The sequence below is a fragment of the Terrabacter ginsenosidimutans genome (genome assembly GCF_039539425.1).
Classification (GTDB): domain Bacteria; phylum Actinomycetota; class Actinomycetes; order Actinomycetales; family Dermatophilaceae; genus Terrabacter; species Terrabacter ginsenosidimutans.
Window position 1 is genome coordinate 516,017 of the sequence record NZ_BAABDC010000002.1, and the last position, 114,588, is coordinate 630,604.

Sequence of the window (114,588 nt, forward strand, 5' to 3'; positions counted from 1 at the left end):
GGCGCGCCGTGGCTCTGGACCGCTGCGGTGCTCGTCGCGGGGGCCGGCGCCGTGGCGGCGGCGTTCCTCACGCCGGTGCTGTCGGGCTACCAGCGCAACCGGCTGCGGGCCTTCCTCGACCCGTCGCTCGACCCGCTGGGCATCGGCTACCAGACCCGTCAGGTGCGCGTCGCCATCGGTTCCGGAGGTCTCGGCGGCCAGGGGCTCTTCGAGGGGCGGCAGACCCAGGGCGGTTTCATCCCGTTCCAGGAGACCGACTTCGTCTTCTCGGTCGCGGGGGAGGAGCTCGGCTTCCTCGGCGCCGCCGGCCTCGTGGTGCTCATCGGCTTCATCGTCGTCCGCTGTATCCTCGTGGCGCGCCGGGCCGACGCGTTCGGGCGCCTCGTCGCGATCGGCGTGGCCGTGTGGCTGGGCGTGCAGGCGTTCGAGAACATCGGGATGAACCTCGGTCTCATGCCGGTCACCGGCCTGCCGCTGCCGTTCGTGTCGAGCGGAGGGTCGTCCCTCATCGCCTCGTGGGTGGCCGTCGGCCTCGTCGGGAACGTCGCGGCGACGTCCCGCCGGGAGCGGAGCCCGCGCGCACTGCGCTGACGCAGCGACGCCGGAACCACCGGGTTACCCGGCGGTCACGTTTCGATGAGGAACGTCGACAACGCGTGACTGTGGAGTCGATTGTTGACATCATCCCGGCAGGGCGGGCGCCCGCAGACGCCGATGACGGGCAGGCCCGCAGTGACAAAGGAGTCCACATGCCCCTCCAGGCCCTCGCCGACCGGGACGTCGACCAGAACGTCCTCGACGGCCGCGCTCCCAGCGTGGGCGCGCTCTTCCGCAACCGCGTCCGCGACACTCCCGACGCGCCGGCCTACCTCTACTTCGCGCAGGGGTCGGGCGAGCTCACCACCCTGACCTGGCGGCAGACGCACGAGGTCGTCGAGCAGTGGGCGGCAGGGCTCATCAGCCTCGGGGTGCAGCTGGAGGACCGGGTCGCGATCGCCTCGACGACCCGGGTCGAGTGGATCCTGGCGGACCTCGCCGTCATCTGCTCCGGTGGCGCGACGACGACCGTCTACCCGACGACGATCGCCGAGGACGTCGCGTACATCCTCGCCGACTCCGGCAGCGGCATCGTCTTCGCCGAGAACGAGGAGCAGGTCGCCAAGCTCCAGCACGTGCGCTCCGAGGTGCCGGGCGTGCGGCAGGTCATCGCCCTCACGGGTCCCGGCAGCGAGGACGGCTGGGTCATCACGACCGACCAGCTCGCCGAGCGCGGCCGCGAGTGGCTGGCCGCGACCCCCGACCTCGTCGACTCGCGCGTCGACCAGCTCGGTCCCGAGTCGCTCGCTGTCGTCATCTACACCTCCGGCACCACCGGCCGTCCGAAGGGCGTGCGCCTCGTGCAGGACAGCGTCGTCTACGAGGGCGCCGTCATCGACGCGATCGGCACGTTCACCAGGGACGACCTCCAGTTCCTGTGGCTGCCGCTGTCACACGTCTTCGGCAAGATGCTCGTCGCGACGGGGCTGCAGATCGGCTTCCCGACCGCCGTCGACGGCCGCGTCGACAAGATCGTCGAGAACATGGCCGTCATCAAGCCGACCTTCATGGCAGGTCCGCCGCGCATCTTCGAGAAGGCGCACGGACGGATCGCGCTGATGTTCGCAGCCGAGAAGGGCGTCAAGAAGCGGCTCATCGACTGGGCCCTGTCGGTCGGCGGTGAGCTGCGGGACGTGCAGGCCCGCGGCGAGCAGCCCTCGTCCGGACTGCAGCGACGCCATGCCCTGGCGACGAAGCTCGTCCTGAGCAAGGTGCAGGAGCGGTTCGGTGGCCGGGTGCGCTTCATGATCAGCGGCTCTGCGCCCCTCAACGCCGAGGTCGCGCGGTGGTTCGGCTCGGTCGGTCTCCTCGTCCAGGAGGGCTACGGCCTCACCGAGACGTCGTCGGGCACCACCGTCAACGCCCCCGAGCACGGCGCGTACCAGTACGGCTCCGTCGGCTGGCCGCTCCCCGGCACCGAGGTCCGCATCGCCGAGGAGGACGGGGAGATCCTCGTCAAGGGACCGGGCGTCATGCGCGGCTACCACAACAACCCCGAGGCGACCGCCGAGGTGCTGACCGAGGACGGCTGGTTCCACACCGGCGACATCGGTCGCATCGACGAGCGTGGCTTCCTCTACGTCACCGACCGGAAGAAGGACGTCTTCAAGACCTCGGGCGGCAAGTACATCGCACCGGCCGAGATCGAGGCCCGCTTCAAGGGACTGTGCCCGTTCGTCAGCCAGTTCCTCGTGCACGGCGCCGGTCACAACTACGCGACCGCTCTCGTGACGCTCGACCCGGACGCGGTGGCCGGCTGGGCCCCGACGGTGGGCCTCGGCGGCAAGAGCTATGCCGAGGTCGTGTCCTCGCCCGAGGCGCACGCCCTCGTCCAGCGCTACGTCGACCAGCTCAACGACGGGCTCAACCGCTGGGAGACGATCAAGAAGTTCACGATCCTCGACCAGGACCTGACGGTCGAGGGCGGCGACCTCACGCCGAGCATGAAGCTGCGCCGCAAGGCGGTGACCGAGAAGCACCGCGCCGAGCTCGACGCGATGTACTGAGTGCTCGGGCTCGCTTCGCTCGTCGGTCCGGGCGTGACGCGCGCCGAACCCGCCGCTCAGGGCCGCGCCGGGAGGTCGAGGACGATCCCGGCGTCGACGCTGCCCGTTTCGGGGAAGGCGACCCGGTGCCCGTGGCTCCGGGTCAGTCCGGGGTCGGCCCACCGTTCGGTGCGCGGCGTGCGGTAGTTGAACCACAAGGTCGGCTCCGGGGGCGCATCGAGCACGACCCGGGCGATGGCGGCGTCGTCGGGATGGTGGAAGACGTCGCCGTTGGTCGAGACGAGGTAGTGGCTGGCCGGTGCAGCCTCGAGCAGTGCCGCGACGACGTTGGCCTGGCTGGCGTGGTGGGGCAGCTTGAGGGCGTCCACGGCGAGGCTCTCGGTGCCCCGCGCCCGCGCCACGCCGCGCAGTCCCGCGGCGAGGACGCTGCCGTAGGCGTCCGCGCCGAGCACGACACTCGCACCGAGGTGCTCGACGAGCAGCGCGATGCTGCTCCCGTTGGGCACCGACGAGTCCTTGGGGGTCCGGGCGTCCGCCAGGTGCCGGAGGTCGTCGAGCGGCCCGAGAACGTCGACCTCCACCGCGCGGTCGCTCTCGCGGGGGCGCAGCGCCTCGCGCAGGCTCGATGCCCACGTGTCGGCGAGCTTCTCGAGGCGTCGGGTCGTGGGCGAGAGCACGGTGATCGTGGGTCCGCCCGGGACCGCGACCTCGACGAAGCCACCCGTCTCGCCGGTGTCGACCGGCCCGCCACCGAAGGCGGTGTTCCTCGGCAGCGTGCGTTCACGTGAGTGCGCCGCCGGCCCGCCGGCCAGCGGGTCGTCGGACGTGCCCGTCAGTGCCGCGACGAGGCTCTCGCCCTGCTCGACGCTCCGTGGCCGGCCCGGTCCGCTCGCCGGGAGGTGGGTGCGCCCGTTGAACCAGAAGTCCCCGACGTCGGCGACGAGGTCGCTCGAGAGGAGCTCGAGCATGCCCCCGATGTGGTCGTTGTCGATGTGGGTGATGACGGCCACGTCGAGGTGGCTGTCCGCGGGGTCGAGGCGGCGCAGACGCGCCTCGAGGAGCGGCCACGTGTCAGGCGGTCCTCCGTCCACCAGCATGCGCCAGGTCGGGCCCGCGGGTCGCGGGCACTCGACGAGCAGACAGTCGCCCAGCCGTGCGGGCAGGACCTCGATGTGGATCGCCGTCGCCACCGTCGCCACCCTTCCTCCACCGCCCAGACTAGGGCGGCCGTGCGCAGGTGTCCGGTGCTTGCGCGTCGGCGCCCCCTTCGCCGGCGTTTTCGGCGTCCGGCGGAGCGCACGTACGATGGTCCAATGCCCGGAGAGTCACTGTTCAACGCCCTCGAGCCCCTGCTGGAACGGGTCAACAAGCCCATCCAGTACGTCGGCGGCGAGCTCAACTCCACGGTCAAGGACTGGAACGTCGGCGGCCACGGCCCCGGCGGCGAGGAACTGACCACGCGGTGGGCGCTGATGTACCCCGACGCATACGAGGTCGGCGTCCCCAACCAGGGCGTCATGATCCTCTACGAGGTCCTCAACGAGCGCCCCGACGCCCTCGCCGAGCGGACGTATGCCGTGTGGCCCGACATGGAGGCACTGCTGCGCGAGGCGGACCTCCCGCAGTTCACCGTCGACGGGCACCGCTCGGTGCGCGACTTCGACCTCTTCGGCCTGAGCTTCTCGACCGAGCTCGGCTACACCAACATGCTCACGGCGCTCGACCTCGCCGGGATCCCGCTGCACTCGGCCGACCGTGACGTCGACGACCCGATCGTCATCGCCGGTGGCCACGCGGCCTTCAACCCCGAGCCGATCGCCTCGTTCATCGACGCGGCCATCGTCGGCGACGGTGAGCAGGCCGTGCTGACGGTCACCGACATCGTGGGGGAGTGGAAGGCACAGGGCCGTCCCGGCGGCCGGCGCGAGGTGCTGCTGCGCCTGGCCCGCACCGGCGGTGTCTACGTGCCGGCGTTCTACGACGTCTCCTACCTCCCCGACGGTCGCATCCAGCGGGTCGCGCCGAGCGCCGACGCGACCGGCGTCCCGTGGCGCGTGTCCAAGCACACCGTCATGGACCTCGACGCGTGGCCCTACCCGAAGCAGCCGCTCGTGCCGCTCGCGGAGTCGGTGCACGAGCGCATGTCGGTCGAGATCTTCCGCGGCTGCACGCGCGGCTGCCGCTTCTGCCAGGCGGGCATGATCACCCGTCCGGTGCGCGAGCGCTCGATCACGGGCATCGGCGAGATGGTCGAGCGCGGCCTGGCCGCAACGGGTTTCGAGGAGGTGGGGCTGCTCTCGCTGAGCTCGGCCGACCACTCCGAGATCGCTGACCTCGCGAAGGGTCTGGCCGACCGCTACGAGGGCACGCAGACGGGCCTGTCGCTGCCGTCGACCCGCGTCGACGCGTTCAACATCGACCTGGCGAACGAGCTGACCCGCAACGGCCGACGCTCGGGGCTGACCTTCGCGCCCGAGGGCGGCTCCGAGCGCATCCGCAAGGTCATCAACAAGATGGTCTCCGAGGAGGACCTCATCAAGACCGTCGCGGCGGCGTACGGCGCCGGCTGGCGCCAGGTGAAGCTCTACTTCATGTGCGGCCTGCCGACCGAGACCGACGAGGACGTGCTCCAGATCGCCGAGCTCGCCAAGAAGGTCATCGAGACGGGCCGCCAGGTCTCGGGCCGCCGGGACATCCGCTGCACGGTCTCCATCGGTGGCTTCGTGCCCAAGCCGCACACGCCGTTCCAGTGGGCCTCCCAGCTCGGTGTCGAGGAGACGGACGCCCGGCTGCTCAAGCTCCGCGAGGCGATCCGCGCCGACAAGCGCTACGGCTCGTCCATCGGGTTCCGCTACCACGACGGCCAGCCCGGCATCGTCGAGGGCCTGCTCTCCCGCGGTGACCGCCGCGTCGGCAAGGTCATCGAGGCCGTCTGGCGCGACGGCGGCCGTTTCGACGGCTGGAGCGAGCACTTCTCCTACGAGCGCTGGATGCGCTGCGCCGACGAGGCCTTCGCCGACGTGCCCGTCGACCTCGCCTGGTACACCACGCGCGAGCGCGGCGAGTCCGAGGTGCTGCCCTGGGACCACCTCGACTCAGGCCTCGACAAGGACTGGCTCTGGGAGGACTGGCAGGACTCGCTCGACGAAACCGAGGTCGACGACTGCCGCTGGACGCCGTGCTTCGACTGCGGCGTGTGCCCCCAGATGGGCACCGAGATCGAGATCGGGCCCACGGGCAAGACGCTGCTGCCGCTCACGGTCCTCGGCTCCGGCCGCCAGGACCTGCTCGAGCACCAGCACTGACCCTTCGACACGACGTCGCGTGGCCTGACCCAGCACGGCGTGGACCCGGCCGACGGCGATGTCGGTCGGGTCCAGCCGTGGCCCGGACGGGGCCGGAGCGTGCCGGTCAGTTGGTGATCGTCAGGCTCGTCTTCTCACAGTGCGTGCTGCTGCCCACGAGCGGGTCGCTGCTCGTGAAGCTCACGAGCCACGACACCGTGCTGGTCGTCGACACCTTGGTGGTCGAGTTCGTCGTCACCCGGGTCGCCGGTGAGGCGGCGTCCGTGAGCGTGAACGTCTCGGCGTCGCGCAGGACGGACCCGCTCGTCGCGCCACAGTTGTCGCCGGAGTACAGCGTGAACGACAGCGTGCCGTTGAGGTTCGTCCCACCGGTGGACGTGACGGTCGCCGAGTCGTTCGGCAGCCAGTTCTGCGCCGATGTGGTGCCGGTCGTGTCCTTCACCTGGAAGCACTCGCCGGTGGTCGCGTCGCTCGAGCCCGTGTAGTTGGCCGTGTTCGAGGTGTAGACGGCGCGGAAGCACCACGTGCCGACCGCGTTCGCCACGACGGCGTTCGAGTCGGCGGTGGCCGTGTTGCCGGCACCCGGGGTCAGCGGACTGACCGATCCGGCTGCCGTGCCGCCAGTGCTGCACGTGCCGCCGTTCGCAGCCACCTGGGTCGGGTTGCAGACGAAGAACGCGACCGTCCCGGTCGGGCTGCCGCCCGCTGCCGTACCCGTCACGACCGCGTGGTCGGTGACGCTGGTGCCGACCCCCACGGGAGCCGTGATCGGCGTGGAGCCGACGCGCGGCGTCGTGACCGTGCCGGTGGAGGCCGGTCCGACCGTGACGTCCTCGTTGGTGTCGCCGCACGTGGCATTGTGCGACTGGGTGTTGGTGTTCGGTGAGTCACCGCTGTACACGGCCTTCCAGTGGTAGTCGCCAGCCGTCGTCGGCGTGTAGCTCGCGCTGTAGACGTTCGTGGCGGAGCTGTCGCCGCTGACCGTGACCGACTGGTTGGCGGCCGTGACCTGGGCGCCACAGCTACCGGTGCTCGGGCCCCACAGCGTGAAGGCGATGGTGCCGCCGGCCGGGGTCCGGGCGCCCGGTGCGGACGTCTCGATGACGTTCGCGGTCGGCTTCGGGGCCGTCCCGGTCAGCGTGGCCGTGTCGGTGACCGCGCTGCCGAGGGTGACGTCCGAGCCCGCCGTCGTCGACAGCATCGGGGTCACCGGGTCGATGGTGAAGCACTCACCGGTGCTGACGTCGCTCGACCCCGCGATGCCCGACGCCGAGACGCCGCTGTACACGGCCTTCCAACAGAACCGTCCTGCCGAGGTGACCCACGCACTCGGGGACACCACGGTCACCGGGAAGGCGGAACCGGTCACCGTGACCGGGGAGCCGATGGTCGTGGCGGTGGAGTCACACGTCGCGTTGGCGGTGTTGCTCGCCTTGCACAGGCTGAACTGCACCGTGCCACCGGGCGTGCCCGAGCCGCCGGCCACGGAGATGAGCGCCGAGTCCTTCACCTGCAGCACGCCGTCGGTCGTGATCGACCTAGCGGCGGTGCCGTAGTCCGACGTGGTCCCGCCGCTGACGATCTTGGGCGTCGTCGTCGTCGTCGACGTGCAGCCGCCGACCGGCACGGTGGGCTGCAGGATGGTGTCCTTGTAGTCCGCGGTGTCGGAGTTGCCGGTCACGGTGCTGGGGATGACGTTGGCGAACGACCGGCAGGACTGGACGCCGCCGAAGACGGCGTCGGTGAGGTTGAGTGCCGCCTCACCGCGGAAGCCGTCCTGGCTGTACGCCGCGGCGCTCACGTTCGAATTGAGCGGAGAGCCGGGCGGGCTCAGCACGAGGTTGGGCGCGGTGCCGCTCCACGTGCGCAGGTAGAGATCCCTGCTCCCACCCTGCTGGTCCCACAGGATCATGAAGTCGCCGGCCTTGCGGTTGGCCCACGGGTTGCACGTGTCGATGAGCTGCTGCTCGGTGCTCGTGGTGTACGCGCAGGCGGCCGGTGGCGGGTCCTGCATGAACTCGTAGGCGATGAACCCGCTGCCGCTGTTGGAGTCGCGCTCCCACGCGAAGTAGAGCCAGTCGTCTCCGTCGCTGTCCTTGGCGGAGTTGGTCCACGCCTGGCGCAGGTCGACCTGGGCATTGGGGTTGGTCAGACCGAGGGTCGGGACGGCGTCGTTGTGGATGACGCCGATCTTGGTCGTGCTCGAGTTGAGCGGACCGAGCTCCTTGACCGCCCCGAAGAGGTCGGGGAGGTTGTTGGCGCCGTCGGCACCCGGCACGGCCGCCGAGCCGTTCGGGCCGATGGTGAAGGGCGGGGTCGAGCCCGCGAAGGCACTCGGCGCCGCGAGTACTGCGAGCGGCAGTGTCACCGCCGCGAGGGCGGACAGCCAACGAGTGCGGCCGCGGCCCGACGTTCGTGTTGATCGCCCCTGTGAGGGCTTCCCCCGAGACACGTTCCATGAAAGATGCATGAGCGTCTCCGTCTGTGCAGGTGTTGACCGGCCCCCGCACCGGATGGGGAGCGTGGCCGGCGATGTGACGCGGCTCGCGGGACTGGCGTCAAAACCACTGGAGGCCGATGTCACGATGTCGCCGCACAGGGTCGACCAACGCTCAACTGTCGAAAATAGGCCCGTGACCGCCGTCACACAGTCATTTCCCAGATGCCGTCCCATATGGGCGGCAAGTCCATGACCAAGTCACGAACTGTCTTGCCTTTCAGGCTATTTCGCTGCCTGGAGGATTTCAGACGGGAAAGCCGACGTGGGCCAGCGCCTGGCGGACCAGGACGCCGTGCGAGCCCGGCATCTCGCCCCGGAAGGCGAGGGACGCGGCCTCCTCGGGCGTCACCCAGGAGAGGTCGAGGGCGTCCTGCTGGGGTCGGCAGTCGCCCGTGACGGCGACGACGAAGGCCAGCGACACGGCGTGCTGGCGGGAGTCGTGGAAGGGGGTGACGCCGGGGGTCGGGAAGAACTCGGCGACCGTGAACGGCTGCGGGGAGACCGGGATGCGGGGGAGGGCCATGGGCCCGAGGTCGGACTCGACGTGCCGAACCAGGGCGTCACGGATGCGCTCGTGGTAGAGGACGCGGCCGCCGACGACCTCCTGACCGATGCCGCCGTCACTGTCGGCGCGTAGCAGCAGTCCGACGTGGGTGACGACACCACGGTCGTCGACACGGACCGGGATCGCGTGGACGTAGAGGATCGGCAGCCGGTCCCGGGCGTTTTCGAGGTCCTCGCGGCTCAGCCATGCGCCTGTCGTGTCCACTTCCGTCATGACGTCATCCTGCCAAACGCGAGCGCGGCCTGCTCAGGCGGTCCGAACCTCCTGGCAGGCTAGACTGGCGCGCACAGGCGTTCGAGCCGTCATCAGCGGCGAGCCTCCGGAAGAACAGGGCGCAAGCCTTCACTAGAACCGGACGGGTGGGCCCGTCACAGCCTTCGACAAGAGCGGCCGTATGCCGTCTGCCCGAGCGGGTGGGAGGTGTGCGGCAAGCGGGGTGGTACCGCGGCAACCTCCAGCAGGAGACGTCGTCCTCGTGGCATGAGTGACGTGCATCAGTGACGAGCACGAGTGACCAACAGACGCGAACGCAGGAGACCACGAGCATGACCTACCCCCGGGTCACCACGACCGACGATGCCGACGCGCCCACGGGCGTCCCGTCCAACCCGCGCTTCCCCGAGATCGAGGAGCGGGTGCTGAAGTACTGGGACGAGGACGGCACGTTCATCGCGTCCGTCGAGGGTCGCGACGCCGGGACCGACGGGGACAACGAGTTCGTCTTCTACGACGGGCCACCCTTCGCCAACGGCCTGCCCCACTACGGTCACCTGCTCACCGGCTACGTCAAGGACATCGTCCCGCGCTACCAGACGATGCGCGGCAAGCGGGTGGAGCGCCGCTTCGGCTGGGACACGCACGGCCTCCCGGCCGAGCTCGAGGCGCAGCGCCAGCTCGGCCTCAAGACGAAGCAGGACATCGTCGAGCTCGGCATCGACACGTTCAACGACGCGTGCCGCAGCTCGGTGCTGAAGTACACCGGCGAATGGCGCGACTACGTGACGCGCCAAGCCCGGTGGGTTGACTTCGACCACGACTACAAGACGCTCGAGCCCGACTACATGGAGTCGGTCATCTGGGCGTTCAAGCAGCTCCACGACAAGGGCCTCGTCTACGAGGGCTTCCGCGTGCTGCCCTACTGCTGGAACGACCAGACTCCGCTGTCCAACCACGAGCTGCGGATGGACGACGACGTCTACAAGATGCGCCAGGACCCTGCCGTCACCATCGGCCTGCGCCTCGAGACCGGTGAGCTCGCCCTCGTGTGGACGACGACGCCGTGGACCCTCCCGGCCAACCTCGGCATCATGGTGGGTCCCGACATCGACTACGTCGTCGTCGAGTCCGATGTCACGGGCACGACGGAGCGATACGTCATCGGCGAGGCCCGCCTCGCGGCATACGCCAAGGACCTCTTCGGCCCCGAGGTCGACCGGGCCACTCTCGACGAGCGGATCGTCCAGCGGCTCAAGGGCTCCGACCTGCTCGGCCGCGCGTTCACGCCGCCCTTCTCCTACTACCAGGGGCACGAGCGCGCGCACTACGTCTTCCCGGCCGACTTCGTCACCACCGAGGACGGCACGGGGCTCGTCCACACGGCCGGCGCCTTCGGTGAGGAGGACAAGATCGTCACCGACGCGGCGGGCATCGAGCCCGTCATCCCCGTCGGGGCCGACGGCCGCTTCCTCTGGCCCGTCACCGACTACGAGGGCATGCACGTCTTCGACGCGAACGCCCACATCATCGACCACCTCAAGGCAGCCACCCGCGGCGAGGGCGAGACCGGGTCCGTCACGGCCGGCACCGTGCTGCTGCGCCGCGAGACCTACGACCACAGCTACCCGCACTGCTGGCGCTGCCGCGAGCCGCTCATCTACATGGCGGTCTCGTCCTGGTTCGTCGAGGTCACCAAGATCAAGGAGCGGATGCTCGAGCTCAACCAGGAGATCGAGTGGACGCCCTCGCACATCAAGGACGGCCAGTTCGGCAAGTGGCTGGCCAACGCCCGCGACTGGTCCATCTCACGCAACCGTTTCTGGGGCAGCCCGATCCCGGTGTGGAAGTCCGACAACCCGGAGTTCCCACGTCTTGACGTCTACGGCTCGTTCGAGGAGCTGGAGCGCGACTTCGGTGTCACGGTCACCGACCTGCACCGGCCGTTCATCGACAGCCTGACCCGCCCGAACCCGGACGACCCGTCGGGGAGGTCCACGATGCGCCGCGTCGAGGACGTCCTGGACGTCTGGTTCGACTCTGGCTCGATGAGCTTCGCGCAGGTGCACTACCCGTTCGACAACGCCGACTGGTTCGAGCACCACTTCCCGGGCGACTTCATCGTCGAGTACATCGGCCAGACGCGTGGCTGGTTCTACACGATGCACATCCTCGCCACGGCGCTCTTCGACCGGCCCGCCTTCAAGACCTGCGTCAGCCACGGCATCGTCCTGGGGTCCGACGGCCAGAAGATGAGCAAGTCGCTGCGCAACTACCCCGACGTGCGCGAGGTCTTCGACCGCGACGGCGCGGACGCCATGCGCTGGTTCCTCATGAGCAGCCCGATCCTGCGTGGCGGCAACCTCGTCGTCACCGAGCAGGGCATCCGCGACGGCGTGCGCCAGGTGATGATCCCGCTGTGGAACGCGTGGTCGTTCTTCTCGCTCTACGCCAACACCGCCCGCGGTGGGGAGGGCTACGAGGCCAAGCGGTCGACGGCGTCCACCGACGTGCTCGACCGCTACCTGCTCGCCAAGCTGCGCGAGTTCGTCGGCGACATGACCGAGCAGCTCGACGCCTACGAGATCGCCGCCGCGTGCGACACCATGCGCGGCTTCCTCGACGTGCTGACGAACTGGTACATCCGCCGCTCGCGCGACCGCTTCTGGGGTGGCGAGACCGACGAGTCGCTCGCGGCCTTCGACACGCTCTGGACGGCGCTCGAGACCGTCACGCGCGCCACCGCCCCGCTGCTGCCGCTCGTCACGGAGGAGATCTGGCGCGGCCTGACGGGCGAACGCTCCGTGCACCTCGCGGACTACCCGACGGTCGACGACCTGCCGGCCGACCACACGCTCGTCGTCGCCATGGACCGCGCCCGGGAGATCTGCTCGACGGGCTCCAGCCTGCGCAAGGCGCGCGGTCTGCGGGCGCGCCTGCCCCTGGCGCAGCTCACGGTCGTGGCCCCCGAGCCGGCCAGCCTGGAGCCGTTCCGCGCGATCATCCAGGACGAGCTCAACGTCAAGGCGCTGACCTTCGTCGAGCTCGCCTCGGCGAGCGAGTCGGACTTCGGCGTCAGCCAGCGCCTCACCGTCAACGCCCGCGCAGCCGGACCCCGTCTCGGCAAGGACGTCCAACGCGCCATCAAGGGGAGCAAGTCGGGCGACTGGAGCGTCGACGCCGACGGCACCGTCACGGCGGGTGGCCTCGCCCTCGTCGAGGGGGAGTACGCCCTCGAGACCGTCGTCGCCGGTGACGGCGAGTCCGGTGCCACTGCCATGCTGCCCTCCGGCGGCTTCGTCGTGCTCGACACGACGGTGACCGCGCAGCTGGCCTCCGAGGGCCTCGCCCGTGACCTCGTCCGGGCCGTCCAGCAGGCGCGCCGCGACACCGGCCTGCACGTCAGCGACCGCATCAGCCTCACGGTCCAGGGCGGGGCCGAGGTGTTCGAGGCCACCGTCACCCATCGCGACCTCATCGTCGGGGAGACGCTCGCGACCCAGTTCGCCGCGGCGGGTCCCGACCACGCACTGCCTGACGGCCTGCCGGGGACCCCGACGGACGTGGTCGTCGGCGACAACCACCCGGCGACGATCCTGGTGGTCAAGCGATGATCGCCGAGAACCGAGAGCACGAGCTGGAGGACGCCGACGTGAGCACCACCCCCGAGACCGACGCGGACCACACCGCGACCGACCCCGAGGACGGCGCCTCGCCCGTGTCGACCGACGGGGTCGTCATCCGCGGCGCCGTGGGCGACGACCTCACCGGCGTGCTCTCCGTCGGCCACCGCACGTGGCTCGCGACCTACGAGCCCATCGCGGGTCCGGAGTACGTCGCCATGGGTCTGGCCAAGTGGTGGACCAGCGACGTCGTCACCGACTCGATCCGCAAGGGCCGCACCATCGTGGCCGTCGAGGGTGACGACGTCGTCGGCGTGGCGACCTTCGGCCCCCAGGACGACGCCTTCGTGCTGTGGAAGCTCTACGTCCTGCCGGGCCACCACGGCCGCGGCATCGGCTCGCGCCTGATGGGTGCCGTGGTCGACCGGGCGCTCGAGAGCGAGCACTCGCGCATCACGCTGTCCTACCTCGAGGGCAACCAGCAGGCAGCGCGCTTCTACGACAAGCACGGCTTCGTGGAGACGCACCGTGAGACACCGGGATCCGGACTCCCGAAGAGCGTGTGGATGATGCGAGAGCTGGAAGCAGGTGACCCCGCATGAGCGGCCGACCCGATGCAGCGGCCCTGGAGGCTGCCCGCAACCTCGAGGAGATGAAGCGGATGCGCGAGATCGAGGAGGAGATCCTCGCCCGCGCGCCCGAGAACGACATCGGCCCGTCCCTCGACCGCATCCGTGCGGTCATGGAGCTCGCGGGTGACCCGCAGCGCACCTACCCCTCGATCCACCTGACCGGCACCAACGGCAAGACGTCGACGAGCCGGATGATCGACTCGATCCTGCGTGAGAGCGGCCTGTCCACGGGACGTTTCACGTCGCCGCACCTGCACGACGTCCGTGAGCGGATCACGCTGTCGGGCAAGCCGATCCCGCGCGAGAAGTTCATCGCCGCCTATGACGAGGTGGCGCCGCTCATCGAGCTCGTCGACGCCCGGTCCCTCGAGTCCGGCGGACGCCGGATGAACTTCTTCGAGGTGCTCGTCGCGCTCGCCTACGCCGCCTTCGCCGATGCACCCGTCGACGTCGCGATCATCGAGGTCGGGCTCGGCGGCTCGTGGGACGCGACGAACGTCATCGACGCGCAGGTCGCCGTCGTGACGCCGGTCGACCTCGACCACACCCACCTGCTCGGCGACGACGTCGTGTCCATCGCGGAGGAGAAGAGCGGCATCATCAAGGCCGACTCCGTCACCGTCTCCGGCGTCCAGGACGAGGACGTCGCCCGTGTGCTGATCGACCGCGTCGAAGAGGTCGGCGGAGCGCGGATCGTCTTCGAGGGCAATGACTTCGGTGTCCTGGCACGCGAGGTCGCCATCGGCGGCCAGCAGGTCTCGATCCGGGGTCTCGCGGGGGAGTACGCCGACCTCTTCCTCCCGCTGCACGGTGCGCACCAGGCGAGCAACCTCGCCACGGCCGTCGCCGCCGTCGAGTCCTTCGTCGGCGGGGGCGATCAGCGCATCGAGCCCGAGGTCCTGACGGCAGCGGTCGCGTCGATGACCTCGCCCGGACGCCTCGAGATCGTGCGGCGGTCGCCGACCGTCCTCGTGGATGCCGCCCACAACCCGCACGGGGCACGCTCGCTCGTGGCTGCGATCGAGGAGGCCTTCGCGTTCACGCGCCTCGTCGGGCTCGTCGGGATCGTCGCCGACAAGGACGCGGCCGGCATGCTCGAGGTGCTCGAGCCGGCGCTCGACCACATCGTCGTCACGCGCAGCTCGTCGCCCCGGGCCATGCGACCTGCCGACCTCGGCAAGCTGGCCGTCGAGCTCTTCGGCGAGTCACGTGTGACCGTCGTCCGAGACCTGCCCGACGCCCTCGAGCAGGCCGTGACGCTCGCCGAGGCCGAGGGCATGGGTGGTGGTGTCATCGCCACCGGGTCGGTCATCACGGCCGGGGAGGTCCGCATGCTCCTCGGCCTCACCGACGTCTGACCGCGACGGCACCTCGACCCCGACCTCCCCGACCGGAACCGACCTAGGCTGGCCCCCATGCACCCCTTGGTGAAGCTCGTCCTCATCGTCGTCATCGTCATCGCGGCCGTCGTCATCTGGGGCCGCGTCATGGGACGCAAGGACCCCGACCGCGAGCTCGTCGGCCTCACCGACACCGTGCGCGCGCGGGTGAGCCGCGAGATCAGTGCCGGGCACAAGATCAACGCCATCAAGATCTACCGCGAGGCGACCGGAGCGCCGCTGTCCGACGCCAAGCGCGCCGTCGACGGCTGGTTCGTGCCAGGCCAGGGCCCCGGGGTGCGGGACGCGGCAGCCTCGTTCAGCGAGGGCCGGCTCACCGACGAGGGGCGAGCCCGCATCAGTGAGCTGATCGTCGCGGGGCGCCGCGAGGACGCGATGAGCCTCTACTCCGAGGCCACGGGCGCCAGCGGGGCCGAGGCGCAGGCCATCATCCGCACCTGGGACACCACGCAGAACTACTGAACACCGACCACCTCACACCACCAGCCGCACGACAGCCGAGGCGACACCCACCCCATGCGTTCGATCATCTTCCACGGACAGACCGGCAAGTTCACGTTCCGCATGCTGGCGACGGTGCTCGGCGGCCAGTCCATCTGCATCCTCCTCGGGGCCCTCGTGGCGCGGGCGATCGCGGCCACCGACTCGGGCGGGGGGTCCAGCACGGCCTACCTCGTCGTCGGGCTCGGTCTCGGGGCGCTCTGCATCGTGGCCGCAGGACTCACGCGCCGTCCCTGGGGAGTGACGCTGGGCTGGGTCGTCCAGGGCCTGACGCTGCTCAGCGCGCTCGTCGTGCCGATGATGCTCGTCGTCGGTCTCTTCTTCCTCGCCCTGTGGGTCACCTGCCTGGTCAAGGGCGCCCAGGTCGACGCCGAGATGGCGCGGCGCGAAGCGGCCGCGGGCGACGGCGACGTGGCCGATAGGGTGGACGGGTGACCATCGAACGCTCCCTCGTCCTCGTCAAGCCCGACGGTTTCCAGCGCGGCCTCACCGGTGAGGTGCTGCGTCGCATCGAGGGGAAGGGCTACCGCCTGGTCGCCCTCTCCGTGCTGACGCCGACCCGCGAGCAGCTCGCCGCCCACTACGCCGAGCACGAGGGCAAGCCGTTCTACGCGCCCCTCGTCGACTTCATGAGCTCGGGCCCCGTCGCGGCGGTCGTCATCGAGGGCCAGGACTCCGTCAAGGGCTTCCGCAGCCTCGCCGGCGCCACCAACCCGACCGACGCAGCCCCGGGCACCATCCGCGGCGACCTCGGGCGCGACTGGGGGACCAAGGTGCAGCAGAACATCGTGCACGGATCCGACTCCCACGAGTCCGCCACACGCGAGATCGGCATCTGGTTCCCCGATCTCGAGGGCTGACCGGGGCACAATCTGGGCATGACCTCCCGACCGTGGCTGCGCCCCCTCGGGCGTGACCTCGCGATCGACCTCGGCACCGCCAACACCCTCATCCATGCCCGGGGGCTGGGCGTCGTCATCGAGGAGCCGTCGGTCGTCGCGGTGGAGGTCGGCACCGGGAGGCTCGTCGCCGCCGGAAGCCGGGCCAAGGAGATGCTGGGCCGGGCGCCCGGCACCATCCGGGCCGTGCGCCCCCTGCGCGACGGGGTGGTCTCCGACGCCGACGAGACCGAGCGGATGCTGCGCTGGTTCATCGACCAGGTGCGCACCTCCCGGCTCGTCCGCCCGCGCATGGTGCTCTGTGTCCCGAGCGAGGTGACCGGCGTGGAGCGCCGCGCTCTCGAGGACGCCGCCACCCGGTGCGGGGCCCGCCGCGTCTACATGATCGAGGAGCCGATGGCGGCTGCCATCGGCGCGGGCCTGCCCGTCTACGAGACCGCCGCGAGCATGGTCGTGGACATCGGCGGCGGCACGACCGACGTCGCGGTCATCAGCCTCGGAGGCATCGTCACGTCGAGCTCGCTGCGCGTCGCGGGCGACGAGATCGACGAGGCGCTCGTCAGCCACGTCAAGAGCGAGTACTCCCTCCTGCTGGGTGAGCGCAGCGCCGAGGACATCAAGGTCGCGGTCGGCTCGGTGTTCCCGCTCCGCGAGGAGCTGACCACCCGCATCCGTGGGCGCGACCTCGTGACCGGACTGCCCAAGACCGTGCAGGTCGGGTCGGTCGAGGTGCGCCGCGCGATCGAGGGTCCGGTGCTGCAGATCATCGAGCTGGTCCGCGCCACGCTCGACGTGTGCCCACCCGAGCTGGCCGGTGACATCATCGACCGCGGCATCACGTTGACCGGCGGTGGGGCACTGCTCCGCGGACTCGACGAGCGGATGCGCCACGAGCTCGGCGTGCCCGTCCAGGTCGCCGACGACCCGCTCCGGGCCGTGGCCCGGGGCGCCGGCCGGTGCGTCGACGACTTCGACAGCCTCGAGCGCGTCCTCGTCGGGGACCACCGCATCTAGTCGTATGCAGCCGACCGCCCGCCGCCGTCTCCTCGTCGTCCTCGCCTCGCTCACCGTCGCCCTCCTGCTGTCGGACCTCGCCGGCTGGTCGGTCGCCGACGGCGTTCGCCGCGGCGGTGGGCTCGTGCTCGGCCCGGTCCAGCGAGTCCTGTCCGGCGCGCCGCGCGACGAGCTCGCTGCGGTCGAGGCCGAGAACGTGAGGCTGCGCACCACCACGGCGGAGCAGCAGCACCGTCTCGACGAGCTCGGCCGGCTCGAGGAGCTGCTCGGGTCGACCGCGACGACAGGGCGCACACTCGTTCCCGCACGGGTCGTCGCCACCGACGTCAGCCCGCTCGGTGGGCGCAGCGTGACGATCGACGCCGGCTCGCGCGACGGCGTCCGGACCGACTCGACGGTCGTGGCGGCCGACGGTCTCGTCGGCCGGGTCGTGGCCGTGTCGCCGTGGACGAGCGACGTCCAGGTCCTCGGGAGCGCGGGCTCGGTCGTCGCCGTCCGCGTCGGGCCGGCCGGGGCGCTGGGCACCGTCTCGCCGCCGGTCGCGGGCGACTCCGAGTCCCGGCCCCGCGGCTCCCTGCGCCTCGCGCTCGTGGTCCCGTCCACTCCGGTCGTCGGGGACGTCGTCCGCACGCTAGGCAGCGTCGACGAGATGCCGTATGCCGCAGGCGTCGTCGTCGGCACCGTGACCGCCGTCGACCCCGACCGAGGACAGCCGGCCCGGGGTGCCACGGTCCGTCCCGCGATCGACCCCGATGCGATCGACGTCGTCGGGGTGCTCGTGCCGACCGCGCGCACCGCTCCCAGGCCGGCCACGCGGCCCACCGCACCGACCACGGCGCCGAAGGCCGCGCCGGTGAGGGGCAAGGCCCGATGAGGCCCACCCTGCTCGGACTGCTGCGGACGGCATACGTCCTCGTCGCGGCCCTGCTCGTGGCCACGCTCCTGCCCCGTCTCGGCCTCCCGCCGCGCTGGGTGCCGGACCTCGTGCTCGTCGGGGTCGTTGCGACCGCCGTGCTCCGCGGTCCCGTCCACGGCGCCCTCGTGGGTCTGCTCGCGGGCTGGGTCGTCGAGCTCGTGCCACCCGTCGGGAGCCCTCTCGGACTGACCGCGCTCGTCCTGATGGTCGCCGGGCTCGTCGCCGGGTTCTTCCGCCGCACGTCGTCGCGGTCGCGGCTGCGCGCTCCGGTCGCCCTGCTCGCGGCCACGGCCGTCGTGCTCGCAGGTCACATGGGCTCCGCCGTGCTCGCCGACGGCAGGGTCGAGGTCGTCGACGGACTCTGGCGGCTGCTCACGACGGTCGTCGTCGGCGGGCTGCTGCTACCCGCCTTCCTCGCGCTCGACCGGGCGCTGGTGCGCCGGAGGCTCGGATGAGCGCGCCACCCCGGCGCAGGAGGGTCGGTGTCGCCGGCGTGGTGCTCGTCCTGCTCGTCACGCTCTTCGGGCTGCTGCTGGGCCGGCTCGGGCAGCTCCAGCTCGTCCAAGGGCCCGAGCTCGCCCGGGCAGCGGTCACGGTCAACACCCGGACGATCACCGAGCAGGCGCTGCGTGGTCGCATCCTCGACCGCCGCGGCGCTCCCTTCGTCGACACCGCCTACCGCACCGCCGTCACGGTGCAGCGCTCCGTGCTCGTCGATGCCGCCGACGGCGGTCGTGGGCTCGTGACCCGCGTCGCCGCGGCGCTCGGCCTGCCGTTCGAGCGGCTCTGGGCCAAGACGATGCTGTGCGGCACCGTTGGGGCACCAGCGTCACCGGCGTGCTTCAACGGCTCGCCCTACGTGCCCATCCCCGTGGCGACCGGCGTCGACGCGCGTCGGGCCCTGACCCTGCTCGAGCAGCCGGAGAAGTTCCCCGGCGTGGGAGTCACGGCCGAGCCCGAGCGCTCCTACCCACGACCGGACGGCGCCCTCGCACCGCACCTGCTGGGCTGGGTCGCCCGGGCCGACGCTGCCGAGGTCACCGCCGGCCGTGGACGCATCGGCCCGGAGGACGTCGTCGGTCGCTCCGGCCTCGAGCAGCAGTACGACACGGTGCTGCGCGGCACGAACGGCAGCACGGTGGTCGCCATCGACCCGCGCGGCATCGTCACGGGCACGGTCGGCTCGACGGCTCCCGTTCCGGGCCGCGACGTCGTGACGCACCTCGACGCCCGGCTGCAGGCTCGCACCGAGGCCGCGCTCGCGCACGCGGTGACGTCGGCCCGGTCTCAGAAGCTGAAGGCCGACACGGGAGCCGCTGTGGTCCTCGACGTGACGAACGGCGCGGTGGTCGCCGCTGCGAGCTACCCCTCCTACGACCCGTCCGTCTTCGCCGGGGGCATCAGCAGCGCCGACCTCGCGCGCCTGGGCGACGAGCGGTCGGGCACCCCGCTCCGGTCGCGCCTCACCGCCGAGACCTTCCCGCCGGCGTCGACGTTCAAGGTGATCTCCGTGCCCGCGGCCGTCAACGCCGGCGCCGACCTCGAGGGGACCTACGACTGCTCACCCAACCTCTCCGTCGGCGGCCGCCTCTTCAACAACTTCGAGTCGCGCGGCTACGGCCCGATCGACCTGCACCGGGCCCTCGTCGTCTCGTGCGACACCGTCTTCTACCGCCTCGCCTATGCCGCGTGGCTCGAGCAGGGCGGCCTCGCCGCCCCGGTCACCGCGGCCGACCCCTTCGTCTCGATGGCCAAGGCGTTCGGGCTGGGTCGCCGCACCGGGGTCGACCTGCCCGGTGAGGCGGCCGGTCGCGTGCCCGACCGTGCGTGGAAGGAGCAGTACTGGCTGGCGACGAAGGGCGAGGCGTGCCGGCGCGCCGCCTCGGGCTACCCCGAGGTGGCGCGCACCGACCGTGAGCGAGCCGACTACCTCAAGCGGCTCGCGTCCGAGAACTGCACGGCCGGCTACCAGTACCGCGCCGGTGACGCGGTCAACTTCTCGATCGGCCAAGGGGACACGGCCGTGACGATCCTGCAGATGGCCGGGGTCTACGCCGCGATCGCCAACGGCGGCACGCTCTGGCAGCCGCAGGTGGCCGCGGCCTACCGGTCGCCGGCCGGGACGACCGCGATCGCGCCGAAGCGCGTCGCGACGGTGCCCCTGCGACCGGACGTCGCGGCATACGTCCGCTCCGCCCTCGGTGACGTGACGCGGCCCGGCGGGTCGGCGGGCACCGCGTTCAAGGGCTTCCCGCAGGACCGCTACCCGCTCGCGGGCAAGACGGGCACCGGTGAGGTGTTCGGCAAGCAGGCGACCGCATGGTTCGCCGGCTACGGGCCGACGACGAAGCCGAAGTACGCCGTCGTGGTCGTCGTCGGGCAGGGCGGCTCCGGCTCGAAGGTGGCAGCCCCTGCCGTGCGGCAGATCTTCGATGCCATCCTTGCCCTGGGCCTCTAGCCCGCCCGACTCCCAGCACGACGTCCGCCCGCACCGCGTGGTGGGACCCGACCGAGAGGCGCCTTCGTGGACGACTACCTGAGGAGCGACGCCCCGGTCGTCGAGGCGCTCGACCGGGCCTGGGACCGGAGCAGGCTCAGCGTCCGCACCCGGATCGGTCGGCTGCGCTCCCGGATCTTCCTGCTCGTCCAGTGCGCGGTGGCCGCCGGCGTCGCCTGGTGGCTCGCGACCGACGTCTTCCACCACCCGTCGCCGTTCTTCGCCCCGATCGTGGCCGTCGTGTGCCTCGGCATGTCCTACGGCCAACGGCTCCGTCGGGTGTTCGAGGTCGCCATCGGCGTCGCCGTCGGGGTCTTCACGGCCGACGTCTTCGTCCACGTCGCCGGCAGCGGCCCGTGGCAGATCTCGGCGGTCGTCCTGGTCTCGATGGCGATCGCGACGCTCCTCGACGGCAGCGCGGTCATCGTCACGCAGTCCGCCGTGCAGGGCATCGTCATCGCCGCGCTCGTCGCGAGCCCCGGACAGGCCTTCGGACGGTGGACCGACGCCCTCATCGGCGGTGGCATCGCCCTCGTCGCGGCGACCGTCGTCCCCCAGGCGCCGCTGCGCCGGCCCCGGGTGGCGGCCGCCGAGGCCGTGCGCAAGATCGGGGAGCTGCTCCGCCGCGCCGCGGCCAGCGCGCGCGACGGCGACGTCGAGGGTGCTGCGGAGGTCCTCGCCTCCGCCCGCGGCACCGAGTCGCTCCTGCGCGACCTCCGGTCGGCCGCCGACGAGGGCCTGTCGGTCATCACGTCGTCGCCGTTCAAGCGACACCACGGACCCGGTGTGCGCAAGATGGTCGACCTCGTCGAGCCGCTCGACCGGGCGATGCGCAGCACCCGCGTGCTCGTACGTCGCGTCACCGTCGCGGTCGGGCGGGGGGAGGCCCTGCCGCCCGGCTACGACACGCTCCTGCTCGAGCTGGCCGAGGCCACGGACGTGATGGGGCGCGCCCTGTCGGAGAACGCCTCACCCGAGATCGGGCGGCCCGCGCTGCTCGCGGTCGCCACCGCGACGGGAGAGGTGCCGCGCACCTCCAGCCTCGCGACGGAGACGGTGCTGGCGCAGGTGCGCTCGACCGTCGTCGACCTGCTCCAGGTGACCGGTCTCGACGTCGACCAGGCGATCGCGGCGCTCCCGCCCGAACGTCCCCGCCAGTCCTGACCCACCACCCACTCACGTCGAGTGAGCGCCCGGCCCCAGTCGAGTGAGCGCCCGACCCCTCCTGCCTCGGGCAGGGACGTGGCTCGTGGGACCTGGCGCTCACTCGTGCGGGACGGAGCGCTCACTCGACGGGCGGGGGAGACGCGCGCAGGGCCGGGTCCTCGCGGACCCGGCCCTGCGGCACACGTCGTCGATCAGGCCGACGGCGTCAGCTCGTGCGGACCCGTCTCCAGCTTCTGGACACGGGGGTCACCCGCGTCGACGAAGTAGTCGGCCGGGATGGTCTCGTCCTTGCCCTCTGGTGCCTTGGCGGCACGCAGGACGAGGGTGAGGACCGCTGCGACGACGACGTTGATGGCAAAGGCCGTCACCGCGATGTAGCCGAGCTGACCGACGACCGGCATGTTGGCCACGGACCCGGCGAACGGTGCCCCGGTCGCCTTGTTCGTCACGTTGTACGCGGCGAGGGTGCCGTAGACCATGCCGACCGCCCAGCCCACGAGCAGGGCCCAGCGGTGGAACCAGCGGGTGTACAGGTAGAACACGAGCGCCGGGAACGTCTGAAGGATCCAGATGCCGCCGAGGAGCTGGAAGTTGATCGCATTGCTCTTGTCGAGCGTCAGCACGAAGATCAGCGCGAAGGCCTTGACGACGAGCGAGGTGATCTTGCTGACCTGCGCCTCCTGCTTCGGCGTTGCATCCGGCTTGATCCACGCCTTGTAGATGTTGCGCGTGAAGGTGTTGGCCGCCGCGATCGACATAATCGCGGCCGGCACGAGCGCGCCGATCGCGATGGCTGCGAAGGCCACTCCGGCGAACCACGACGGGAACATGTCCTCGAAGAGCTGCGGGATGACGAGCTGTCCGTTGACCTTGCCGTCGAGGCCGACCGGCTTGGTGCCGGCCGCGATCGCGACCCAGCCCAGAAGGGCCAGCAGGCCGAGCAGGAAGGAGTATGCCGGCAGGATCGAGGCGTTCTTGCGGATCGTGTTGCGGCTCTTGGCCGACAGCGTCGCCGTGACCGAGTGCGGATACATGAACAGCGCCATCGCCGACCCGAGGGCGAGCGTCGCGTAGGCCCAGTACGCCTTCGGTCCGGGGATGAAGACGTTGGGGTTTCCCGTGGCCGGGTTGGTCGTCGTCTTCATCTTCTGCTCGGCCGCGTCGAAGACGTGGGTCCAGCCGCCCACCTTCGAGGGGAGGTAGATGACGGCGACGATGATGACGATGTAGATGAGGATGTCCTTGACGAAGGCGATGATCGCCGGCGCGCGCAGACCCGAGGTGTAGGTGTAGAGCGCGAGGACGAGGAAGGCGATGAAGAGCGGCAGGTCCTTCGCGACCCAGTTGCCTCCGCCGCCGACGCCCGCGACCTCGAGCACGGCCTGGATGCCGACGAGCTGGAGGGCGATGTAGGGCATCGTCGCGAGGAAGCCGGTGACTGCGACGGCGAGGGACAGACCGCGCGAGCCGGAGCGGCCGTGGACGAAGTCCGCCGGCGTCACGTAGCCGTGGCGGTGCGAGACCGACCACAGGCGCGACATGAAGATGAAGATGATGGGGTAGAGGATGATCGTGTAGGGCACGGCGAAGAAGCCGTTGACGGCGCCGAAGGCCCACATCGCGGCGGGCACCGCGACGAACGTGTAGGCCGTGTAGAGGTCACCACCGAGCAGGAACCAGGTGACCCAGGTGCCGAAGGAGCGTCCACCGAGGCCCCACTCCTCGAGGCTCTCCATGTTCTTCGGGCGTCGCCAGCGGGCGGCCCAGAAGCCGGCTCCCGCCACGACGACGAAGAAGAAGATGAGCACGGTGAGCGCGACGCCGTTGACGCCGCCGGTGTCGGCTGCAGGCGCGATGGCAGGTGCGATGGCAGGTGCGATGGCGGTCATCGGGTGCCGTCCTCTCGGTCGCGGCGGGCGGACTCGTCCTCGTCGAGGTAGGCGTCGCCCTCGGGGTTCATCGGCACGTGCGGGCGTGCCTTGAGGACGATGCGGTAGGCCGAGTAGGTCAGCGCCGAGCAGATGAGGACCCAGAGGAACTGATACCAGATGAAGAACGGGAAGCCCGCGAGACGCGGCTCGTCCTTGGCATAGGTGCCGACGAGGAGCAGGGCGACGATGGGGATGGCGAGGAGCACACCGGCAAGGGCCAGCAGACCCTTGTTCGCCGGCGGCGCCTGGTGGCGGTGCGGAGTGGTGCTCACGCGAGTGACCTCCGTTGGTCGGGCCGGAGAAGTTCGGCCGTGCGTCGCGGAACTTACTCCCGCAGTCGTCGGTCATGTGGTCTGCGACACCGTCAATTGGGCACTGGCGTGCAGATCGTGATGTGCCGGCGGACGGGGTCTCGGCGGCCGCAGGCGCACGGATAGGGTGTGGCCATGGCTGATTTCGATCTCGTTGTGCTCGGTGCCGGACCTGGTGGCTACGTCGCGGCGATCCGCGCGGCGCAGCTCGGCAAGAAGGTCGCCGTCGTGGAGAAGCAGTACTGGGGAGGTGTCTGCCTCAACGTCGGCTGCATCCCGAGCAAGGCGCTCCTGCGGAACGCGGAGATCGCCCACATCATCACGCACGAGAAGAAGACCTTCGGCATCGAGGGCGACGCGACGATGTCCTACGGGCCGACGCACGCCCGCAGCCGGTCGGTGGCCGATGCCAGCGCCAAGGGCGTCCACTACCTCATGAAGAAGAACAAGATCGAGGAGATCGACGGCTGGGGCACCATCACGTCGGCCACCTCGATGGACGTCGCCCAGGCCGACGGCTCCAAGCGCTCGGTCACGTTCGACCACCTCATCATCGCGACGGGCGCAACGGTCCGCATGCTGCCCGGCATGCAGGTCAGCGACAACGTCGTCACCTACGAGGAGCAGATCCTCGACGCCGACCTCCCCTCGTCGATCATCATCGGCGGCTCGGGTGCCATCGGCGTCGAGTTCGCCTACGTCATGAAGAACTTCGGGGTCGACGTCACCATCGTCGAGTTCCTCGACCGCATGGTTCCCACCGAGGACCCGGACGTGTCCAAGGAGCTCCTGCGCCAGTACAAGAAGCTCGGTGTCACCGTGCTCCTGTCGACGGCCGTCAAGAACGTCGAGGACACCGGCTCGGGTGTGCGCGTCACCGTCGCCCCCGCCGCTGGGGGAGACGAGACCGTCCTCGAGGCCGACAAGTTCCTCGCCGCCTTCGGCTTCGCCCCGCGCACCGAGGGCTACGGCCTCGAGTCGCTCGGCCTGCAGATGACCGAGCGGGGCGCCATCGCCGTCGACGGCCGCGGGCGCACGAGCGTGCCGAACGTCTTCGCGATCGGTGACGTCACCGCCAAGCTGATGCTCGCGCACACCGCCGAGGCGATGGGTGTCGTCGCCGCCGAGACCATCGCCGACGCCGAGACGATGGAGCTGAACTTCGACATGATCCCGCGGGCGACGTTCTGCCAGCCGCAGATCGCCTCCTTCGGCTACACCGAGGCGCAGGCCAGGGAGAAGGGCTACGACGTCAAGACGGCGAGCTTCCCCTTCTCGGCCAACGGCAAGGCGCGCGGCATGGCCGAGGGCGTCGGCTTCGTCAAGATCGTCGCCGACGCGGAGCACCACGAGCTGCTCGGCGCCCACCTGATCGGGCCCGAGGTGACCGAGCTGCTCCCGACGCTGACGCTGGCCCAGCAGTGGGACCTGACCGCGGACGAGGTGGCTCGCAACGTCTTCGCGCACCCGACGCTGGGCGAGGCCATGAAGGAAGCCATCGAGGGCATCGCCGGACACATGATCAACCTCTGAGCACCACCCCGAACCTCACGACACACGACGTATGCCGTCCGCTCGACTCGAGCGGACGGCATACGTCGTCTGACCCGAAGGGTGTCGGGACAGCAAGACGCCCCCGCGGAGACCGCGGGGGCGTCTGGCTGCTGCTGGTGCGACCGGTCAGTACCAGTGCTTCCGGCCACCGATGGCGCGACCGCTCGCGCCGAGGAGGAAGAGCACCGCGCCCACGACGACAAGAATGATGCCAATCGTGGTCAGGATGCTGATCTTGGCGAAGATGCCAATGAGCAGCAGGATGAGTCCGAGAACGATCATGGTGTCGCTTTTCTCCTTCAAGAGGTTTTCCCCGAGCAGTCTGTGACGTACCCGCGCCCCGGTCCGGTCCAAACATCTGGACGGTCACGAAACGGTCACGCGTCGTCCCGTGCCCGATTAGGGCCGGACGTACCCCACTGTTACGCTTGGAGATGCCGTAGACCGGCCGCGGATCGATAGCGCCCAGGTGGACATGCCCTGGAGCACCGCGCAACGAGAATGAGAAGGAGTCGGTTCACCCATGCCTTTGGAAGCTGACGTGAAGAAGCAGATCATGACCGAGTACGCCACGGTCGAGGGCGACACCGGCTCTCCCGAGGTCCAGATCGCGATGCTGACGCAGCGCATCAAGGACCTGACCGAGCACTCTCGGGCCCACAAGCACGACCACCACAGCCGTCGTGGTCTCCTCCTGCTGGTCGGCCGCCGCAAGCGCATGCTGCGCTACCTCGAGGCGACCGACATCGAGCGCTACCGCTCGCTGATCAAGCGACTCGGCCTGCGTCGATGAGTTCGTGACGAAAGGCGGTCACCGCGTCCTGCGGAGACCGCCTTTCGTCGTAGGTGCAGGAGTCCGACGACCGTCGGACCGCACCAGGGCCAGCCGGCCCGAAGAAGAAACCACGCACACAACGACGATGTGCGCGGCACATGAGAAAAAGAAAGCGAGGGCCCACATGGAGGGTCCAGACATCACCTTCGCCGAGGCCGTCATCGACAACGGCAGCTTCGGCACCCGCACGGTCCGGTTCGAGACCGGCCGCCTCGCCCGACAGGCCGGCGGCGCCGTCACGGCCTACCTCGACGACGACACGATGCTCCTGTCGACGACGTCCGCGGGCAAGTCCCCGAAGGACCAGTTCGACTTCTTCCCGCTGACGGTCGACGTCGAAGAGCGCATGTACGCCATCGGCAAGATCCCCGGCAGCTTCTTCCGCCGTGAGGGACGTCCGTCCACCGAGGCGATCCTCACCTGCCGCCTCATCGACCGCCCGCTGCGCCCGACCTTCAAGAAGGGCCTGCGCAACGAGGTCCAGGTCATCATCTCGGTGTTCTCGCTGAACCCCGACCACCAGTACGACGTGCTCGCCATCAACGCGGCCAGCGCCTCGACGCAGATCTCCGGCCTGCCCTTCTCGGGCCCCATCGGTGGCGTGCGCGTCTCGCTCATCGACGGCCAGTGGGTCGCCTTCCCGAACTTCTCCGACATCGAGCGCTCGGTCTTCGACATGGTCGTCGCCGGCCGTGTCGTCAAGCACACCGACGGCAGCGACGACGTCGCGATCATGATGGTCGAGGCCGAGTCCACCGAGTCCACCTGGGACCTCGTCAAGAACGAGGGCAAGCAGGCGCCGACCGAGGAGGTCGTGGCCGAGGGCCTCGAGGCCTCCAAGAAGTTCATCAAGCAGCTCTGCGAGGCCCAGGCCCAGCTCGCTGCCGAGGCCGCCAAGCCGGTGCAGGACTTCCCGATCTTCCTCGACTACGAGGACGACGTCTACGCCGCCGTCGAGGCCGCCGTGTCCGACGACACGAGCGCTGCCCTGACGATCGCCGGCAAGCAGGAGCGCGAGGAGCGGCTCGACGCGATCAAGGCCGACGTCAAGGCCCAGCTCGCCGAGCAGTTCGAGGGGCGTGACAAGGAGGTCTCGGCCGCCTTCCGCTCCGTGCAGAAGAAGCTCATCCGCCAGCGCATCCTGCGTGACAAGGTCCGCATCGACGGCCGTGGCCTCGCCGACATCCGCGCCCTGGGCGCCGAGGTCGAGGTCCTGCCGCGCGTGCACGGCTCGGCGATCTTCGAGCGTGGCGAGACCCAGATCATGGGTGTCACGACGCTCAACATGCTCAAGATGGAGCAGCAGCTCGACACGCTGAGCCCCGTCACGCGCAAGCGCTACATGCACAACTACAACTTCCCGCCCTACAGCACCGGTGAGACCGGCCGCGTCGGTTCGCCGAAGCGGCGCGAGATCGGTCACGGCGCCCTGGCCGAGCGTGCGCTCATGCCGGTCCTGCCGACGCGCGAGGAGTTCCCGTACGCGATCCGTCAGGTGTCCGAGGCTCTCGGCTCCAACGGCTCGACGTCCATGGGCTCGGTCTGTGCCTCGACCCTGTCGCTGCTCAACGCCGGTGTGCCGCTGCGCGCCCCGGTCGCCGGCATCGCGATGGGCCTCGTGTCCGACACCGTCGACGGTGAGACGCAGTACGCCGCGCTCACCGACATCCTCGGTGCCGAGGACGCCTTCGGCGACATGGACTTCAAGGTCGCCGGCACCAAGGAGTTCGTCACGGCGATCCAGCTCGACACCAAGCTCGACGGCATCCCCGCGTCGGTCCTCGGTGGCGCGCTGACCCAGGCCCGCGACGCGCGACTGCACATCCTCGACGTCATGGCCGAGGCCATCGACGTGCCCGACGAGATGAGCCCGTACGCCCCGCGCATCATCACGGTGAAGGTCCCCGTCGACAAGATCGGAGAGGTCATCGGCCCGAAGGGCAAGATGATCAACCAGATCCAGGACGACACCGGCGCCGACATCTCGATCGAGGACGACGGCACGGTCTTCATCGGTGCGGTCGACGGTCCTTCGGCCGAGGCGGCTCGCGCGGCGATCAACGCCATCGCGAACCCGACGATGCCCGAGGTCGGCGAGCGCTTCCTCGGCACCGTCGTCAAGACGACGACCTTCGGTGCGTTCGTCTCGCTGCTGCCCGGCAAGGACGGCCTGCTGCACATCTCCGAGGTGCGCAAGCTCGTCGGCGGCAAGCGGATCGACAGCGTCGACGACGTCGTCAAGATCGGCCAGAAGATCCAGGTCGAGCTCAAGGAGATCGACCCGCGCGGCAAGCTCAGCCTCGCGGCGGTCCTCGCCGAGGGCGACAACGGTGACTCGGCTGCCGAGGCCGACGCACCGGCCGCGGAGTCTGCTGACGCCTGACCCGGTCCCGGATCCACGCGAGCGGCCCGTCACCCCGTGGGGTGGCGGGCCGCTCCCGCGCCCCCGCCACGCCGCCTGACGCCGTGGTCGGCAACGGCCCGGCGTGTCACTCCCGCGGCCGGAACCGCGCTGCCAGGCGGGGGTCGTCCTCCCACCACGGTCGGTCGGACCTGGCGTCGGGCTCCGGGGCGTCGTGCCTCACCGCGGCACGGTCCGTGTCCCCGGGCGCTCGGGCGCCGTCAAGCTGCTCGTCGATCTCGCGGGCCTCGCGCTCGTCGCTGCGGACCCATTCGACGAAGACGGCAGCGATGACCGGGATCCCGATCGACTCCGCGACGGCCAGCAGCGCGCCACCCCCGTACTTCTGGTCCATGGCGGGGGTCAGACCGCTGACGCCCGTGGCGAAGCCCGGAAAACCCGGGGCGAGCAGGGTGGAGCTCGTCATGACGACGATCCCCGGCACGGCGTCGAGGAGGCCGTCCACGAACGCGAGGAAGGTGCGGACGGGAGGCGTCGCCCACGGGGGAAGGAGGTCCTCGGTGAGCAGTGGCAGCACGAAGAGCAGGCCGGTGAGCAGCAGCACGACGTAGAGCAGCGCGGCGGCGCCGGGAGACCGTGTGGTGTGCTCGAACCACGGGGTGAGCATGACCAGCAGCAGGGTGCCGACGGCCAGCAGGGAGCTGACGGCCGGGAACGTCAGGACCCTGGCCACCCGTCCCTCGACGAGCCGGAGCACGAGCGGGCGCCGACCTCCGGGACCGGCCAGGACCCGGGCGCGCACGAGCCCGACGGGGTCCCCGAGCGCGAGCCCGACCGGCGTCACCGAGGCCAGCACCCCGATCTGCAGGCAGGCCACCCAGAAGACGTCGGTGCGGTGGACGGCGAGGGGTCCGCACACGGCATACGCCAGCGAGCCCATCCCGGCCAGGACGTAGACGGCGGGCCGCCACCACGGCCACGCGACTCCCGCGCGTCGGCCTCGCAGGACGCCGACGGCATACGGGACGCCGGCCAGCACCAGGAGGGCCAGACCCGTGGGCGAGGCCGTCCAGTCGGTCAGCAGGAGTGACGTGGCGGACAGGGGTTCGCTGGACATCGTCGCCTCGGACCTGCGGGGCTCACGGGTGCGGGCGACCGACCACCGGCCGGCCGGGGGCGCGACGGGGACGTGGACGGTCGAGCTGGGTCTGTTCCGGCATCCGCCCATGGTCGAGCCTCTGTCTGGGGGTGCGCTGGGACCCGTCCCCCGCGGACCGTGGGCCACGGCGTTCCGTATGCCGTGTGCGCTCGACCAGCGGGGTCGTCGGCTCGTTAGGGTGGCCGGGTGAGCGACACGACACGCAGCCCGTCCCGCGACACCAAGGTCGCCGTCATCGGGGCCAGCGGCCGGATGGGGTCCGAGGCGGTGCGAGCCGTCGAAGGCGCGCCGGGCCTGTCCCTCGTCGGCGCCTACGGCTCCGGCGACGACCTCGGCGACCTCGGCGGTGCCGACGTCGCGGTGGAGCTGACCGTCCCGTCGGCCTCGCCCGGCAACGTCGCCCACTGCGTCGAGCGCGGCGTCCACGTCGTCGTCGGCACCACCGGTTGGGACGACGCGCGGCTCGAGACCCTTCGGGGCCAGCTCGCCGCGGTGCCCCCAGCAGCCTCGGGCGCCGGCGTGGGGGTCCTCATCGCGCCGAACTTCGCGATCGGGGCGCTGCTCATGATGTCGTTCGCCGCCAAGGCCGCTCCCTTCTTCGAGTCCGTCGAGGTCATCGAGCTGCACCACCCGGCCAAGGTCGACGCGCCGTCCGGCACGGCCGCGCGCACGGCGACGATGATCGGGCAGGCCCGCTCCGAGGCGGGTTGCCCACCCGTTCCCGACGCGACCACCCACGATCCCGACGGCGCCCGCGGAGCCCGCGTGGACGGCATACCCGTGCACTCCGTGCGCCTGCGTGGGCTGACGGCGCACCAGGAGGTGCTGCTCGGCAACGCGGGGGAGATGCTGACCCTGCGTCACGACTCGTTCGACCGGGGCAGCTTCATGCCGGGTGTCATCGCCGCGGTGCGCGCCGTCCCGGACCACCCCGGCCTGACCGTCGGTCTCGAGCACTACCTCGGCCTCGGCTGACCGGCGCCCTCTCGAACGAGCCTTCTCGTGGCCATCCCCAAGGTCGTCCTCTTCTACGCGTTCCGGCCGCTCGCCGACCCCGACGCGCTTCGCCTCTGGCAGCGCGACCTCTGCGAGGGGCTCGGTCTGCGCGGTCGGATCCTGTTGTCCCCGCACGGGATCAACGCGACGGTCGGCGGCGACGTGACCGTGCTCAAGACCTACGTCCGCAAGACGCGTGAGTACGCGCCGTTCCACGGCATCGACGTGAGGTGGAGTGACGGCACGGGGCTCGACGCCGACGGGCACAGCCTCGACTTCCCGCGGCTGACGGTCAAGGTCCGCGACGAGATCGTGTCGTTCGGGGTGCCCGACGAGGTCGTTGTCGACGAGCACGGTGTCGTCGGAGGCGGAACGCGGCTGCGTCCCGACGAGCTCGACGCCCTCGTGGCCCGGCGCGGTGACGACGTCGTGCTCTTCGACGGGCGCAACGCCGTCGAGGCGCAGGTGGGCCGCTTCCGGGGCGCTGTCGTGCCTGACGTCGGGCACACGAGCGACTTCGTGCGCGAGCTGGACGCCGGCCGCTGGGACGAGCTGAAGGGGAGACCGGTCGTCACCTACTGCACGGGTGGCATCCGCTGCGAGGTGCTGACCAGCCTGATGCGCTCCCGCGGGTTCGAGGAGGTCTACCAGCTCGACGGGGGCATCGTGCGCTACGGCGAGGAACGGGGTGACCGTGGCCTGTGGGAGGGGCAGCTCTTCGTCTTCGACGAGCGCATGACGGTGGCCTTCAGCGACGAGGCCGTGCACCTGGCCGCGTGCCACGTCTGCGGCGCGCCGACGAGCCGCCTGCACAACCGCGAGGACCTGCCGGGCCGGCCGCTCGAGCCGGTCTGCGACGCACACGCCTGAGGCTGGCCACCGGGACACACCATCCCCGCCCACGCCGCCGCGGGCGTGCGGAGGCAACGGGATCCGTCCCTGGTTCAGGTGTTCGGCGGGCCCGGGGCGTCGCTGTCGAGTCCGGCCTCTGCGACCAGCTCCGCGGGTGCTCGCATGCGCCAGGCGTCCGTCACGAGCTCGACCAGACGATCGGTGTCGACGCGCTCGAGCCGCAGCATGACGAGCGGCGCGCCGTCGTAGGCCGGCGTCGTGAAGAAGAGCTCCGGCTCGCCCAGCACGAGAGCCTGCTTCTCGGCCTCGTCGCCCACGTAGAGCACGGCGACGTCGGTCCGGATGACCCGCCGTCGGCCGGGGACGCGCTCGGGCCAGGACCAGACGAAGCCCTTGTTGCCGACCCGGAAGTCGAACCCCTCACTCGTGATCTCCTCGACACCGGGCAGCGCCAGGGCGGTGCGGCGCACGTCGTCGGCGTCGGCCACCGGTCAGGCCCAGCCCAGGGCGCGCAGCACGGCTGCGGTCGCAGCGCCCAGAGCCACCACGACGATGAACGGCGCGCGCAGCAGCAGCGCCACCACGGCCACGGCCACGGCGACGGCGCGGGCGTCGAGCACGAGGACGCCTCCCGTTCCGGTGAAGGCCTGGGTCGCGACCAGAGCAGCCAGGAGCGCGATCGGGAGCGCGGCGGTGATGCGGCGCACGCGCGGAGCGTCGAGCAGCTGGGCAGGCACGAGGTGACCGGCGAGCTTGAGCGCAAAGGCGATCGCGGCCGCGACCAGCAGGGAGGTCCACAGGCTCATGCCCGCTCCCTCCTCGGGGTGCGCCATGCCAGCAGCGCCGCCGCCGCTGCCGCCACGACGGGTATGCCGGGTGGCAGCGTCGGCGACAGCACGATCGCCACGACGGCGCCGACGACAGCGATCGCGACTGCATCGCGGTTGCGCAGCCGGGGCCACAGCAGGGCGGTGAACGCGGCGCAGGCCGCGGCGTCGAGACCGTAGGTGCGTGGGTCGCCGATGAGGTTGCCGATGAGGGCTCCCGCCAGCGTGGTGAGGTTCCACAGCACGAAGACCGAGACGCCGGTGAGCCAGAAGCCGAGGCGGGAGGCTCCTTCGTCGTCCTGCGCGACGGCGACGGCCGTGGACTCGTCGATGGTCAGGTGGGCGGCGGCGATCCGGCGAGGCCCGCGGACGCCGAGCAGGTGCGTCAGCTCGAGGGCGTAGAGGCCGTTGCGGATGCCGAGCATCGAGGACGCGGCGATCGCCGCGGGCGCGGCGTGCAGGCCGTTCGCGACGATGCCGACGAAGGCGAACTGCGAGCCACCGGTGAACATCAGCAGGGACAGTGCCATCGCCTGCCATGTGTCGAGCCCGGCTGTCACGGCGAGCGCCCCGAAGCTGATCCCGTAGGCACCGGTGGCGACCCCCACCGACAGGGCCTGGCGCACGACGGCGCGCCGGGCTCCGGGGTCGGCCGTGGCGGTCACGCGCTTCCCGGGTCCCCGTCGTCAGCGCCGACCTGGCCGGTCCGGTCGGTCGGGGCGTCCTCAGCGGACCCGGCGGCCTCGGGATCGGCGAGGACGGCCGACAGGCGCAGCTCGCCGGCGGTGCCACCGTCCGGAGTGACCACGCGCTCACGGTGTGCCCCGTCGGCGACCATGCCGGCCGCGGTGAGGAAGGCCCGGGTGTCCTCGTCCGACGCCAACAGCCAGGCGCCGAGCTCGGAGCGGCCGCGCGCGCGGGCCGTGTCGACGACCGCGTGCAGCAGGCGCGAGCCGTGGCCCTGCCGGCGAGCGTCGGGGTGCACCCCGAGCACGATCAGCTCGGCCGTGCCGGTGTCGGCGTCGGCGTCGTCCGAGGCCCCGACCGCGGCGAACCCCACGACCTGCTCGCCGGCGCACGCCACGAGCAGCACGCCGTCGCGGGACTGCTCACCCTCGAGCGTGGCGCGCCACGCGTTCGCGAAGGCGCGCGGCTCGAAGGTGGCGAGCACCTCGGGAGCGAGCGCGGCGGCATACGCCTCCCGGAAGACGACGGCCTGCACGAAGCCGACCGCGGGCGCGTCGGAGGCCCGGGCGACCCGGACCGACGCGTCGGCGACCGGCCCTCGCTCGTGCCCGTGGTCGTGCCCGTGGTCGTTCCCTTGGTCGTGCTGGTGTTCGTTCCCGTGCTCGTGTGCCACACCCGCATCCTCTCAGGCGGGGACGGGCCCGCTGTCCACCCCAGCGCACCCCGGCTTTGGACGCCCCCGACCGCATCTCGCATACTGGACTCATGTATGGCAATGACGTCATCGACCCGAGCGAACCGCTGAACGCGGCCGAGACCGACGCGTACGACGCGGCGGCGGCGCACGACGACCGGCGAGACACGGTCGGGGACGACTTCGACGCCCTCATCGCCGCCGACCAGCGCATCGAACCGCGCGACGCGATGCCCGACACGTACCGCGAGACCCTGATCCGGCAGATCGCCCAGCACGCGCACTCCGAGATCATCGGCATGCAGCCCGAGGGCAACTGGATCACCCGCGCCCCGTCGCTGCGCCGCAAGGCGATCCTCATCGCCAAGGTCCAGGACGAGGCCGGCCACGGGCTCTACCTCTACTCGGCCGCCGAGACCCTCGGCATCGACCGGCAGGAGCTGCTCGACCGGCTCCACAACGGCAAGCAGAAGTACTCCTCGATCTTCAACTACCCGACGCTGACGTGGGCCGACTGCGGGGCCATCGGCTGGCTCGTCGACGGCGCGGCGATCATGAACCAGGTGCCGCTCTGCCGGTGCTCCTACGGGCCCTACGCCCGCGCCATGATCCGGGTGTGCAAGGAGGAGTCCTTCCACCAGCGACAGGGCTTCGAGATCCTCTGGAACCTCATGCGCGGCACCGAGGCCCAGCAGGCCATGGCCCAGGACGCGGCCGACCGGTGGTGGTGGCCCGCGCTCGCGATGTTCGGCCCGCCCGACACCGGCGAGGCGGCCACCAAGGGTGGTCACACCGAGCAGTCGATGGCGTGGGGCATCAAGCGCTTCAGCAACGACGACCTGCGCCAGAAGTTCGTCGACATGATGGTGCCGCAGGCAGAGAAGCTCGGCATCGTGCTGCCCGACCCGGACCTGCGCTGGAACGAGGAGCGCGGCCACTGGGACTTCGGCGAGATCGACTGGGACGAGTTCTGGCAGGTCCTGCGCGGCGACGGGCCGTGCAACGCCGAGCGCATCGAGCACCGTCGACGCGCCCACGACGAGGGCGCCTGGGTCCGCGAGGCAGCCAACGCGTACGCCGCCAAGCAGGCGACCCGGGAGCACCAGAAGGAGAGTGCAGCGTGACCGAAGCACCCGAGAGGGCGACCGAGCGCAGCTGGCCGCTCTGGGAGGTCTTCGTCCGCGGCAAGCGCGGCCTGTCCCACGTGCACGTCGGCTCGCTCCACGCGCCGGATGCGGAGCTCGCCCTGCGCAACGCGCGCGACGTCTACACCCGCCGTCAGGAGGGCGTGTCGATCTGGGTCGTCAAGGCCGACGACGTCACCGCGAGCAGCCCGTCCGAGAAGGACTCGTTCTTCGACCCGGCCGGCGACAAGATCTACCGCCACCCGACGTTCTACGACGTGCCCGAGGATGTCGAGTACCTGTGAGCGACCACGTGACCGAGGCCGCGACCTCCGCCTCGGAGTCCGCCAAGCGTGAGCCCCTGCCGGGCGCCGCCGAGAACACGGGCGCCGACCCCGGCTCGAAGCCGTATGCCGGCTACCTCCTCGGCCTCGCCGACGACGCCATGGTCTACGCCCAACGGCTCGGCGAGTGGATGACGAACGCCCCGCAGATCGAGGAGGACATGGCGCTCGGCAACATCGCGCTCGACCTCCTGGGACAGGCGCGCGGGCTCTACCCCTACATCGGCTCGATCGACGGCACGGGGCGCGGCGAGGACGACTACGCCATGCAGCGCGACGAGCGAGAGTGGCGCAACGTCCACCTCGTCGAGCAGGAGCGGGGCGACTTCGCCGACGAGATGGCGCGGCTGCTGTGGTTCTCGGCCTACCAGGTCGAGCTGCACACCGCCCTGAGCGGCTCCGGCGACGACGTCGTCGCGGGCGTCGCCGGCAAGGCGCTCAAGGAGGTCCGCTACCACCTCGACCACGCAGCGCTCTGGGTCGTGCGGCTCGGCGACGGGACCGAGGAGTCCCACCGCCGCATGCAGGCCGCCCTCGAGCGAGCGCTGCCCTACCTCGCCGAGCTCTTCGACGACGACGAGGCGTCGGTGCTTGCCGCCGAGCTCGGGGTCGGGGTGCTGCCGTCGACCCTCCACGACGCCGTCGTTGCACGGGTCGCGGCTGTCGTGGAGCAGGCCACCCTCGAGCTGCCCGACGGGTCGCGGTGGCGCTCGCGCGGAGGCCGCGCCGGCATCCACTCGCGCCCCATGGGATACCTCCTCGCCGAGATGCAGCACATCGCCCGGTCCCACCCCGGCGCGACGTGGTGAGCGCCGTGGCCGTGGATTCCGCTGTCGCACAGGCGATCTCGCGCATCCCAGATCCAGAGGTTCCGGTCATCAGCATCGCCGACCTCGGCATCCTGCGCGACGTCGAGGTCGACGAGCAGGCACACACCGTCGTGGTGACCATCACCCCCACCTACAGCGGGTGCCCCGCCATGGAGGCGATCGCTTCCCGCATCGTCTTCGAGGCCGACCGGCAGGGGTATGCCGCCGACGTCCGCACGCGGCTGTCGCCGGCGTGGACGACCGACTGGATGAGCGACGAGGGGCGGGCAGCCTTGCAGCGCTTCGGGATCGCCCCGCCCGGACCGGCTCCGTCGGGGGAGTCGGGCGGCCCGGTCGCGGTGACCCTCACCCGGCACGTCGTCGCCTGCCCCCGCTGCGGGTCCACCGACACCTCCGAGATCGCCCACTTCGGCTCGACCGCCTGCAAGGCCCTTCGCCGGTGCAACGCGTGCCTCGATCCCTTCGACGAGTTCAAGGCCATCTGAATGACCGACGTCACCACCCCGGCCGTGTCCGAGACCGCCGCGGCCGGCGCTCCGGCTCCCGCCGTCCCGCGCCACCGGGCGCGCTTCCACCCGCTCACCGTCTCCTCGGTCGAGCGGCTCACGGAGGATGCCGTCGCCGTGACCTTCGCCGTCCCCGAGGACCTCGTCGACGAGTTCGCGTTCGAGCCCGGGCAGCACCTGACGCTTCGGGCCACGATCCGCGGCGAGGAGGTGCGCCAGTCCTACTCGATCTGCCAGTCCCGCCGCGCCGACCCTGCGGGACGCCACCTGCGGGTCGCCGCCGCACGTGTGCCCGAGGGCCGGATGTCGAACTGGCTCAACGACGCCGTCTCGCCCGGCGACGTCGTCGAGGTGATGACCCCCCAGGGCTCCTTCACCTGCCCGACCCGGCCGGACGGCATACGCCATCACGTCGCGATCGCGGCGGGCTCCGGCATCACCCCCGTGCTCTCGCTGCTGACGAGCGCGCTCGAGGAGGAGCCGGGATCACGCGCGACGCTGCTCTTCGGCAACCGTCGCCCGAGCTCGATCATGTTCCTCGAGGAGCTCGAGGACCTCAAGAACCGTTTCCCGGGCCGGTTCCACCTGGTCAACGTGCTGTCGCGTGAGGCCCAGGACGTCGAGCTCTTCCACGGGCGGCTCGACGCCGAGCGGCTCACGGCGATCTTCGACTCGCTGCTGCCGGTCGGGACCGTCGACGAGTGGTACCTCTGCGGGCCGTTCGGCATGGTCACCGGCGCCGAGGCGCTGCTCACGCAGCGTGGCGTCGACGTGCGGCACATCCACCACGAGATCTTCCACGTCGAGGACGGCACGGAGCCCCGGCGCAAGGTCGTCGTCGATGCCGGCGCCCCGCCCGAGGCCACCGTCACCGTCAACCTCGACGGCCGCACGACGGTCATCCCGATGCCCAGCCGCGAGGAGACGATCCTCGACGCGACGCTGCGGGCCCGGCCCGACGCCCCGTTCTCGTGCACGAACGGCGTGTGCGGCACCTGCCGCGCCAGGCTCGTCTCGGGCGAGGTGCGGATGGACCGCAACTACGCGCTCGAGCCCGAGGAGGTCGCCGCCGGCATCGTCCTCGCCTGCCAGAGCCACCCGGTCACCGACACGGTCAGCCTCGACTACGACGCCTGACCTCCGCGGGCGCCTCCGTGTGCCATGACCGCCCTTCTGGGGGCGGCCACCGCCCTCAGGTCCCAGCCTGACCTGCCCGGCTCGGTGAGGTACACCTGTGGGTGCACCACGCTCCACCGAGCCGACGCCTCGCCAACGGATGGCCTTCTTCGTGTGCGGCCAACGCCCTCATCGGGGCAAGGGGTGCACACGAAGCGCTGGCGGCGCGGCATACGAGGGTGGTCATGGTCGTGCGGGCTAGGCTGCGGACCGTGCGGCAGTACCTCGACCTCCTCGACCACGTCCTGACCCACGGTCAGGAGAAGTCCGACCGGACCGGCACAGGCACCCTCAGCGTGTTCGGCCACCAGATGCGCTTCGACCTCGCCGACGGCTTCCCGGCCATGACGACGAAGAAGCTGCACCTGCGCTCGATCATCGGCGAGCTTCTCTGGTTCCTGCGCGGCGACACCAACGTGCGCTGGCTCCAGGATCGCGGGATCTCCATCTGGGACGAGTGGGCCGACGAGCGCGGCGACCTGGGGCCCATCTACGGCTACCAGTGGCGGTCCTGGCCCACCCCCGACGGCCGGCGCGTCGACCAGATCGCCAAGGTCATCGAGCAGATCCGCACCAACCCCGACAGCCGCCGTCTCATCGTCTCGGCGTGGAACGTCGCCGACGTCGACGACATGGCCCTGCCGCCCTGCCACACGATGTTCCAGTTCTACGTCTCGCCGCCCGGCCCCGACGGCCGCCGCCGCCTCTCGTGCCAGCTCTACCAGCGCAGCGCCGACATCTTCCTCGGCGTCCCGTTCAACATCGCGAGCTATGCCCTGCTGACGCAGATGGTGGCGCAGCTGACCGACCTCGAGCCGGGGGAGTTCGTGCACACCCTCGGCGACGCCCACCTCTACCTCAACCACCTCGACCAGGCGCGCCTGCAGCTGACCCGCACGCCGCACCCGCTGCCGACGATGCGCATCACGCCGGGCAAGACGGACATCGACGACTTCGACCTCGACGACTTCGAGCTCGTGGACTACGTGGCCGAGCCGGGCATCAAGGCCCCCATCGCCGTGTGAGCGCCGCCGTCTGGGAGCCTTGGCGCCATGAGCACCGCGCTGCCGAACGTGACGATGATCGCCGCCGTCGGGCGCAACGGTGTCATCGGTGACGGCCTGATGATGCCGTGGCACCTGTCGGAGGACCTGAAGTTCTTCAAGCGCACGACGATGGGCCACCCGATGGTCATGGGTCGACGCACGTTCGACTCGATGGGCGCCCTGCCCGGCCGTCGCAGCATCGTCGTGACCCGCCAGCCGGGCTGGAGCGCCGCAGGGGTCGAGGTCGCGCACTCCGTGCCGGAGGCGCTCGGCGCCGCCTCCGACAGCGAGCAGGTCTTCGTCGTCGGTGGGGGAGAGATCTACCGCCAGGCGATGGAGTATGCCGCCCGCCTCCTCGTCACCGAGGTCGACCAGTCCCCGGAGGGCTCGGTCACCTTCCCCCGGATCGACCCCGCCGACTGGGTCGAGACGGCGCGTGACGTGCACCCCGGCTTCGCCTGGGTCACCTATGAGCGGCGCCGCTGACACGGCATACGAGATCCTCCGAGGAATTCCTCGGCCCGGGCTGTAACGCCGGGCGGACGCCTGCGATGTAGGGGGTGGCGAGGCACTACTCGGACCCCCGAGCGAGTAGTGCCTCGCCTCCTCCGTGCCCGTGACGGCCCGGCCCGCGCGCCCGGCGTGGGCGTGGCGTCGTGCGCGCGGATGCGGGCGCTAACCTTGGGCGCATGGCTGACGCACCCGCCCTCGGACGTGTTCTCTCGGCGATGGTGACGCCCATGAGACCCGACGGCTCCATCGACCTCGACGCGGCCCAACGGGTCGCGACGCACCTCGTCGAAGCCGGGCACGACGGCCTCGTGGTCTCCGGCACGACCGGTGAGTCGCCCACGACCTCCGGCGACGAGAAGGACGAGCTGCTCCGTGCCGTCATCGGCGCGGTCGGCGACCGGTGCGTGGTCATCGCAGGCGCCGGCAGCAACGACACCGCCAAGAGCGTCGAGTCGGTGCAGCTGGCGCAGAAGGCCGGTGCGGACGCGGTCCTCGCCGTGACGCCCTACTACAACAAGCCCCCGCAGGCTGGGCTCGTGGCCCACTTCCTGGCGCTCGCCGACGCCAGCGACCTGCCCGTCATGGTCTACGACATCCCGGGCCGCTCGGGCGTCGCCATCGCCCGCGAGACCTACCTGCGCATCGCCGAGCACGACCGCATCACCGCGGTCAAGGACGCTCGGGGGGACCTCTGGTTCGCGAGCCAGATGATGCAGGAGACCGGGCTCGACTGGTACTCCGGCGACGACGCGATGAACCTCGGTCACTACGTCAACGGCGCCGTCGGGTTCGTCGGCGTCACCTCGCAGGTGGCGCCCGTGGCCTACCGCGAGATGGCAGACGCCGTCCTCGAAGGCCGCTGGGACGACGCCCGTGCCGTCCACCGCCGCCTGACGCCGCTCGTCGACGCCGTCATGAACGTCACCCAGGGCGCGATCATGGCCAAGGCCGGCCTCGTCCTCCAGGGAGTCATCGAGTCGCCGACCGTGCGCCTGCCGCTGGTCGAGGCCGACGACGCGCAGACATCGCTCCTGCGCACCGCGCTCTCGGCGGTCGGATGACCGCCACATGACCTCTGCCCGGAGCCCTCGAAGGCCCGGCAGCACCACCGAATGACAGGACACCTGTGAGCCACCCGCACCCAGAGCTGACCGCGCCCCCCGCCCTCCCCGACAACGGCCTGAGGGTCGTGGCGCTCGGTGGGCTCGGCGAGGTCGGCCGCAACATGGCCGTGCTCGAGACCAAGGGCAAGCTGCTCGTCATCGACTGCGGCGTCCTCTTCCCCGAGGACCACCACCCGGGAGTCGACCTGATCCTCCCGGACTTCAGCTACATCGCCGACCGGCTCGACGACATCGTGGCGATCGTCCTCACGCACGGCCACGAGGACCACATCGGCGCAGTGCCCTACCTGCTCAAGCTCAAGGGCGACATCCCGATCATCGGCTCCACGCTGACCCTGGCGCTCGTCGAGGCCAAGCTCAAGGAGCACCGCATCCGGCCCTACTCGATGGCGGTCAAGGAGGGCCAGCGGGAGAAGCTCGGTGTCTTCGACCTCGAGTTCGTCGCCGTCAACCACTCGATCCCCGACGCGCTCGCGGTGTTCGTGCGCACCGAGGCCGGCACGCTGCTGCACACCGGCGACTTCAAGATGGACCAGCTCCCGCTCGACGGTCGTCTGACCGACCTGAGGGCCTTCGCGCGCCTGGGCGAGGAGGGCGTCGACCTCTTCCTCACCGACTCGACGAACGCCGACGTGCCCGGCTTCACGACGCCCGAGCTCGAGATCGCCCCCGCCATCGACAAGGTGTTCCGCCACGCGGAACGCCGCATCATCGTCGCCTGCTTCAGCAGCCACGTGCACCGCGTGCAGCAGGTGCTCGACGCCGCGGAGAAGGCAGGTCGCAAGGTCGCCATGGTCGGTCGGTCGATGGTGCGCAACATGGGCATCGCCGCCGAGCTCGGCTACCTCAGGGTGCCCGACGGCATCCTCATCGACATCAAGAAGATCGACAGCCTGCGCGACGACGAGCTCGTCCTCATCTGCACCGGGTCGCAGGGTGAGCCGATGGCTGCCCTGTCGCGCATGGCCAACCGCGAGCACCGCATCGACGTCGGCCCGGGGGACACCGTGCTCCTCGCGAGCAGCCTCATCCCCGGCAACGAGAACGCCGTCTACCGCATCATCAACGGCCTGATGCGGCTCGGGGCCAACGTGGTCCACAAGGGCAACGCCAAGGTCCACGTCTCCGGCCACGCGAGCGCCGGCGAGCTGCTCTACTGCTACAACATCGTCAAGCCGCGCAACGTCCTGCCCGTCCACGGCGAGTGGCGGCACATGTATGCCAACGCCCAGCTCGCCATCGCCTCCGGCGTCCACGAGGACCAGGTCGTGCTCGCCGAGGACGGCGTCGTCGTCGATCTCGTCGAGGGGGTCGCCCAGGTGACCGGTGTGGTCGAGTGCGGCTACGTCTACGTCGACGGCAGCAGCGTCGGCGGCGCCGACGAGGCCCTGCTCAAGGACCGCCGCATCCTGCGCGACGAGGGCTTCATCACCTGTGTCGTCGTGCTCGACGCGGCCACCGGCAAGATCGCGAGCGGCCCGGAGATCACGGCCCGCGGCTTCGTCGAGGACGCGGAGATCTTCCAGCAGGTCATCCCCAAGGTCGAGCGCGCCATCGAGGAGGCCGTCGCCAAGGGTGTGCTCGACGACCAGCAGCTCCAGCAGGTCATCCGTCGCGCCGTCGGCTCGTGGGTCGGTGGCAAGATCCGTCGCCGTCCGATGATCATCCCGGTCGTGCTGCAGGCCTGAGGTGACGGTTCACGAGGTCGACGGGGGGACCGAGCACCCGGTGGTCATGGGCGACCCGACGCACCGGACGGGGGACGCGGGCGCTGCGCCGAGACCACTCTCGGCTGAGCGCCGGCCGTGGGGGCGGCGTCCCCGACGTTGGGTCGACGTGGCCATCGGCGTCGTCCTCCTCGGCCTGGGCGCGGTCGGAGCGCTTCGCTGGTACGACTCGACGGCCTACCTCGTCGTCGTGCTGCAGACCGCGGGCCCGTTCGTCGTCGTCGGCCTCGGGCTGCTCGCTGTCGCGACCCTCGTCCTGCGTCGGTGGTGGATGCTCGTCCCGGTCGTCGCCGTGCTCGCCGTGGCCGTGGCAGTGGCGGCGCCGGCGTTCCGGGCGACGTCCTCGCCCAAGGCCGACCGCGACCTGACCGTCATGTCGGCGAACGTCTGGATCGGGTCCGCCAACGCGGCGCAGCTCATGGACGCCGTCCGCTTCCACTCCGTCGACGTGCTCGTGCTCACCGAGGCGACGCCTGCGATCCTGCGACGGCTCGACGCCGAGGGCGCTGCCGACTACTTCAACCAGCGCGAGGGGGTCGCCCGCTCCGGCACCTACACCGGGACGATGGTGCTCTCGCGATTCCCGCTCTCGGTGCGCAGTCCCGGCACCGACCCCACCGTCGAGGGCACCCGGAGCGTCCAGCCCGAGCTCGACGTCACGGCGCCGGAGGGCACGGTCCGCCTCAAGGTCGCGCACCCCACCGCACCCCTGCAGGGCGACACCGTCGAGTGGCGTGCCGGGCTGCGAGCCCTCCAGTCGTGGAAGCAGCAGCTCGACGGCGACGAGCTGCTCGTCATGGCGGGCGACTTCAACGCGGGCTTCGGGCACCCGGGCTTCCGCGACCTCGCCGATGGGCTCGACGACGCCCAGCGCACCGACGGTCAGGGCTGGGTGCGCACGTGGCCGTTCGCAGGCAACCGGTTGCCCGCCTTCGTCCAGCTCGACCACCTGCTGAGCCGGGGCCTGACGGTCGTGGACGCCGGACAGGTGGCGTACAACCGGGCCGACCACGCGGCCGTGTGGGCGAGCTACCACCTGCCCACCCGCTGAGCCGTGGGCGGCCGGGCGCGTCCCGGAGTCAGGCCCGGAGTCAGGCCCCGAGTCACCAGGGGCGCTCGACCTCGATGTCGCGGGGGTCGGTGCCCTCGATGGCCCAGCCGGCCCCGGTGAGGGTCCACCTCGCATCGGTGCCGTGCTCGACGAGGCGCGCGACGGCGGCGACGAGGCGCTCGACGCCCTCGAGGGTGCTGCCGAGACCGATGCTCGCCCGGACGGCGGTGGCCGCGCGCTCGCCCCACGGGTCCTCGAGCAGCTCGTCGACGAGCAGGTGCGCGCAGAACTTGCCGTCGCGGACGCCGATGCCGTGCTCGACGGACAGCACCTGCGACACGAGCGAGGAGTCCCAGCCCTCGACGGTGAACGCCACGACGCCGACACGGTCACTGTCGTCGCCGAAGATCGAGAGCACCTCGACGCCGGACACCTCGTCGAGCCCGGCGCGCAGCCGCTCGAGCAGGCGCGTCTCGTGCTCCTCGATCGCCTCACGGTGGCGTGCGATCGTCGAGCAGGCGGCGGCCAGGGCGATGGCACCGACGACGTTGGGGCTGCCGCCCTCGTGACGGGCGGGGCCGGTGGCCCACGTCGTGCCGTCCTCGGTCACCGACCGGGTCGCGCCTCCGCCGAGGAGGTACGGGCTGCCGGCATCGAGCCAGTCCGAGCGTCCGGCGAGCACACCCGCGCCGTAGGGGGCATACGTCTTGTGGCCCGAGAACGCGACGTAGTCGGCGTCCCAGCCCGCGAGGTCGATGGTGCGGTGCGCGGACAGCTGGGCGGCGTCGACGGCGAGCCGGGCGCCGTGCTCGTGTGCGAGGGCGGCGAATCGCTCGACGGGCCAGACCTCTCCGGTGACGTTGGACGCGGCCGCGACCACGACGAGGCGGTGCCGCGACGGGTGGTCCGCGAGGGCCTCCTCGAGCAGTGCGTGGGCGTCCTCGACGGTCTGCGGGACGGGGAGGCGCACGGTGCGGAAGCGGCCCCACGGCAGCAGGGTCGAGTGGTGCTCGGTGTCGAAGACGAAGACCGTGGTGCGGCTCGGCAGCGCCTTGCTCAGCAGGGACCACGAGTCCGTCGTCGTACGCGTGAAGATGACCGAGTCGTCCTCACGCGCCCCGACGAACGCGGCGACCTCCTCGCGGGCCTGCTCGTACCACGCGCTCGTCAGGCGGGAGGCGAAGCCGGCGCCGCGGTGCACCGAGGAGTACGTCTCGAGCGCACGGTCGACCGCCGCCTTGACCGTCTCGAGCGCGGGTGTCGACGCAGCGTGGTCGAGGTTGGCGTATGCCGTCTCGCCGCGGAGCGTCGGCACGCGCAGACCCGCGCCGACGACGGTGGGCAGCGTCCGCGCCTCGGGCACGACGTGCAGGGCCCGGGCGCGCACGGCCGGCGCGGGCGAGCTCCCACAGAGTGAGGCGGCTGCCTGCGTGGCGCCCCGCGTCGAGGGGTGCGTCGAGGGGTGCGACGAGGGACGGGTGGTGGGACGGGTCGAGGGAAGGACCGACATGCCAGTGCTCCTGGGTCAGGGGACCCACCCGGTGCGGGTCCGCGCTTGCCGACCTCGATGACGCGTTCGGACCGAGGGCGGCCTGGTCGTCACCCGGAGCACCCCACCGCGGAGGAGGGTTGCTGACCAGCGAGCCGGGGCTTGTCACTGGCACTCATGACCTGGCTAGGACCATAGGGGCGGCCGTCGCCTGATGTCCACCGGTCGGGCCCGCGGTGTCGCGATCTGAGACGCGGTCCGGTCCCACGGGTATGCGGTCTCGGCGCTCTCAGCCAGCACGGCGTCGCCGCCGGACGTCCCGGTACTCGGCCACGACCGTGAGCCCCGGCTTGTCGTTCATCGTCCGCCACGCGGCGAGGCCCGCGGCGCACATCCCGAGTCCGGCGATGAGGTAGGCCGCCATCGCGCCGGTGTAGGTGAGGTGGACGGTCCCCAGGCTGACGGTGCGGGGGAGCGAGAGCATCGCGTCGAAGGCCGCCGCGAGGAGGGGGGCGAGGGCGAGCACGGCCACGAGCACGACGCCGTCGAGCGACTGGACGAGGGCGAAGGTGCGGCCACGCACCTCGTCCTCGACCGTGAGTCCGAGCAGCGTGTAGCCCACCACCCAGGCCACGCCGATGACGGCGCCGAGCACCGTCGCGAGCGGCAGGGCGACGAGCAGCACGGGCACGACGGCGAGCACGAGCAGGAGCACCCCGGCGCTCGTCAGCGCGGCGCCGAAGATCCGCGGCCGGGAGAGACCGGCGAGCGCGCGGGGTCCACCGACGATCCCGGTCGCCATGCCGGTGAAGACGGCGACGAAGAGCATCCCGTAGCCCGGAGCGCCTGCGCCCATGTCCTTGACGAAGCGCGTCGCGAGACCGATCACGAGCCCGCCCCCGGCAAAGGCCCCCAGCATCCCGGCGATGAGCCCTCGCACGAAGGGTCTCTCCTTGACGATGCGCAGGCCGTCGGTGACCGTTCGGAGGATCGACTGGCCGGCGAGCGTCTCGCTCGCTTCTCGAGCGGGGAAGGTGAGCCGCCAGACGATGGCGGCGCTGATGAGGAAGGTCGCCCCGTCGACGTAGATCGCCAGGAAGATGCCCTCCGGGTCGAGTCCCGGCAGGACGGTGCGGAGTGGGCCGCTGAGCAGCGCCAGTGCGGAGAAGACCAGCGCGGCCAAAGGAGCCGTCCCGTAGCTGCCCACGAGCCCGAGCTGGTTGGCCATCTCGAGCCGGGCCGGCGGCACCAGGTTGGGGAGCGTGGCGTCCTTGGCCGGGTTCCAGAACAGCGAGATGCACTCGATGACCACGATGGCGACGTACATCCACCACAACGTCCCCACGACCGGGATGGACACGAAGAGCGCGCAGCGGAGCAGGTCGCCCGCGATCATCGTGCGGCGCCGGTCGAGGCGGTCCGCGACCACTCCGGCGAGCGGTCCGAGAACCACGGCGGGGGCGATCCGCAGGATGAAGACGCCCGAGACGGCGAGGTACTCGCCCACCCCGCCGGCCGCCAGCTCGGCGGCGAGTGCCGTCGTGGCGAGCAGGGCGAGCCAGTCGCCGAAGCTGGAGACGGTGCCCGCGGCCAGGAGGTTGCGGAAGGGACGGATCGCGAGCAGCTGCCGGAGGGCCGACCTGCCGGACTGCGGGAGGTCCCCGGCGGTGTCGTGTCCCTCGGTCGGGGGCGGCCCCGTGCTCACCCTTTCAGCCTAGGAGGCCCGGCCCCCTCGGGCCGGCGGGTGTCCGGTGCGCCACTCTTTGCGTTCGTGGTGCGCGTGTGACGCGTGAGTTCAGCGGTGCGTTGACGTACGGTGCCAGCATGGCGTCACGTCCGTCCAGCAGCCAGCGCGCGAGCACCACCGCGGCCACCCGAGCCAAGGGGTCCTCGAGCGGTGCCACGTCGCGCCCTCCGGCAGCCCGGTCGACCCGGCCCGCGCAGCGCAAGCCGGCGACCCGCAAGCCGGCCGCCAAGGCGGGGTCCAGGACGGCGTCCAAGGCGCGCGGCGGCGGCCTGCCCTTCCCCCTCGGTGCGATGCGCAACACGTGGATGGGCGTCTCGCACCTGGCCGGGGGAGCGGTGCGCCGCGTCGGTCACAGCGCGGCTGACCTCGAGCCCGAGCACAAGCGCGACGGCATCGGCTTCTCCCTCATCGCCCTCGCGGTCATCGTGGCCGCTCGCGAGTGGTGGGGGGTCTCCGGCATCTTCGGTCAGGTCGTGCACGCAGTCTTCGCAGGCACGTTCGGTCGCGTCGCGTACGCCGTCCCGCTCGTCCTGCTCGCCCTCGGCCTGCGCATGCTCCGGGCCCCGCAGGACGATGCCGCCACCAACCGCATCGTCGTCGGCACCATCGCGCTGACCTTCGCGGCGTGCGGCCTGTCGCACCTCGCCGACGGCATCCCGAACCCGCCCGACGGCGCCGACGGCATGCGTGCTGCCGGCGGCATCCTCGGCTTCCTCGCGTCGAGCCCGCTCGCCGCCGCCGTCTCGCCCTACGGTGCGCTCGTCCTGCTCGTCCTGCTCGGCCTCTTCGGCCTGCTCGTCATCACGGCGACGCCGGTCAACATGATCCCGACCCGTCTGCGCCAGCTGCGCGGCCTGGTCATCGACCGCGGTCACGACGAGGAGCACGAGGACGAGGAGCCCGACGACGCTCCGGCGGCCGCCGTCAAGCGAGCCCGCCGCAAGCCGGTCGACCTGTCCGACCGCGACGGCGACGAGGCGTTCCGGCAGGCCGCGCAGAAGGCGCTCGAGGACGAGTCCGGGTCCCGACCCCGCCCGGGTGAGAAGCGCCCGACGCCGCCGGGTCTGGTCGTCCCGCGCCCCGGAGGCGAGAAGGGCGAGAAGGTCATCGACGCCACCGACCCGAAGACGCTCGGCGCCCCCGACACGAGCAAGGTCGGGCCCAAGGCCGAGCTCATCCCGCCTCCCATGTCGGACCTCCCGGCCAGGGTCGAGCAGCTGAGCCTCGGCGGCGACATCACCTACCGCCTGCCCGACCCGGCAATGCTGACACCCGGACCGGCGCACAAGACGCGCAGCGAGACGAACGACCGGGTCGTCGAGTCGCTCACCAACGTCTTCGACCAGTTCGACATCGACGCCGCCGTCACGGGGTTCACGCGCGGTCCGACCGTGACCCGCTACGAGATCGAGCTCGGCTCGGGCACCAAGGTCGAGCGCGTCACCGCCCTCTCCAAGAACATCGCGTATGCCGTCGCCTCGGCCGACGTGCGCATCCTCAGCCCCATCCCGGGCAAGTCGGCCATCGGGATCGAGATCCCCAACCTCGACCGTGAGAACGTCTCGCTCGGCGACGTGCTGCGCAGCCACACGGCGCGCGGCAACGAGCACCCGATGGTCATGGGTGTCGGCAAGGACGTCGAAGGCGCCTACGTCATCGCCAACCTCGCGAAGATGCCGCACCTGCTCGTGGCCGGTGCGACCGGCTCGGGCAAGTCGAGCTTCGTCAACTCGATGATCACCTCGATCCTCATGCGCTCGACGCCTGAGGAGGTCCGGATGATCCTCGTGGACCCGAAGCGCGTCGAGCTCACGGCATACGAAGGCATCCCGCACCTCATCACGCCCATCATCACCAACCCCAAGAAGGCCGCCGAAGCGCTTGCCTGGGTGGTCAAGGAGATGGACCAGCGCTACGACGACCTCGCGGCGTTCGGGTTCAAGCACGTCGACGACTTCAACAAGGCGGTCCGCGCCGGCAAGGTCAAGCCGCTGCCGGGCTCGGAGCGGCAGATCACGACGTACCCCTACCTGCTCGTCGTCGTCGACGAGCTCGCCGACCTCATGATGGTCGCCCCGCGCGACGTCGAGGAGTCGGTCGTCCGCATCACCCAGCTCGCCCGGGCCGCCGGCATCCACCTCGTCCTCGCGACGCAGCGGCCGTCCGTCGACGTCGTCACGGGACTCATCAAGGCCAACGTGCCCTCGCGCATGGCGTTCGCGACGAGCTCACTCGCCGACAGCCGCGTCGTGCTCGACCAGCCGGGCGCCGAGAAGCTCATCGGCCAAGGCGACGCGCTCTTCCTGCCCATGGGCGCCAGCAAGCCGATGCGTGTTCAGGGCGCGTGGGTCAACGAGTCCGAGATCCACGAGGTCGTCAAGTTCGTCACGACCCAGCTCAAGCCCAACTACGTCGAGAACGTCACCGTCGCCGCGCCCAAGAAGCAGATCGACGACGACATCGGCGACGACCTCGACGTGCTGCTGCAGGCCACCGAGCTCGTGGTCACGACGCAGTTCGGCTCGACGTCGATGCTCCAGCGCAAGCTGCGTGTCGGCTTCGCCAAGGCCGGTCGGCTCATGGACCTGCTCGAGTCACGCGGCGTCGTCGGCCCGAGCGAGGGGTCCAAGGCGCGTGACGTGCTCGTGCGACCCGACGACCTCGAGCAGACCCTGGCCCTGCTGCGCGGTGACGACGTCCCCCACCCCAACGAGCCGGTCGACGCCGACGACCTCGCCGACTTCATCGAGCCCGCCGAGCCGTATGCCGCGCCGCCCGTCGACGTGGAGCCGCCGGAGGTCTCGGCCCACTACGCCGAGGAGGAGGCCACGCCGCAGCGCACGGCCTCGATCGTCGCGCAGCGCGGCGAGCGGCGGCTCAGCGACGACGAGACGACGGCCGTGCCGACAGCGCGGTGGACTCCGGGTGACATGACGCGGACGGTCGACGAGGACGACGAGGAGTCCGAGGACGCCTGGAACCTCACCGACCGCGGCGGCCGCGAACGCTACTGACCCAACCCCACCCCACCCCACCGTCGAAAGGCCACGAACGGCCCCTCCTCAACCGTCGAGAGGCCACGAACGGCCCCTCCTCAACCGTCGAGAGGCCACGAATGGCCCTTCGACGGTTCAGGGGTTGAAGCGGTAGCCGAGGCCCGGCTCGGTGACGAGGTGTCGCGGGTTGGCGGGATCGGGCTCAAGCTTGCGTCGCAGCTGGTTGGCATAGACCCGCAGGTAGTTCGACTCGCGGCCGTAGGAGGGGCCCCAGACCGCACGCAGGAGGTCCTGCTGCTGCACGAGATGCCCGGGCTCGCGGCACAGCGCCTCGAGCACTCGCCACTCGGTCGGGGTGAGCCGCACGTCCTTGCCGTCCACCGTCGCGCGGCGCTCGGCGAAGTCGAGGGTGAAGTGGTCGGTGACCACCGGTCCGAGGTGGCGGCCGAGGTCCGCACCCCGGCGCACGGCCGCCCGCACCCGGGCGAGGAGCTCCTCGACGCCGAACGGCTTCGTCACGTAGTCGTCGGCCCCGAGGTCGAGGGCCTCGATCTTGTCGTCGGAGTCGTGCCGGGCCGACAGGACGATGACGGGGACGACGGACGTCGCGCGGATGCGTCGGAGCACCTCGGTGCCATCGAGGTCGGGCAGGCCCAGGTCGAGGATGACGACGTCCGGCGCGTCCTCCGTCACCGACTGCACCGCCGTGCGACCGTCCGCGGCCGTCACGACCTCGTTGCCGTGGGCGCGAAGCGCGATGGCCAGCGTGCGCTGCAGCCGCGGGTCGTCGTCGACGACGAGTACTCGTGTCACGCGTCCTCCTGTGTCGTCGCCCGGGTCGCCTGTGTCGTCGCCTGGTTCGCCCGGTCGCCAGCCCTCTCGGTCGAGGTGATCGCACTGGTCTGGTGGCGGTCGGCATCGCCTCGAACTGGTGGGGCAGGCGCGAGCGGCAGCTCGACCACCATGGTGAGACCGCCGCCGGGGGTGTCCTCGGGCACGAGTGAGCCTCCCATGACGGTCATCAGCCCACGGGCCACCGCCAGCCCGAGGCCGAGCCCGTCGCCCTGGGGCGCGTCGCCCGCACGCTGGAAGGCGGCGAAGATCCGCTCCTTGTCGTCGTCGGCCACGCCGGGACCGCGGTCGATGACGCGCAGCTGCACGGTGTCGCCGATGCGCCCCGCCGTGACCCGCACGTCGGCGTCGCCGCTGTGCCTCAGGGCGTTCTCGACGACGTTTGCAAGCACGCGGTCGAGCAGCCCGAGGTCGGCCCGCACCGGGGGGAGGTCGGGTTCGAGGGCGATCTCGACCCGTCGGGGCGCCGACGTGGTCCGCACCGTCGACACGACCGCGTCGAGAAGGTCGATCGAGTGGTGGTGGGCCTGCACGGCACCGGTCTCGAGGCGCGAGAGGTCGAGCAGGTTGCCGATGAGGGCGTCGAGGCGGTCGGCACTCTCCTCGACCGACTCGAGCAGCTCCGTCTCGTCCTCCGGTGGCAGGTCGAGGCCCGACTGGCGCAGGGTCGAGACCCCTGCCTTGATGCTGGCGAGAGGCGTGCGCAGGTCGTGCGAGACGGCCGCGAGGAGGGTCGTGCGGGCGGCGTTGTCGCGGGCCAGGCCGGCGGCCTCGCGGGCGGCTCGGACCAGCTGTTCGCGTCCGTGCAGGATGGCGGCGTGGGCGGCGTAGGCACCCACGACGCGCTGGTCCTCCGCGGCCACGGGAGGTCCGTCGAGCAGCAGGTGCACGCCGTCCTCGACCGTGACGTCGATCGCCCACGTCGTCTCAGCCGGCACGGTGCTGCCAGCCGGCAGGAGCGGGTCCGTCGAGGCGACGACCCTCGACGGCCGGTCCTCCCCGGACTCGGTGAGAACGGCGGACCGCATCCCGAGGTCGTCCCGGGCGTGTTCGAGCAGTGCCGGCAGGGGGCGGGGTTCGGCCAGGAGGTCACGGCTCATCGCCGCGAGGGCCGACGACTCGCGCTCGGCCGAGATTGCCTGCTCGGTCCGTCGGGCGGCGAGGTTGACGACCGAGGAGACCGCCATCGCCACCAGGACGAACACGGCGAGCGCGAGTGCGTTCGGTGCGTCGCTGATGGTCAGGGTGCCCCGGGGCTCGGTGAAGAACCAGTTGACGACGAGCGAGCCGACGACAGCGCAAAAGAGCGCGGGCCAGATGCCGCCGACGAGGGCGCAGACCACCGTCAGTGCAAGATAGAGCAGCAGATCCAGCGACAGGGTGTGGCCCTCACGCGTCGCGACGAGCACCACGGTCAGGGCCACGAGGGCGACGACGGCCAGCAGCAGACCGCCGAGGACACGACGTCTGGGCAGGCCCGCGGCGCGCGCGCTGCGGCGACCGACCTTCGATCCCTCGTGCGGGACGAGGTGGACGTCGATGTCGCCGGAGCGGTCGGCGACCTCGGAGGCGATGCTCGGGCGCAGGATCTGCTGCCAGCGGCTGCGTCGGCTGACCCCGACGACGATCTGCGTGGCGTTGACGCCACGGGCATGGTCGAGGATCGCCTCGGCCACGTCGGCGCCCGAGACGTTCTGGAACTCGGCGCCGAGGTCGCCCGCCAGCCTGCGCAGGCGCGCGAGCTCGGCCGGGTCGGTCGAGGCCAGCCCCTCGGCCGACTGGACGTGGCAGGCGATGAGGTCCCCGCCGGCTGCCCGGGTCGCGATGCGGGCGCCGCGCCGGAGCAGCGTCTCGCTGCCGGCGCCACCGGTCAGCGCGACGACGATCCGCTCGCGGGCCGGCCACTGGTCGCTGATGCCCTGGTCGGCCCGGTAGCGCTCGAGGGCCTCGTCGACGCGGTCGGCGAGCCACAGGAGCGCGATCTCGCGCAGGGCCGAGAGGTTGCCGACGCGGAAGTAGTTGGCCAGGGCGGCGTCGACCTGGTCGGGCCCGTAGATGTTGCCGTGCGCCATCCGACGGCGCAGTGCCTCGGGCGACATGTCGACGACCTGCACCTGGTCTGCCCGCCGCACGACCTCGTCGGGCACCGTCTCCTGCTGCCGGATGCCGGTGATCGACTCGACGACGTCGTTGAGCGACTCGAGGTGCTGGATGTTGACCGTCGAGATGACGTCGATGCCGGCCTCGAGGATCTCCTCGACGTCCTGCCAGCGCTTCTCGTGACGCTCGCCGTCGCCGGCCTCGGGCACATTGGTGTGGGCGAGCTCGTCGACGAGCACGACCTGGGGACGGCGGGCCAGGACCGCGTCGACGTCGAGCTCGGTCAAGGCGGAGCCGCGGTAGGTCACCTGGCGTCGCGGCAGCACCTCGAGGCCGTCGAGCAGCGCGGCGGTGTGCGGCCGTCCGTGCGTCTCCACGTAGCCCACCACGACGTCGGTGCCACGTTCGAGGCGACGGTGCGCCTCATCGAGCATCGCGACGGTCTTGCCCACGCCCGGCGCCGCACCGAGGTAGATCCGCAGCGAGCCTCGCCCCATGTCGCGATCCTCTCAGGTCATCCGTTGCCCGGAGCCGTTAGACGCTCCAGGGCGAGGTTGAGCTCGAGGACGTTGACACGTGGCTCGCCGAGAAACCCGCCGATCCGGCCCTGGGTGTGCGCCGCCACGAGGCTTCGCACGAGGGCGACGTCGAGGCCGCGGGCCGAGGCGATGCGCGGAACCTGCGCGGCGGCGTACGCGGGGGAGATGTGTGGGTCGAGGCCGCTCGCGGAGGCCGTCAGGGCGTCGGTGGGCGAGTTGGCTGGGTCGAGCCCGGTGGCCGCCGCCCGCTTGGCGACCTCGGCAGCGAGCGCGGAGCCCGAGAGGTTCGACCCCCCGCTCGTGTCGCCCGAGTAGCTGCTGGCAGACGCGCGGCCCCAGAACCACTGGTCGCCTGTCCACTGCTGCCCGATGAGGGACGACCCTGCGACCGCGCCATCGATGCGGACGAGCGAACCGGCGGACTGGTCGCGGGCGACGACCTGCCCCACACCCCAGACGACGGCTGGGTAGAGCAGGCCGAACAGGACGGTGAAGACGAGCATGGCGCGCAGGCCGGCCCAGGACTGCTTGAGGAAGGCGCTCAGGGTGCTGGTCACGGGGATCACATCATTCCGGGAAGGTGGCTCACGACAAGGTCGATCAGCTTGATCCCGATGAACGGGGCCATGATGCCGCCGAGGCCGTAGATGAGGAGGTTGCGCCGAAGGAGCGCCGTGCTGCCGATCGCGCGATACCGAACGCCTTTCAGCGACAACGGAATCAGCGCGATGATGATGAGCGCGTTGAAGATGACGGCCGAGACGATCGCCGATCTCGGCGAGGAGAGTCCCATGATGTTCAGCGCGTCGAGGCCGGGGAAGAGGACGACGAACATGGCCGGGATGATCGCGAAGTACTTCGCGATGTCGTTGGCGATCGAGAAGGTCGTCAGGGCTCCGCGGGTGATGAGCAGCTGCTTGCCGATGGAGACGATGTCGATGAGCTTCGTCGGGTCGGAGTCGAGGTCGACCATGTTGGCCGCCTCCTTGGCCGCCGACGTCCCGGTGTTCATCGCGACGCCCACGTCGCTCTGCGCCAGGGCCGGTGCGTCGTTGGTGCCGTCCCCGGTCATGGCGATGAGCCGTCCGCCGTGCTGCTCGCGCTTGATGAGGGCCATCTTGTCCTCGGGAGTGGCCTCGGCGAGGAAGTCGTCGACCCCCGCCTCGGCCGCGATCGACTTGGCGGTCAACGGGTTGTCGCCCGTGACCATCACGGTCTTGATGCCCATGGAGCGCAGCTGCGCGAAGCGGTCCTTCATGCCGGGCTTGACGACGTCCTTGAGGTGGATGACACCCAGGACGCGAGGCGGTTGGCCCGCCTCGTGCACTGCGACGGCAAGCGGGGTGCCACCCGAGGTCGCGATGCCGTCGACCTCGGTGAGCACACCGCTCGGCATCTCGCCGCCGAGGCCCTTGACCCAGCGGGCGACCGAGTCGGCCGCGCCCTTGCGGTAGGCCGTGCCGTCAGGCAGGTCGGCGCCCGACATCCGGGTCGCGGCACTGAACTCGACGAAGGTCGCGCCGTCCTGGGGCAGCCGGTCGAGCGCCTCCCGCGAGGGCGCGTCGAGCGCCGCGGCCGCCAGCTCGACGATGGAGCGCCCCTCGGGAGTCTCGTCCGCGAGCGAGGAGACGTAGGCCGCCCGGGTGACCCCCTCGTTGCCGAGGCCCGGGGTGGCCAGCAGCTCGGTCGCCCGACGGTTGCCGTAGGTGATGGTGCCGGTCTTGTCGAGCAGCAGCGTCGACACGTCACCAGCGGCCTCGACGGCCCGGCCGGACATGGCGAGCACGTTGTGCTGCACGAGGCGGTCCATGCCCGCGATGCCGATCGCCGACAGCAGCGCGCCGATGGTCGTCGGGATCAGGCAGACGAGGAGGGCGACGAGCACGACCGGTGACTGCGCCTGACCTGAGTAGATCGCCATCGGCTGCATCGCCATGACGGCCAGCAGGAAGATGATCGTCAGGACGGTGAGCAGGATCGTCAGCGCGATCTCGTTCGGGGTCTTCTGGCGCGAGGCGCCTTCGACGAGGGCGATCATCCGGTCGATGAAGGTCTCGCCGGGCTTGGTCGTGATGCGCACGGTGATCCCGTCCGACAGCACGGTCGTGCCCCCGGTGACCGCGCTCCGGTCACCGCCGGACTCCCGGATGACCGGAGCGGACTCACCGGTGATGGCCGACTCGTCGACGGTGGCCATGCCCTCGACGACGTCGCCGTCACCGGGGATGACCTCGTTCGGGCGGACGACGACGAGGTCGCCGATCGCCAGGTCCGACGCCGCGACGGTCTCGAAGGACCCGTCGGGGAGACGGCGCACGGCGGTGGTGGTCTTCCGCGTGGCGCGCAGCGTCGCCGCCTGGGCCTTGCCGCGGCCCTCGGCGACGGCTTCGGCCATGTTGGCGAACAGCACCGTGGCCCACAGCCAGACGGCGACTGCCCAGGCGAACCACGAGGGGTCGACGACGGCCTGCACGGTCGTGACCATCGAGCCGACCCACACGACGAACATGACCGGGCTGAGCCAGACGTGGCGCGGGTCGAGCTTGGCGACGGCCTGGGGGAGGGTGGTGACCAGCTGCCGCGCGAGCTGCGCGTACGTCGTGCTCGTGCGGCCGGGCCGGATGAGGGCTTCGCCGCGGGTGTGCCCGCGGCGGGCTGTCGGTTCGCCGCCGGGTGTGGTGTGTGACGACTTCGTCGTCGACGACGCGCTCATGAGAGTGCCTCCGCGAGGGGACCGAGGGCCAGGGCGGGGAAGAAGGTGAGACCGCCGACGATGACGGCCACCCCGACGAAAAGGCCGATGAAGGTGGGGGTGTGGGTGGGGAGCGTGCCGGCGGTGACCGGCCGGCGACGTTGCGCCACAAGGGATCCGGCCAGTGCGAGCACGAGGACGATGGGGGCGAACCGGCCCACGAACATGCACAGCGCCAGCGTGAGGTTGGTATAGGGAGTGTCGGCGGACAACCCGGCGAAGGCGCTGCCGTTGTTGTTCGCCACGGACGTGTAGGCGTACATCACCTCGGTGAGCCCGTGTGGACCCGTCGCGAGCATCTGCGACGACACGAGAGGCGCCACCATCCCGATGCCGGTGAAGGCGAGGACCAGGGTCGGCATGACGAGGACGGCCAGGGCGGTCAGGGTGATCTCGCGACGCCCGATCTGCTTGCCGAGCAGCTCGGGCGTGCGCCCGACCATGAGACCGGCGAGGAACACCGTGAGTATCGCGACGAGCAGCGCGCTGTAGAGGCCTGTGCCGACGCCACCTGGCGACAGCTCGCCGAGCATCATGTTGAACAGCGCGCCACCGCCCCCCAGCGCCGAGAAGCTCTCGTGCATCGAGTTGACCGCGCCGGTCGACGTGGCTGTCGTGCTCGTCGCGAAGAGCGCCGAGGGCCACACGCCGAAGCGGAGCTCCTTGCCCTCCATCCCGCCCAGCGGGCCGGACGCCGCGTGCACCTCCGACCACGTGACCACGGTGAGCATGAGGACCCACAGCGTCGCCATGAAGCCTTGGACGGTCCAGCCCTGGCGACGGTCGCCGACCATGACGCCGTAGGTGCGTGGCAGCGAGAACGGGATGACGAGGAGAAGGAAGACCTCGATGAGGTTGGTGAACGCGTTCGGGTTCTCGAAGGGGTGCGCCGAGTTGGCGTTGAAGTAGCCACCGCCGTTGGTGCCGAGCTCCTTGATCGCCTCCTGCGAGGCGACGAGGCCGCCTTGGATCACCTGGTGCCCGCCCGCCAGCGTCGTGACGGTGGTCGGCTCGGTGAGGTTCTGGATGATGCCACCGAGGAGCAGCACGACCGCGCCGACCAGGGCGATCGGCACGATCACCCGGAACAGACCGCGCACGAGGTCGACCCAGAAGTTGCCGAGGGCCGCGGCGCTCGAGCGAACCAGGCCCCGCACGAGGGCGACCGCCACGGCAAGGCCGACGGCGGGTGAGACGAAGTTCTGGACGGTGAGGCCCACGGTCTGCACGAACGGCGACGTCCCGGCCTCACCGGCATACGACTGCCAGTTGGTGTTCGTCACGAACGACACGGCCGTGTTGACCGCCGTGTCCACGTTCATCGCGGCGCCGCGAGCGAGTGGCAGCACACCCTGGAAGACGAGGATGAGGAACAGCAGCACGATCCCGACGACGGAGAACGCGACAACGGCGACGGCGTAGGCGGTCCAGCGCTGTTCCGACGTGGGATCCACCCGCACGAGACGGTAGACGAGGCGCTCACCCCGCCAGTGCTTCTCATCGGTGAAGACCTTTGCCATCCAGTTGCCGAGCGGCACGTGGACGATCGCCAGGGCTGCCACCAGGACGGCGATCGTGAGCAGCCCGCTGACGGTGTCGCTCATCAGAAGCGATCCGCGTGGAGGAGGACGTGGACGAGGTAGGCCAGCACGGCGACCCCGACCACGAGCAGGAGGACGTTGGTGAACATGCCTCCTGTCTAGGGCGGGGCGCCGGCGCCAGGACCACCGTTGACCCGGCGCTGACGGCTCTTGACGCGTTCTTGACGACGTCGCCACTAGAGTCCGGGTGGTGAGTGCGTCGCTGGAGCTCTGGCCGTCATCGCCCCGTCGCGCCGGGCCGCCGTCGCGGCTGGACCGCCTGCGCCGCAAGGTCAACGAGCTGCCCTGCGCGCTCCTGCTCTTCGCCCAGCTGGCGGCTCTCGTCGCCTATCCCTTCGTCGAGACGCGCGCGGGTGACGTCCGTGAGACCGGGCGTGCGGTCTTCGGTCTCATCGGGCTGCTCGTGCTCTTCCTCGCGGTGCGCGCCGTCCGGGCGACCCCGGCCCTGACCTGGGTCGCCGCCGTGCTCGGTGGCCCGGTCGTGGTGCTCACGGTCGCCGAGGCCGTGTGGCCGGAGAACTCCACGGTCGCCTTCTGGAGCGCCCTGCTGCACGCGATCTTCTACTTCTACACGGGCTACGGGCTGCTGCGGTACATGTTCGCCGACAACTGGGTGACGCGGGACGAGCTCTACGCGACCGGGGCGACCTTCACGGTCGTCGCGTGGGGCTTCGCCTACCTCTACGTCGCCGTCCAGATCCTCTGGCCGAACTCGTTCACCATCTACGGCGAGGCCGACCCCGGCACGCGCACGTGGTTCGAGCTGCTCTACCTCTCGATCACGACGATGACCTCGACGGGCCTGTCCGACATCATCGCCGTCGAGCCGCACGCCCGCGCCTTCGTGCTGCTCCAGCAGATCGCGGGCATGCTCTACGTCGCGCTCGTCGTGGCCCGTCTGGTCGGGCTCACGATCGCCCGCTTCCGCCAGTAGGCGGCCGCGCCCACCGAGGGCGTATGCCGTGTCGCCGGGTCGCGCTCAGGCCGGGCTCAGGTCGCGCCGTCGAGCTCGGCGAACGTCCTGAGGCTCGGGGTGCGGGTGGCCTGGAGGTCGCGGGCCACCGCCTCGACGTCGCGCATGACCCGCAGGGTGTTGCCGCGCACGAGCTTGGCGACCTCGGCGTCGGACCACGAGTGCTCGAGCAGCGCGGCGACGAGCCGCGGGTAGCCGCTGACGTCCTCGAGTCCGACCGGGAAGGTGTCGGTGCCGTCGTAGTCGCCGCCGATCCCGATGTGCTCGATGCCGGCGACCTCGCGCACGTGCTCGAGGTGGGCGACGACCTGCTCGATCGTCGCGTCGGGCTTGGGGTGCTCCTGCTGCCAGCCGGCGGTGAAGCGGCCGAACGCCTCCCAGTCGCGCGCCTCGACCCCCACCTCCGCGGCGGCGGCAGCGGCCTCGACCCGCCACGCAGCCGTGGCGGGGGAGACGAACTCGGGCACGAAGGTCACCATGCACACGCCGCCGTTGCCGGGCAGCGCGGCGAGGACGTCGTCGGGCACGTTGCGGGGGGTGTCGCACAGCGCGAGCGCCGAGGAGTGGCTGAAGATGACGGGTGCGTCGGTGGTCTCGAGCGCGGCACGCATCGTCGTGGCCGCCACGTGGCTGAGGTCGACCATCATCCCCAGCCGGTTCATCTCGCGCACGACCTCGCGGCCGAACTCGCTGAGGCCGCCGACGACGGCCACGTCGGTGGCCGAGTCCGCCCACGGCGTGTTGTCGTTGTGCGTGAGCGTCAGGTAGCGCACGCCGAGGACGTGAAGCAGCCGCAGCGTCCCGAGCGAGCAGCCGATGGAGTGTCCGCCCTCGGCGCCGAGGAGCGAGGCGACGCGGCCCGTAGCGGTGGCGGCCTCCACCTCGTCCGCGGTGCGTGCGAGGGCCAGCCGGTCGGCATACGACCCGATCATCCGGTGCACGCCATCGATCTGCTCGAGCGTCGCGATGACGGCCGAGTCGCCCTGGAGGGTGCTCGGCACGAAGACCGACCAGAACTGCGCGCCGACCCCGCCCTCGGCCAGGCGCGGCAGGTCGGTCTGCGTCGTCGTGAGCCGCCGACCGACGTCGAGCACCTCGAAGTCGTAACGGGTCTGCTCGCGCGCCTCCCACGGGAGGTCGTTGTGCCCGTCGACGAGCGGGTGCTCGCCGAGCAGCTCGCGTGCCCGCGCGAGGAGGTCGTCGTGGCCGTGGCGGGCGGTTCCGAGCATGTCGGCCATTGAACACCCCGCCATCTAGAGTGGACGCATGACCCCTCCCCACCCGAGCGCCGACAAGAGCGTCGCACTCGTCACCCTCGGGTGCACGCGAAACGAGGTCGACTCCGAGGAGCTGGCCGGACGGCTGCTCGCGGAGGGCTGGCGTCTCGTCGACGACGCGGCTGACGCCGACGTCGCCGTCGTCAACACGTGCGGCTTCGTCGAGCAGGCCAAGAAGGACTCCATCGACGCCCTCCTCGAGGCGTCCGACCTCAAGGGCGGCGGTCGCACGCAGAAGGTCGTCGCCGTCGGCTGCCTCGCCGAGCGCTACGGCAAGGAGCTCGCCGACCAGCTGCCCGAGGCCGACGCGGTGCTCGGCTTCGACTCCTACCGCGACATGAGCGCGCACCTGCAGACGATCCTCGCGGGTGGCCACGTCGAGAGCCACACCCCCGGCGACCGCCGCACGCTGCTGCCGCTGACGCCCGCGAAGCGCCAGGAGGGGGCCGCGGCCGTCGCGCTCCCCGGCCACGGTGACGCACGTGTGGACCTCGCCGACGCCGGTGTCCCGACGCCGGCCTCGGGCCCGCGCGTCATCCGGGCCCGTCTCGACGGCCGCCCGTGGGCGCCGCTCAAGATCGCCTCGGGCTGCGACCGCCGCTGCTCGTTCTGCGCCATCCCGATGTTCCGCGGTGCGTTCCTGTCCCGCCGCCCGGCCGACATCATCGCCGAGGGCCGCTGGCTCGCCGAGCAGGGGGTGAAGGAGCTCTTCCTCGTCTCGGAGAACTCGACCTCCTACGGCAAGGACCTCGGCGACCTCGGGCTGCTCGAGAAGCTGCTCCCCGAGCTGACCGCGATCGAGGGCATCGAACGCGTCCGCGTCTCCTACCTCCAGCCGGCCGAGATCCGTCCCGGCCTGCTGCGCGCCATGGCCGACACCCCCGGTGTCGTGCCGTACTACGACATCTCGTTCCAGCACGCGTCCGAGCCGCTGCTGCGCTCGATGCGCCGCTTCGGCTCCCGCGAGGCCTTCCTCGAGCTGCTCGGCCGGGTGCGGGCGGATGCGCCTCAGGCCGGCATCCGCTGCAACGTCATCGTCGGGTTCCCCGGCGAGACCGAGGCCGACCTCGACGAGCTCGAGGCCTTCCTCACCGAAGCGCGCCTCGACGTCGTCGGGGTGTTCGGCTACTCCGACGAGGACGGCACCGAGGCCGAGGGGTATGCCGGCAAGCTGGCCCCGGAGGTCGTGGCCGAGCGCCTCGACCGCTTCACCCGCCTCGTCGAGGAGCTCAACGCGCAGCGGGCCGAGGAGCGCGTCGGCGAGCGCGTCCTCGTCCTCGTCGAGGAGATCGACGAGGACGACGGCTCCGTCATCGGCCGGGCCGACTTCCAGGGCCCCGACGTCGACGGCGTCACCATCGTGCACGTCCCGGAGGGCGCCCCGGCGCCCCAGGTCGGCGACCTCGTCCCGGCCGTCGTCGTCGGCACCGAGGGGATCGACCTCGTCGCGGAGCCGCGATGACGCCACAGACCTTCCACCGGGGCGAGGGGCCTGCGCCCCGCCCCACCGACTGGAACCTGCCGAACGCGCTGACGGTGCTGCGCTTCCTGCTCGTCCCCGTCTATGCGGTCCTGCTCTTCCAGGACGGCGGCAACGAGCCGTGGTGGCGCTTCTGGGCCTGGGCGGTGTTCGTCCTCGCTGCGGTCACCGATGGCATCGACGGCAAGATCGCGCGCCAGCGTGGCGAGATCACGAACTTCGGCAAGGTCGCCGACCCCATCGCCGACAAGGCCCTGACCGGTACGGCGTTCATCGGTCTGTCGCTCCTCGGGGTCGTCTGGTGGTGGGTGACCGTCGTCATCCTCGTCCGCGAGATCGGCATCACGGTGCTGCGCTTCGTCGTCATCCGGCACGGCGTCATGCCGGCCGGTCGCGGCGGCAAGCTGAAGACGATGCTCCAGACCCTGTCGCTCGGCGCCCTGACCTTCCCGCTCTGGGTGCTCCCGTTCGGCGACGCCTGGCTGCTCGCGGCGTACGTCGTGCTCGGCGCGGCACTCGTCATGACGGTGATCAGCGGCGTCGACTACGTCTTCAAGGCCGCGCGGCTGCGCGAGACGAGCGAGCGCACCCTGGCGCGGCGGGCCGCCCGCGCCGCTGCCCGCGAGGCGAGGTCCGAGGCGGCGGACGGCCCGTCCGGCGACCCGGCGCCGCCCGAGCGGACGGCGAAGCGGGACTGACGTGGACGACGTCACCGAGGCTCCCGAGGCTCCGGGTGCCCTCGGCGCGCCGGGGGCACCCGGGGCAAGGCTCGTCGCCCGCCTGACCGAGGCGCACGAGACCGTGGCCTGCGCCGAGTCGCTCACGGCCGGCCTCGTCGCCGCCACCGTGGCCGACACCCCCGGGGCGTCCGCGGTGCTGCTCGGTGGTGTCGTGGCGTATGCCGCCGCGGTGAAGACGGCGCTGCTCGACGTGCCCGCCGACCTCGTCGCGCGGGTGGGCACCGTCGACCCTGAGGTCGCCGTGCTCATGGCCGAGGGCGTACGCCGCCGGCTGGGCTCCACGTGGGGCCTCGCCACGACCGGCGTGGCGGGTCCGGGGCCGTCCGAGGGCAAACCCGCGGGCACGGTTCACGTCGCGGTGGCTGGGCCCTCGGGAACAGTGACGCGCGCCCTGGAGTTGAACGGAACCAGGGCGCAGATCCGGTCTGCGACGGTTGACGCGGTGCTCCGCCTCGCGGTCGAGCAGACGGGCGCCACACCCGGAACACCTGCGCTGCCGCGGGGGCCTCGGGGTACGGTAGGGCTGTCGGGTCACCCCGGCGGTGGCCCCGCACCCGACCACACGACACCAGGGACCTGAAGGAGGACGGCATGACGACACTGTTGCGACGCGAGCTCGGTGACGTCCTGCGTGAGCGCCGACGCGCCCAGGGCCGCACCCTTCGCGAGGTCTCGGCCACGGCGTCGGTCTCCCTGGGCTACCTCAGCGAGGTCGAGCGCGGCGAGAAGGAAGCGTCCTCCGAGCTGCTCGCCTCGATCTGCGGCGCGCTGTCCCTGCCGCTGTCCCAGGTGCTCATCGACGTGTCCAGCCGGATGGCCGAGAGCGAGGGCCTCGCCCCGACCGTCCCACTGCCCGTCCCGTCGGGCGACGTGGTGTCGGCCTCCGCCGCCTGATCGTCTACCGTGCTGGGGTGCCAAGCCCCTTCGCGGTCCTGAACTCACGTCTCGACGAGGTCGCCACGCCCGGCAGGGCCACGCTGTCGGTGTGGCTGGGCGACCTGGAGGGGCAACCCCGCTACGAGCGCGACGCGCTCGCGCCGCACTACGCGGCCTCCACGATGAAGCTCCCGCTCGTCATCGCAGCCTTCCGCCGGGTCGTGCGCGGCGAGCTCGCCCTCGACGCACCGGTCGCCGTCTCCGGCACCTTCGCCTCGGTGCTCGACTGCTCGCCGTTCGACCTCGACGAGTCCGACGACCAGGACCCGCGGACCTGGGCCGCGGTCGGCGGCACCTGCACCCTCGGCGAGCTTGCCGAGCAGGCCATCACGCACTCGAGCAACATCGCCACCAACCTGCTCATCGACGTCGTCGGGCTCGCCGAGGTCGCCGAGGTGCTCCGCCTCGTCGGGTGCTCCCCGGCAACCGTCGTCGCGCGTGGCATCGAGGACGCGGCGGCGCGCCGGGCGGGCATCACCAACACGGTGACCGCCTCCGACCTCGGGCTCATCATGGCCGCTGTCGGGCGACGCGACCCGGACCTCGGCGGGGAGGCCGTGCTGGGCCCGGTCGAGGAGATGCTGGGCCGTCAGGTGCACGTCGACCAGGTCCCGGCCGGACTGCCGCCCGGCACGCCGACCGCCAGCAAGTCCGGCTGGATCCCCGGGGTCTCGCACGACGTCGCCCTGGTGCGCCCGGCGGGGGAGGAGCCCTTCGTGCTCTCGGTGTGCACGACCATCGACCTCGCCGAGACGGAGGCAGCCGCCCTGGTGGCGGAGGTCGCCCGTGACGTCTGGCGCGCCGAGCACCCCGACGAGCACCCCGACGAACTGGTCGACCCGCTGGCCGACGAGCAGGGCTCCGCATGACGACCGTGGCCCGGGTCGCGACGACCGTCTCGTCCGTGCCTCTGCACACCCCGTTCGTGACGGCCCTGCGTCGCACCGAGACCACCGACACCGTCGTCGTCACCGTCACCGACAGCGACGGCCGCACCGGCTGGGGCGAGGCGCCCCAGGTGTGGCAGGTGACCGGTGAGTCGCTCGCGAGTGCGACCGCCTGCATCGAGTCGATGCTCGCCCCGGCCGCCACGGGCCGCCGTCTGGACGACCGCGACGACCTCCGGAGCGCGACCGCCGCCGTGCAGCGCGCCGTGGCCCGCAACTTCGGGGCGAAGGCCGCGCTCGACGCGGCCCTGCACGACCTCGTCGCCCAGGCGGAGGGCACCTCGGTCGCCGCTGTCCTCGCGACCGGGGCAGGCGGCATACGCGATGTGCTGACGACCGACGTCACCCTGTCCGCGGGCGCCGCCGACGCCCTCGCCGACACGGCCCGCGCGCGGGTCGCGGAGGGCTTCCGCACCCTCAAGATGAAGGTCGGCACCGACGCGAGCACCGACGTGTCGAGAGTGGCCGCGGTGCGTGCGGCGGTCGGGCCCGAGGTCGCCCTCCGTCTCGACGCCAACCAGGGCTGGAGCCGGGACGAGGCCGTGCAGGTCATCCGTGCGCTCGAGGACGCCGACCTCGGGGTCGAGTTCGTCGAGCAGCCTGTCGTGGCCGACGACGTCGAGGGTCTCGCCTGGGTGCGTGAGCGGGTTGGTCTCCCGGTCATGGCCGACGAGTCCTGCTACGGCCCGTTCGACCTCGAACGGATCATCCGGCTCGGCGCGGCCGACCTCGTCAACATCAAGCTCGCCAAGTGCGGCTCGCTCACCGCGGGCCGCGACATGCTCCGCCGCGCCCACGACGCCGGCCTGCGCACCATCGTCGGCTCGATGATGGAGAGCCACATCGGGGTGGGGGCTGCGGCGGCGCTCGTCGCGGCCGAGCCGACGACCGAGGTCAGCGACCTCGACGCAGCGTGGTGGTCCTTGCGTTCGCCCGTGAGGGGCGGAATCTCCTACTCGGGCAACCAGATCCAGCTGCCCGACGCCGATGGGCTCGGCATCACGGGGTTCGCCGACATCGCCTGACCCGACCGGTTCCACGACGAAGGGCCCCGCCGGAGCGGGGCCCTTCGTGCGTTCGGGACCGGGTCAGTCGCCCAGGACCCGGAGCGTGAAGCTGCCCTCACCGTTGCCCGTGTTGGAGGCGTTGAAGCCGACGGCACGCAGCGACTCGAGGAACGTCTTGGCCTCACCGTGCAGCTGACCCTGTGCGAGCTTGTCGATCTTGTCGAGGTCGACGAACAGCGTGGTGTTGGAGCCGGAGACGTCGCCGACAGCCAGCTTGAAGGTGTCGGTGTCCCCGAGCTTGCCGCCGGCCTTGAGGTCGTCGGTGTAGTCGGGCGTCGTGGCGACGAAGACCTTGTCGCCGTCGACCTTGTGGGTCAGGACGTCGGGGCCCACGCCCGCGGTCTCCATGAGGCGGCTGACGAGCTCGTCGGCGCGCTTGGCGTCGCTCGAGACGACCTTGGCTCCGATGGTGGGGACGTCGGACTTGAGGTCCTGGTCGGGCATCGCGAGGGTGAACGAGCTGCCGAGCAGGACCTTGAGGTCGCCGGGCAGCTTCATGCCGAGCTGCTGCTCGACCTCCCCGATCGGGTCGGACCCGCCGTCGGCGGACGCCAGGCTCTCGATCTGCTTCTTCAGCTGGGGCCACGCTCCGTCGATCATCTTGTCGGCGCCCGAGACGTTGACGGCCGCCAAGGTGTCGGCCGGCAGGGAGGCCATCTCGCCACCGTTGCCCTTGACCGAGGTGGTCGCGTCGCCGCCACGCACGACGCCCGCCATCTCGACGTAGTCCGCGTCGAAGCGCAGCGCCGCCGCGACCCGGCCCTTGGCACTGACCGCCGGGACGGCGCCCAGGGCCGACGTGCCACCCAGCTTCTGGATCTCCTTGAGGCCCGACCCCATGTCGAACCAGGCTGACATGATGCCCTGCTCGCCGAGGGCGTTCATGTCCTCGTTGAAGGTGGCGTTCTGGGCCAGCGAGCCCTTGTCGACGGCGGCGAGCGTGGCGTCGCCGACACCGGGCGGCGTGATGATGGCGTAGCCGTTCTTCATCCGCAGCTCGGTGTCGCCGTTCTTGTCGCAGGCGAAGAGCCTGGTCAACGTGTCCTTGGCAGCCGTCTCGTCCTTGACCTGGATTGCGATGGCGACGTTCGGGGCGTCCGACGTGCCTCCGGGGCGGATGGCGGCGCCGGCGCGGTCTCCGAGCCAGGGCGCGATGTCGTCGTCGTAGCTGAACTTCGCGACGCAGCCGTTGCTGGAGTCCTTCGAGGCCAGCTCCCAGAGCTTCTTGCGCGGGTCGTCGCTGCCGAGGGTGTCCTTGACCTGGGGCAGCTTGCCGAGGAAGCGCACGGCAGCGATCTTCTGGCCGGCGGACGGGTCGATGTCGAGGCGGAAGTAGGCGTAGGCGTCGCCGGGCAGCACCTCGGCGGGCTGGGAGCCTCCGCCGCTCAGCGTCTGGAAGGCGAACGCGCCCGCCCCGCCGAGGACGAGCGCGGTGACGACACCGCCGACAAGCAGCCCGGTGCGCTTGCGACCGCCGCCCGGCGTGGGCTGCGGCTCGTCGGAGAGGGTGACCTCGCCGGGGACGGTCTGGGGCGCCCCTGCGGGCGTCGGGTAGGCGTAGGGCTGGCTCGCCCCGTTCGTGGGCTCGGTCATGGTGGTGCTCCCCTGAAGAGTTCGGCGTCCGCACGACGTCGCGCAGGACGAGAGGACGATACCGGCAGAGGCGGACGTGCGTGGCCGGATCGGACAACGCTCCGACGACAGGTTCGCGAGGAACGGTTCCGGCCGACCGGGTGGCACACTGCTGGGGTGCGGATCAGTCACTTCTGGACCTTGATGGACGACGAGTTCGGCGCGGCGTATGCCGGGTCGCTCGCCCGCGACCACGTGCTGGGCGCGCTGGGCAACCGCACCGTCGTGCAGGCCCTCGCCGACGGTGAGGCGCCGCGGGCTGTCTGGGAGGCGTTGTGCACCGACATGGACGTGCCGCCCGAGCGTCGGCTCGGTCGGGACACCCGAGTGGCCCGAGGCGCCCAGGGCGGTCAGGCCGCCCGCTGACGACTCCGGTGTACCGGCGTGTCGTATCGACTTCGAACACCTGTTCGGTACTGTTCTCCACAGGTCCTGCGCCACCACCCGCATCGTCCACAGGCCGTCTCGTGGTCCACCTGATGTCGGCGCCGGCACCTAGCGTCTGACCCGACAGCGAATCTCTGGACGAGCCGTCGCCCGGGTCGAAGGTAGACGACCGCAGCGCAGACGGCAGATAGGTGACCGACATGGCATCGGTGCAGGCGAAGGACAAGGACAAGGCCCTCTCCTCGGTGATGGGTCAGATCGAGAAGAGCTACGGCAAGGGCGCGGTGATGCGCCTCGGTGACGACGTACGTGCGCCGATCGAGGTCATCCCCACCGGGTCGATCGCCCTCGATGTCGCCCTCGGCATCGGCGGTCTGCCGCGTGGCCGTGTCGTCGAGATCTACGGCCCGGAGTCGTCGGGCAAGACGACGGTGGCCCTTCACGCGGTCGCCAACGCGCAGAAGGCGGGCGGGATCGCGGCGTTCATCGACGCCGAGCACGCGCTCGACCCCGACTATGCGCAGAAGCTCGGTGTCGACACCGACGCGCTGCTCGTGTCGCAGCCCGACACCGGTGAGCAGGCGCTCGAGATCGCCGACATGCTGATCCGCTCCGGCGCCATCGACATCATCGTCATCGACTCGGTCGCGGCCCTGGTGCCCCGTGCCGAGATCGAGGGCGAGATGGGTGACAGCCACGTCGGCCTGCAGGCCCGCCTGATGAGCCAGGCGCTGCGCAAGCTCACCGGTGCCCTCAACAACACCGGTACGACCGCGATCTTCATCAACCAGCTCCGCGAGAAGATCGGCGTCATGTTCGGCTCGCCCGAGACGACGACCGGTGGCAAGGCCCTGAAGTTCTACGCCTCGGTTCGACTGGACGTGCGTCGCATCGAGACCCTCAAGGACGGGACCGAGCCGGTCGGCAACCGCACCCGCGTCAAGGTCGTCAAGAACAAGGTCTCGCCGCCGTTCAAGCAGGCAGAGTTCGACATCCTCTACGGCCACGGCATCTCCCGCGAGGGGGGCATCATCGACATGGGGGTCGAGCACGGCTTCGTCCGCAAGGCCGGCGCTTGGTACACCTACGAGGGCGACCAGCTCGGTCAGGGCAAGGAGAACGCCCGCAACTTCCTCAAGGACAACCCCGACCTGGCCGACGAGATCGAGAAGAAGGTCAAGGAGAAGCTCGGCGTCGGGCCGCGTGTCGACCAGCCCGCCGAGGTCTCGGACGTGCCTGTCGACTTCTGATCGTGAGCCGCTCCGAAGAGGAGAGCGTGCAGGGTCGTCTGGCCCGCGCCGCGGCAGCTTTGGCCGAGGCCGAGAGTGCTGCCGGGGTGCGGGCGGGCGCGTCGTCCGACCGGGCCGCCGACCAGCCGTCCGACGAGCCGGATCCCGAGGGCGCCGCGCAGGCTCGGTCGGCGCCGCCGCCCCCCGCAGCGGCCCCTCCGGCTCCGGTCGCGGAAGGACCTTCGTCGGCTCCCGAGCCCCCGTCGTCCGGTGGCCCCGGGCGCCGTGGCCGTGGGTCGCCCAGCAAGCCCCGGACCGGCTGGGGTGCGATCGACCCGGGGGAGCGGCCTGACTGGGCGCCTCCGCCGGAGGACCCGGCGGAGGCCGTCCCCGACGCAGACGCCGAGTCGGTGGCCCGGGCCATCGTCCTGCGACAGCTGAGCATGGCTCCCCGCAGCCGCTCCCAGCTCGAGCGGAAGCTGCGCCAGCGCGGGTGCGAGGACGACGTCGCGGCCAAGGTGCTCGATCGCATGACCGAGGTCGGCCTCGTCGACGACGAGGCGTACGCCCAGATGCTCGTGCGGTCGCGCCAGTCGGACAAGGGCCTGGCTCGCCGGGCGCTCGCCCACGAGCTGCGCAAGCAGGGCATCGACCCGGAGATCGCCGACGAGGCCCTCGGTCAGGTCGGTGCGGGCGACGAGCGTCTCCGGGCCGAGCAGCTCGTCGCGAAGAAGCTGCGGTCCATGCGTGGTCTCGCTCCCGACGTGCAGACCCGACGGCTGGCAGCGATGCTCGCACGCAAGGGCTACTCGGGAGAGGTCGCCTGGCCCATCGTCCGGGACGCGGTCGACGGGTTGCCCGAGCACCGGCGCGACTGAGGCCGGCGGGCGGCGGCCGGGTGCAGACACCACGCGGGGGTGAGGACCGGTGTGGTCCTCACCCCCTGGGGTGCTGCGGTGCTGCGGTGCTGCGTGGCGCTGTGGTGGTGCTCAGACCTCGGCGGGCACGTTGGCGATCGCGGAGATGTCGAACTCGAGCTTGACCTTCTCGCTCACGAGGACGCCACCGGTCTCGAGGGCGGCGTTGAAGGAGAGGTTCCAGTCGGTGCGGTCGATGGTGACGTCACCCTCGAAGCCCACGCGGGTGTTGCCGAACGGGTCCTTGGCCGAGCCGGTCTCCTCGAAGGGGATCGTGACGGGCTTGGTGACGCCGTTGATGGTGAGGTCGCCGGTGATGGCCCACTCGGAGCCGTCGCGCTCGACGTTCGTCGAGACGAAGGTGATCTGCGGGTGGTTGGCGATGTCGAAGAAGTCGGGGGTCTTGAGGTGGCCGTCGCGCTGCTCGTTGCCGGTGGTGACGCTCGCGGCCTCGATGGTGACCGTGACCGACGAGTTGGCCGGGGTGACGGTGTCGACGTGAGCGGTGCCCTCGAACTGGTCGAAGTGACCACGAACCTTCGTCACCATCGCGTGACGGGCGGAGAAGCCGATGCGCGTGTGGCTCGGGTCCAGCGTGTAGTCGCCGGAGATGTTCTCGACGGCGACGGACGGGGTCTCGGTGACGGTCTCGTCCTTGGTGCGGTTGAACAGGCCCATGATGATGTGTCCTTCGGGGTGGGGGTGATTGAATCTTCAACAACTATGATGCACGGTGATTGTTGAACTGTCAAGCAAAGGCATCAACGGGACCACCCTGCCGCCTATTCCCCGGTATCGCGCGTCGAGACAGCCGTGCGGCGGGAGCAGGCTCACCACGACGTACTCTTGTCGGTGCCATGACAACGCAGAACTTCGCCCCCACGTCCGTCGCGACCGCCTCCGTCTCGCCGACCGGCGCGCGCCGCACGTATGACGTGCGCACGCACGGCTGCCAGATGAACGTCCACGACAGTGAACGCCTGGCCGGGCTGCTCGAGACCGCCGGCTACGTCGATCTTGCGAGCCTCCCTGCAGGGGAGCGCCCGGAGGTCGCCGACGTCGTCGTGTTCAACACGTGCGCCGTGCGCGAGAACGCCGACAACAAGCTCTACGGCAACCTCGGTCAGCTCCGTCCCGCCAAGCAGAAGAACCCGGGCATGCAGATCGCCGTCGGGGGTTGCATGGCGCAGAAGGACCGCAGCACCATCGTGCAGCGCGCGCCGTGGGTCGACGTCGTCTTCGGCACCCACAACATCGGCTCGTTGCCGGCCCTGCTCGACCGTGCCGCCCACAACAAGCGTGCCGAGGTCGAGATCCTCGAGAGCCTCGAGGTCTTCCCCTCGACCCTGCCGACCCGTCGTGACTCGGCCTACAGCGCGTGGGTCTCCATCTCGGTCGGCTGCAACAACACGTGCACCTTCTGCATCGTGCCGAGCCTGCGCGGCAAGGAGCAGGATCGTCGCCCCGGAGAGATCCTCGCCGAGATCGAGGCGCTCGTGGCGCAGGGCGTCGTCGAGGTGACGTTGCTCGGCCAGAACGTCAACACCTACGGCGTCGAGTTCGGTGACCGGCTCGCCTTCGGCAAGCTCCTGCGCGCCTGCGGTGACATCGCGGGCCTCGAGCGCGTGCGGTTCACCAGCCCGCACCCGGCCGCGTTCACCGAGGACGTCATTCTTGCGATGGCCGAGACGCCCAACGTCATGCCGAGCCTGCACATGCCGCTCCAGTCCGGCTCCGACAAGGTGCTCAAGGACATGCGCCGCTCCTACCGCAGCGCCAAGTTCCTCGGCATCATCGAGAACGTCCGCCGACACATCCCGGACGCTGCGATCACGACCGACATCATCGTCGGCTTCCCCGGTGAGACGGAGGAGGACTTCCAGGCCACCCTCGACGTCGTGCGCGAGTCCCGCTTCTCCAGCGCCTTCACCTTCCAGTACTCCATCCGCCCGGGCACCCCGGCGGCGACGATGGAGGACCAGGTTCCCAAGGCGGTCGTGCAGGAGCGCTTCGAGCGGCTCATCGCCCTCCAGGAGGAGGTCAGCTGGGCCGGCAACCGTGCCGTCGAGGGCCGCGAGGTCGAGGTGCTGGTCGCCCCTTCCGAGGGCCGCAAGGACCTCGAGACCAGGCGGCTGTCGGGCCGGGCCCGCGACAACCGGCTGGTCCACTTCGCCGTGCCGGAGGGCGCCGAGGTCCCGCGTCCCGGTGACGTGGTGACCGTGCAGGTCACCTATGGCGCGCCCCATCACCTCGTCGCCGACTCGGGCAGCGAAGGTGGGACGTATGCCGTCCGGCGCACTCCCGGCGGGGACGCCTGGGCCGCGCTGCAGGACGCGCCCCAGGGCACGGGCAAGCCGGCCGTCAGCCTGGGCATGCCGGCGATCGGGCGGCCCGCTGCTGCACCGGCCGCGCCGGGCTGCTCTGTCGTCTGAGCCGATTCGGGTCGACGCGGTCGCTCGTGCTTGACTTGGCGCATGAGTGTGCGCCCCATCGTCATCACCGGCGAGCCCGTCCTTCACCGGTCCGCAGCCCTCGTCACGGACTTCGACGACGAGCTGCGCACGCTCGTCGAGGACATGTACGAGACGAACGTCGCGGCCAACGGCGTCGGCCTGGCGGCGCCGCAGGTCGGCGTCGGGCTGCGCGTCTTCGTCTGGAAGATGGCCAACGAGGACGGGGTTCCCGAGCAGGGGCACGTCATCAACCCGACGCTCACCACCACGCGGATCCCGCAGGAGCGCCCGAACCCCGACGAGGAGACCGAGGGCTGCCTGTCGGTTCCCGGTGAGGCGTTCCCGCTCAAGCGCGCCGAGCGCGCGCATGTCATCGGCTTCGACATCGACGGCAACCGGGTCGAGTTCGACGCCACTGGATGGTTCGCCCGGTGCATGCAGCACGAGTACGACCACCTCAACGGCACGTTGTACGTCGACCGCCTCGATGACCGGCAGTCCAAGAAGGCCCGCAAGGCAGTGAAGCGCAACGGCTGGGGCAAGCCCGGCAACTCCTGGCACCCGGGCGTCGACCGCGACCCGTTCGGCCACGACGAGGACGAGGGCGACGAGCACACCGCCGACCACACCGACGAGCTCATCGGCTGATCGCGCACATCCACGTGACGGGTCACACCAGGGCCGGAGCCGAGCCGGTCGTCGCGGTGGTGGGTGCGACGGCCACGGGCAAGTCGGACCTCGCCCTCGACCTCGCCGAACGTCTCGGGGGAGAGGTCGTCAACGCCGACGCCATGCAGTTCTACCGCGGCATGGACATCGGCACGGCGAAGCTCTCCCTCGCCGAGCGGCGCGGCATCCGGCACCACCAGCTCGACGTCCTCGACGTGACCGAGGAGGCGAGCGTCGCGGGCTACCAGACCGCGGCGCGTGCCGACATCGCTGCCATCCGCGACCGCGACCACCGGCCGGTCCTGGTGGGCGGGTCGGGCCTCTATGTCCGGGCGGCCCTCGACCGGCTGGAGATCCCTCCGACCGACACGGAGGTCCGCACACGCCTCGAGGCGGAGGCGGAGGAGGTCGGCGGTGACGCGATGCACGCCCGCCTGCTCAGCCTGGACCCCCGAGCCGCCGCCGCGATCCTCCCCGGCAACCGGCGCCGCGTCATCCGTGCGCTCGAGGTCATCGAGCTGACCGGCCGTCCATTCAGTGCGACGATGCCCACTCGCGAGTTCGTCTCTCCCGCAGTGGTGCTCGGGTTGCGGGTGGACCGCGAGGTCCTCGTGGACCGCATCGACCGACGGGTCGAGCGGATGTGGGAGGAGGGGCTGCGCGCCGAGACCGAGGCACTGCTCGGCAGCGGTCTGCGTCACGGCGTCACGGCCAGCCGGGCCATCGGCTACAGCCAGGCGATCGCCGTCGTCGACGGCGAGCTCGACGAGGCCGGCGCGCGGGCCGAGACAGCCCAGGCGACGCGGCGCTACGCCCGGCGACAGGAGTCGTGGTTCCGTCCCGACCCCCGGATCGTGTGGCTCGACGCCACCGCGCCGGACCTGCTCGACCGGGCTCTGACGGCGGTTCGCGAGGCAGATGCGAAGGTGTCGCACGGCATACCCGAGAATGGCTGACATGACGCGCTTCACCAAGGGCCACGGCACCGAGAACGACTTCGTCCTCGTCCCCGACCTCGAGGGCTCGCTCGAGCTCACCCCCGCCCAGGTGCAGCGCATCGCCGACCGGCACGCGGGTCTCGGGGCCGATGGCGTCATCCGCGTCGTGCGGACGGCGCTCTCGACCGACGAGTCGGTGCGCGCCCAGTCGCGCGAGGCCGAGTGGTTCATGGACTACCGCAACGCGGACGGCTCGCCCGCCGAGATGTGCGGCAACGGCACGCGCGTCTTCGCCGAGTACCTCCGGCGGGAGGGCCTCGCCTTCGGCTCGACGTTCGGCATCGCCACTCGCGCCGGTGTCAAGACCGTGCGCGTCATCGACGGGGGCTACGCCGTCGACCTCGGTCCGTGGCGTCTCGCCGACGAGCAGGGGGCGCGACGAGACGGCTTCGACGTCATGGTGAAGCCGCGCCACGGCAAGCCCGTGCCGGCCCTGACCCTCGACCTCGGCAACCCGCACGCCGTCGTCATGCTCCCCGAGGGCATCGCCCTCGAGAACCTCGACCTCGGTGAGGCCCCCGAGCTGCACCCGGAGCCGGCCGACGGCTCCAACGTCGAGTTCGTCCGGGCCGTGGGTCCCGGTCACATCGCGATGCGGGTCCACGAGCGTGGCGTCGGTGAGACCCGGTCGTGCGGCACCGGAGCCGCGGCCGCCGCCCTCGCGACGCGGTTCTGGTCCGGCGTGGAGGACCTCAGCCCGTGGACCGTCGACGTGCCGGGGGGACGGCTGACCGTCACGCCACTGCCCGGCCAGCGGGTCGAGCTCGCCGGTCCCGCGGTGCTCGTCGCGGACGGCGACTTCCCGCTCTGACGCGGGCCGGTGCCTCGGGTCGACGTCACGCCGGAACCCGCTTGCGTGACGGGATCACCTCGACGGGTCGGGTCGTCGCCGAGCAGCATGGCGCTGACGAGTCGCTCGTGGGCGTCCTGCGCGTGGGTCACGTCGTCGAGGAGGTCGGTGACGGCATACCGCAGCGACGCGACGTCGTCACCCGTCAGAGCGCGTGGGCAGCCTGCTGCCACCGGGCGCCCGACCGGCCAGTCGCGGTCGCGACCTCAGGGACGGCGCACCTCGAGGATGCGGAACGCCTTCGCGGACGACAGGCGGGTGCACCGCAGGCCCCAATCCTGCTCGTTGATCCACTTCTGGAGCGAGTCCGAGCCCAGGTGCTTCTGGACGACGAGGTGGGCGACACCGTCGTCGGCCAGGCGCGGGAGCCAGCGTTCCAGCAGCGCGTGCAGTGCTGCCTTGCCCACGTGGATCGGCGGGTTGGACCAGATGGTCGCGAAGCGCAGGTCGGTCGGGACGTCGTCCGGCTCGCAGAAGGTCACGTTGTCGACGCCGGCTGCTGCTGCGTTGCTCCGGGCGAGGTCGAGCGACCGGCGGTTGATGTCGACGCCCCACACGTGGGCGTGGGGGGAGCGCAGCGCAAGCGTGATCGAGATCGGCCCCCAGCCGCAGCCGATGTCGAGCAGGTCGCCGCTCGGGCTGGGCTCCGGGGCGCCGGCGAGGAGGATGGCCGTCCCGGGGTCGAGACGGTCAGGGGAGTAGACCCCACGGGCGGTGCTCAGAGTCAGCGTGCGTCCGTCGAGCGTGACCTCGATGGTGCGTCGCTCCTCCGGCGTGGCCGGCTCGGCGGTGAAGTAGTGGTCGGTCGGCTCGCTCATCAGGGGCCACGCTATCGGCCCGGAACAGGCCGGTGCCCGTGCGATCGGTGGCTGCGCCCAGCCGCGGGTATGTCTTGTCTGGGCACAAACGAGTGGCTCGTGGCGTTGCACCAGTGGAACCATAGGGAGAACATGACGAGCAACCGCACCCAGCACACCGACGACCGAGCCCGCGCTGCGGAGCGTGAGCGTGACCTCTTCGCCACCCGCGCCGACGCGCTGGCCGAGGATCCCCACGAGACCGCAGACACGGCATACCCCCTCTACGACGGCGACCAGCTCGACCGCGAGGAGCGCGCCGCGCTCCGGCGCGTCCAGGGACTGTCGACCGAGCTCGAGGACATCACCGAGGTCGAGTACCGCCAGCTGCGCCTCGAGCGCGTCGTGCTGGCCGGGGTCTGGACCGAGGGCACCGCCGACGACGCCGAGAACTCCATCCGCGAGCTCGCGGCCCTCGCCGAGACGGCGGGGTCGACCGTCCTCGAGGGTGTCGTGCAGCGTCGTCAGAAGCCCGACCCCGCGACCTGGCTCGGCAAGGGCAAGGCGCTGGAGCTGCGCGACATCGTCGTCGAGGAGGGTGCCGACACCGTCATCTGCGACGGCGAGCTCGCCCCCAGCCAGCGCCGCGCGCTCGAGGACGTCGTCAAGGTCAAGGTCATCGACCGCACGGCGCTGATCCTCGACATCTTCGCCCAGCACGCCAAGAGCCGCGAGGGTCGCGCCCAGGTCGAGCTGGCCCAGCTGCAGTACCTCCTGCCACGCCTGCGTGGCTGGGGTGAGTCGATGTCCCGACAGGCCGGTGGTCGCGTCGCCGGCGGTGAGGGCATCGGATCGCGTGGCCCCGGTGAGACGAAGATCGAGCTCGACCGTCGCCGCATCAACACGAAGATCGCCAAGCTGCGCCGCGACATCAAGGGCATGAAGACGAGCCGCGACACGCGTCGGCACTCACGCCGCGCGGGCGGCGTGCCGTCCGTCGCGATCGCCGGCTACACCAACGCCGGCAAGAGCTCGCTGCTCAACCGCCTCACCGGTGCGGGCGTGCTCGTCGAGAACCAGCTCTTCGCGACCCTCGACCCGACGGTGCGCCGCACCGAGACCGAGGAGGGCCGCGTCTACACGCTCGCCGACACCGTCGGCTTCGTGCGCAGCCTGCCCCACCAGCTCGTCGAGGCGTTCCGCTCGACGCTCGAGGAGGTTGCCGACTCCGACCTGCTCCTGCACGTCGTCGACGGGTCCCACCCCGACCCCGAGGGGCAGATCTCGGCCGTGCGCGAGGTGCTCGCCGACGTCGGTGGCGACCAGATCAAGGAGATCATCGTCGTCAACAAGGCCGACATCGCCGACCCGGAGGTGCTCGACCGGCTCCGCCGCCACGAGCGGCACTGCATCACGGTCTCGGCCCGCACCGGCGCCGGGCTCGCCGAGCTGCGCGCCCTGATCGACGACGAGCTGCCGAAGCCCGACATCGAGATCGAGGTGCTCGTGCCGTACGACCGCGGTGACCTCATCTCGCGCCTCCACGAGGAGGGCGAGATCCTCGAGAGCGAGCACGTGGCCGAGGGGACCCGGCTGCGCGCCAAGGTCACCCCGACCATGGAGCCCGAGCTCGCGGCATACGCCGTCGTCGCCAGCTGAGCGCAGCTGAGTTCGGGCGACACGCCGGACAGCACGTCGAAGGGCCTCCTCGTGGGGCCCTTCGGCATGTCGGCAGGGGGCTGTCGGTGCGGTCGGGGACCATGGTGGGCATGGCCCTCGAGATCCCGTGCCCCTACTGCGGCACCCAGATGTATGCCGAGCAGGCGCACAACCGTTGCCCGCGGTGCCTCTACATCGAGCCGTGCTGCGACGGTGCCCCGCTCGCGGCGTGCGAGACGCGAGCGCCCGAGCGTCAGGCGCCGTGACGGCGCCGCAACCCGAGGGCGAGGGCGGCGCGTGGATCACGACCGGTCGCCTCGTGCTGCGACGTCCGCGCGCGGACGATCTTGCGGACTACCTCCGCGTCCACGGCGACCCCCGCACGTATGCCCACGCGCCCGCGAGCATGCCGAGCCCTGAGCGTTGCCGGGAGCGGCTCGCCGACGACCTCGCCGACTGGCAGCGGGACGCGCTCGGGTATGCCGTCGTCCTCGACCGCGCGACGGGCGAGGTCATCGGGTGGGCCGGCTTGCGGCACAAGGACTCCGACCAGGACTCGCTCAACCTGTACTACCGCCTCGTGCACGACCGGCTGGGACAGGGTCTCGGCCGCGAGATCGCGCGCGCGGTGGTCGCCTGGGCGCTCGAGCACCGTCCTGAGACCCTGGTGACGGCGATGGTCGACACGGTCAACACGGCATCGTTGCGCACCGCGGTGTCCGCGGGGCTCGTGCAGGTGGGCACGCGGAAGCTCAGGGACGAACCGGACAGCGAGCCCATGCTCTACCTCCAGGCGCCGAGCGTCGAGTCCGTCGCCCCGGACTCGGTGGATGCCGAGCTGGAGGACGCAGTCCTCGACCTGTGGGTCCGCGTCAACGATGCCGGCGGTTCGGTCGGGTTCCTGCCCGGGGCGGCCCGCAGCGACGTGGCCGTCGCGCTCGGCCGTCACCTCGAGGACGTCGCCGGGGGCCGTTCACTGCTCTGCCTGCTCAGGGAGCCCGGCGGCCAGCTGCGTGGGCTCGGCCTGTGGGAGCACTCGCGAGGTTTTCCCTACGAGCACGTCGCCGGGCTGAAGCGCCTCATGGTCGACCCGGACACGCAGGGCCGCAACCTCGGCCGCCTCCTGCTCGGCGGCATGGTCGGCATCGCCCGGCGCGAGCTGCCGTGGGTCGAGCTGCTGCGTCTCGACTACCGCGACGGGCTGGGACTCGGGGAGTTCTACGCGCGCGCCGGCTGGACAGAGGTGGGTCGCCTACCTCGCGGGCTGCGCCTGCGCCCGAACGACTACCGCGACGACGTCGCCATGGCCCGCCGCGTCGACGGTGCCCCGGTGCGCTGACAGGCCGTCAGGAGAGCCCGGTGACCGAGCCGTCCTCCGTGATGTCGATGCGCTCGGCATTGGGTGAGGTCGGGAGTCCCGGCATCGTCCGCATGTCGCCGCAGATGGCGTAGACGTAGCCGGCGCCGACCGCCGCGCGCACCTCGCGCACCGGCATCCGCCAGCCGCGCGGCGCGCCCCGCAGGCTCGGGTCCGACGAGATCGACAGGTGCGTCTTGGCGATGACGACGGGCAGGCCGCCGTAGCCGAGCCGTTCGTAGTCCTTGAGGGCGCGTGCCGCGGCGGGGCTCACGTCGATGCCGTCGGCGCCGTAGACCTGCGTCGCGATGGCCTCGATCTTCTGCTCGAGCGGCAGGTCCAGGGGGTAGAGGAACTCGAAGGCGGTCGGCTCGTGGGCGGCCTCGATGACGACCTGAGCCAGCTCCAGGGCCCCCGCTCCGCCCTCGGCCACGTGCCGGGTCACTGCCGAGCGGACGCCGAGGGTGTTGCAGTAGCGCCGGATGACGGCGTGCTCGGACTCGTGGTCGTCGGGGAAGGCGTTGATCGCGACGACGGGCTGGACCCCGAACCGTCGCACGATCTCGATGTGCTTGCGCAGGTTGGGCAGGCCGGCCTCGACGTCCTTCGGTCTCTCCTCGAGCATCCCGGAGGGCAACGGCTTGCCGGCGCGGACGGCATACCGGCCCGAGTGGGTCTTGAGCGCGCGGACGGTGGCCACGACGACCGCGACGTCGGGCTTGAGGCCGCTGACGCGGCACTTGACGTCGAAGAAGCGCTCGGCGCCCATGTCGGCCCCGAAGCCCGCCTCGGTGATGGCGTAGTCGCTGCCGCGCATGGCGATGAGGTCGGCCGTGACCGAGGAGGTGCCCGTCGCGATGTTGCCGAACGGTCCGCAGTGGATGATCGCCGGACCACCTTCGAGGGTCTGGAGCAGGTTGGGCTTGAGGGCGTCCTCGAGGATCGCCGCCATGGCCCCGGCCGCGTGGAGCTCCTCCGCGGTGACGGACTTGCCCTGCGTGGTGTAACCGATGACGATCCGGCCGAGACGAGCACGGAGGTCGCGCAGCGAGGTGGAGAGGGTGAGGAGCACCATGACCTCGCTGGCCGCGGTGATGTCGAAGCCGGTCTCACGGGCCAACCCGTCCTGGCGGGCGCCGAGCCCGATGACGACGTTGCGCAGTGCCCGGTCGTTGACGTCGAGGACACGGCGCCACGTGATGTTGCGGACGTCGATGCCCAGCGCATTTCCGTGGTGCAGGTGGTTGTCGATCATCGCGGCGAGCAGGTTGTGCGCCGAGGTGACGGCATGGAAGTCGCCGGTGAGGTGCAGGTTGAGCCGCTCCATCGGGACGACCTGGCTGTAGCCGCCACCGGCGGCGCCCCCCTTGATCCCGAACGTCGGCCCCATCGACGGCTGGCGCAGGGCGACGACCGCCCGCTTGTCGAGCCGTCGCAGCGCCTGCGCGAGCCCGACCGAGGTCGTCGTCTTGCCCTCGCCGAGGGGTGTCGGCGTCACGGCGGTGACGACGACGTACTTGGCCAGGTGCGCCGGCGCTGGCTCGTCGAGCACCGCGAGGTCGATCTTGGCGACGTCGCGCCCGTACGGCTCAAGGTGCTCGTCCCGGATGCCGAGCTCGGCGGCGACGTCCGAGAGCGGGCGCAGGGTTGCCGCGTTCGCGATCTCGAGGTCGGTGGGCAGGGGTGCGCTCATGCCTCGATCAAACTCCCGTCGGCGGGTCCGCGCCCGGCAAACGAGGGTGACGTCGGTCCCACGCCGGACCGGCCGCCGGTGGTCAGGAGCGCGGAGGTCACTGCGGGTCACGACCGAGGTGGCGCAGCTGCGAGCCCGGCTCGGCGTCGTCATTGAGGAGGGCAGGGAGGGCCGAGGCGTAGGCGAGGCCACCCGGCGGGGACCTTGGGGGAGCGGCACCGGGACCGCGGGGTCGTCGGCCCCGACCTGCGAGAAGGCGAGCCGAGCGGCCCCGAGCGGCGGGTCGAGCAGCTCGCGTGCCCGCGCCGAGGTCGCCGGTGCGGGAGAACGGGTCGTATGCCGGGAAGCCGCCCTGACCGAGGAGGGCGGCGTAGGCCAGCAGGCACCCGAGCTGCGCGAGCGCTGGGACCGGAGTCACTGAGGGCCTTCGTCCCGACCTGAGCAGCGGGTGGGTCCACAGGGTGGGGGGCCATCGGCGCGGGGCCCCGGCGCGTCGGCATACGCTGAGCCAATGCCTCAGCGACCCGCGCTCGACGACCTCCTCCACGCCGCGGTGTCGGGAGTCGGTGGCGCCGAGCGGCCGGGGCAGGTCGAGATGGCCAAGGCCGTCGCGCACGCCATCGACGAGGGGGAGCACCTGCTCGTCCAGGCCGGCACCGGCACCGGGAAGTCGCTGGCCTACCTGGTGCCCGCGGTCGCCCACGCCTTCGAGGCGGGCAAACCGGCCGTCGTGGCGACCGCGACCCTGGCCCTGCAGGCGCAGATCGTCGACCGGGACATGCCGCGCGTTGCCGACGCCCTGGCCCCGGTCCTCGGGCGCCGTCCCACCTACGCGCTCGTCAAGGGTCGGCGCAACTACGTGTGCCTCAACAAGCTCGAGGGCGGTTTCCCCGACGACGAGGACGGCCTGCTCTCGGTGGGACAGGTCGACGCCGCCGTCGGCCGGCTCGGGCAGGAGGTCGTCCGACTGCGCGAGTGGGCGAACGCCACGGACTCCGGGGACCGGGACGAGCTCGTCCCCGGTGTCTCCGAGCGGGCGTGGCGCCAGGTCTCGGTCTCGGCCCACGAGTGCATGGGCGGCAAGTGCCCGCTCGTCGCCGAGTGCTTCGTCGAGCGTGCCCGCGAGGCCGCCAAGGACGTCGACGTCGTCGTCACCAACCACTCCTTCATGGCCATCGACTCGTTCGAGGGCCGCCAGATGCTGCCCGAGCACGACGTCCTCGTCGTCGACGAGGCGCACGAGCTCGTCGACCGCGTCACCGCGACGATCACCGACGAGCTGACCGGCGCCATGGTCATGACGGCCGCCAAGAAGGCCGGTCGGATGTCCGAGAACACCGCCGCCATGGACGAGGCGGGGGAGATGCTCGCCCAGGCCCTCGAGCCGCTCGAGGAGGGGCGCATGCTCGGCGTCCCGGAGTCGGTCGGGTTGGCGCTCGCGCGCGTGCGCGACACGGCCCGCACCGTCCAGAGCGACCTCAAGCCCCCGCCCGGGCAGGAGGTCGACGGCGCTCGCCAGATCGCCCGCGCCGCCGTCGACGAGGTCCACGAGAATGCCGAGCGCATCCTCGAGGAGCGCGAGCTCGACGTCGTCTGGCTGAACCGCGACCAGCGCCGGGGCCCAGTGCTGCGCGTCGCCCCGATGAGCGTGGCCATGCTCGTGCGCGACAAGGTCTTCGAGGAGCGCACCGTCGTGCTGACGTCCGCCACGCTCGAGCTCGGTGGCACGTTCGACGCCGTCGCCGGCACCATCGGGCTGCGCGGTGAGGGCGCCCCGAAGTGGCAGGGCCTCGACGTCGGGAGCCCCTTCGACTACCCCAAGCAGGCCATCGCCTACGTCGCCGCGCACCTGCCGCCACCCGGCCGCGACGGAGCCGGCGACGACACCCTCGACGAGATCGAGCAGCTGGTGCGGGCCGCCGGCGGGCGCACGCTGGGCCTCTTCTCGTCGATGCGCGCCGCCCAGACGGCTGCCGAGGTGATGCGCGCCCGCTTCGGCGACGACATCCCGGTCCTGTGCCAGGGCGAGGACCAGATCACGACGCTCGTGCGCCAGTTCGCGCGCGACCCGCGCACGTGCCTGTTCGGCACCCTCACCCTGTGGCAGGGCGTCGACGTGCCCGGCTCGTCGTGCCAGCTCGTCATCATCGACCGCATCCCCTTCCCGCGGCCCGACGACCCCCTCGCCTCGGCCCGTTCGCAGGCGATCGCGCGGATGGGCGGCAACGGCTTCATGGCCGTGTCGGCCACGCACGCCGCCCTCCGGCTCGCGCAGGGCGCCGGCCGCCTCGTCCGACGGGCCGACGACCGCGGCGTCGTGGCCTTCCTCGACTCCCGGATGATGACGGCGAGGTATGCCGGGTTCCTCCAGCGCTCGCTGCCGCCCTTCTACCCGACGACCGACAAGAAGATGGTCCTCGCCGCGCTCGCCCGCCTCGACGCCGTGGCCCCGCCGCCGGTGGCCGTCGAGGAGCCCGCGCTCCGCTCGCTCACGGGGGCCCGGGCCGACGCGGACGGCACGGAGCACCCGCGGCCGGTCGCCGTCCCCCCGCCCGCTCCGGCTTCCTCGCGCAGCGCCGTCGCCGCGGGTCACGCGTGGACCGACGAGCAGGACGAGGAGCTGCGCGACGCGGCGGACGCGGGCATGCAGCTCGACGAGCTCGTCGACCACTTCGAGCTGCCCGAGGAGACCATCGCGGCGCGGGTCGACCAGCTGGGGCTGACGATCGCCTCGGGCGCCCTCTTCGACTGACGACGCTCCGGCTCCGGCCTCGAACCGCGGCTGTCGGGCCCGCATGGCACAGTTGACGCCATGACCGACCCGGCCGCTCCGCCCTTCGTGCTCGTGACCGGCCCCGAGGGCGTTCTCGTCGAGCGAGCCGTCGCCGGCGTGCTCGTCGCGGGCAAGGAGGCCGACGTCGAGGTCATCCGCATCGACCCGGCGACCTACGAGTCCGGTGCGCTCCAGATGCACGCGAGCCCCTCTCTCTTCGGTGGGGCCAAGACGATCGTCGTGCGCGACCTGCACGAGTCACCCGACGAGCTGCAGCTCGACCTGCTCTCGCTCCTCGCCGTGCCCGACCCCGAGCTCGGTCTCGTCGTCGCCCACGGCGGGGGCATGAAGGGCAAGAAGGTCATCGACACGATGAAGAAGGCGGGGGCCCGGGTCATCGAGTGCCCGGCGGTCAAGACCGACCGCGACAAGACCGACTTCGTCATGAAGGAGTTCGCGGCCGCACGACGCAAGATCACGAGCGAAGGGGTTCGCGCCCTCATCGAGGCGGTCGGCAAGGACGTGCGCGAGCTGGCCGCCGCCTGCTCGCAGCTCGTCTCCGACACCGAGGGCACGATCGACGACGCCGTCGTCGACACCTACCACGGCGGCAAGGTCGAGGCCACGGGCTTCCGGGTCGCCGACGCGGCCGTGGCCGGGCAGTCCGGCGAGGCGTTGCGCCTGCTGCGGCACGCCATCGCCACCGGCGTCGACCCCGTGCCGATCGTCGCCGTCATCGCCTCGCAGCTGCGCCAGCTCATCAAGGTCGGCGCCGCCGGCCGGGGCAGCTCCGCTCAGCTGGCCAAGAGCCTCGGCATGGCGCCGTGGCAGGTCGACAAGGCACGTCGCGCCGTCGGCCACTGGAGCGCCGACGGGCTCGCCGTCGCGGTCCAGGCCGTCGCGGCTGCCGACTTCGAGGTCAAGGGCGGCGGACGCGACCCCGTGTATGCCGTGGAGCGCGCGATCCTCACCATCGCCCGCGCCCGCGTCGCCCGCTGAGCCGCCGCCCACCCGGCGGTCGGTCCGGCCCCGTCGGACGGCATGCTCCCGGTTTGGTCGAGTGCACCGGCCGCTGGTAACTTTGACCCTTGCGTGCGCGCTCAGGTCGTGCGCGCATGCATGCTCCATCCAGAGCTGCTCACGCAGGGTGTCCCCACTCCCGGTCCCGAGCGGCTTTGCGGCCCTCTAACCGCAACCATCCGACCGAACGAAAGAAACCATCAACGTGGCAAACATCAAGTCGCAGCTCAAGCGCATCAAGACGAACGCGACGCGCACCGAGCGCAACAAGGCCGTCAAGAGCGAGCTCCGCACGTGGATCCGCAAGGTCCGTGAGGCCACCGCTTCCGGCGACAAGGACGCGGCTGCCGACGCTCTCAAGACCGCCTCGAAGAAGCTCGACAAGGCTGTCAGCAAGGGTGTCATCCACCAGAACCAGGCCGCCAACAAGAAGTCGGCGATGGCCAAGAAGGTCGCGTCGCTCTGACGCACCACCCCTTCGCGTGAGCGGGCCCGTCACCACGAGGTGACGGGCCCGATCTGCGTCCGGACGCCGGCCGGAGGGCTCAGTCCCGGTGCACGGCACGCGCCGCCGCCACGACCTCGTCGTAACGGTCCCGGGGGAGCACCGCGCCCTCACGGCGCACGCCGTCGGGGTCCACCCGGACGAGCCGGTTGACCCGGACCTCGCTGGGGCGACCACGGCCGTCCCAGTCGCCGGAGCCGATGTCGACCCACTCACGGCCCGAGCGGCGTTCCTGCTGCTCGTCCCGGTCGTGGTCCTTGCTTGTCAATGGGAGCCCGACGAGCCAGTCGCCCTCGCGGCCGACGACGAGTACGGGGCGGTCCTTGCCCTGGGTGTGGTCCTCCTCGAAGGGGACCCACGTCCAGACGATCTCGCCCGGGTCGGGCCGGCCGTCCGACCGCGGCGCGTACGTGGTGTCGGGGAGCCTGGTCGCGTCGCCGGGGTAGGTCGTCGCCGGACCGGGGGCGGGCACCGCGGCGCCCCGTCGCATGGTCGGTGGTGTGCGGGTGGGGGCGGAGGCGCCGCGCAGGACGCCACGCAGTCGGCCGAGGAGACGCTCGAAGGTGCTGGACATGGGAATCACCGTAGCCGCGCCGCCGTTACCGTTGACGTCCGAGACCGGGTCGACGGCGATCCGCACCACCCCCGATGCCACCCCCCGGTGCCACGAGCACCGGACGCCGATCGAACGACCCAACTCCGGAGAGACCTCTTGACCCCCGCCAGACGTCGCACGACCCTCGCCATCCTCGCGCTCGCGGTGGGTGGGTTCGCCATCGGCACCACGGAGTTCGTGACGATGGGGCTGCTGCCTCAGATCGCCGAGGGCACCGGGGTCGACATCGCGACCGCCGGCCACTACGTCTCGGCGTATGCGCTCGGAGTCGTCGTGGGAGCCCCGCTCATCGCGGTCGCCGCGGCCAAGGCACCCCGCAAGGGCCTGCTCATGGGGCTGATGGCCTTCTTCGCCGTCGCCCACATCGCCATCCTCACCGCCGACAGCTACTCGACCGTCATGGCGGCACGCTTCCTCGCCGGACTGCCGCACGGCGCCTTCTTCGGCATCGGCTCGGTCGTGGCGGCCTCCCTCGTGTCGCACCACCGGCGCACCGCCGCCGTGGCCGCCCTCCTCGGTGGTCTCGGGGTAGCGAACGTCGTCGGGGTTCCCGTCGCGACGCTGCTCGGCCAGCGGTTCTCCTGGCACCTGCCCTACGTCCTCGTGGGTGGCATCGCCGCGCTCACCGTCGTGGCCATCGCGCTCTTCCTGCCTCACCAGCGCTCGAGCGGTGAGGAGTCCATGCGCGCCGAGATGCGGGCGCTGCGGCGGGTGCAGGTGTGGCTGGCGCTGCTCGTCGGCGTCGTCGGCTTCGGCGGCATGTTCGCGATGTACTCCTTCATCACGCCGACGATGACCGAGCTCGCCGGGCTCGACGAGAGCTACATCCCGTGGGTGCTCGCGGCCTACGGCGTCGGCATGGTCGCGGGGATGGTGCTGAGCGGCCGGGTCGCCAACCGGGTCGGCGTGCTCAAGGGCATCATCGGAGCCCTGGGTCTCATCGCCGTGCTCCTCGCCGTCTTCGGCTGGGCCGCGCACACGCTGTGGCTGGCCCTCGTCATGGTGTTCGTCCTCGGGCTGCTTCCCTCGATCGTCGTGCCGCTGCTCCAGACGCGGCTCATGGACGTCGCCCACGAGGGGCAGTCGCTCGCGGCCGCCCTCAACCACTCGACGCTCAACACCGCGAACGCCCTCGGTGCCTGGCTCGGCTCCATCGTGCTCGCGGCAGGGTGGGGCTACGGCGCGCCGAGCCTGGTCGGTGCCGGGCTCGCGGTGCTCGGTGTCGGGGTGGCTGTGCTGTCGGCCCTGCTCGAGCGTCGCTCGCGGGCCGCGGCCCCCGTGCCCGGCGACGTCGTCGGCGACCAGACGGCCGTCACCGCGGGCACGCAGGCCTGACCCGGAGGCCGTCGGTATGCCGGTCGATCCGCCGACGTGCCGGCGTGCTCACTCGGCGGGGCCCGGCCTCCATCGCTCGTCCTCGTTCGCCAGCGTCGAGGGCCTCGTGGCGTCCGGGTAGCGCTCGGGGTAGCCCACGACGTCGGTGTCGCCTCCTGCGCCCGACACGGCGTCGACGGGCAGGTCCGACATCGCGGGGACGGCCGGGGAGGCCGCGACCGCGGGGACCGAGGTCGGTACGAAACCGACCATGGCGGGCAGCGAGTAGGCGCCGGGAGCTGCCGGAGCGCCCCACAGCCACGGCTCCTTGGGGCGCCAGAGCAGTCGGCCGGGACGGCGACGGTCGCGCAGGGCGTGCATGCGCCACAACAGTGCCGGGTGGCTCGCTGTGGCGTTGGTGACCCACACGAAGAAGCCCGGCTCGGTGACGGCACGGTCGGCCATCGCATCGACGTCGACGGAGCGTCCGAGGTACTTGCCGCCCGCGAGGGTCGCCATCGCGGACGGGGCGCCCTGCGGTGCGAGGGCGTGGCCGTAGCTGTCGGCGGTGAACTCCTGCGCCCGGCTCAGCGTGGAGCCGACGAGGGGGATCCACTGGGAGGCGAAGGTGCCCAGGATGCGCCAGTAGCTGACGTGGCCGGCGGCGATGTGCCCGACCTCGTGCGCGATGACGAACCGCAGCGCGTCGGGCTCGCGTGCGCCGCCACCGACCTCGAGCAGGTCGCTGTTGATGAAGACGAACCGCCGCAGGCCGTGGCCGGAGGCCGCCGCGTTGATGACGCCGTTGCCGAGCACGACGTACGCGTCCGGCACGTAGGACAGGCCGGAGCGGCCGGCAGCGTCGACGAGCATCGCGTACGCCTCGGGGAACTGCCCAGGGGTCAGCTTGATGCCGCTCAGGCGCTGCTGGGCCCACAGCTGGCCGCGCGCGAACCAGATGAGCAGTGGCGCGAAGACCAGCGCGAGCGCGTAGACGTCCGGGGTGCGCTGCTCGTCGAGCGCGGTCGTGACCTCGGAGACGGCCGCAGCGAGCAGCAGCAGCGACGCGATGATCGCCACCACGAGCGACACGATCTCGCGAGGGTGCCGCACGTAGCGGCGGAGCGGCAGGTGCGACCCGGGGGCCACAGGCAGGACCTGCATGGGTTGAGCGCGCATGCGGGCCATTGTGCGTCACGACGTCGACGAGCGCCGGGCCCAGGTGTGCGGCGTGAGCGCCGGACTCGCAAAGCATGGGAGACTGTGGTGGTTGCGGCAGCGCCCCGGACGACTCGAGCACACGAGCGGCTCGAGCGCCGGCCGCCCACCGACCAGCCCCATCCCCGTCACCTGACTCTGCGAGGTTCGTCCCACGTGTCGCCCATGGCCCGCTCCGCGTTGGCACCCAACGCAACGCCGCCGGACCTGATCCGCAACTTCTGCATCATCGCGCACATCGACCACGGCAAGTCCACGCTGGCCGACCGCATGCTGCAGCTGACCGGCGTCGTCGACGCGCGCGCGATGCGCGCGCAGTACCTCGACCGCATGGACATCGAGCGCGAGCGCGGGATCACGATCAAGAGCCAGGCCGTGCGCATGCCGTGGGAGCTCGACGGCACGACGTATGCCCTCAACATGATCGACACGCCGGGTCACGTCGACTTCACCTACGAGGTCTCCCGGTCGCTCGCCGCCTGCGAGGGCGCGGTGCTCCTCGTCGACGCTGCCCAGGGCATAGAGGCGCAGACCCTCGCGAACCTCTACCTCGCGATGGAGAACGACCTCACGATCATCCCGGTCCTCAACAAGATCGACCTGCCGGCCGCCCAGCCCGAGAAGTACGCCGAGGAGCTGGCCAAGCTCATCGGCTGCGAGCCCGAGGACTGTCTCCAGGTCTCCGGCAAGACGGGCGCGGGCGTCGAGCCGCTGCTCGACAAGATCGTCGGCACCCTGCCGGCCCCTGTGGGTGACCCGGACGCCCCGGCCCGCGCCATGATCTTCGACTCGGTCTACGACACCTACCGCGGTGTCGTGACCTACGTCCGCGTCGTCGACGGCAACCTCAGCCCGCGCGAGAAGATCGTCATGATGTCGACGCGGGCGACCCACGAGCTGCTCGAGATCGGCGTCATCAGCCCGGAGCCGGTCCCCGGCAAGGGCCTCGGCGTCGGTGAGGTCGGCTACCTCATCACCGGCGTCAAGGACGTGCGCCAGTCGCGCGTCGGTGACACCGTGACCAACGCCAGCAAGCCGGCGACGAAGGACCTCGGCGGCTACCGCGACCCGAAGCCGATGGTCTTCTCGGGTCTCTATCCCATCGACGGCTCCGACTACCCCGACCTGCGCGACGCGCTAGACAGGCTCAAGCTCAACGACGCCGCACTCGTCTACGAGCCCGAGACGTCCGCGGCGCTCGGTTTCGGCTTCCGCGTCGGCTTCCTGGGGCTGCTGCACCTCGAGATCGTCCGTGAGCGGCTCGAGCGCGAGTTCGACCTCGACCTCATCTCGACCCAGCCCAACGTGGTCTACGACGTCACGATGGACGACGGCAAGGCCGTGCACGTGACCAACCCGAGCGAGTACCCCGACGGCAAGATCCGCGAGGTGAGCGAGCCGATCGTGCGCGCCACGATCCTCGCGCCCTCGGAGTTCGTCGGCGCGATCATGGAGCTGTGCCAGCAGAAGCGCGGCAACCTGCGTGGAATGGACTACCTCTCCGAGGACCGCGTCGAGATGCGGTACACGCTGCCCCTCGCCGAGATCGTCTTCGACTTCTTCGACCAGCTGAAGTCCCGCACGCGCGGCTACGCCTCGCTCGACTACGAGCCCGACGGTGAGCAGGTGGCCGACCTCGTCAAGGTCGAGATCCTGCTCCAGGGCGAGACCGTCGACGCCTTCTCGGCCATCGTCCACAAGGACAAGGCCTACGCCTACGGCGTCATGATGGCGAGCAAGCTCAAGGACCTCATCCCGCGTCAGCAGTTCGAGGTTCCGATCCAGGCCGCCATCGGCTCGCGCATCATCGCCCGCGAGAACATCCGCGCCATCCGCAAGGACGTGCTGGCCAAGTGCTACGGCGGCGACATCAGCCGCAAGCGCAAGCTCCTCGAGAAGCAGAAGGAGGGCAAGAAGCGCATGAAGATGGTCGGACGGGTCGAGGTGCCGCAGGAGGCCTTCGTCGCTGCCCTCTCGAGCGACGGCGACTCGGGCAAGACGAAGAAGTAGCGCTCGACGCCGTCCGCGGTACCTGCCACGGTGGCGGGGACTCGTCAGTCGGCGATCCGTCAGTCGGCCAGGAGCTTGTGGCGCATCCGTTCGGTGTCCGCGGGGGTCCAGCCCTGCGTGCGGAGCCAGCCGTGCACGCCGCCGTGCCGCTCGTCGAGCGCCCCGAGGAGCAGGCGCATCGTGTCGGTCGTGGGTGACTGCTGCGCGACGGTCTTGTCCTGGAGGTTGGCCGCGTAGGCCGGACGAGCCCGCAGGCGGTCCATGATGGCGGCCACCCGCTGCGCCGACGCCGCGAAGTCGGCGATGACGAGCTCGTCGGGCACGTCGACGACCTTGAGGGCGAGGCCCACGACGGTGCCGGTGCGGTCCTTGCCTGCAGCGCAGTGCACGACCGCAGCGCCCTCGCTCGAGGCGATGGCGTCGAGCGCGGCCACGACCGAGTCGGGACGGCTCGCGAGGTAGGAGAGGTAGTGCTCCGACCAGAACCGGTCGTGCGCCTGGTCGTGGTTCTGGTTGGGATCCTGGTCGGCCTCACGCTTCGCAGCCGCCAGCTCGCGCCGCTCGTCCGTCTCCCACGGCAGGGCCCTCTCGGCGGCCGGGATGCCCGACTCGTCGGTGTCCTCGCGATAGAGCGTGTGGTGGTGGTGGGTGATGCCGGCGACGGCCCGTAGCGGCCCGTCGCCCTCCTTGGCGAGCTCGACGTGGGTGCGCAGGTCGACGATGTCGGTGACGCCGTACCGGGTCACGAGGGCGTCGACGGCCTCGGGGGAGAGGTCCTGGAGGTTGTCCGAGCGAAGCAGGCGGCGCGGGCGCACGGTGTCGCCTGCGGCAGTCGCCAGGCCTCCGAGGTCACGCATGTTGACGACGCCGTCGAGCTCGATCCAGTTGGGGAGGTACACCCGGTCAGCCTATGCGAACGGGATAACGGGTTGCGGGGATGTGGCTACCGTCGGATATCTTGACATCGAGAGACAATTGGACGAGAAGGACGAGCCGTGACGTCGAGCACCACCCCACCGCTGGCCCCTCCCCTGACCCGCCGAGGAGTCCCGGTCGACCGCGACCTGCGCATCCTCGCGCTCGGGTCGTTCGCCAACCGTTTCGGGGCCGGCGCCGTCCTGACGACGAGCGCCCTCTTCTTCACCCGCCAGGTCGGCTTCAGCGCCACCGAGGTCGCCCTGGCGATGTCGGTCTCGGCCGTTGTGGGCATCGTCATGCAGGTGCCCGCGGGCCACCTCGGTGACACTCGTGGCCCCCGACGGGTGCTCACCGCCTTCATGGTCGGCGCCGCGATCTTCAGCGCGCCGCCGGTCCTCGCCACGACCCCGTGGGCGCTCGCCCTCCTGCTCGGCGTCCTCGCCTTCTTCGAGCGGGGCGCCGGAGCGGTCAACCAGGGCGTCATCGCCCAGCTCGCCACGGGCGGGCGCGGCGTGCTCTTCAAGGCCTACCTGCGGGCCGTCACCAACACCGCACTCGGGCTGGGGTCGGTCTTCGGGGGAGCGGCCCTCATCATCGACGAGCGCTGGGCCTACGTCTCCGTCTTCGTCCTCAACGCCGTCTTCACCGGCTTCGCCGCGTGGAACACGACCCGGCTGCCCGACATCGCACCGCACGCACGCCCGGCGGGTGAGCCGCGGCTCGCCGTCGTCCGCGACTGGCCCTACGTCGTCATCACCGTCATCACCGGCCTGTTCTCGCTGCACTTCTTCGTCATGGAGCTCGGGCTCGCGCTCTACGTCTCCGCGCGCACCGCCGCTCCCACCGTCATGGTCGCGATCCTGCTGATCCTCAACACCGCCGCCGTCGCGCTCTTCCAGGTGCGACTGTCCCGTCGCGCCGACTCCGTCGAGGCCGGGGCGCGGGCGCTCGTGCGCGGGGCCTGGTGGATCGCAGGAGGATTCGCCATCGTCGCCTTCGCCGACCGGGGCAGCAGGTGGCTCGCGATCGGGGCCCTCGTGGCGGGCTCCCTCGTCCACGTCGTCGGCGAGATGATCGGCTCCGGGGGGCAGTGGGGACTGCAGATGGGGCTCGCGCCGCACGAGCGGCAGGGGCAGTACCAGGGCTTCGCCGGGCTCGGCTTCAGCGTCCTCGCCGTCGTCGCCCCGCCGGTCGTCACCTACTTCTGCGTCGACCTCGGTGAGACGGGCTGGCTCATCCTGGCCGCCTTCATGGTCGTCATCGCGCTCGTGTCGGTGCCGGCAGCGCGCTGGGCCCTGGCCTCGCGGGCCCGCTACGGCGTCACGACGCACTCGGGCTGAGGGCTCGGGGGAGCGGTCACCGCCGCCGCACCTCGACGGTCAGGATGCTGATCGACTGGAAGGGTGGCCCGTCGGACCTGAAGTCCTCACCGCCGATGCGCGCGATGTGCTGCACGATGTCCAGGCCCGAGGTGACCCGCCCCACGAGCGAGTAGACCGGAGCACCCGGCGAGACCGTGAAGTCCCGGTGGACGATGAAGAACTCTCCGGACGTGCTGGGGAAGCCGTCACCGCGGGCCACCCCGACGTCACCCACCCGGTAGGTGACGCCGGCAGGGACGTTCTCGAGGGGCAGGTCGTAGCCCGGGTCGGCGGTGCTGCGCCCGGTCGGGTCGCCGCACTGCAGGAACGCGGTCGGCGCGGGCCGCGTGGTGAGCCGGTGGCAGACGCTGTCGGTCCAGTAGCCCGCGCGGGCCAGCGTGACGAAGGAGGCGACGCTCCTCGGGGCACGCCCGCCGTCGAGGAGCAGCGTGAGGTCCCCGCAGGTCGTGTGCAGGACGGCGGTCCACGCAGAGTCGGCGGCGACGGACGGAGGCGGTGGCGACGTGAACGTGGGATGGCTCGTCGGCGCGGGCGGGGGAGGTGCACACGTCACCAGGGACGCCGGCGCCGTCGCGACTCCCTGTCCCCCTTGCGGCTGGGTGAGCCCGACGAGCCACGCCACGGCTGCGAGGCAGACCATGATGAGCACCGCGGCCACGATGGGCCGCAGCGGCCTGCGGCGCGACGGCTGCGCATCCGCCATGAGGGCAGCGTACGACGTGGACGGGACACCCCTGCCGGGCTGGGACAATGGAGGTATGCCGCCCTCCGCCCTCCCCGACGGCGACCCCGCGCCCGCCACGGGTGAGCTGCCTCCAGCAGCCCTCGCGGACGTGTCGCAGACCGACCTCGGCATCTACGTCCACGTGCCCTTCTGCACGGTGCGCTGCGGCTACTGCGACTTCAACACCTACACCCTGACCGAGCTCGGTGGTCCCGGTGCCAGCATCGGCATCGACACCTATGCCGACGCGGCCGTGCGCGAGCTCGACCTCGCCCGCGCGGTCCTCGGCGACGAAGCCCCCGCCGTGTCAACGGTCTTCGTCGGTGGAGGCACTCCCACCATGTTGAGGTCGGGCGACCTCGTGGCGGTGCTGGACGGCATACGCAAGCGATTCGGACTGGCGCCGGACGCGGAGGTCACGACGGAGGCCAACCCGGACTCCGTGACCCCGCAGTCGCTGCAGGAGCTGGCGGACGGCGGCTTCACGCGCGTCTCCGTGGGAATGCAGTCGGCCGTGCCGCACGTGCTGCGCACCCTCGAGCGCACGCACGACCCGGACAACGTCGCGCGGGCCGTGGCAGCCACGCGGGCCGCCGGCATGCAGGTGAGCGTCGACCTCATCTACGGCACGCCGGGGGAGTCGCTCGAGGACTGGCGGCGCAGTCTCGAGGCGGCCATCGCGCTGGAGCCTGACCACGTCTCTGCCTATGCCCTCGTCGTCGAGGACGGCACCAAGCTCGCCGCGCAGGTGCGCCGGGGTGTCGTGCCGGCACCGGAGGACGACGACGAGGCCGACAAGTACGAGCTCGCGGACGAGATGCTGTCCGCCGCGGGTTTCGGGTGGTACGAGGTGAGCAACTGGGCCCGCTCCGAGCGGCAGCGGTGCCGGCACAACGTCGCGTACTGGGCCGGCACCAACTGGTGGGGTGTCGGGCCGGGCGCGCACAGCCACGTCGGGGGCGTCCGCTGGTGGAACGTCAAGCACCCCAGTGCATATGCCGCCCGGCTGGGGGCGGGACTCTCTCCTGCCCAGGCGCGTGAGACCTTGACGGACGACCAGCGCTACGACGAGCGTGTGCTGCTCGGCACACGTCTCGTGCAGGGGCTGCCGGTCTCGGATCTGCGAGGATCGGGACGCACTGCCGTGGCCGGCCTCATCGCCGACGGGCTCGTGGACGGGGTGGCTGCCCTGCGGGACTCCCGGCTCGTCCTGACCCGGCGCGGGCGTCTGCTCGCGGACACCGTGGTGCACCGGCTCCTCGCCGCCTGAGGGGCACCGACGAAGAAGGGCGCCATGAGCGAGACCGTGTCGACGACGACCCCCACCACCCAGACGAGCCGCCCGCCCACGGGCGGTGGGACGACACGTCGCGCGTCGCCGGCCGACGTGGTGGCTGCCGCGCGACGGGCCTTCGACGGCGGTGTGACCAAGCCGCGGCAGTGGCGGGTGTCCCAGCTGCGGGCGCTCCGGACGCTCCTCGTGGAGCACGAGCACGAGGTCGCCGCCGCCCTGCACGCCGACCTGGGCAAGAGCGCGACCGAGGCATGGGTCACCGAGACCGGCTTCGTCGTGCGCGAGATCGACCACACGCTGCGCCACCTGCGCGCGTGGACGGCGCCGCGTCGGGTCCGGGTGCCGCTCTCGCTGGCCCCGGGTCGCGCCAAGATCGTGCGCGAACCGCTCGGAGTCGTGCTCGTCATCGCGCCCTGGAACTACCCCGTGCAGCTGTGCCTGGCGCCGCTCGTCGGCGCCCTCGCTGCCGGCAACGCCGTCGTCCTCAAGCCGAGCGAGGTCGCCCCGGCCACGTCGGCGCTGCTGGCGCGACTGCTCCCGATGTACCTCGACACGTCCGCGGTGCACGTCGTCGAGGGGGCCGTCCCCGAGACGACCGAGCTGCTCGCCCAGCGGTTCGACCACATCTTCTACACCGGCAACGGCGTGGTCGGCAGGATCGTCCTCGAGGCCGCCACCCGCCACCTGACCCCGGTGACGTTGGAGCTCGGCGGCAAGTCGCCGGCCTACGTCGCCGACGACGCCGACCTGCGCGTCACGGCGCAGCGCCTCGTGTGGGGCAAGTTCACCAACGCCGGCCAGACCTGCGTGGCGCCGGACTACGTCATCGCGAGCCGTCCCACCCTGGAGGCGCTCAAGCCCCTGCTCGTCGAGGCGATCCGCGCAGCCTTCGGCCCGGACCCCTCCACGTCACCGGACTACGGGCGCATCATCGGCTCCCGGCACTTCGACCGCCTCACCGCGCTCATCGACCCGGCGCGCGTCGTCAGCGGCGGCCGTTCCGACGCGTCCACCCGCTACCTCGAGCCGACCGTCGTCGACGTGGTGGACGCGGACGACCCGCAGGAGCTCGTCATGCGTGACGAGATCTTCGGTCCTCTCCTGCCGCTGGTTGCGGTCGACGGCCTCGACGCGGCCGTCGACTTCGTCAACCGTCGGGACAAGCCGCTCGCGCTCTACGTCTTCACCACCTCCGACGTGGTGCGGCGACGGTTCGAGCGCGACACGTCCTCGGGCGCGCTGGCCTTCAACGTCCCCCTGGCCCACCTCGCCGTGCCCGGGCTCCCCTTCGGCGGCGTCGGCCCCAGCGGCACCGGCGCCTACCACGGCGAGCGGTCCGTCGAGCTCTTCTCGCACGCGAAGTCGGTCTTCTCGCTCCCCACCCGCCCGGACCTGACCGTCTGGGTGCGCCCGCCCTTCTCGTCGGCCAAGGAGCAGGTGATCAGGCGGGTCGCCGTCCCCGGGCGGCGTCGCCGGACGTCGCCGCCTCCAGGGTGAATGACAGCGGTGTCATTAGCACACGTGTGACCAGATGGCGCGGAAGTCACGCTCGTGTCGCATGGGATTTTTGGGAATGGAGTCATTTCCCGGTGTGATTGTCCTAGATTGCGGGGTGCACCCCACGGCGATCACGGGAGACACACATGCCTTCGGCCACCCACGACCAGGCGCGTCCGGCCTCCGGCCTCCCCCCGCTCTCGTCCCGGCGTCGACCCGGTCGAGCCGTCACGGTGCTGGTCAGTGCTCTCGTCGTGCTCCTCGCTGCCGTGGGGCTGGCCGGCCCGGCCCGGTCCTCCGAGTGGACCGTCCTGTGCACGGGCTACGACGCGTGTGCCAAGGCCGGCTACTCCAACGCGGGCTACCCGGACCACAGCACCACGAGCTACTGGAGCCAGTCGACCGGCCACAACTGCACCAACTACGTGGCCTACCGCCTCGTGACCAACGGGCTGCCGAACAAGCGGCCCACCCAGCTGTCCGGCAACGCCTACAACTGGGGTTCCGCGTTCGCGACGCAGACCGACGACGCGCCCGCCGTGGGCTCGGTGGCCTGGTGGGGGACGTCGTTCTCGAGCACCGGCCACATCGCCTACGTCGAGAAGGTCGTCTCGGCGAACCAGATCCTCGTCTCCGAGGACAACTGGGGCGGCGACTTCCGGTGGCGCTCGATCACCCGCTCGGGCGGCCTCTGGCCCGCAGGCTTCATCCACCTCGACGACCAGGGCCCGAAGGTCGCCGCGCCGGCCGACTACCCGACCTACCGCCCGGTGACCCCGACCCGGATCGTCGACACCCGCAGCTCGCTCGGGGCCAGCGGTCCGCTCGCGGCGGGCAGCGACACGAGCATCCTCGTCGGCGGCCGCGCCGGGCTGCCGAAGACTGCCGTGGGAGCCGTCGTCGTCAACGTCACGGCCGTGCGTCCGCAGGCGGCGGGCTGGCTGCTGACCTACCCGTCGGGCAGCTCGCCGGCCGCCTCGTCCACCCTCAACTACGACGCCGGGGCCACCGTGGCCAACCAGGCAGTGGTCGGCGTCGGCAGCGACGGTCGCATCCGACTCAAGGTCAGCCAGCGCACCGACGTCCTGGTCGACGTCGTCGGGTGGTACCCCGCCTTCGGCAACCTGTCCACGACGACGCCGACGCGCATCCTCGACACCCGTTCGGGTCTGGGCGCGCCGACGGGCCGACTCGTGCCGGGTGGCCGCATCGACCTCGCGGTCACGGGCAGCGCGGTGGTCCCGACCTCGGGTGTCGACTCCGTGCTGCTCAACGTCACTGCCGCGCGACCGACCAAGGACGGCAACCTCGCGGTCTGGCCGACGGGCACCACGATGCCGAACTCGTCCTCGCTCAACTTCTCGACGGGGTCGTCCGTCTCCGGACTCGTCGTCGCCAAGGTCGGCAGCAACGGCCGGGTGAGCATCCGCACCTCGGCGGCCACCGACGTCGTCGCCGACGTCGTCGGCTGGTACCCGTCCGGGGCCGACTACGACGGCCTGACGCCGGCCCGGCTCCTCGACACGAGGAACGGCACCGGCGCCGCGTCGACCGGCGCGCTCGCCGCGGGCAGCGTGCAGCGCCTCAAGGTGACAGGGCGCGGTGGCGTGCCGTCGACCGGGGTCAAGGCCGTGGTGCTGACCGTCGTCGTGACGGGGCCCCAGGCGCCGGGCTACCTCACGGCATACCCCTCGGGGACGAGCCGGCCCACGACCTCGAACATCAACTACGTCGCGGGCCAGACCATGGCCAACACCGCGGTCGTCGCACCGAGCGCCGACGGCTACGTCGACCTCTACGTCTTCGCGTCCACCCAGGTCGTCGCGGACGTCCAGGGCTACCTCAGCCGCTAGGTCGGGGGCTACGACCCGGGCTCGGTGACGAAGTCGATGAGCTCCTCGACGCTCGCGAGGAGCGTCGGCTCGAGGTCCGCGTAGGAGCGAACCGTCCCGAGGATGCGTTTCCAGGCGTGGGCGATGTCGGCCTGGCTCGCGTGGGCCCAGCCGAGCTCGGCGCAGATGCCGTGCTTCCAGGACGTGCCGCGGGGGATGACCGGCCACTGCTGCCAGCCGAGCCGCTCGGGGCGCACGGACTGCCACACGTCGACGTAGGGGTGGCCGAGGATCCGGACGTGCCGGCTCAGGCCCGGGAGTGCCTGGGCCTGGGCGACGATGCGCGCCTCCTTTGTGCCGGGCACGAGGTGGTCGACGAGGACGCCCAGCCGCCGCCCCGGGCCGGGCTGGAACTCGGCGATGATCCCGGCCAGGTCGTCGACACCGTCCATCAGCTCGACGACGACGCCCTCGACCCGCAGGTCGTCGCCCCAGACCTTCTCGACGAGCTCGGCGTCGTGCCGGCCCTCGACGTAGATCCGCGAGCCGCTCGCCACTCGGGCGCGGGCGCCCTCGACGGCCACGGAGCCGCTCGCGGTCCGGGAGGCCGCGCGCCGCGCCTCGGCGAGGGCGGCTCCCGCGGCAGCCTGCGGGGGAGTGAGCGTGACCGGCGCCCCGTCGACGAGGAAGCCGGGGCCGAGGGGGAAGGCCTTGGTGCGCCCGCGGCGGTCCTCGAGGTGCACGACGTGCATCCCGCCGGCCTTCTCGACGCGGACGACGGCGCCGACCCAGCCCGTCTCGACCTCCTCGACGACGAGGTCGGGCTCGGCCGGGGTGGGGGTGGACCGGCCGCGCCTCGGGGCACGCCAGTCGCCGTTGAGCACGTCTGATCCGTAGCGATCGTTGGGGGACACGACTAGCGAGGGTATGCCGCGTCTCGGGCCGACGCACGGATGCCACGCGGGTGCCGCGCGGGTCCCACAGGGGTGCCACGCGTGCCACGGGGTGCGGCGCCGCGGTGACGGGTGACCGACGCGCGTGCAGCCCCGTCGGGGAGGGTGCGACGGCGCATACGGTTGGATGAAATCGGAGATCCGCGGGGCACGACGTAGACTTGGCACTCGTCGATCGAGAGTGCCAGACCCGATCCCGGACCCGTGAAGGAGGGACGATGAGCGAGGACCGCAGGCTGATGGTGCTGCGCGCGATCGTGCAGGACTACGTCCAGACCTCCGAGCCGGTCGGGAGCAAGGCGCTCGTCGAGCGCCACCACCTCGGGGTGAGCGCGGCGACGGTGCGCAACGACATGGCCCTGCTCGAGGAGGAGGGACTCATCCATGCGCCGCACACGTCGGCGGGCCGAGTGCCCACCGATGCGGGCTACCGCGTGTTCGTCGACCGGCTCAGTGCCGTCAAGCCCCTCGGGCAGGGCGAGCGCCGCGCCATCGGGCAGTTCCTGCAGGGCGCCGTCGACCTCGACGACGTCGTCGACCGGACGGTGCGCCTGCTCGCGAGCCTGACGCGACAGGTCGCCGTGGTGCAGTACCCGTCCCTGACCCGGTCGACGGTGCGGCACATCGAGCTCGTCCCGATGGGCTCCTCGCACCTGATGATCGTCCTCATCGTCAACACGGGCCGCGTCGAGCAGCGGGTCGTCGACACCGGACGCGTGCTGGCCGACCCCACCGGTGAGGCTCTCGTCGCCTCGATCCGGTCGCGCATCAACGAGGTGGCCGCGGGCGTGCCGTTCACGGTCGCTGCGACCCGGTTGCGCCGCCTCGTCGGTGAGGCCGACGGCGCCGACCGCGCCGCCCTGGAGGCCGTCGTCTCGGCGCTCGGCGACGCGCTCGTCGAAGAGCGCGAGGAGCGCGTCGTCCTGGCCGGACAGGCGAACCTCGCTCGCGCCGGCAGCGACTTCCCCCGCTCCATCGGCCCCATCCTCGAGGCCCTCGAGGAGCACGTGACCCTGTTGCGCCTGCTCGGCCAGCTGGGCGACGACCCCGAGCTCGTCTCGGTGCGCATCGGCTCCGAGAACCCCGTGACCGGGCTGCAGTCGACCTCGCTCGTGTCGATGGGTTACGGCTCCGGCTCCGAGCGGGTGGCGAGCCTCGGGGTGCTCGGCCCGACCCGCATGGACTACCCCACGACGATGGCATCGGTCCGCGCCGTCGCGCGCTACGTCACCGAGATCCTCGACGAGAACCAGGCCACCTGACCCCGCACCACCTCGGCCAGTCCGCCGGCGCACCGCCGCACCGGAACCGAAAGCACCACGTACCAAAAGGAATCCCAGCTTGAACGACTACTACGCCGTCCTCGGTGTCTCGCGCGATGCGAGCCAGGAGGAGATCAAGAAGGCCTACCGTCGACTCGCCCGCAAGCTGCACCCGGACGTCAACTCCGGTGCCGACGCCGAAGAGGAGTTCAAGCGCGTCTCGCAGGCCTACGACGTGCTCTCCGACCCGCAGAAGCGCCAGTCCTTCGACATGGGCGCCGACCCGTTCGCGACGGGCGGAGGCGCCGGCTTCGGTGCAGGACAGGGGTTCTCGTTCAGCGACGTCATGGACGCCTTCTTCGGGGCAGGTGCCCAGGCCGGCACGCGCGGCCCGCGCTCGCGCGTCCAGCGTGGGCAGGACGCACTCGTGCGCCTCGACATCGACCTCTCCAAGGCCGTCTTCGGCTCGGAGGAGGAGCTGACGCTCGACACCGCGGTCGGCTGCATCCGCTGCGAGGGTGACGGCGCCGAGCCGGGCACGGGTCGCCAGACCTGCCCGATCTGCAAGGGCGCCGGCGAGGTCCAGCAGATCCAGCGCAGCTTCCTCGGCCAGGTCATGACCTCCCGACCGTGCGTCAACTGCCAGGGCTTCGGCTCGACGCTGACCGACCCCTGCCACGACTGCTCGGGCGACGGACGCGTCCGCACGCGCCGCTCGCTCAAGCTCAAGGTGCCGGCGGGTGTCGACACCGGCACGCGCATCCAGCTGACCGGTGAGGGTGAGGTCGGGCCCGGCAACGGCCCCAAGGCCGACCTCTACGTCGAGATCCGCGTCGTCAACCACGAGACCTACACGCGCCGGGGCGACGACCTGCACTGCAGCGTCGAGCTGCCCATGGCTGCGGCCGCGCTCGGCACGAGCTTCAAGCTCTCCACGTTCGACGGCATGCAGGACCTCGAGATCAAGGCCGGCACGCAGAGCGGTGACGTGCTGACGCTGCGCGGTCTCGGCGTCACCCACCTGCGCCACGGTGGTCGGGGCGACCTGCTCGTCCACGCCACGGTGCAGACCCCGACGCGGCTGACCGAGGAGCAGCAGGAGCTGCTGCGCCAGTTCGCCGCGCTCCGCGGCGAGGAGCGTCCCGAGGGGCGTCTGCAGCCGGCCAACAAGGGCCTGTTCGGCAAGCTGCGCGACGCCTTCAAGGAGAAGTGAGCAGCACGTGAGCGCCCGGTGACGCACCAGCTCTTCCTGGGCGACCCGACCGCTGTGGCTGGGGCCGTCGTGGGGTCGTCGCTGCTGCTCGACGGCGACGAGGGCCGCCACGCTGCCGCCGTGGTCCGCCTCCGAGCGGGCGAGCACTACTTCGTGGCCGACGGAGCCGGCCGCCGCGTCCTGCTCGAGGCGACCGATGTCGACCGTTCATGGGTGCGAGGTCGGGTGCTCGACGTGACCGAGGAGCCGGAGCCTGCCCCGAGGCTCGTCCTCGTCCAGGCACTCGCCAAGGGCGACCGCGACGAGCAGGCCGTCGAGGCTGCCACCGAGCTCGGTGTCGACGAGGTCGTCCCGTGGCAGGCGGAGCGTTCCGTCGTCGTCTGGCGGGGCGAGCGCGCCGCCAAGTCGCTGGCCAAGTGGGCCGCCGTCGTCGCCCGCGCGACCAAGCAGTCCCGCCGAGCCCGTCTGCCCGTGACGTCCCCCGCCGTCGGGCTCACGCAGCTCGTCGCCCGGGCCGAGGCCTCGGCACTGACGCTCGTGCTCCACGAGGACGCGACCGTGCCGCTGGCCTCGGTCGGGCTTCCGGAGTCGGGTGACGTGCTCGTCGTCGTCGGACCCGAGGGCGGCATCACCGCTCGAGAGCTCGAGGCCCTCACCGCTGCTGGTGCCCACCCGGTGCGCCTCGGGTCGACCATCCTGCGCGCGTCGTCCGCCGGTCCAGCGGCCCTCGCGGTCCTCAGTGCGCGCACCCGCTGGACCTGACGGCATACGCCCGTTTCTCGTTCGAGGTGACACCGGCGGCCTCGTGGCTGTGCGACCACCCCGAAGCAGGGGAGGGGTCAGCGGGCGGTCAGCGTGACGACCTGCTCGGCGCTCGTCGAGCCGTCCTTGGCGCTGCTCTCGAAGACGCGCAGCACGTAGGCGCCGGACGCGAGCGGCTTCGTCGTCGTGAAGCGGTAGGTGCCGCGGGCCGGGGCTGCCCCGGAGGCGGTCGTGAAGCCGCTGTCGACACGGCGGCCGGCGCGGAGCAGCTCCCACTCGACGTTGGCCTCGAAGGTGCTGGCGACGCCCTTGACGGCGAGCGGCCTGCCGGTCCGGACGACCGAGCCCCGGGCGGGCTCGTCGACCCAGATGGGCGCCACCTGGTCGAGGACCGCAATGGGGTCGGTGGGCCGGTCGTACGTCCCCGAGACCGGGTGCCCCGGCGAGACCGCGGTCCCGCCGTCGGCGAGCTCGAACCGGACAGGAAGCGCTGCGCCGAGCGCGGCCTGCACCGTCCACACGAGCTGCTCGGTCGCGAGCGGCGAGGTGTCCCGCGTGCCCGACGAGAGGCGCACCGTGATGATGCGGTCGCCCCGGGTCACCGACTCGGGCGAGACCCCGGTCCAGGCGGAGTGGTAGCGCGTGCCGGCCGGCGCCGGACCCATGGCCAGCCGCAGGGCCGTCAACGCGGTGCCGACCGGGACCGCGGGGACGGGAACCTGTGACGGCACGAACTCACGGAACAGGCGCTGCTGGCCGCTCCCGGTCGCCACGGGACCGAGGTAGTAGACGGGCACGCTCGCCGTGGTCGTCGCCGGAGGCCTGACCGTCGTCGCGGGCGGGGAGGCCGAGGGCGTCGAGGGCCGGGCGGCGGTCTGGGTCGGCACGCTGGTGGGACCGTTCGAGGGTGTCGAGGAGGAGCCGAGAGGGCTGGGGGTCCCGACGGCGGTCGACGTGGCGGCGACCGGTGGCGTCTGCCCCGGCGGACGGTTGACCGCCCAGACGGTGCCGGCCACCAGGACCGCCGCTGCTGCCGCCGCTGCCGGCAGGACCCAGCGGTGCTGGCGGCTCCCGGCCGAGTCCGAGAACCCGGCGGAGCCGGTGGCGGAGTGCGCGTCCGCGAGGATCGCGCCGAGGCGGTCGCCGGGGTAGATGGAGCGGGCCTCGTCGTCGAGGGCCCGACGCAGGCGGTCCTCCACGGGCGCCAGCCCGGCACCGATGACGGTCGGCTCCTCGCCGGGTCGTGTCGGGTCCGTGTTCATGACTGCTCCAGGGGTTCGATGGTGCGGCGCAGAGCCGTCAGGCCCCGGTGGGCGTGCGTCTTGACGGCGCCGGGGGAGATGTCGAGGGCATGGGCGATCTGGGCCTCGGAAAGGTCGGAGTAGTAGCGCAGGACCAGCACCTCGCGCTGGCGCGACGGCAGCGCTCGCAGGGCGTCCAGAACGGCGTCGCGCTCGGCGCTGCGGACCGCCTGGGTCTCGGCACTGCCATGGCTGCCCCGGCCGGGTGCGTCGGCCGCAGCCGCGTCTCGGGCGTTCTGCCGGTCGACGACCACAGCATGGCGCTGCACGGACCTGCACCCGTTGACCACGGCGGTCTGGAGGTAGCCGACGACCCGACCGCCGTCCCGGATCGAGGCCCAGCTGCGGTGGGTCGCCACGAAGGCGTCCTGCACGACGTCCTCGGCGGCGAGCTGGTCTCGCAGGAGGAGCCACGCCAGGCGGACGAGCCGGTGCCAGTGCGCTCCGTAGAGCTCGGTGATGGCGACGTCGGCGTCGGTCGGCAGCTCGGACGACTCGGGGTCTCTGAGCTGGCCCGCCGGCATACCCAACGTTCTCACGGACAGATGACGGGCACGGCCGACGCGCGGTTGACACGACGGACGGGATGATCCGGACGGATCTGACGGGGCGGGACCGACACAGGCCCACGGCGACCCGCTCGCGGCACGGGACCGACGACCGGCACCACGCTCGTGCCCACGCAGCTCGTCGTGCGCTCGAGCACCGCCGCGCCGCGTCCCACGGGTGCGCGCGGACCGTGACCTGCCTAGGGTGCACCCATGACCTCGCAGACCCCCAGTGACTGCCTCTTCTGCAAGATCGTCGCCGGTGAGATCCCGTCCGACCGGGTCGCCGAGAGCGAGCGGTCGATCGCCTTCCGCGACATCAGCCCCGCCGCGCCGATCCACGTGCTCGTCGTGCCCCGGCGCCACGAACCGACCGTCGGTGCGCTGGCGGCCGTCTCGGCCGAGGACCTCGCCGACGTCTTCCGTCTCGCGTCCCGCGTGGCCGAGCAGGAGGGTGTGGCCGACGCCCACCGGATGATCGTCAACACCGGCAGCGACGCCGGGCAGACGATCTTCCACGCCCATGTGCACCTCATCGCCGGGGCCGCCTTCTCCGAGGGGAGGATGTTGTGAGCGACGAGAGCGCGACGGCCGCCGGCAAGGCCGCCGAGAAGCCCTCCGTGACGACGGAGCCCGGCGACGTCATGGCCAAGGCGGACGGCGCGGTGGCCAAGCCCGCAGACCCGGTCGACGACCTCGTCACCACCCAGCACACGCTCAAGGTCGGTCGTCGCCGGCTGCGCTACACCGCGACGACCGGACGCGTCGTCCTGCGGGAGGAGGAGCACAAGGAGGGCACCTTCGGTGGGCACAAGGCGCGCGCCGAGCTGTCCATGACGAGCTACGTCCTCGACGACGCCGATGCTCGCAGCCGCCCGGTCACCTTCGCCTTCAACGGCGGTCCGGGCAGCTCCAGCGTCTGGCTGCACCTCGGCCTGCTCGGCCCGCGCCGCGTCGTGAGCGGTGACGTGGGGGCGCTCGAGCCGCCTCCGTACGACCTCGTCGACAACCCCGAGTCCCTCCTCGCCGTCAGCGACCTCGTCTTCATCGACCCCATGTCGACGGGCTACTCGCGAGCCGTCGAGGGCGGCAAGCCGGGGGACTACCACGGCTACCAGAAGGACATCGAGTCCGTTGCGGAGCTCATCCGACTGTGGACCTCGCGCAACGGGCGCTGGATGTCCCCGAAGTTCGTCGCCGGCGAGTCCTACGGCACGCTGCGCGGGGCGGCGCTCGCCGAGCACCTGCAGTCCCGCTACGGCATGTACCTCAACGGGCTCGTCCTCATCAGCAGCGTCCTCGACCTCAGCTCGGTGGACTTCGAGAACCAGCGCAACGACCGCGCCCACGCCCTCTACCTGCCGACGTATGCCGCCGTGGCCCACTTCCACGGCAAGCACGGCCGGCGCTCGCTGCGGAGCGTCCTCGACGAGGCGCAGGAGTATGCCGCGCGCGACTACCCGTGGGTGCTCTCGAGGGGCAACCGGCTGACGGCTGCAGAGCGGGCCGGGGCCGTCGCCACGCTGGCTCGGCTCTCCGGGCTGACCGAGGACTACGTCGACCGTGCCGACCTGCGCATCGAGCACTGGCGCTACTTCACCGAGCTGCTCAGGGACGAGCGCCTCTCGGTGGGCCGGCTCGACGCCCGGTTCACGGGTCCGGCGGCGGCCGCCATCGCCGAGAACATGGACGCCGACCCGTACCACGACGCCATCACCGGTCCCTATGCGGCCGCCTGGAACCACTACGTCCGTGACGAGCTCGGCTACGGCAGCGACCTGCACTATGAGCAGATCTCGCGTCTCGTGCACCCGTGGTCGTTCAAGGACTTCGAGGGACGGCCGGTCGACGTGTCGCCGAAGCTCGAGCGCGCCATGCGCCAGAACCCGCACCTGAAGGTGCACATCGCCTACGGCTACTACGACGGGGCGACGCCGCACTTCGCCGCTGAGGACGTCGTGGCGCACCTGCAGCTGCCCGCCGACCGTCTCGCGAACATCGAGCACGCCTACTACGAGGCCGGTCACATGATGTACGTCCACGAGCCGTCGCGACTCCGGCAGAGCCGGGACCTCGCCGAATTCGTGGTGAGGAGCTCGGGCCGCGCCACGTAGACTCGTGACCACGATGAATGACGCGCAACCTCGACCATCCGAGACCGAGAGTCCTGACGGCGCCACGCCCGCCGCAGGCGCCGAGAGCGGCCACAACGCCCCCGTGCTGACCCGGCAGATCCCGCCGCCGATCGAGATGGTCACCCTGCTCGGTCCGCGCGACGAGCTGCTGCGCACCATGGAGCGGCAGTTCCCGCTCGTCGACACCCACGTTCGCGGCAACGAGATGACCTTCGCCGGACCCGCGGGCGAGCTGGAGATCATCGACTCGCTGCTGGACGAGCTGCTCGTCATCGTCGAGACGGGGCAGCCGCTCAACCGCGACGCCGTCGAGCGCTCGATCTCGATGCTGCGCAGCCAGACCCTCGAGCGCCCCGCCGACGTGCTGACGATGAACATCGTCAGCAGCCGCGGGCGCACCATCCGGCCCAAGACGCTCAACCAGAAGCGCTACGTCGACGCCATCGACCAGCACACGATCGTCTTCGGCATCGGACCCGCCGGCACCGGCAAGACCTACCTGGCGATGGCCAAGGCCGTCGCCGCGCTGCAGGCCAAGCAGGTCAACCGGATCATCCTGACGCGTCCGGCCGTGGAGGCGGGCGAGCGCCTGGGCTTCCTGCCCGGCACGCTCAACGACAAGATCGACCCCTACCTGAGGCCGCTCTACGACGCCCTGCACGACATGGTCTCGCCCGAGACGATCCCCAAGCTGATGGCGTCCGGCACGATCGAGGTCGCGCCCCTGGCCTACATGCGCGGCCGGTCGCTCAACGACGCCTTCATCATCCTCGACGAGGCCCAGAACACCTCGAGCGAGCAGATGAAGATGTTCCTGACCCGCCTCGGCTTCGGCTCCAAGATGGTCGTGACCGGTGACATCACCCAGGTCGACCTCCCCGGCGGCACGCGGTCGGGCCTGAAGATCGTGCGCGACATCCTCGGCGACGTCGAGGACATCCACTTCGCGGAGCTGACCTCGCACGACGTCGTCCGCCACCGGCTGGTCAGCGCGATCGTCGACGCCTACGAACGTGACGACCACCGAGCCCAGAAGCGCGCCGTGCACGCGGCCCAGGACGTGACCGGCGCCGGCCGGGGCCGCCCGACCAGGCCGGCCACACGGCATACGCCGTCGGTGGACTCGCCTGTGGCACAGGAGGACCCGGCATGAGCATCGACGTCCTCAACGAGACCGACGCCGACGTCGACGAGCTCGAGCTGCTCGCCTGCGCCCAGTACGTCATGGAGCAGATGCGGGTGCACCCGCAGGCGGACCTCTGCATCAAGCTCGTCGACGAGGACGCGATGGAGGTGCTCCACGTGCAGTGGATGGACCTGCCCGGGCCCACCGACGTCATGAGCTTCCCGATGGACGAGCTGCGGCCCGGCCGTGAGGGTCAGGAGCCCGAGGAGGGCACCCTCGGGGACATCGTGCTCTGCCCCTCCGTCGCGGCGAAGCAGGCGGTCGAGGCCGGCCACGCCCCGATCGAGGAGATGCTGCTGCTCACGACGCACGGCATCCTGCACCTGCTCGGCTACGACCACGCCGAGCCCGACGAGGAACGCGAGATGTTCGAGCTGCAACGCCAGCTGCTGCTCACGTTCCTCGCCACGCGCAACCGACCCAGCGCCTGAGCGCGGACGAGAGACCGAGATGTTCCCGCAGTTCGCCCTCCCGGCGCTCGTCAGCATCGTCGTGGCGTTCCTGCTCTCGGCCGCCGAGGCCGCGATCTTCCGCATGTCGCGCGTGCGAGCGCAGGAGCTCTTCGAGGAGGGACGCTCCGGCGCCAAGTCCCTCATGACGGTGGTCGGTGACTCGCCGGCCTACCTCTCCGTCATCGCGTTCCTGCGCGTCGTGGCCGAGGCCACGGCGGCCGTGCTCGTCACCCTCGCCGTCGCCGGCCGGGTCGAATCGACGTGGAGCCGCGCCCTCATCAGCATCGCCATCATGGCCGTCGTGTCGTTCGTCGTCGTCGGCGTCTCGCCACGAACGCTGGGGCGGCAGAACTACGACACGGTCGCGCTGTGGAGCGCCCCGTTCGCGGTCGGTCTGCGGCGCGTGCTCGGACCGGTGGCCAAGCTGCTCGTCGTGCTCGGCAACGCGGTGACCCCGGGCAAGGGCTACACCGACGGGCCCTTCCAGACCGAGTCCGAGCTGCGCGACCTCGTCGACATGGCCGGCGACTCCGACGTCATCGAGGCCGACGAGCGGGAGATGATCCACTCCGTCTTCGAGCTCGGTGACACCCTGGCCCGTGCCGTCATGGTGCCGCGCACCGACATGGTCGTGCTCGACGCCGACAAGACGCTGCGCAGCGCGATGTCGCTCTTCCTGCGCTCCGGCTTCTCCCGCATCCCGGTCGTCGGCGAGGACAGTGACGACGTCCGCGGCCTGCTCTACTTCAAGGACGTCGCGCGCCGACTCAACGCCGCGCCGGAGGACGGGCGCCACCTCGCCACCGAGGTGATGCGGCCCATGCACTTCGTGCCGGAGAGCAAGCCGGTCGACGACCTGCTGCGCGAGATGCAGCGCGACCAGAACCACTTCGCGATCGTCGTCGACGAGTACGGCGGCACGGCCGGCCTCATCACCATCGAGGACATCATCGAGGAGATCGTCGGCGAGATCGCCGACGAGCACGACCGTGAGGCACCGGGCGTCGAGCAGCTCGAGGACGGCACCCTCCGCGTCCCGGCCTCGATGGACATCGACGACCTCGCCGAGCTCTTCGACGTCACCATCGACGAGGAGGACGTCGACACCGTCGGTGGTCTGCTCACCAAGGTCATCGGGCGCGTTCCCATCGTGGGCTCTTCCGGTACGGTCGCTGGTCTGGAGCTGACGGCCGAACGCATGGCCGGACGCCGCCACCGCGTGGCGTCGGTCATCGTGCACCGCGCACCGGTGCCGGAGGACGACGCCGCGCACACCGAGACGGAGGACGCCCATGGCCACTCAGGACGCTGACCCCACGCAGGGCGACGGCATGGCCCCCGGTGGGCGACCCGACGACTACCGGGCGGGTTTCGCGTGCCTCGTGGGCCGGCCCAACGCCGGCAAGTCGACCTTGACGAACGCGCTCGTCGGCCAGAAGGTCGCGATCACGAGCTCGAAGCCGCAGACGACGCGACACACCATCCGAGGGGTCGCCACGACGCCCACGGCGCAGGTGATCCTCGTCGACACCCCGGGCCTGCACAAGCCGCGGACGCTGCTCGGGCAGCGGCTCAACGACCTCGTGCGCGAGACGCTGCTCGAGGTCGACGTCATCGGCTTCTGCCTGCCGGCCGACCAGCGCATCGGGCCGGGCGACACGTTCATCGCCAACGAGCTGACCGAGCTGCGCTCCGTGCGCCGTCGGCCGGTCGTGGCCATCGCCACCAAGGCCGACGCCGTCGACCGTGAGCGGCTCGCCGAGCACCTCATGGCCATCGACCAGCTGGGGGAGTGGGACGCGATCATCCCGTGCTCGGCCGTGTCGGGCAGCCAGGTGGAGGAGGTCCGCGACGTCCTCGCCTCCTTCCTGCCGCGGTCGCCGCAGCTCTACCCCGACGGAGTGCTCACCGACGAGCCCGAGATGATCATGATCGCGGAGCTCGTCCGCGAGGCCGCCCTCGAGGGCGTGCGCGACGAGCTGCCACACTCGCTGGCCGTCGTCGTCGAGGAGATGGTGCCGCGCGAAGGGCGACCCGAGGACAAGCCGTTGCTCGACGTGCGCGTCAACGTCTTCGTCGAGCGTCCCAGCCAGAAGGCGATCGTCATCGGGCGCGGCGGGTCCCGGCTGCGCGAGGTCGGCACCAACGCCCGCAAGGCCATCGAGGCGCTGCTCGGCCAGAAGATCTACCTCGACCTGCACGTCAAGGTGGCCAAGGACTGGCAGCGCGACCCCAAGCAGCTCCAGCGCCTCGGCTTCTAGGCCGCCGCGTGTGGCGTCATGTGCAGGTGCCCGTCGGATCGACCGGTGCGGTCGTCGGCAAACCGACCGCACCGGCCGCACCGGCCGCGCCGCTCAGAGGCGCAGGCTCCAGACCTCACCGCCGAGAGTCACGACGTATGCGGTGCGCCCGATGATCTGGAACGACACGGGTCGGTCCAGCCCGGACGCGATGGACGTCATCGAGCCGCCAGCGGCGAATCGGAACAGCGCCCCACTGTCGGGTTCGGCGGGTGACCCCTCGGGGTGACCCGGCACGAAGTATCCCTGGCTCAGGACGTAGAGCGTGGACGCAGGCCCGAACTTCACGTCCACCGCGAGTCGCGCACCGGACGCCACGTCGGTGGCGGGTGTGAAGCTCGCCCCGAACGTCACGACGCGGCCGTTCTCCGGCAGGTGAGGCACCGGCCCTGCGAGCGTGAGGTAGACCTGTCCACCTCGTGACGTCATACCGGTCGGCACGACGTCCTCGTAGGTCTGGACCTGGGTGATGTCTCCACCGAGCGTCACCCGAAGGACGCGGTTGTGGTGACCGTCGGTGACGAGGAACGCGCCGCGGTAGGGCAGCATCGCGAACTGCACCCCTGTCGGGATGAAGAACGTTGTCGTCGGTGGGTGCTGGCGGGACCACGTCCCGAGGTCAGCGATGACGGTGAAGGTGCTCGGGCCGTCGATGCGGTAGACGCCGTCTACCGCGCTTCCGCCGAACTCCGGGCCCACCAGGGTGACCAGTGCGTAGGCGGTGCCGCCGAGGAACGCGACGTCCATGACGCCGCCCACAGGGATGATCTTCGGCGGCAGGCCACTCGCAAAGGTGGTCCGCGCGCCCGTTGCCGGGTCGATCCGGCTGATGCGCCCGATGGCGCCCTCAGGGACGTAGAGCGCACCGTCCGGGCCGACGGTACTCCCGATGGGGTCCTGCAGTCCGGCGGTCAGCAGCTGCGGGACAGTGGTGACTGCTCGCGCCACATGGGGCACTGCCCAGGTCGCCGCGGGCGCGGAAGTCACCGCGAGGGCCGCCACCAGGGCGGCTATCCATGAGATGAGTCTCTTATGGTCCTTCCTCCTCAGTGCCCCGGCGATTCCGGGGCCATCGTCAAGCGTCCCGCCGCACCCCACCCCGATCCCATGAACGCGAAAACGCATGGAACACAATCGGTGAAAGCGTGCACAGGTCCTGGGACAGTTCGGACGAATGCCCCGCTCATCTCGCGATGCAGTCGCCAGCGGTCACCATGCGGACCGTCGCGTGGATGGTCTAGCCTGCCGCCGTGAGCAGCCCGATCCAGCGCCGCGTCGGCCAGGTCTTCATCCCCGTCCGTGACATGGCAGCGGCGATCCGCTGGTATGCCGACCTGCTCGGTCTCGAGCCGGGCGTGGCCTCCCACGAGGACACCATCTACGACATCCCCACCGAGGGGGAGACCCGGCTCGCGCTCGACGCGAACCGTCGGGAGTTCGACGCGTCGGGGCCGCCTCGGTTCTTCCTCTGGACCGACGACATGGCAGCCACCGTCGCCCACCTGCGAGGTCTCGGCGTCACGATCACCTCGGCGGTCGAGGACATCGGCAGCGTGTTCTTCGTCCAGTTAGAGGACCCGGACGGCAACGCGCTGATGGTCTGCCAGCGCACCTGACGCGGACGCCGTCCGGTCCTACACTCCAAACCAGGAGGCGGACATGTCGGAGACAGCGCACGACCACGAGCTCGAGGTCCTCGAGGAGGACCAGACGGTGCCCCCGCGGCCCGAGGAGCTGATCGCCGACGCCCGCGAGGACGATCAGGGGGAGTCGGTTCCGTCGCCGTCCGACGCGCCCGACCCTGCTCCGACCACGTGACCGACCCGCCGGGCACCCGCGGCACCATCGCGGGCATCGGGCCGGCCGGCATACCGCTCCCATGACCGGGAGGGGTCTCAGGATGCGGGCAGCGGTCCCGAGGGGTGGACGGGACCGGATCGACCGGCATACGGTGAAGTCGTGCCAGCGGTGAGCCTCCTTCTTCTCTGCCGCGACGAGGCCTGATCCCGGCCCTCCTCGTCGCGGAGTTTCCCGTGTCCGGCCGGACACCGAGAGAGACGCAGACGAAGAGAGTGCAGCGATGATCCACCCCCAGCAGACGTCGGGAATGCCGTTCCAGAAGTACGTCCCGTTCCACGAGCAGATCCCGTTCGAGCTGCCCGACCGCACGTGGCCGACGAAGCGCATCGAGCAGGCCCCGCGTTGGTGCGCCGTCGACCTGCGCGACGGCAACCAGGCGCTCATCGACCCGATGAACTCCGAGCGCAAGCTGCGGATGTTCCAGCTGCTCGTGAAGATGGGCTACAAGGAGATCGAGGTCGGGTTCCCGTCTGCGAGCCAGACCGACTACGACTTCTGCCGCGAGCTCATCGAGGGGGGCCACATCCCCGACGACGTGACGATCCAGGTGCTGACGCAGTGCCGTGACCACCTCATCGAGCGCACCTACGACGCGATCCGCGGCTCGAAGCAGGCCATCGTGCACTTCTACAACTCGACGTCGGCGCTGCAGCGCAAGGTCGTCTTCGGCCTCGACCAGGACGGCATCATCGACATCGCCGTCCAGGCGGCGCGACTGTGCAGGAAGCTCGAGGAGACGATCCCCGACACGACGATCTACTACGAGTACTCGCCCGAGTCCTACACCGGTACCGAGCTCGACTTCGCCATGCGGATCTGCAACGCCGTCGTCGACGTCATCGACCCGACGCCCGACCACAAGATCATCGTCAACCTCCCGGCCACGGTCGAGATGGCGACGCCCAACGTCTACGCCGACTCGATCGAGTGGATGATCCGCCACCTCGAGCGCCGTGAGTCCATCGTCGTCAGCCTGCACCCGCACAACGACCGCGGCACCGGGGTAGCCGCGGCCGAGCTCGGCTACCTCGCCGGCGCCGACCGCATCGAGGGGTGCCTCTTCGGCAACGGGGAGCGCACCGGCAACGTCTGCCTCGTCACGCTGGGGATGAACCTCTTCAGTCAGGGCATCGACCCGCAGATCGACTTCAGCGACATCGACGAGGTACGCCGCACCGTCGAGTACTGCAACCAGCTGCCTGTGGGTGAGCGCCACCCCTACGGCGGCGACCTGGTCTTCACCGCCTTCTCCGGCTCGCACCAGGACGCCATCAAGAAGGGCTTCGAGGCGATGGCGTCGGAGGCCAAGGAGAAGGGCACGAGCATCGACGACCTCGTCTGGGGCGTGCCCTACCTGCCCATCGACCCGCACGACCTCGGCCGGTCCTACGAGGCGGTCGTACGCGTCAACAGCCAGTCCGGCAAGGGTGGCGTCGCCTACATCATGAAGACCGAGCACCAGATGGACCTGCCGCGCCGGCTGCAGATCGAGTTCTCCGGTGTCGTCCAGCGCGGTGTCGACCAGGACGGCGGCGAGGTCGCTCCGGCCGAGCTGTGGTCGCGGTTCCAGGACGAGTACCTCCCGGACCCGACTCGTGCGTGGGGCCGGTTCGAGCTCGTCAACGTCGTCACCGACTCGACCGTCGACGGAGCGAGCACCATCGAGGCGACGGTGCGCGACGGTGAGGAGTCGCTGACCCTCACCGGCACCGGCAACGGTCCCATCGCGGCGTTCGTGGACGCCCTCTCGACCGTCAAGGGCACCCCGGACGTCCGCGTGCTGGACTACGCCGAGCACGCCCTGTCCGCCGGTGGCGACGCGCGCGCCGCGGCATACGTCGAGTGCGCCGTGGGCGACCGGGTCCTCTGGGGTGTCGGTGTCGACCCGTCGATCGTCACGGCGTCGATCAAGGCCATCGTCTCCGCCGTCAACCGAGCCGAGCGCGACAGCATCCCGAAGGCCTGAACGGACGTCTGATCTGACGCCCACCACGGTGGGGTAGCGTCTGGCGCCATGGAGTCCCCGGTCGGTCGAGTGCTACTTCGACTGGCCGGGGTCTCGCTCTTCGCAGTCGCCGTCGTCGGCCTGGTCGCGCCCCGACCGGTCAACCTCGGCTACCGCTGGCAGGTGGTCGTGCCCGTCGCGGTCGGCCTCGTCCTGGTCGCTGCGGCAGTGCGCCTGCCGCGATGGTCCAAGAACCGCTGGCTGCCGGTCGTGGTGTCGGTCGTGGGCGGGGTCGTGGCCACCCTCGTCGGACTCATGCAGCGCTACCACTACGGCTGGGACGCGCGCGTCGTCATGGACATGGCCCGCGCGCTGCAAGCGGGCAGACCGCTGGGGGCGGCCGACTACGACTACCTGTCGCTCTATCCCAACAACCTTCCGCTGCTCGCCATCGACCGCATGGGCGCCGCTGTCGCACAGGCGTTCTCGCTGGCCCCTGACGCGGTCCTCATCCCGCTCAACGGCATCTGCGTCGCCGTGACGGTGTATGCCGTCCACCTCCTCGTCGTCCGCGTCGCGGGTCGTGGCCCCGCCGTCGTGGCGCAGCTCCTGACCCTCGTTCTCGTCGGGACGAGTCCCTGGCTGGCCGTGCCCTACACCGACTTCTATGCGATGCCCTTCGTCGTCGGGGGAGTGGCGCTCGCGGTCAGGGCGATGACTCCCCGGGCCCGCACCGGCCGCGTCGTCCTCTGGGTGCTGGCGGTCGTGTCGGTGTCGGTGGCGTACGCCATCAAGACGACACCGGTCGTCATCGCCATCGCGGCCGTGCTGACGGCCGTTGTCGCGATCTTCGACCATGACCTCGCCCCCGAGCGGCGCGCCGGTGTGATCGCAGCCTGCGCCGCCTCCGCCCTCGCCTTCGTCGCCCTCGGGACAGGGCTGTCGGCCGCCGCGACGTCGGTCGCCGGCGTCGACCCCGCCCGCATCGACACGTCGGTCTCGCCGCCGCTGCTGTGGTGGGTGGCGCTGGGCGCCGACGAGCAGCACGGGGCCGACGGGGTGGTCAACTACGGTGCCTACTCGCGCGAGATGGTCGATGCCGTCACCGGCCGCACCCCGGACGAGATGCGCGCCTACGCGGCCGACGTCCTCGGGGACCGCTGGGCGCAGCGCGGTCTCGGGGGGACCCTTGCGTTCTACGGCAACAAGGCCGCGTGGAACTGGGGGGACGGGATGTTCTGGGCCTGGGGCGAGGGGCCGGACTCGCTGCCAGGCACCCTCGCGCCTGCGACGGGGGTCACGGGGATCGTCCATGACCTCAACGGTTTCCATGGCTCGGCCTACCAGCTGCGCGCCGACCTGACGCAGGCGGTGTGGCTGGCCGTGCTCCTCGTGGCGGGCCTCGGGCTGCTGCGCACGCCCTATCGTCGTGAGACGCTGCTCGTCGCGGCCTCGGTGCTCGGCATCGCGGCCTTCACCCTGGTGCTGCAGGGCCGCTCCCGCTACCTGTTCGCCTTCGTCCCGCTCGTCGTCGTCCTGGCGGCGATGGTCCACGCCTCACTGCCCCGGCTGGGCCGTCGCGCGACCTGACAGCCGCGGTGGCGCCGGCGCCGCCGGGCGCAGGTCAGTCGATGGAGTCGGACAGCACCGCGTCGACAGACGCCAGGGCCTCCTGGTCACCGTCGCGGATGATCTCCCCCTCGGTCGGGCGGTTCCACAGCCAGCAGTCGATGTCGGCGGCGGACCCGCTGATCTCGGCGGTCGCCGCGGGGTCCGGGCCGTCGCTGACGAGGAAGCGCTGGACGTCGATCTCCCGGCCGTTCCAGGTGCCGGTGATGCGCACCGGGGTCACTGTCCAGGAGTGCATGGCGTCGACGGTCGCGATGGTGACGGGCGCCGAGACCGGGACGTGCGTCAGGTCCGGGTCGGGCTCGTGGCCGCGCATGA

Annotated in this window: 103 protein-coding genes and 1 riboswitch (2 of these 104 only partly in view); of the genes, 69 read left to right on the forward strand and 34 right to left on the reverse strand. The window is 71.2% G+C overall.

Translation table 11 applies throughout. The features are described from left to right. Nucleotides 1–591, forward strand: partial view of a rod shape-determining protein RodA gene (gene rodA, locus ABD831_RS08390; protein ID WP_344944322.1) — the end only. It extends 630 nt beyond the left edge of the window; the window shows 591 of its 1,221 coding nt (coding positions 631–1,221); its start codon lies beyond the left edge, outside the window; the stop codon is at nucleotides 589–591. A 158-nt stretch (nucleotides 592–749) separates the two neighbouring features. Continuing rightward, on the forward strand, nucleotides 750–2,603 hold the full coding sequence (locus ABD831_RS08395; RefSeq protein ID WP_344944324.1) for an AMP-dependent synthetase/ligase: 1,854 nt from the start codon (nucleotides 750–752) through the stop codon (nucleotides 2,601–2,603). A gap of 56 nt (nucleotides 2,604–2,659) precedes the next feature. On the opposite strand, the gene ABD831_RS08400 is transcribed toward ABD831_RS08395, so the two are convergent. After that, entirely contained in the window at nucleotides 2,660–3,793 is a 1,134-nt protein-coding gene (locus tag ABD831_RS08400) for an MBL fold metallo-hydrolase (protein WP_344944328.1), read from the reverse strand. Nucleotides 3,794–3,916: 123 nt separating this feature from the next. On the opposite strand from ABD831_RS08400, the gene ABD831_RS08405 reads away from it, so the two are divergent. Then, the gene (locus ABD831_RS08405) at nucleotides 3,917–5,908 is read left to right on the forward strand and encodes a TIGR03960 family B12-binding radical SAM protein (RefSeq protein ID WP_344944330.1); all 1,992 of its coding nucleotides are present in this window, start codon (nucleotides 3,917–3,919) and stop codon (nucleotides 5,906–5,908) included. A gap of 106 nt (nucleotides 5,909–6,014) precedes the next feature. Here the strand turns inward: ABD831_RS08405 and ABD831_RS08410 are convergent, their stop codons facing one another. After that, nucleotides 6,015–8,276 (reverse strand): hemagglutinin, encoded by a 2,262-nt coding sequence (locus tag ABD831_RS08410; protein ID WP_344944333.1) that lies wholly within the window; start codon nucleotides 8,274–8,276, stop codon nucleotides 6,015–6,017. Between the two features lie 376 nt (nucleotides 8,277–8,652). Continuing rightward, the gene (locus ABD831_RS08415) at nucleotides 8,653–9,186 is read right to left on the reverse strand and encodes an NUDIX hydrolase family protein (RefSeq protein WP_344944335.1); all 534 of its coding nucleotides are present in this window, start codon (nucleotides 9,184–9,186) and stop codon (nucleotides 8,653–8,655) included. A 332-nt stretch (nucleotides 9,187–9,518) separates the two neighbouring features. On the opposite strand from ABD831_RS08415, the gene ileS reads away from it, so the two are divergent. The 11 genes from ileS to ABD831_RS08470 all read left to right on the forward strand — a co-directional run bounded on the left by ileS (nucleotide 9,519) and on the right by ABD831_RS08470 (nucleotide 21,832). Then, nucleotides 9,519–12,800 (forward strand): isoleucine--tRNA ligase, encoded by a 3,282-nt coding sequence (gene ileS, locus ABD831_RS08420; protein WP_344944338.1) that lies wholly within the window; start codon nucleotides 9,519–9,521, stop codon nucleotides 12,798–12,800. 38 nt (nucleotides 12,801–12,838) lie between these two features. Further along, entirely contained in the window at nucleotides 12,839–13,411 is a 573-nt protein-coding gene (locus ABD831_RS08425) for a GNAT family N-acetyltransferase (protein ID WP_344944341.1), read from the forward strand. Beyond that, a complete protein-coding gene (locus ABD831_RS08430; protein ID WP_344944344.1) occupies nucleotides 13,408–14,799 on the forward strand; it encodes a bifunctional folylpolyglutamate synthase/dihydrofolate synthase in 1,392 nt (463 codons plus the stop codon). The genes ABD831_RS08425 and ABD831_RS08430 overlap by 4 nt, the downstream gene beginning before the upstream one ends. A 57-nt stretch (nucleotides 14,800–14,856) precedes the next feature. Continuing rightward, a complete protein-coding gene (locus ABD831_RS08435; RefSeq protein ID WP_344944347.1) occupies nucleotides 14,857–15,303 on the forward strand; it encodes a hypothetical protein in 447 nt (148 codons plus the stop codon). A gap of 54 nt (nucleotides 15,304–15,357) precedes the next feature. After that, nucleotides 15,358–15,777, forward strand: coding sequence for a DUF4233 domain-containing protein (locus tag ABD831_RS08440; protein ID WP_344944349.1), 420 nt, complete (start codon nucleotides 15,358–15,360; stop codon nucleotides 15,775–15,777). Continuing rightward, on the forward strand, nucleotides 15,774–16,202 hold the full coding sequence (gene ndk, locus ABD831_RS08445) for a nucleoside-diphosphate kinase (protein WP_142177439.1): 429 nt from the start codon (nucleotides 15,774–15,776) through the stop codon (nucleotides 16,200–16,202). The genes ABD831_RS08440 and ndk overlap by 4 nt, the downstream gene beginning before the upstream one ends. Before the next feature lie 18 nt (nucleotides 16,203–16,220). Beyond that, nucleotides 16,221–17,255 carry a rod shape-determining protein gene (gene mreB / locus ABD831_RS08450; RefSeq protein ID WP_425582797.1) on the forward strand — a complete coding sequence of 345 codons (1,035 nt, stop codon included), beginning with the start codon at nucleotides 16,221–16,223 and terminating at the stop codon, nucleotides 17,253–17,255. A gap of 4 nt (nucleotides 17,256–17,259) precedes the next feature. Beyond that, nucleotides 17,260–18,129: a rod shape-determining protein MreC gene (gene mreC, locus ABD831_RS08455; RefSeq protein ID WP_344944353.1), complete on the forward strand. Its 870-nt coding sequence runs from the start codon at nucleotides 17,260–17,262 to the stop codon at nucleotides 18,127–18,129. After that, entirely contained in the window at nucleotides 18,126–18,626 is a 501-nt protein-coding gene (locus ABD831_RS08460) for a rod shape-determining protein MreD (protein WP_344944356.1), read from the forward strand. Before mreC ends, ABD831_RS08460 begins: the two co-directional genes overlap by 4 nt. Next, nucleotides 18,623–20,629, forward strand: coding sequence for a penicillin-binding protein 2 (gene mrdA, locus ABD831_RS08465; RefSeq protein WP_344944358.1), 2,007 nt, complete (start codon nucleotides 18,623–18,625; stop codon nucleotides 20,627–20,629). Before ABD831_RS08460 ends, mrdA begins: the two co-directional genes overlap by 4 nt. Nucleotides 20,630–20,695: 66 nt before the next feature. Next, nucleotides 20,696–21,832 (forward strand): FUSC family protein, encoded by a 1,137-nt coding sequence (locus tag ABD831_RS08470; protein WP_344944361.1) that lies wholly within the window; start codon nucleotides 20,696–20,698, stop codon nucleotides 21,830–21,832. Between the two features lie 194 nt (nucleotides 21,833–22,026). On the opposite strand, the gene mctP is transcribed toward ABD831_RS08470, so the two are convergent. Then, the gene (gene mctP / locus ABD831_RS08475; RefSeq protein ID WP_344944365.1) at nucleotides 22,027–23,724 is read right to left on the reverse strand and encodes a monocarboxylate uptake permease MctP; all 1,698 of its coding nucleotides are present in this window, start codon (nucleotides 23,722–23,724) and stop codon (nucleotides 22,027–22,029) included. Continuing rightward, on the reverse strand, nucleotides 23,721–24,038 hold the full coding sequence (locus ABD831_RS08480; protein WP_344944367.1) for a DUF3311 domain-containing protein: 318 nt from the start codon (nucleotides 24,036–24,038) through the stop codon (nucleotides 23,721–23,723). Before ABD831_RS08480 ends, mctP begins: the two co-directional genes overlap by 4 nt. A 174-nt stretch (nucleotides 24,039–24,212) precedes the next feature. Here ABD831_RS08480 and lpdA point away from each other — a divergent pair, with 174 nt between their 5' ends. Further along, a complete protein-coding gene (gene lpdA, locus ABD831_RS08485; protein WP_344944370.1) occupies nucleotides 24,213–25,610 on the forward strand; it encodes a dihydrolipoyl dehydrogenase in 1,398 nt (465 codons plus the stop codon). Between the two features lie 147 nt (nucleotides 25,611–25,757). Here the strand turns inward: lpdA and ABD831_RS08490 are convergent, their stop codons facing one another. Continuing rightward, nucleotides 25,758–25,913 carry a DUF6131 family protein gene (locus ABD831_RS08490; protein WP_185744645.1) on the reverse strand — a complete coding sequence of 52 codons (156 nt, stop codon included), beginning with the start codon at nucleotides 25,911–25,913 and terminating at the stop codon, nucleotides 25,758–25,760. A 241-nt stretch (nucleotides 25,914–26,154) separates the two neighbouring features. Here ABD831_RS08490 and rpsO point away from each other — a divergent pair, with 241 nt between their 5' ends. Together rpsO and ABD831_RS08500 are read left to right on the forward strand one after the other, a co-directional pair. Further along, nucleotides 26,155–26,424, forward strand: a complete 270-nt coding sequence (rpsO, locus tag ABD831_RS08495; RefSeq protein ID WP_142177446.1) for a 30S ribosomal protein S15 — start codon at nucleotides 26,155–26,157, stop codon at nucleotides 26,422–26,424. 166 nt (nucleotides 26,425–26,590) lie between these two features. Continuing rightward, nucleotides 26,591–28,849: a polyribonucleotide nucleotidyltransferase gene (locus ABD831_RS08500; protein WP_344944374.1), complete on the forward strand. Its 2,259-nt coding sequence runs from the start codon at nucleotides 26,591–26,593 to the stop codon at nucleotides 28,847–28,849. Nucleotides 28,850–28,955: 106 nt separating this feature from the next. Here ABD831_RS08500 and ABD831_RS08505 read toward each other — a convergent pair whose 3' ends face one another. Next, nucleotides 28,956–29,945 carry a cytochrome c oxidase assembly protein gene (locus ABD831_RS08505; RefSeq protein ID WP_344944377.1) on the reverse strand — a complete coding sequence of 330 codons (990 nt, stop codon included), beginning with the start codon at nucleotides 29,943–29,945 and terminating at the stop codon, nucleotides 28,956–28,958. Between the two features lie 228 nt (nucleotides 29,946–30,173). On the opposite strand from ABD831_RS08505, the gene dapB reads away from it, so the two are divergent. Together dapB and trhO are read left to right on the forward strand one after the other, a co-directional pair. Next, complete coding sequence (gene dapB, locus ABD831_RS08510; RefSeq protein WP_344944380.1) at nucleotides 30,174–30,962, forward strand: 4-hydroxy-tetrahydrodipicolinate reductase; 789 nt, start codon at nucleotides 30,174–30,176, stop codon at nucleotides 30,960–30,962. 27 nt (nucleotides 30,963–30,989) lie between these two features. Then, complete coding sequence (gene trhO / locus ABD831_RS08515; protein ID WP_344944383.1) at nucleotides 30,990–31,853, forward strand: oxygen-dependent tRNA uridine(34) hydroxylase TrhO; 864 nt, start codon at nucleotides 30,990–30,992, stop codon at nucleotides 31,851–31,853. Between the two features lie 74 nt (nucleotides 31,854–31,927). On the opposite strand, the gene ABD831_RS08520 is transcribed toward trhO, so the two are convergent. The 4 genes from ABD831_RS08520 to ABD831_RS08535 are packed head-to-tail and all read right to left on the reverse strand — an operon-like array spanning nucleotide 31,928 to nucleotide 34,022. Next, nucleotides 31,928–32,323 (reverse strand): MmcQ/YjbR family DNA-binding protein, encoded by a 396-nt coding sequence (locus tag ABD831_RS08520; RefSeq protein WP_344944386.1) that lies wholly within the window; start codon nucleotides 32,321–32,323, stop codon nucleotides 31,928–31,930. A 3-nt stretch (nucleotides 32,324–32,326) separates the two neighbouring features. Beyond that, a complete protein-coding gene (locus tag ABD831_RS08525) occupies nucleotides 32,327–32,641 on the reverse strand; it encodes an AzlD domain-containing protein (protein WP_344944389.1) in 315 nt (104 codons plus the stop codon). Continuing rightward, the gene (locus ABD831_RS08530; protein ID WP_344944392.1) at nucleotides 32,638–33,327 is read right to left on the reverse strand and encodes an AzlC family ABC transporter permease; all 690 of its coding nucleotides are present in this window, start codon (nucleotides 33,325–33,327) and stop codon (nucleotides 32,638–32,640) included. Before ABD831_RS08530 ends, ABD831_RS08525 begins: the two co-directional genes overlap by 4 nt. Further along, nucleotides 33,324–34,022, reverse strand: a complete 699-nt coding sequence (locus tag ABD831_RS08535; protein WP_344944395.1) for a GNAT family N-acetyltransferase — start codon at nucleotides 34,020–34,022, stop codon at nucleotides 33,324–33,326. The genes ABD831_RS08530 and ABD831_RS08535 overlap by 4 nt, the downstream gene beginning before the upstream one ends. 92 nt (nucleotides 34,023–34,114) lie before the next feature. Here ABD831_RS08535 and paaA point away from each other — a divergent pair, with 92 nt between their 5' ends. The 10 genes from paaA (at nucleotide 34,115) to ABD831_RS08585 (ending at nucleotide 43,484) form a co-directional block, all read left to right on the forward strand. Next, nucleotides 34,115–35,167 (forward strand): 1,2-phenylacetyl-CoA epoxidase subunit PaaA, encoded by a 1,053-nt coding sequence (gene paaA / locus ABD831_RS08540; RefSeq protein WP_344944398.1) that lies wholly within the window; start codon nucleotides 34,115–34,117, stop codon nucleotides 35,165–35,167. Next, the gene (paaB, locus tag ABD831_RS08545) at nucleotides 35,164–35,472 is read left to right on the forward strand and encodes a 1,2-phenylacetyl-CoA epoxidase subunit PaaB (protein ID WP_142177457.1); all 309 of its coding nucleotides are present in this window, start codon (nucleotides 35,164–35,166) and stop codon (nucleotides 35,470–35,472) included. The genes paaA and paaB overlap by 4 nt, the downstream gene beginning before the upstream one ends. Further along, entirely contained in the window at nucleotides 35,469–36,320 is an 852-nt protein-coding gene (gene paaC / locus ABD831_RS08550; RefSeq protein WP_344944403.1) for a 1,2-phenylacetyl-CoA epoxidase subunit PaaC, read from the forward strand. The genes paaB and paaC overlap by 4 nt, the downstream gene beginning before the upstream one ends. Next, complete coding sequence (gene paaD, locus ABD831_RS08555; protein ID WP_344944406.1) at nucleotides 36,317–36,826, forward strand: 1,2-phenylacetyl-CoA epoxidase subunit PaaD; 510 nt, start codon at nucleotides 36,317–36,319, stop codon at nucleotides 36,824–36,826. The genes paaC and paaD overlap by 4 nt, the downstream gene beginning before the upstream one ends. After that, nucleotides 36,827–37,984, forward strand: a complete 1,158-nt coding sequence (gene paaE, locus ABD831_RS08560; protein ID WP_344944409.1) for a 1,2-phenylacetyl-CoA epoxidase subunit PaaE — start codon at nucleotides 36,827–36,829, stop codon at nucleotides 37,982–37,984. 251 nt (nucleotides 37,985–38,235) lie between these two features. Then, nucleotides 38,236–39,048: a thymidylate synthase gene (locus ABD831_RS08565; RefSeq protein WP_142177462.1), complete on the forward strand. Its 813-nt coding sequence runs from the start codon at nucleotides 38,236–38,238 to the stop codon at nucleotides 39,046–39,048. Nucleotides 39,049–39,075: 27 nt separating this feature from the next. Further along, nucleotides 39,076–39,555: a dihydrofolate reductase gene (locus ABD831_RS08570; RefSeq protein WP_344944412.1), complete on the forward strand. Its 480-nt coding sequence runs from the start codon at nucleotides 39,076–39,078 to the stop codon at nucleotides 39,553–39,555. 203 nt (nucleotides 39,556–39,758) lie between these two features. Continuing rightward, on the forward strand, nucleotides 39,759–40,643 hold the full coding sequence (dapA, locus tag ABD831_RS08575) for a 4-hydroxy-tetrahydrodipicolinate synthase (protein ID WP_344944415.1): 885 nt from the start codon (nucleotides 39,759–39,761) through the stop codon (nucleotides 40,641–40,643). Between the two features lie 65 nt (nucleotides 40,644–40,708). Then, nucleotides 40,709–42,394, forward strand: coding sequence for an RNase J family beta-CASP ribonuclease (locus ABD831_RS08580; RefSeq protein ID WP_142177465.1), 1,686 nt, complete (start codon nucleotides 40,709–40,711; stop codon nucleotides 42,392–42,394). A 148-nt stretch (nucleotides 42,395–42,542) separates the two neighbouring features. Next, entirely contained in the window at nucleotides 42,543–43,484 is a 942-nt protein-coding gene (locus ABD831_RS08585) for an endonuclease/exonuclease/phosphatase family protein (protein ID WP_344944418.1), read from the forward strand. 52 nt (nucleotides 43,485–43,536) lie between these two features. Here the strand turns inward: ABD831_RS08585 and ABD831_RS08590 are convergent, their stop codons facing one another. Both ABD831_RS08590 and ABD831_RS08595 read right to left on the reverse strand, forming a co-directional pair. After that, a complete protein-coding gene (locus tag ABD831_RS08590) occupies nucleotides 43,537–44,994 on the reverse strand; it encodes an aminotransferase class V-fold PLP-dependent enzyme (RefSeq protein ID WP_344944421.1) in 1,458 nt (485 codons plus the stop codon). 36 nt (nucleotides 44,995–45,030) lie between these two features. Beyond that, a riboswitch (SAM riboswitch) is annotated at nucleotides 45,031–45,156 on the reverse strand. 106 nt (nucleotides 45,157–45,262) lie between these two features. After that, on the reverse strand, nucleotides 45,263–46,678 hold the full coding sequence (locus tag ABD831_RS08595) for an MFS transporter (protein ID WP_344944424.1): 1,416 nt from the start codon (nucleotides 46,676–46,678) through the stop codon (nucleotides 45,263–45,265). Nucleotides 46,679–46,797: 119 nt separating this feature from the next. Between ABD831_RS08595 and ABD831_RS08600 the strand changes: the two genes are divergently transcribed. Then, nucleotides 46,798–49,734 (forward strand): FtsK/SpoIIIE family DNA translocase, encoded by a 2,937-nt coding sequence (locus ABD831_RS08600; protein ID WP_344944427.1) that lies wholly within the window; start codon nucleotides 46,798–46,800, stop codon nucleotides 49,732–49,734. A 117-nt stretch (nucleotides 49,735–49,851) separates the two neighbouring features. On the opposite strand, the gene ABD831_RS08605 is transcribed toward ABD831_RS08600, so the two are convergent. Genes ABD831_RS08605 through ABD831_RS22235 form a run of 6 tightly spaced genes read right to left on the reverse strand, consistent with a single transcriptional unit; the run spans nucleotide 49,852 to nucleotide 57,649 of the window. Further along, nucleotides 49,852–50,529, reverse strand: coding sequence for a response regulator (locus ABD831_RS08605; RefSeq protein WP_142177470.1), 678 nt, complete (start codon nucleotides 50,527–50,529; stop codon nucleotides 49,852–49,854). Then, complete coding sequence (locus tag ABD831_RS08610; protein ID WP_344944432.1) at nucleotides 50,526–53,165, reverse strand: DUF4118 domain-containing protein; 2,640 nt, start codon at nucleotides 53,163–53,165, stop codon at nucleotides 50,526–50,528. The genes ABD831_RS08605 and ABD831_RS08610 overlap by 4 nt, the downstream gene beginning before the upstream one ends. A gap of 17 nt (nucleotides 53,166–53,182) precedes the next feature. Continuing rightward, nucleotides 53,183–53,764 carry a potassium-transporting ATPase subunit KdpC gene (kdpC, locus tag ABD831_RS08615; RefSeq protein ID WP_344944435.1) on the reverse strand — a complete coding sequence of 194 codons (582 nt, stop codon included), beginning with the start codon at nucleotides 53,762–53,764 and terminating at the stop codon, nucleotides 53,183–53,185. Nucleotides 53,765–53,769: 5 nt separating this feature from the next. Beyond that, entirely contained in the window at nucleotides 53,770–55,920 is a 2,151-nt protein-coding gene (gene kdpB / locus ABD831_RS08620; protein ID WP_344944438.1) for a potassium-transporting ATPase subunit KdpB, read from the reverse strand. After that, entirely contained in the window at nucleotides 55,917–57,563 is a 1,647-nt protein-coding gene (kdpA, locus tag ABD831_RS08625; RefSeq protein WP_344944441.1) for a potassium-transporting ATPase subunit KdpA, read from the reverse strand. Before kdpA ends, kdpB begins: the two co-directional genes overlap by 4 nt. Beyond that, a complete protein-coding gene (locus ABD831_RS22235) occupies nucleotides 57,563–57,649 on the reverse strand; it encodes a potassium-transporting ATPase subunit F (RefSeq protein ID WP_142178494.1) in 87 nt (28 codons plus the stop codon). The genes kdpA and ABD831_RS22235 overlap by 1 nt, the downstream gene beginning before the upstream one ends. A gap of 101 nt (nucleotides 57,650–57,750) precedes the next feature. Between ABD831_RS22235 and ABD831_RS08630 the strand changes: the two genes are divergently transcribed. Further along, a complete protein-coding gene (locus ABD831_RS08630) occupies nucleotides 57,751–58,494 on the forward strand; it encodes an ion channel (RefSeq protein ID WP_142177475.1) in 744 nt (247 codons plus the stop codon). 56 nt (nucleotides 58,495–58,550) lie between these two features. On the opposite strand, the gene ABD831_RS08635 is transcribed toward ABD831_RS08630, so the two are convergent. Then, entirely contained in the window at nucleotides 58,551–59,771 is a 1,221-nt protein-coding gene (locus ABD831_RS08635; protein WP_425582798.1) for a dipeptidase, read from the reverse strand. A 28-nt stretch (nucleotides 59,772–59,799) separates the two neighbouring features. On the opposite strand from ABD831_RS08635, the gene rimO reads away from it, so the two are divergent. The 6 genes from rimO to ABD831_RS08665 are packed head-to-tail and all read left to right on the forward strand — an operon-like array spanning nucleotide 59,800 to nucleotide 64,938. Continuing rightward, complete coding sequence (rimO, locus tag ABD831_RS08640) at nucleotides 59,800–61,272, forward strand: 30S ribosomal protein S12 methylthiotransferase RimO (RefSeq protein ID WP_344944449.1); 1,473 nt, start codon at nucleotides 59,800–59,802, stop codon at nucleotides 61,270–61,272. Next, nucleotides 61,269–61,988, forward strand: a complete 720-nt coding sequence (gene pgsA, locus ABD831_RS08645) for a CDP-diacylglycerol--glycerol-3-phosphate 3-phosphatidyltransferase (protein ID WP_344944452.1) — start codon at nucleotides 61,269–61,271, stop codon at nucleotides 61,986–61,988. Before rimO ends, pgsA begins: the two co-directional genes overlap by 4 nt. 1 nt (nucleotide 61,989) lies before the next feature. Continuing rightward, complete coding sequence (locus ABD831_RS08650) at nucleotides 61,990–62,610, forward strand: CinA family protein (RefSeq protein WP_344944454.1); 621 nt, start codon at nucleotides 61,990–61,992, stop codon at nucleotides 62,608–62,610. An 11-nt stretch (nucleotides 62,611–62,621) separates the two neighbouring features. Next, nucleotides 62,622–62,924: a helix-turn-helix domain-containing protein gene (locus ABD831_RS08655; protein WP_142177480.1), complete on the forward strand. Its 303-nt coding sequence runs from the start codon at nucleotides 62,622–62,624 to the stop codon at nucleotides 62,922–62,924. Nucleotides 62,925–62,941: 17 nt separating this feature from the next. Continuing rightward, nucleotides 62,942–63,835, forward strand: a complete 894-nt coding sequence (locus ABD831_RS08660) for a serine hydrolase (protein WP_344944458.1) — start codon at nucleotides 62,942–62,944, stop codon at nucleotides 63,833–63,835. After that, nucleotides 63,832–64,938: a dipeptide epimerase gene (locus tag ABD831_RS08665; RefSeq protein ID WP_344944461.1), complete on the forward strand. Its 1,107-nt coding sequence runs from the start codon at nucleotides 63,832–63,834 to the stop codon at nucleotides 64,936–64,938. The genes ABD831_RS08660 and ABD831_RS08665 overlap by 4 nt, the downstream gene beginning before the upstream one ends. A gap of 63 nt (nucleotides 64,939–65,001) precedes the next feature. On the opposite strand, the gene ABD831_RS08670 is transcribed toward ABD831_RS08665, so the two are convergent. After that, nucleotides 65,002–66,573, reverse strand: coding sequence for a DUF3352 domain-containing protein (locus ABD831_RS08670; protein WP_344944464.1), 1,572 nt, complete (start codon nucleotides 66,571–66,573; stop codon nucleotides 65,002–65,004). Nucleotides 66,574–66,729: 156 nt separating this feature from the next. Between ABD831_RS08670 and ABD831_RS08675 the strand changes: the two genes are divergently transcribed. From ABD831_RS08675 to ABD831_RS08685, 3 genes are all read left to right on the forward strand, one after another. Then, complete coding sequence (locus ABD831_RS08675; RefSeq protein WP_142177484.1) at nucleotides 66,730–66,978, forward strand: DUF3046 domain-containing protein; 249 nt, start codon at nucleotides 66,730–66,732, stop codon at nucleotides 66,976–66,978. A gap of 221 nt (nucleotides 66,979–67,199) precedes the next feature. Continuing rightward, a complete protein-coding gene (gene recA / locus ABD831_RS08680) occupies nucleotides 67,200–68,249 on the forward strand; it encodes a recombinase RecA (RefSeq protein ID WP_142177485.1) in 1,050 nt (349 codons plus the stop codon). A 2-nt stretch (nucleotides 68,250–68,251) separates the two neighbouring features. Then, the gene (locus ABD831_RS08685) at nucleotides 68,252–69,106 is read left to right on the forward strand and encodes a regulatory protein RecX (protein WP_344944470.1); all 855 of its coding nucleotides are present in this window, start codon (nucleotides 68,252–68,254) and stop codon (nucleotides 69,104–69,106) included. Nucleotides 69,107–69,217: 111 nt separating this feature from the next. On the opposite strand, the gene ABD831_RS08690 is transcribed toward ABD831_RS08685, so the two are convergent. Next, the gene (locus ABD831_RS08690) at nucleotides 69,218–69,823 is read right to left on the reverse strand and encodes a YceI family protein (protein ID WP_142177486.1); all 606 of its coding nucleotides are present in this window, start codon (nucleotides 69,821–69,823) and stop codon (nucleotides 69,218–69,220) included. 179 nt (nucleotides 69,824–70,002) lie between these two features. On the opposite strand from ABD831_RS08690, the gene miaB reads away from it, so the two are divergent. Genes miaB through dapF form a run of 4 tightly spaced genes read left to right on the forward strand, consistent with a single transcriptional unit; the run spans nucleotide 70,003 to nucleotide 74,076 of the window. Beyond that, nucleotides 70,003–71,577 (forward strand): tRNA (N6-isopentenyl adenosine(37)-C2)-methylthiotransferase MiaB, encoded by a 1,575-nt coding sequence (gene miaB / locus ABD831_RS08695; RefSeq protein ID WP_344944474.1) that lies wholly within the window; start codon nucleotides 70,003–70,005, stop codon nucleotides 71,575–71,577. Between the two features lie 42 nt (nucleotides 71,578–71,619). Continuing rightward, nucleotides 71,620–72,246 (forward strand): peptide deformylase, encoded by a 627-nt coding sequence (gene def / locus ABD831_RS08700; RefSeq protein WP_344944478.1) that lies wholly within the window; start codon nucleotides 71,620–71,622, stop codon nucleotides 72,244–72,246. Nucleotides 72,247–72,254: 8 nt separating this feature from the next. Next, the gene (miaA, locus tag ABD831_RS08705) at nucleotides 72,255–73,223 is read left to right on the forward strand and encodes a tRNA (adenosine(37)-N6)-dimethylallyltransferase MiaA (protein WP_425582809.1); all 969 of its coding nucleotides are present in this window, start codon (nucleotides 72,255–72,257) and stop codon (nucleotides 73,221–73,223) included. A 1-nt stretch (nucleotide 73,224) separates the two neighbouring features. After that, nucleotides 73,225–74,076, forward strand: a complete 852-nt coding sequence (gene dapF, locus ABD831_RS08710) for a diaminopimelate epimerase (protein WP_344944484.1) — start codon at nucleotides 73,225–73,227, stop codon at nucleotides 74,074–74,076. 245 nt (nucleotides 74,077–74,321) lie between these two features. Here the strand turns inward: dapF and ABD831_RS08715 are convergent, their stop codons facing one another. Then, nucleotides 74,322–74,933, reverse strand: a complete 612-nt coding sequence (locus ABD831_RS08715; protein WP_344944486.1) for a class I SAM-dependent methyltransferase — start codon at nucleotides 74,931–74,933, stop codon at nucleotides 74,322–74,324. Between the two features lie 132 nt (nucleotides 74,934–75,065). Here ABD831_RS08715 and hflX point away from each other — a divergent pair, with 132 nt between their 5' ends. The 3 genes from hflX (at nucleotide 75,066) to ABD831_RS08730 (ending at nucleotide 77,910) form a co-directional block, all read left to right on the forward strand. Next, entirely contained in the window at nucleotides 75,066–76,571 is a 1,506-nt protein-coding gene (hflX, locus tag ABD831_RS08720; RefSeq protein ID WP_344944489.1) for a GTPase HflX, read from the forward strand. 110 nt (nucleotides 76,572–76,681) lie between these two features. Further along, on the forward strand, nucleotides 76,682–76,837 hold the full coding sequence (locus ABD831_RS08725; protein WP_185744651.1) for a hypothetical protein: 156 nt from the start codon (nucleotides 76,682–76,684) through the stop codon (nucleotides 76,835–76,837). Next, complete coding sequence (locus tag ABD831_RS08730; RefSeq protein WP_344944493.1) at nucleotides 76,834–77,910, forward strand: GNAT family N-acetyltransferase; 1,077 nt, start codon at nucleotides 76,834–76,836, stop codon at nucleotides 77,908–77,910. Before ABD831_RS08725 ends, ABD831_RS08730 begins: the two co-directional genes overlap by 4 nt. Nucleotides 77,911–77,917: 7 nt before the next feature. Here the strand turns inward: ABD831_RS08730 and ABD831_RS08735 are convergent, their stop codons facing one another. Both ABD831_RS08735 and ABD831_RS08740 read right to left on the reverse strand, forming a co-directional pair. Further along, complete coding sequence (locus tag ABD831_RS08735) at nucleotides 77,918–79,621, reverse strand: formate--tetrahydrofolate ligase (RefSeq protein ID WP_344944496.1); 1,704 nt, start codon at nucleotides 79,619–79,621, stop codon at nucleotides 77,918–77,920. Nucleotides 79,622–79,718: 97 nt separating this feature from the next. Beyond that, nucleotides 79,719–80,039 (reverse strand): hypothetical protein, encoded by a 321-nt coding sequence (locus ABD831_RS08740; protein ID WP_344944499.1) that lies wholly within the window; start codon nucleotides 80,037–80,039, stop codon nucleotides 79,719–79,721. Nucleotides 80,040–80,132: 93 nt separating this feature from the next. Between ABD831_RS08740 and ABD831_RS08745 the strand changes: the two genes are divergently transcribed. The 3 genes from ABD831_RS08745 (at nucleotide 80,133) to rpsT (ending at nucleotide 83,880) form a co-directional block, all read left to right on the forward strand. Beyond that, a complete protein-coding gene (locus ABD831_RS08745; RefSeq protein WP_344944502.1) occupies nucleotides 80,133–82,373 on the forward strand; it encodes an ATP-dependent DNA helicase in 2,241 nt (746 codons plus the stop codon). Nucleotides 82,374–82,433: 60 nt separating this feature from the next. Continuing rightward, on the forward strand, nucleotides 82,434–83,393 hold the full coding sequence (gene holA, locus ABD831_RS08750) for a DNA polymerase III subunit delta (protein ID WP_344944505.1): 960 nt from the start codon (nucleotides 82,434–82,436) through the stop codon (nucleotides 83,391–83,393). 226 nt (nucleotides 83,394–83,619) lie between these two features. Next, nucleotides 83,620–83,880, forward strand: a complete 261-nt coding sequence (rpsT, locus tag ABD831_RS08755; protein ID WP_142177499.1) for a 30S ribosomal protein S20 — start codon at nucleotides 83,620–83,622, stop codon at nucleotides 83,878–83,880. Nucleotides 83,881–83,959: 79 nt separating this feature from the next. Here rpsT and ABD831_RS08760 read toward each other — a convergent pair whose 3' ends face one another. Continuing rightward, a complete protein-coding gene (locus ABD831_RS08760; protein WP_344944509.1) occupies nucleotides 83,960–84,493 on the reverse strand; it encodes a type II toxin-antitoxin system PemK/MazF family toxin in 534 nt (177 codons plus the stop codon). 138 nt (nucleotides 84,494–84,631) lie between these two features. Between ABD831_RS08760 and ABD831_RS08765 the strand changes: the two genes are divergently transcribed. Beyond that, nucleotides 84,632–85,870, forward strand: a complete 1,239-nt coding sequence (locus tag ABD831_RS08765; RefSeq protein ID WP_344944512.1) for an MFS transporter — start codon at nucleotides 84,632–84,634, stop codon at nucleotides 85,868–85,870. Nucleotides 85,871–85,918: 48 nt separating this feature from the next. Here ABD831_RS08765 and ABD831_RS08770 read toward each other — a convergent pair whose 3' ends face one another. Continuing rightward, complete coding sequence (locus tag ABD831_RS08770; protein ID WP_344944516.1) at nucleotides 85,919–87,028, reverse strand: M48 family metallopeptidase; 1,110 nt, start codon at nucleotides 87,026–87,028, stop codon at nucleotides 85,919–85,921. A gap of 204 nt (nucleotides 87,029–87,232) precedes the next feature. Between ABD831_RS08770 and lepA the strand changes: the two genes are divergently transcribed. After that, nucleotides 87,233–89,077 (forward strand): translation elongation factor 4, encoded by a 1,845-nt coding sequence (gene lepA, locus ABD831_RS08775; protein ID WP_142178498.1) that lies wholly within the window; start codon nucleotides 87,233–87,235, stop codon nucleotides 89,075–89,077. A gap of 59 nt (nucleotides 89,078–89,136) precedes the next feature. Here lepA and ABD831_RS08780 read toward each other — a convergent pair whose 3' ends face one another. Further along, nucleotides 89,137–89,976: a tyrosine-protein phosphatase gene (locus tag ABD831_RS08780; RefSeq protein ID WP_344944519.1), complete on the reverse strand. Its 840-nt coding sequence runs from the start codon at nucleotides 89,974–89,976 to the stop codon at nucleotides 89,137–89,139. Nucleotides 89,977–90,072: 96 nt separating this feature from the next. Here ABD831_RS08780 and ABD831_RS08785 point away from each other — a divergent pair, with 96 nt between their 5' ends. Further along, nucleotides 90,073–91,335 carry an MFS transporter gene (locus ABD831_RS08785; protein WP_344944522.1) on the forward strand — a complete coding sequence of 421 codons (1,263 nt, stop codon included), beginning with the start codon at nucleotides 90,073–90,075 and terminating at the stop codon, nucleotides 91,333–91,335. 16 nt (nucleotides 91,336–91,351) lie between these two features. Here the strand turns inward: ABD831_RS08785 and ABD831_RS08790 are convergent, their stop codons facing one another. Beyond that, entirely contained in the window at nucleotides 91,352–92,080 is a 729-nt protein-coding gene (locus ABD831_RS08790) for a peptidylprolyl isomerase (RefSeq protein WP_344944525.1), read from the reverse strand. Nucleotides 92,081–92,135: 55 nt separating this feature from the next. On the opposite strand from ABD831_RS08790, the gene hemW reads away from it, so the two are divergent. From hemW to ABD831_RS08805, 3 genes are all read left to right on the forward strand, one after another. Next, the gene (gene hemW / locus ABD831_RS08795; protein WP_344944529.1) at nucleotides 92,136–93,371 is read left to right on the forward strand and encodes a radical SAM family heme chaperone HemW; all 1,236 of its coding nucleotides are present in this window, start codon (nucleotides 92,136–92,138) and stop codon (nucleotides 93,369–93,371) included. A gap of 24 nt (nucleotides 93,372–93,395) precedes the next feature. Next, nucleotides 93,396–94,892: an aldehyde dehydrogenase family protein gene (locus ABD831_RS08800; RefSeq protein ID WP_344944532.1), complete on the forward strand. Its 1,497-nt coding sequence runs from the start codon at nucleotides 93,396–93,398 to the stop codon at nucleotides 94,890–94,892. 146 nt (nucleotides 94,893–95,038) lie between these two features. Then, the gene (locus ABD831_RS08805; protein ID WP_344944536.1) at nucleotides 95,039–96,745 is read left to right on the forward strand and encodes a CHAP domain-containing protein; all 1,707 of its coding nucleotides are present in this window, start codon (nucleotides 95,039–95,041) and stop codon (nucleotides 96,743–96,745) included. A gap of 8 nt (nucleotides 96,746–96,753) precedes the next feature. Here the strand turns inward: ABD831_RS08805 and ABD831_RS08810 are convergent, their stop codons facing one another. Further along, a complete protein-coding gene (locus tag ABD831_RS08810; RefSeq protein ID WP_344944539.1) occupies nucleotides 96,754–97,638 on the reverse strand; it encodes a DUF3097 domain-containing protein in 885 nt (294 codons plus the stop codon). A gap of 257 nt (nucleotides 97,639–97,895) precedes the next feature. On the opposite strand from ABD831_RS08810, the gene hrcA reads away from it, so the two are divergent. The 3 genes from hrcA to ABD831_RS08825 all read left to right on the forward strand — a co-directional run bounded on the left by hrcA (nucleotide 97,896) and on the right by ABD831_RS08825 (nucleotide 100,914). Then, nucleotides 97,896–98,939 carry a heat-inducible transcriptional repressor HrcA gene (hrcA, locus tag ABD831_RS08815; RefSeq protein ID WP_344944542.1) on the forward strand — a complete coding sequence of 348 codons (1,044 nt, stop codon included), beginning with the start codon at nucleotides 97,896–97,898 and terminating at the stop codon, nucleotides 98,937–98,939. A gap of 79 nt (nucleotides 98,940–99,018) precedes the next feature. Then, on the forward strand, nucleotides 99,019–100,152 hold the full coding sequence (dnaJ, locus tag ABD831_RS08820) for a molecular chaperone DnaJ (RefSeq protein WP_344944546.1): 1,134 nt from the start codon (nucleotides 99,019–99,021) through the stop codon (nucleotides 100,150–100,152). Nucleotides 100,153–100,170: 18 nt separating this feature from the next. After that, on the forward strand, nucleotides 100,171–100,914 hold the full coding sequence (locus ABD831_RS08825) for a 16S rRNA (uracil(1498)-N(3))-methyltransferase (protein WP_344944549.1): 744 nt from the start codon (nucleotides 100,171–100,173) through the stop codon (nucleotides 100,912–100,914). Nucleotides 100,915–100,991: 77 nt separating this feature from the next. Here the strand turns inward: ABD831_RS08825 and ABD831_RS08830 are convergent, their stop codons facing one another. Together ABD831_RS08830 and ABD831_RS08835 are read right to left on the reverse strand one after the other, a co-directional pair. Next, nucleotides 100,992–102,176 carry a Gmad2 immunoglobulin-like domain-containing protein gene (locus tag ABD831_RS08830; RefSeq protein WP_344944552.1) on the reverse strand — a complete coding sequence of 395 codons (1,185 nt, stop codon included), beginning with the start codon at nucleotides 102,174–102,176 and terminating at the stop codon, nucleotides 100,992–100,994. Continuing rightward, nucleotides 102,173–102,739, reverse strand: coding sequence for a SigE family RNA polymerase sigma factor (locus ABD831_RS08835; protein WP_344944555.1), 567 nt, complete (start codon nucleotides 102,737–102,739; stop codon nucleotides 102,173–102,175). The genes ABD831_RS08830 and ABD831_RS08835 overlap by 4 nt, the downstream gene beginning before the upstream one ends. Nucleotides 102,740–102,976: 237 nt before the next feature. Here ABD831_RS08835 and ABD831_RS08840 point away from each other — a divergent pair, with 237 nt between their 5' ends. The 6 genes from ABD831_RS08840 to era are packed head-to-tail and all read left to right on the forward strand — an operon-like array spanning nucleotide 102,977 to nucleotide 108,797. Beyond that, nucleotides 102,977–103,336 carry a histidine triad nucleotide-binding protein gene (locus ABD831_RS08840; protein ID WP_344944558.1) on the forward strand — a complete coding sequence of 120 codons (360 nt, stop codon included), beginning with the start codon at nucleotides 102,977–102,979 and terminating at the stop codon, nucleotides 103,334–103,336. Then, nucleotides 103,333–104,877, forward strand: a complete 1,545-nt coding sequence (locus ABD831_RS08845) for a S10 family peptidase (RefSeq protein WP_344944561.1) — start codon at nucleotides 103,333–103,335, stop codon at nucleotides 104,875–104,877. Before ABD831_RS08840 ends, ABD831_RS08845 begins: the two co-directional genes overlap by 4 nt. 13 nt (nucleotides 104,878–104,890) lie before the next feature. Continuing rightward, entirely contained in the window at nucleotides 104,891–106,051 is a 1,161-nt protein-coding gene (locus ABD831_RS08850) for a PhoH family protein (RefSeq protein WP_425582799.1), read from the forward strand. Next, complete coding sequence (ybeY, locus tag ABD831_RS08855; RefSeq protein WP_142177517.1) at nucleotides 106,048–106,515, forward strand: rRNA maturation RNase YbeY; 468 nt, start codon at nucleotides 106,048–106,050, stop codon at nucleotides 106,513–106,515. The genes ABD831_RS08850 and ybeY overlap by 4 nt, the downstream gene beginning before the upstream one ends. Nucleotides 106,516–106,534: 19 nt before the next feature. Continuing rightward, the gene (locus ABD831_RS08860) at nucleotides 106,535–107,848 is read left to right on the forward strand and encodes a hemolysin family protein (RefSeq protein ID WP_344944565.1); all 1,314 of its coding nucleotides are present in this window, start codon (nucleotides 106,535–106,537) and stop codon (nucleotides 107,846–107,848) included. Between the two features lie 19 nt (nucleotides 107,849–107,867). Continuing rightward, a complete protein-coding gene (gene era, locus ABD831_RS08865; RefSeq protein WP_142178501.1) occupies nucleotides 107,868–108,797 on the forward strand; it encodes a GTPase Era in 930 nt (309 codons plus the stop codon). Nucleotides 108,798–108,890: 93 nt separating this feature from the next. Here era and ABD831_RS08870 read toward each other — a convergent pair whose 3' ends face one another. After that, complete coding sequence (locus ABD831_RS08870) at nucleotides 108,891–109,784, reverse strand: ScyD/ScyE family protein (protein WP_344944568.1); 894 nt, start codon at nucleotides 109,782–109,784, stop codon at nucleotides 108,891–108,893. Between the two features lie 302 nt (nucleotides 109,785–110,086). On the opposite strand from ABD831_RS08870, the gene ABD831_RS08875 reads away from it, so the two are divergent. From ABD831_RS08875 to ABD831_RS08890, 4 genes are all read left to right on the forward strand, one after another. After that, nucleotides 110,087–110,452, forward strand: coding sequence for a VOC family protein (locus ABD831_RS08875; protein WP_344944571.1), 366 nt, complete (start codon nucleotides 110,087–110,089; stop codon nucleotides 110,450–110,452). A gap of 43 nt (nucleotides 110,453–110,495) precedes the next feature. Then, nucleotides 110,496–110,654, forward strand: a complete 159-nt coding sequence (locus tag ABD831_RS08880; protein ID WP_344944574.1) for a hypothetical protein — start codon at nucleotides 110,496–110,498, stop codon at nucleotides 110,652–110,654. A 262-nt stretch (nucleotides 110,655–110,916) separates the two neighbouring features. Continuing rightward, nucleotides 110,917–112,662, forward strand: coding sequence for a 2-isopropylmalate synthase (gene leuA, locus ABD831_RS08885; RefSeq protein ID WP_344944577.1), 1,746 nt, complete (start codon nucleotides 110,917–110,919; stop codon nucleotides 112,660–112,662). A gap of 48 nt (nucleotides 112,663–112,710) precedes the next feature. Next, complete coding sequence (locus tag ABD831_RS08890; protein ID WP_344944580.1) at nucleotides 112,711–114,231, forward strand: glycosyltransferase family protein; 1,521 nt, start codon at nucleotides 112,711–112,713, stop codon at nucleotides 114,229–114,231. 34 nt (nucleotides 114,232–114,265) lie between these two features. Here the strand turns inward: ABD831_RS08890 and ABD831_RS08895 are convergent, their stop codons facing one another. Then, nucleotides 114,266–114,588, reverse strand: the 3' end of a protein-coding gene (locus ABD831_RS08895) for a maleylpyruvate isomerase family mycothiol-dependent enzyme (protein ID WP_344944583.1). 493 nt of this gene lie beyond the right edge of the window; only the last 323 of its 816 coding nucleotides appear in the window; the start codon falls outside the window, past its right edge — the gene reads right to left on this strand; its stop codon occupies nucleotides 114,266–114,268.

Bases quoted from the DNA above. Each gene is read 5' to 3' on its own strand.
- paaE (WP_344944409.1), top strand. From the start codon at position 36,827: ATGACCGACGTCACCACCCCGGCCGTGTCCGAGACCGCCGCGGCCGGC.
- ABD831_RS08635 (WP_425582798.1), bottom strand. From the start codon at position 59,771: ATGGCCGACATGCTCGGAACCGCCCGCCACGGCCACGACGACCTCCTC.
- ABD831_RS08735 (WP_344944496.1), bottom strand. From the start codon at position 79,621: ATGAGCGCACCCCTGCCCACCGACCTCGAGATCGCGAACGCGGCAACC.
- def (WP_344944478.1), top strand. From the start codon at position 71,620: ATGAGTGTGCGCCCCATCGTCATCACCGGCGAGCCCGTCCTTCACCGG.
- ABD831_RS08790 (WP_344944525.1), bottom strand. From the start codon at position 92,080: ATGGCGGATGCGCAGCCGTCGCGCCGCAGGCCGCTGCGGCCCATCGTG.
- era (WP_142178501.1), top strand. From the start codon at position 107,868: ATGGCCCCCGGTGGGCGACCCGACGACTACCGGGCGGGTTTCGCGTGC.
- ABD831_RS08880 (WP_344944574.1), top strand. From the start codon at position 110,496: ATGTCGGAGACAGCGCACGACCACGAGCTCGAGGTCCTCGAGGAGGAC.
- holA (WP_344944505.1), top strand. From the start codon at position 82,434: ATGACCGACCCGGCCGCTCCGCCCTTCGTGCTCGTGACCGGCCCCGAG.
- hflX (WP_344944489.1), top strand. From the start codon at position 75,066: ATGACGAGCAACCGCACCCAGCACACCGACGACCGAGCCCGCGCTGCG.
- ABD831_RS08805 (WP_344944536.1), top strand. From the start codon at position 95,039: ATGCCTTCGGCCACCCACGACCAGGCGCGTCCGGCCTCCGGCCTCCCC.
- ABD831_RS08570 (WP_344944412.1), top strand. From the start codon at position 39,076: ATGAGCACCGCGCTGCCGAACGTGACGATGATCGCCGCCGTCGGGCGC.
- paaA (WP_344944398.1), top strand. From the start codon at position 34,115: ATGTATGGCAATGACGTCATCGACCCGAGCGAACCGCTGAACGCGGCC.
- ABD831_RS08440 (WP_344944349.1), top strand. From the start codon at position 15,358: ATGCGTTCGATCATCTTCCACGGACAGACCGGCAAGTTCACGTTCCGC.
- ABD831_RS08405 (WP_344944330.1), top strand. From the start codon at position 3,917: ATGCCCGGAGAGTCACTGTTCAACGCCCTCGAGCCCCTGCTGGAACGG.
- ABD831_RS08415 (WP_344944335.1), bottom strand. From the start codon at position 9,186: ATGACGGAAGTGGACACGACAGGCGCATGGCTGAGCCGCGAGGACCTC.
- ABD831_RS08435 (WP_344944347.1), top strand. From the start codon at position 14,857: ATGCACCCCTTGGTGAAGCTCGTCCTCATCGTCGTCATCGTCATCGCG.
- ABD831_RS08835 (WP_344944555.1), bottom strand. From the start codon at position 102,739: ATGCCGGCGGGCCAGCTCAGAGACCCCGAGTCGTCCGAGCTGCCGACC.
- ABD831_RS08525 (WP_344944389.1), bottom strand. From the start codon at position 32,641: ATGAGCCTGTGGACCTCCCTGCTGGTCGCGGCCGCGATCGCCTTTGCG.
- lpdA (WP_344944370.1), top strand. From the start codon at position 24,213: ATGGCTGATTTCGATCTCGTTGTGCTCGGTGCCGGACCTGGTGGCTAC.
- ABD831_RS08665 (WP_344944461.1), top strand. From the start codon at position 63,832: ATGACGACCGTGGCCCGGGTCGCGACGACCGTCTCGTCCGTGCCTCTG.
- ABD831_RS08690 (WP_142177486.1), bottom strand. From the start codon at position 69,823: ATGGGCCTGTTCAACCGCACCAAGGACGAGACCGTCACCGAGACCCCG.
- hrcA (WP_344944542.1), top strand. From the start codon at position 97,896: ATGAGCGAGGACCGCAGGCTGATGGTGCTGCGCGCGATCGTGCAGGAC.
- ABD831_RS22235 (WP_142178494.1), bottom strand. From the start codon at position 57,649: ATGTTCACCAACGTCCTCCTGCTCGTGGTCGGGGTCGCCGTGCTGGCC.
- miaB (WP_344944474.1), top strand. From the start codon at position 70,003: ATGACAACGCAGAACTTCGCCCCCACGTCCGTCGCGACCGCCTCCGTC.
- ABD831_RS08505 (WP_344944377.1), bottom strand. From the start codon at position 29,945: ATGTCCAGCGAACCCCTGTCCGCCACGTCACTCCTGCTGACCGACTGG.
- ABD831_RS08830 (WP_344944552.1), bottom strand. From the start codon at position 102,176: ATGAACACGGACCCGACACGACCCGGCGAGGAGCCGACCGTCATCGGT.
- rimO (WP_344944449.1), top strand. From the start codon at position 59,800: ATGACCCCTCCCCACCCGAGCGCCGACAAGAGCGTCGCACTCGTCACC.
- ABD831_RS08760 (WP_344944509.1), bottom strand. From the start codon at position 84,493: ATGTCCAGCACCTTCGAGCGTCTCCTCGGCCGACTGCGTGGCGTCCTG.
- mreB (WP_425582797.1), top strand. From the start codon at position 16,221: ATGACCTCCCGACCGTGGCTGCGCCCCCTCGGGCGTGACCTCGCGATC.
- ABD831_RS08670 (WP_344944464.1), bottom strand. From the start codon at position 66,573: ATGACCGAGCCCACGAACGGGGCGAGCCAGCCCTACGCCTACCCGACG.
- ABD831_RS08610 (WP_344944432.1), bottom strand. From the start codon at position 53,165: ATGGGGCGAGGCTCGCTGCGGATCTACCTCGGTGCGGCGCCGGGCGTG.
- kdpA (WP_344944441.1), bottom strand. From the start codon at position 57,563: ATGAGCGACACCGTCAGCGGGCTGCTCACGATCGCCGTCCTGGTGGCA.
- lepA (WP_142178498.1), top strand. From the start codon at position 87,233: ATGGCCCGCTCCGCGTTGGCACCCAACGCAACGCCGCCGGACCTGATC.
- ABD831_RS08430 (WP_344944344.1), top strand. From the start codon at position 13,408: ATGAGCGGCCGACCCGATGCAGCGGCCCTGGAGGCTGCCCGCAACCTC.
- recA (WP_142177485.1), top strand. From the start codon at position 67,200: ATGGCATCGGTGCAGGCGAAGGACAAGGACAAGGCCCTCTCCTCGGTG.
- ABD831_RS08725 (WP_185744651.1), top strand. From the start codon at position 76,682: ATGGCCCTCGAGATCCCGTGCCCCTACTGCGGCACCCAGATGTATGCC.
- ABD831_RS08890 (WP_344944580.1), top strand. From the start codon at position 112,711: ATGGAGTCCCCGGTCGGTCGAGTGCTACTTCGACTGGCCGGGGTCTCG.
- hemW (WP_344944529.1), top strand. From the start codon at position 92,136: ATGCCGCCCTCCGCCCTCCCCGACGGCGACCCCGCGCCCGCCACGGGT.
- ABD831_RS08490 (WP_185744645.1), bottom strand. From the start codon at position 25,913: ATGATCGTTCTCGGACTCATCCTGCTGCTCATTGGCATCTTCGCCAAG.
- ABD831_RS08715 (WP_344944486.1), bottom strand. From the start codon at position 74,933: ATGAGCGAGCCGACCGACCACTACTTCACCGCCGAGCCGGCCACGCCG.
- ABD831_RS08460 (WP_344944356.1), top strand. From the start codon at position 18,126: ATGAGGCCCACCCTGCTCGGACTGCTGCGGACGGCATACGTCCTCGTC.
- ABD831_RS08500 (WP_344944374.1), top strand. From the start codon at position 26,591: ATGGAGGGTCCAGACATCACCTTCGCCGAGGCCGTCATCGACAACGGC.
- mrdA (WP_344944358.1), top strand. From the start codon at position 18,623: ATGAGCGCGCCACCCCGGCGCAGGAGGGTCGGTGTCGCCGGCGTGGTG.
- ABD831_RS08655 (WP_142177480.1), top strand. From the start codon at position 62,622: ATGACGACACTGTTGCGACGCGAGCTCGGTGACGTCCTGCGTGAGCGC.
- ABD831_RS08600 (WP_344944427.1), top strand. From the start codon at position 46,798: ATGGCGTCACGTCCGTCCAGCAGCCAGCGCGCGAGCACCACCGCGGCC.
- dapA (WP_344944415.1), top strand. From the start codon at position 39,759: ATGGCTGACGCACCCGCCCTCGGACGTGTTCTCTCGGCGATGGTGACG.
- dapF (WP_344944484.1), top strand. From the start codon at position 73,225: ATGACGCGCTTCACCAAGGGCCACGGCACCGAGAACGACTTCGTCCTC.
- pgsA (WP_344944452.1), top strand. From the start codon at position 61,269: ATGACGCCACAGACCTTCCACCGGGGCGAGGGGCCTGCGCCCCGCCCC.
- ABD831_RS08840 (WP_344944558.1), top strand. From the start codon at position 102,977: ATGACCTCGCAGACCCCCAGTGACTGCCTCTTCTGCAAGATCGTCGCC.
- ABD831_RS08770 (WP_344944516.1), bottom strand. From the start codon at position 87,028: ATGCGCGCTCAACCCATGCAGGTCCTGCCTGTGGCCCCCGGGTCGCAC.
- ileS (WP_344944338.1), top strand. From the start codon at position 9,519: ATGACCTACCCCCGGGTCACCACGACCGACGATGCCGACGCGCCCACG.
- ABD831_RS08395 (WP_344944324.1), top strand. From the start codon at position 750: ATGCCCCTCCAGGCCCTCGCCGACCGGGACGTCGACCAGAACGTCCTC.
- leuA (WP_344944577.1), top strand. From the start codon at position 110,917: ATGATCCACCCCCAGCAGACGTCGGGAATGCCGTTCCAGAAGTACGTC.
- ABD831_RS08590 (WP_344944421.1), bottom strand. From the start codon at position 44,994: ATGTCGGTCCTTCCCTCGACCCGTCCCACCACCCGTCCCTCGTCGCAC.
- ABD831_RS08800 (WP_344944532.1), top strand. From the start codon at position 93,396: ATGAGCGAGACCGTGTCGACGACGACCCCCACCACCCAGACGAGCCGC.
- ABD831_RS08745 (WP_344944502.1), top strand. From the start codon at position 80,133: ATGCCTCAGCGACCCGCGCTCGACGACCTCCTCCACGCCGCGGTGTCG.
- ybeY (WP_142177517.1), top strand. From the start codon at position 106,048: ATGAGCATCGACGTCCTCAACGAGACCGACGCCGACGTCGACGAGCTC.
- rpsO (WP_142177446.1), top strand. From the start codon at position 26,155: ATGCCTTTGGAAGCTGACGTGAAGAAGCAGATCATGACCGAGTACGCC.
- mctP (WP_344944365.1), bottom strand. From the start codon at position 23,724: ATGACCGCCATCGCACCTGCCATCGCACCTGCCATCGCGCCTGCAGCC.
- ABD831_RS08850 (WP_425582799.1), top strand. From the start codon at position 104,891: ATGAATGACGCGCAACCTCGACCATCCGAGACCGAGAGTCCTGACGGC.
- ABD831_RS08860 (WP_344944565.1), top strand. From the start codon at position 106,535: ATGTTCCCGCAGTTCGCCCTCCCGGCGCTCGTCAGCATCGTCGTGGCG.
- kdpB (WP_344944438.1), bottom strand. From the start codon at position 55,920: ATGAGCGCGTCGTCGACGACGAAGTCGTCACACACCACACCCGGCGGC.
- mreC (WP_344944353.1), top strand. From the start codon at position 17,260: ATGCAGCCGACCGCCCGCCGCCGTCTCCTCGTCGTCCTCGCCTCGCTC.